Source organism: Streptomyces sp. NPDC025806, assembly GCF_055558275.1.
Genome location: NZ_JBVHMU010000002.1, coordinates 1 through 112,259, shown reverse-complemented (window position 1 = coordinate 112,259; position 112,259 = coordinate 1). Strand labels below are relative to the sequence as shown.

The 112,259-nt window shown below is 72.8% G+C and carries 103 protein-coding genes and 2 pseudogenes (1 of these 105 running past the window's edge); 48 read left to right on the top strand and 57 right to left on the bottom strand.

Annotation, left to right across the window (positions count from 1 at the left end; translation table 11 throughout):
• Both fdrA and ACZ4E1_RS04085 read right to left on the bottom strand, forming a co-directional pair.
• Positions 1–1,287 carry the 5' portion of an acyl-CoA synthetase FdrA gene (gene fdrA, locus ACZ4E1_RS04090; RefSeq protein ID WP_467535603.1) on the bottom strand. It extends 264 nt beyond the left edge of the window, so the window shows 1,287 of its 1,551 coding nt (coding positions 1–1,287); the start codon lies at positions 1,285–1,287; its stop codon lies off the left edge, out of view.
• Entirely contained in the window at positions 1,284–2,237 is a 954-nt protein-coding gene (locus tag ACZ4E1_RS04085; RefSeq protein ID WP_467535601.1) for an oxamate carbamoyltransferase subunit AllH family protein, read from the bottom strand. Before ACZ4E1_RS04085 ends, fdrA begins: the two co-directional genes overlap by 4 nt.
• Positions 2,238–2,352: 115 nt before the next feature.
• Here ACZ4E1_RS04085 and ACZ4E1_RS04080 point away from each other — a divergent pair, with 115 nt between their 5' ends.
• The gene (locus ACZ4E1_RS04080) at positions 2,353–3,282 is read left to right on the top strand and encodes a carbamate kinase (protein WP_399127479.1); all 930 of its coding nucleotides are present in this window, start codon (positions 2,353–2,355) and stop codon (positions 3,280–3,282) included.
• Between the two features lie 116 nt (positions 3,283–3,398).
• Complete coding sequence (locus tag ACZ4E1_RS04075; RefSeq protein WP_467535598.1) at positions 3,399–4,667, top strand: MFS transporter; 1,269 nt, start codon at positions 3,399–3,401, stop codon at positions 4,665–4,667.
• A 16-nt stretch (positions 4,668–4,683) separates the two neighbouring features.
• Here the strand turns inward: ACZ4E1_RS04075 and ACZ4E1_RS04070 are convergent, their stop codons facing one another.
• Positions 4,684–5,349: a GntR family transcriptional regulator gene (locus ACZ4E1_RS04070; RefSeq protein ID WP_467535595.1), complete on the bottom strand. Its 666-nt coding sequence runs from the start codon at positions 5,347–5,349 to the stop codon at positions 4,684–4,686.
• Between the two features lie 264 nt (positions 5,350–5,613).
• On the opposite strand from ACZ4E1_RS04070, the gene ACZ4E1_RS04065 reads away from it, so the two are divergent.
• Entirely contained in the window at positions 5,614–6,819 is a 1,206-nt protein-coding gene (locus tag ACZ4E1_RS04065; protein ID WP_467535593.1) for an amidohydrolase family protein, read from the top strand.
• 164 nt (positions 6,820–6,983) lie between these two features.
• Here ACZ4E1_RS04065 and ACZ4E1_RS04060 read toward each other — a convergent pair whose 3' ends face one another.
• The 7 genes from ACZ4E1_RS04060 to glsA form a co-directional block, all read right to left on the bottom strand.
• Positions 6,984–7,973 carry an ABC transporter ATP-binding protein gene (locus tag ACZ4E1_RS04060; protein ID WP_467535591.1) on the bottom strand — a complete coding sequence of 330 codons (990 nt, stop codon included), beginning with the start codon at positions 7,971–7,973 and terminating at the stop codon, positions 6,984–6,986.
• Complete coding sequence (locus ACZ4E1_RS04055; RefSeq protein ID WP_467535588.1) at positions 7,970–9,061, bottom strand: ABC transporter ATP-binding protein; 1,092 nt, start codon at positions 9,059–9,061, stop codon at positions 7,970–7,972. The genes ACZ4E1_RS04060 and ACZ4E1_RS04055 overlap by 4 nt, the downstream gene beginning before the upstream one ends.
• Positions 9,058–9,951, bottom strand: a complete 894-nt coding sequence (locus tag ACZ4E1_RS04050) for an ABC transporter permease (RefSeq protein ID WP_467535586.1) — start codon at positions 9,949–9,951, stop codon at positions 9,058–9,060. Before ACZ4E1_RS04050 ends, ACZ4E1_RS04055 begins: the two co-directional genes overlap by 4 nt.
• Positions 9,948–10,922 (bottom strand): ABC transporter permease, encoded by a 975-nt coding sequence (locus ACZ4E1_RS04045; RefSeq protein WP_467535584.1) that lies wholly within the window; start codon positions 10,920–10,922, stop codon positions 9,948–9,950. Before ACZ4E1_RS04045 ends, ACZ4E1_RS04050 begins: the two co-directional genes overlap by 4 nt.
• Positions 10,922–12,535, bottom strand: coding sequence for an ABC transporter substrate-binding protein (locus tag ACZ4E1_RS04040; protein WP_467535582.1), 1,614 nt, complete (start codon positions 12,533–12,535; stop codon positions 10,922–10,924). Before ACZ4E1_RS04040 ends, ACZ4E1_RS04045 begins: the two co-directional genes overlap by 1 nt.
• A 225-nt stretch (positions 12,536–12,760) precedes the next feature.
• Positions 12,761–13,996: a 4-hydroxybenzoate 3-monooxygenase gene (locus ACZ4E1_RS04035; protein ID WP_467535581.1), complete on the bottom strand. Its 1,236-nt coding sequence runs from the start codon at positions 13,994–13,996 to the stop codon at positions 12,761–12,763.
• Between the two features lie 25 nt (positions 13,997–14,021).
• The gene (glsA, locus tag ACZ4E1_RS04030; protein ID WP_467535579.1) at positions 14,022–15,815 is read right to left on the bottom strand and encodes a glutaminase A; all 1,794 of its coding nucleotides are present in this window, start codon (positions 15,813–15,815) and stop codon (positions 14,022–14,024) included.
• Positions 15,816–15,942: 127 nt separating this feature from the next.
• Between glsA and ACZ4E1_RS04025 the strand changes: the two genes are divergently transcribed.
• Positions 15,943–16,530: a DinB family protein gene (locus ACZ4E1_RS04025; protein WP_467535576.1), complete on the top strand. Its 588-nt coding sequence runs from the start codon at positions 15,943–15,945 to the stop codon at positions 16,528–16,530.
• Positions 16,531–16,534: 4 nt separating this feature from the next.
• Here ACZ4E1_RS04025 and ACZ4E1_RS04020 read toward each other — a convergent pair whose 3' ends face one another.
• Entirely contained in the window at positions 16,535–18,562 is a 2,028-nt protein-coding gene (locus tag ACZ4E1_RS04020) for a hypothetical protein (RefSeq protein WP_467535574.1), read from the bottom strand.
• Positions 18,563–18,935: 373 nt separating this feature from the next.
• Between ACZ4E1_RS04020 and ACZ4E1_RS04015 the strand changes: the two genes are divergently transcribed.
• A complete protein-coding gene (locus ACZ4E1_RS04015) occupies positions 18,936–19,106 on the top strand; it encodes a hypothetical protein (RefSeq protein WP_467535573.1) in 171 nt (56 codons plus the stop codon).
• Here ACZ4E1_RS04015 and ACZ4E1_RS04010 read toward each other — a convergent pair.
• The gene (locus tag ACZ4E1_RS04010) at positions 19,095–19,577 is read right to left on the bottom strand and encodes a DUF5709 domain-containing protein (RefSeq protein ID WP_467535571.1); all 483 of its coding nucleotides are present in this window, start codon (positions 19,575–19,577) and stop codon (positions 19,095–19,097) included. The two genes, ACZ4E1_RS04015 and ACZ4E1_RS04010, sit on opposite strands and share 12 nt — an antisense overlap.
• A 296-nt stretch (positions 19,578–19,873) precedes the next feature.
• Between ACZ4E1_RS04010 and ACZ4E1_RS04005 the strand changes: the two genes are divergently transcribed.
• The 4 genes from ACZ4E1_RS04005 (at position 19,874) to ACZ4E1_RS03990 (ending at position 23,518) form a co-directional block, all read left to right on the top strand.
• Positions 19,874–20,272, top strand: a complete 399-nt coding sequence (locus ACZ4E1_RS04005) for a Ser-Thr-rich GPI-anchored membrane family protein (protein WP_467535569.1) — start codon at positions 19,874–19,876, stop codon at positions 20,270–20,272.
• A 37-nt stretch (positions 20,273–20,309) separates the two neighbouring features.
• A complete protein-coding gene (locus ACZ4E1_RS04000) occupies positions 20,310–20,969 on the top strand; it encodes a DUF6629 family protein (protein ID WP_467535567.1) in 660 nt (219 codons plus the stop codon).
• A 73-nt stretch (positions 20,970–21,042) separates the two neighbouring features.
• Complete coding sequence (locus ACZ4E1_RS03995; RefSeq protein ID WP_467535566.1) at positions 21,043–22,596, top strand: substrate-binding domain-containing protein; 1,554 nt, start codon at positions 21,043–21,045, stop codon at positions 22,594–22,596.
• A gap of 100 nt (positions 22,597–22,696) precedes the next feature.
• Positions 22,697–23,518 (top strand): LolA-like protein, encoded by an 822-nt coding sequence (locus ACZ4E1_RS03990; protein WP_467535565.1) that lies wholly within the window; start codon positions 22,697–22,699, stop codon positions 23,516–23,518.
• 16 nt (positions 23,519–23,534) lie between these two features.
• Here ACZ4E1_RS03990 and ACZ4E1_RS03985 read toward each other — a convergent pair whose 3' ends face one another.
• A complete protein-coding gene (locus tag ACZ4E1_RS03985; RefSeq protein WP_467535563.1) occupies positions 23,535–24,092 on the bottom strand; it encodes a helix-turn-helix domain-containing protein in 558 nt (185 codons plus the stop codon).
• A gap of 131 nt (positions 24,093–24,223) precedes the next feature.
• On the opposite strand from ACZ4E1_RS03985, the gene ACZ4E1_RS03980 reads away from it, so the two are divergent.
• A complete protein-coding gene (locus ACZ4E1_RS03980) occupies positions 24,224–25,471 on the top strand; it encodes a benzoate/H(+) symporter BenE family transporter (RefSeq protein WP_467535561.1) in 1,248 nt (415 codons plus the stop codon).
• A gap of 67 nt (positions 25,472–25,538) precedes the next feature.
• Here the strand turns inward: ACZ4E1_RS03980 and ACZ4E1_RS03975 are convergent, their stop codons facing one another.
• Positions 25,539–26,279: a type 1 glutamine amidotransferase gene (locus ACZ4E1_RS03975; RefSeq protein ID WP_467535559.1), complete on the bottom strand. Its 741-nt coding sequence runs from the start codon at positions 26,277–26,279 to the stop codon at positions 25,539–25,541.
• Positions 26,280–26,381: 102 nt separating this feature from the next.
• On the opposite strand from ACZ4E1_RS03975, the gene ACZ4E1_RS03970 reads away from it, so the two are divergent.
• Genes ACZ4E1_RS03970 through ACZ4E1_RS03960 form a run of 3 tightly spaced genes read left to right on the top strand, consistent with a single transcriptional unit; the run spans position 26,382 to position 28,872 of the window.
• Positions 26,382–27,254, top strand: coding sequence for a fructosamine kinase family protein (locus ACZ4E1_RS03970; RefSeq protein WP_467535557.1), 873 nt, complete (start codon positions 26,382–26,384; stop codon positions 27,252–27,254).
• 59 nt (positions 27,255–27,313) lie between these two features.
• Positions 27,314–28,396, top strand: a complete 1,083-nt coding sequence (locus tag ACZ4E1_RS03965; RefSeq protein ID WP_467535555.1) for an NAD(P)H-dependent amine dehydrogenase family protein — start codon at positions 27,314–27,316, stop codon at positions 28,394–28,396.
• The gene (locus ACZ4E1_RS03960) at positions 28,393–28,872 is read left to right on the top strand and encodes a carboxymuconolactone decarboxylase family protein (protein WP_467535553.1); all 480 of its coding nucleotides are present in this window, start codon (positions 28,393–28,395) and stop codon (positions 28,870–28,872) included. Before ACZ4E1_RS03965 ends, ACZ4E1_RS03960 begins: the two co-directional genes overlap by 4 nt.
• Before the next feature lie 54 nt (positions 28,873–28,926).
• Here ACZ4E1_RS03960 and ACZ4E1_RS03955 read toward each other — a convergent pair whose 3' ends face one another.
• Positions 28,927–30,570 (bottom strand): GMC oxidoreductase, encoded by a 1,644-nt coding sequence (locus tag ACZ4E1_RS03955; protein WP_467535552.1) that lies wholly within the window; start codon positions 30,568–30,570, stop codon positions 28,927–28,929.
• Positions 30,571–30,812: 242 nt separating this feature from the next.
• Here ACZ4E1_RS03955 and ACZ4E1_RS03950 point away from each other — a divergent pair, with 242 nt between their 5' ends.
• Entirely contained in the window at positions 30,813–31,070 is a 258-nt protein-coding gene (locus ACZ4E1_RS03950; RefSeq protein WP_467535551.1) for a DUF7218 family protein, read from the top strand.
• A 77-nt stretch (positions 31,071–31,147) separates the two neighbouring features.
• Here ACZ4E1_RS03950 and ACZ4E1_RS03945 read toward each other — a convergent pair whose 3' ends face one another.
• Entirely contained in the window at positions 31,148–31,879 is a 732-nt protein-coding gene (locus tag ACZ4E1_RS03945) for a ribonuclease H family protein (protein WP_467535549.1), read from the bottom strand.
• A 68-nt stretch (positions 31,880–31,947) separates the two neighbouring features.
• Positions 31,948–32,340 carry a nitroreductase/quinone reductase family protein gene (locus ACZ4E1_RS03940; RefSeq protein ID WP_467535548.1) on the bottom strand — a complete coding sequence of 131 codons (393 nt, stop codon included), beginning with the start codon at positions 32,338–32,340 and terminating at the stop codon, positions 31,948–31,950.
• A gap of 288 nt (positions 32,341–32,628) precedes the next feature.
• On the opposite strand from ACZ4E1_RS03940, the gene ACZ4E1_RS03935 reads away from it, so the two are divergent.
• Together ACZ4E1_RS03935 and ACZ4E1_RS03930 are read left to right on the top strand one after the other, a co-directional pair.
• Positions 32,629–33,462 carry an endo alpha-1,4 polygalactosaminidase gene (locus ACZ4E1_RS03935; protein ID WP_467535546.1) on the top strand — a complete coding sequence of 278 codons (834 nt, stop codon included), beginning with the start codon at positions 32,629–32,631 and terminating at the stop codon, positions 33,460–33,462.
• An 81-nt stretch (positions 33,463–33,543) separates the two neighbouring features.
• A complete protein-coding gene (locus ACZ4E1_RS03930; RefSeq protein WP_188340566.1) occupies positions 33,544–33,783 on the top strand; it encodes a hypothetical protein in 240 nt (79 codons plus the stop codon).
• Positions 33,784–33,801: 18 nt separating this feature from the next.
• Here the strand turns inward: ACZ4E1_RS03930 and ACZ4E1_RS03925 are convergent, their stop codons facing one another.
• On the bottom strand, positions 33,802–34,722 hold the full coding sequence (locus ACZ4E1_RS03925; protein WP_467535544.1) for an SDR family oxidoreductase: 921 nt from the start codon (positions 34,720–34,722) through the stop codon (positions 33,802–33,804).
• 203 nt (positions 34,723–34,925) lie between these two features.
• Between ACZ4E1_RS03925 and ACZ4E1_RS03920 the strand changes: the two genes are divergently transcribed.
• The 4 genes from ACZ4E1_RS03920 to ACZ4E1_RS03905 all read left to right on the top strand — a co-directional run bounded on the left by ACZ4E1_RS03920 (position 34,926) and on the right by ACZ4E1_RS03905 (position 37,349).
• Positions 34,926–35,492 carry a rhodanese-like domain-containing protein gene (locus ACZ4E1_RS03920; protein WP_467535542.1) on the top strand — a complete coding sequence of 189 codons (567 nt, stop codon included), beginning with the start codon at positions 34,926–34,928 and terminating at the stop codon, positions 35,490–35,492.
• Positions 35,489–35,761 (top strand): metal-sensitive transcriptional regulator, encoded by a 273-nt coding sequence (locus ACZ4E1_RS03915; protein WP_467535540.1) that lies wholly within the window; start codon positions 35,489–35,491, stop codon positions 35,759–35,761. The genes ACZ4E1_RS03920 and ACZ4E1_RS03915 overlap by 4 nt, the downstream gene beginning before the upstream one ends.
• 104 nt (positions 35,762–35,865) lie before the next feature.
• Positions 35,866–36,849 (top strand): GNAT family N-acetyltransferase, encoded by a 984-nt coding sequence (locus ACZ4E1_RS03910; RefSeq protein WP_467535538.1) that lies wholly within the window; start codon positions 35,866–35,868, stop codon positions 36,847–36,849.
• Positions 36,850–36,872: 23 nt separating this feature from the next.
• Entirely contained in the window at positions 36,873–37,349 is a 477-nt protein-coding gene (locus ACZ4E1_RS03905) for an HIT family protein (RefSeq protein WP_467536640.1), read from the top strand.
• Here ACZ4E1_RS03905 and ACZ4E1_RS03900 read toward each other — a convergent pair.
• Entirely contained in the window at positions 37,336–37,992 is a 657-nt protein-coding gene (locus ACZ4E1_RS03900) for a maleylpyruvate isomerase N-terminal domain-containing protein (protein ID WP_467535536.1), read from the bottom strand. The genes ACZ4E1_RS03905 and ACZ4E1_RS03900 overlap by 14 nt on opposite strands.
• A 70-nt stretch (positions 37,993–38,062) precedes the next feature.
• On the opposite strand from ACZ4E1_RS03900, the gene ACZ4E1_RS03895 reads away from it, so the two are divergent.
• Both ACZ4E1_RS03895 and ACZ4E1_RS03890 read left to right on the top strand, forming a co-directional pair.
• Entirely contained in the window at positions 38,063–38,581 is a 519-nt protein-coding gene (locus ACZ4E1_RS03895; protein ID WP_467535534.1) for a GNAT family N-acetyltransferase, read from the top strand.
• On the top strand, positions 38,578–39,048 hold the full coding sequence (locus ACZ4E1_RS03890) for a pyridoxamine 5'-phosphate oxidase family protein (RefSeq protein WP_467535533.1): 471 nt from the start codon (positions 38,578–38,580) through the stop codon (positions 39,046–39,048). The genes ACZ4E1_RS03895 and ACZ4E1_RS03890 overlap by 4 nt, the downstream gene beginning before the upstream one ends.
• Positions 39,049–39,146: 98 nt before the next feature.
• Here ACZ4E1_RS03890 and ACZ4E1_RS03885 read toward each other — a convergent pair whose 3' ends face one another.
• From ACZ4E1_RS03885 to ACZ4E1_RS03875, 3 genes are all read right to left on the bottom strand, one after another.
• Complete coding sequence (locus ACZ4E1_RS03885; RefSeq protein WP_467535531.1) at positions 39,147–40,757, bottom strand: MDR family MFS transporter; 1,611 nt, start codon at positions 40,755–40,757, stop codon at positions 39,147–39,149.
• Positions 40,758–40,939: 182 nt separating this feature from the next.
• The gene (locus tag ACZ4E1_RS03880; protein WP_467535529.1) at positions 40,940–41,578 is read right to left on the bottom strand and encodes a TetR/AcrR family transcriptional regulator; all 639 of its coding nucleotides are present in this window, start codon (positions 41,576–41,578) and stop codon (positions 40,940–40,942) included.
• Positions 41,579–41,612: 34 nt separating this feature from the next.
• The gene (locus tag ACZ4E1_RS03875; protein ID WP_467535526.1) at positions 41,613–42,383 is read right to left on the bottom strand and encodes a TetR/AcrR family transcriptional regulator; all 771 of its coding nucleotides are present in this window, start codon (positions 42,381–42,383) and stop codon (positions 41,613–41,615) included.
• A gap of 146 nt (positions 42,384–42,529) precedes the next feature.
• Between ACZ4E1_RS03875 and ACZ4E1_RS03870 the strand changes: the two genes are divergently transcribed.
• The 6 genes from ACZ4E1_RS03870 to ACZ4E1_RS03845 all read left to right on the top strand — a co-directional run bounded on the left by ACZ4E1_RS03870 (position 42,530) and on the right by ACZ4E1_RS03845 (position 52,554).
• Positions 42,530–44,374: a glycosyltransferase family 2 protein gene (locus ACZ4E1_RS03870; protein ID WP_467535524.1), complete on the top strand. Its 1,845-nt coding sequence runs from the start codon at positions 42,530–42,532 to the stop codon at positions 44,372–44,374.
• Between the two features lie 5 nt (positions 44,375–44,379).
• On the top strand, positions 44,380–45,474 hold the full coding sequence (gene galE, locus ACZ4E1_RS03865) for a UDP-glucose 4-epimerase GalE (protein WP_467535523.1): 1,095 nt from the start codon (positions 44,380–44,382) through the stop codon (positions 45,472–45,474).
• Positions 45,465–46,793: a UDP-glucose dehydrogenase family protein gene (locus ACZ4E1_RS03860; protein WP_467535521.1), complete on the top strand. Its 1,329-nt coding sequence runs from the start codon at positions 45,465–45,467 to the stop codon at positions 46,791–46,793. The genes galE and ACZ4E1_RS03860 overlap by 10 nt, the downstream gene beginning before the upstream one ends.
• Positions 46,790–47,767: a UDP-glucuronic acid decarboxylase family protein gene (locus tag ACZ4E1_RS03855; protein ID WP_467535520.1), complete on the top strand. Its 978-nt coding sequence runs from the start codon at positions 46,790–46,792 to the stop codon at positions 47,765–47,767. The genes ACZ4E1_RS03860 and ACZ4E1_RS03855 overlap by 4 nt, the downstream gene beginning before the upstream one ends.
• A 5-nt stretch (positions 47,768–47,772) precedes the next feature.
• Positions 47,773–49,401, top strand: coding sequence for a right-handed parallel beta-helix repeat-containing protein (locus ACZ4E1_RS03850; protein WP_467536639.1), 1,629 nt, complete (start codon positions 47,773–47,775; stop codon positions 49,399–49,401).
• 105 nt (positions 49,402–49,506) lie between these two features.
• Positions 49,507–52,554, top strand: coding sequence for a putative bifunctional diguanylate cyclase/phosphodiesterase (locus ACZ4E1_RS03845; protein ID WP_467535518.1), 3,048 nt, complete (start codon positions 49,507–49,509; stop codon positions 52,552–52,554).
• Here ACZ4E1_RS03845 and ACZ4E1_RS03840 read toward each other — a convergent pair.
• Complete coding sequence (locus ACZ4E1_RS03840) at positions 52,470–54,197, bottom strand: glycoside hydrolase family 15 protein (protein WP_467535516.1); 1,728 nt, start codon at positions 54,195–54,197, stop codon at positions 52,470–52,472. The two genes, ACZ4E1_RS03845 and ACZ4E1_RS03840, sit on opposite strands and share 85 nt — an antisense overlap.
• Before the next feature lie 150 nt (positions 54,198–54,347).
• Here ACZ4E1_RS03840 and ACZ4E1_RS03835 point away from each other — a divergent pair, with 150 nt between their 5' ends.
• Positions 54,348–54,908, top strand: a complete 561-nt coding sequence (locus ACZ4E1_RS03835) for a DUF4232 domain-containing protein (protein ID WP_467535515.1) — start codon at positions 54,348–54,350, stop codon at positions 54,906–54,908.
• Positions 54,909–54,943: 35 nt separating this feature from the next.
• Here the strand turns inward: ACZ4E1_RS03835 and ACZ4E1_RS03830 are convergent, their stop codons facing one another.
• Complete coding sequence (locus ACZ4E1_RS03830) at positions 54,944–56,167, bottom strand: MFS transporter (protein ID WP_467535514.1); 1,224 nt, start codon at positions 56,165–56,167, stop codon at positions 54,944–54,946.
• Positions 56,168–56,247: 80 nt separating this feature from the next.
• Here ACZ4E1_RS03830 and ACZ4E1_RS03825 point away from each other — a divergent pair, with 80 nt between their 5' ends.
• Entirely contained in the window at positions 56,248–57,135 is an 888-nt protein-coding gene (locus ACZ4E1_RS03825; protein ID WP_467535512.1) for a LysR family transcriptional regulator, read from the top strand.
• 126 nt (positions 57,136–57,261) lie between these two features.
• Entirely contained in the window at positions 57,262–59,652 is a 2,391-nt protein-coding gene (locus ACZ4E1_RS03820; RefSeq protein ID WP_467535511.1) for an ATP-binding protein, read from the top strand.
• Between the two features lie 169 nt (positions 59,653–59,821).
• On the opposite strand, the gene ACZ4E1_RS03815 is transcribed toward ACZ4E1_RS03820, so the two are convergent.
• Positions 59,822–61,258, bottom strand: a complete 1,437-nt coding sequence (locus tag ACZ4E1_RS03815) for an MFS transporter (RefSeq protein WP_467535510.1) — start codon at positions 61,256–61,258, stop codon at positions 59,822–59,824.
• 99 nt (positions 61,259–61,357) lie between these two features.
• Between ACZ4E1_RS03815 and ACZ4E1_RS03810 the strand changes: the two genes are divergently transcribed.
• Complete coding sequence (locus ACZ4E1_RS03810) at positions 61,358–62,260, top strand: TIGR03619 family F420-dependent LLM class oxidoreductase (protein WP_467535508.1); 903 nt, start codon at positions 61,358–61,360, stop codon at positions 62,258–62,260.
• A gap of 281 nt (positions 62,261–62,541) precedes the next feature.
• Positions 62,542–63,930, top strand: coding sequence for a PP2C family protein-serine/threonine phosphatase (locus ACZ4E1_RS03805; protein ID WP_467535506.1), 1,389 nt, complete (start codon positions 62,542–62,544; stop codon positions 63,928–63,930).
• 86 nt (positions 63,931–64,016) lie between these two features.
• Here ACZ4E1_RS03805 and ACZ4E1_RS03800 read toward each other — a convergent pair whose 3' ends face one another.
• The gene (locus tag ACZ4E1_RS03800) at positions 64,017–65,507 is read right to left on the bottom strand and encodes a DNA-binding protein NsdB (protein WP_467535504.1); all 1,491 of its coding nucleotides are present in this window, start codon (positions 65,505–65,507) and stop codon (positions 64,017–64,019) included.
• A gap of 232 nt (positions 65,508–65,739) precedes the next feature.
• Between ACZ4E1_RS03800 and ACZ4E1_RS03795 the strand changes: the two genes are divergently transcribed.
• Complete coding sequence (locus ACZ4E1_RS03795) at positions 65,740–66,891, top strand: aminoglycoside phosphotransferase family protein (protein WP_467535502.1); 1,152 nt, start codon at positions 65,740–65,742, stop codon at positions 66,889–66,891.
• Positions 66,892–67,213: 322 nt separating this feature from the next.
• Entirely contained in the window at positions 67,214–69,193 is a 1,980-nt protein-coding gene (locus ACZ4E1_RS03790; protein WP_467535500.1) for an N-acetylmuramoyl-L-alanine amidase, read from the top strand.
• A gap of 84 nt (positions 69,194–69,277) precedes the next feature.
• Here the strand turns inward: ACZ4E1_RS03790 and ACZ4E1_RS03785 are convergent, their stop codons facing one another.
• Positions 69,278–69,775 carry a hypothetical protein gene (locus tag ACZ4E1_RS03785; RefSeq protein WP_467535499.1) on the bottom strand — a complete coding sequence of 166 codons (498 nt, stop codon included), beginning with the start codon at positions 69,773–69,775 and terminating at the stop codon, positions 69,278–69,280.
• A gap of 45 nt (positions 69,776–69,820) precedes the next feature.
• Positions 69,821–70,462 (bottom strand): CGNR zinc finger domain-containing protein, encoded by a 642-nt coding sequence (locus ACZ4E1_RS03780; protein WP_467535497.1) that lies wholly within the window; start codon positions 70,460–70,462, stop codon positions 69,821–69,823.
• Between the two features lie 78 nt (positions 70,463–70,540).
• Here ACZ4E1_RS03780 and ACZ4E1_RS03775 point away from each other — a divergent pair, with 78 nt between their 5' ends.
• A complete protein-coding gene (locus ACZ4E1_RS03775) occupies positions 70,541–71,278 on the top strand; it encodes a leucine-rich repeat domain-containing protein (protein ID WP_467535495.1) in 738 nt (245 codons plus the stop codon).
• Positions 71,279–71,289: 11 nt separating this feature from the next.
• On the opposite strand, the gene ACZ4E1_RS03770 is transcribed toward ACZ4E1_RS03775, so the two are convergent.
• The 6 genes from ACZ4E1_RS03770 to ACZ4E1_RS03745 form a co-directional block, all read right to left on the bottom strand.
• Positions 71,290–72,219, bottom strand: coding sequence for a universal stress protein (locus ACZ4E1_RS03770; protein WP_467535494.1), 930 nt, complete (start codon positions 72,217–72,219; stop codon positions 71,290–71,292).
• 150 nt (positions 72,220–72,369) lie between these two features.
• Positions 72,370–72,612: a DUF397 domain-containing protein gene (locus tag ACZ4E1_RS03765; protein WP_467535492.1), complete on the bottom strand. Its 243-nt coding sequence runs from the start codon at positions 72,610–72,612 to the stop codon at positions 72,370–72,372.
• A gap of 84 nt (positions 72,613–72,696) precedes the next feature.
• A complete protein-coding gene (locus ACZ4E1_RS03760; RefSeq protein ID WP_467535491.1) occupies positions 72,697–73,875 on the bottom strand; it encodes a thiolase domain-containing protein in 1,179 nt (392 codons plus the stop codon).
• Positions 73,872–74,936 (bottom strand): thiolase domain-containing protein, encoded by a 1,065-nt coding sequence (locus ACZ4E1_RS03755; RefSeq protein ID WP_467535490.1) that lies wholly within the window; start codon positions 74,934–74,936, stop codon positions 73,872–73,874. The genes ACZ4E1_RS03760 and ACZ4E1_RS03755 overlap by 4 nt, the downstream gene beginning before the upstream one ends.
• Position 74,937: 1 nt before the next feature.
• The gene (locus tag ACZ4E1_RS03750) at positions 74,938–75,900 is read right to left on the bottom strand and encodes an OB-fold nucleic acid binding domain-containing protein (protein ID WP_467535488.1); all 963 of its coding nucleotides are present in this window, start codon (positions 75,898–75,900) and stop codon (positions 74,938–74,940) included.
• 218 nt (positions 75,901–76,118) lie between these two features.
• Complete coding sequence (locus tag ACZ4E1_RS03745; protein ID WP_467535486.1) at positions 76,119–76,919, bottom strand: crotonase/enoyl-CoA hydratase family protein; 801 nt, start codon at positions 76,917–76,919, stop codon at positions 76,119–76,121.
• A gap of 191 nt (positions 76,920–77,110) precedes the next feature.
• Here ACZ4E1_RS03745 and ACZ4E1_RS03740 point away from each other — a divergent pair, with 191 nt between their 5' ends.
• The 3 genes from ACZ4E1_RS03740 (at position 77,111) to paaK (ending at position 80,973) form a co-directional block, all read left to right on the top strand.
• Positions 77,111–78,733: an acyl-CoA synthetase gene (locus ACZ4E1_RS03740; RefSeq protein ID WP_467535485.1), complete on the top strand. Its 1,623-nt coding sequence runs from the start codon at positions 77,111–77,113 to the stop codon at positions 78,731–78,733.
• Between the two features lie 51 nt (positions 78,734–78,784).
• On the top strand, positions 78,785–79,588 hold the full coding sequence (locus ACZ4E1_RS03735; protein WP_467535484.1) for a GNAT family N-acetyltransferase: 804 nt from the start codon (positions 78,785–78,787) through the stop codon (positions 79,586–79,588).
• 77 nt (positions 79,589–79,665) lie between these two features.
• A complete protein-coding gene (gene paaK / locus ACZ4E1_RS03730) occupies positions 79,666–80,973 on the top strand; it encodes a phenylacetate--CoA ligase PaaK (RefSeq protein ID WP_467535483.1) in 1,308 nt (435 codons plus the stop codon).
• Positions 80,974–81,003: 30 nt separating this feature from the next.
• Here the strand turns inward: paaK and ACZ4E1_RS03725 are convergent, their stop codons facing one another.
• Entirely contained in the window at positions 81,004–82,518 is a 1,515-nt protein-coding gene (locus ACZ4E1_RS03725) for an acyl-CoA synthetase (protein WP_467535481.1), read from the bottom strand.
• Between the two features lie 117 nt (positions 82,519–82,635).
• On the opposite strand from ACZ4E1_RS03725, the gene ACZ4E1_RS03720 reads away from it, so the two are divergent.
• On the top strand, positions 82,636–85,050 hold the full coding sequence (locus ACZ4E1_RS03720) for a penicillin acylase family protein (RefSeq protein ID WP_467535479.1): 2,415 nt from the start codon (positions 82,636–82,638) through the stop codon (positions 85,048–85,050).
• A 69-nt stretch (positions 85,051–85,119) separates the two neighbouring features.
• Here ACZ4E1_RS03720 and ACZ4E1_RS03715 read toward each other — a convergent pair whose 3' ends face one another.
• A complete protein-coding gene (locus ACZ4E1_RS03715) occupies positions 85,120–86,685 on the bottom strand; it encodes an acyl-CoA synthetase (protein WP_467535478.1) in 1,566 nt (521 codons plus the stop codon).
• 247 nt (positions 86,686–86,932) lie between these two features.
• Positions 86,933–88,033, bottom strand: coding sequence for an NAD(P)H-dependent flavin oxidoreductase (locus ACZ4E1_RS03710; RefSeq protein WP_467535477.1), 1,101 nt, complete (start codon positions 88,031–88,033; stop codon positions 86,933–86,935).
• Between the two features lie 178 nt (positions 88,034–88,211).
• Here ACZ4E1_RS03710 and ACZ4E1_RS03705 point away from each other — a divergent pair, with 178 nt between their 5' ends.
• Complete coding sequence (locus ACZ4E1_RS03705) at positions 88,212–90,005, top strand: serine hydrolase domain-containing protein (RefSeq protein ID WP_467535475.1); 1,794 nt, start codon at positions 88,212–88,214, stop codon at positions 90,003–90,005.
• 100 nt (positions 90,006–90,105) lie between these two features.
• Complete coding sequence (locus ACZ4E1_RS03700; RefSeq protein WP_467535473.1) at positions 90,106–91,353, top strand: FAD-dependent oxidoreductase; 1,248 nt, start codon at positions 90,106–90,108, stop codon at positions 91,351–91,353.
• Positions 91,354–91,361: 8 nt separating this feature from the next.
• On the opposite strand, the gene ACZ4E1_RS03695 is transcribed toward ACZ4E1_RS03700, so the two are convergent.
• From ACZ4E1_RS03695 to ACZ4E1_RS03660, 8 genes and pseudogenes are all read right to left on the bottom strand, one after another.
• Complete coding sequence (locus ACZ4E1_RS03695; RefSeq protein WP_467535471.1) at positions 91,362–91,979, bottom strand: TetR/AcrR family transcriptional regulator; 618 nt, start codon at positions 91,977–91,979, stop codon at positions 91,362–91,364.
• Positions 91,980–92,092: 113 nt separating this feature from the next.
• Complete coding sequence (locus tag ACZ4E1_RS03690; protein ID WP_467535469.1) at positions 92,093–93,538, bottom strand: SMI1/KNR4 family protein; 1,446 nt, start codon at positions 93,536–93,538, stop codon at positions 92,093–92,095.
• Between the two features lie 99 nt (positions 93,539–93,637).
• Positions 93,638–93,837 (bottom strand): annotated as a pseudogene (locus ACZ4E1_RS03685) (hypothetical protein); the annotation flags it as partial.
• Between the two features lie 72 nt (positions 93,838–93,909).
• A complete protein-coding gene (locus tag ACZ4E1_RS03680; RefSeq protein ID WP_467535467.1) occupies positions 93,910–94,812 on the bottom strand; it encodes an oxygenase MpaB family protein in 903 nt (300 codons plus the stop codon).
• Positions 94,813–94,878: 66 nt separating this feature from the next.
• Positions 94,879–95,436, bottom strand: a complete 558-nt coding sequence (locus tag ACZ4E1_RS03675; RefSeq protein ID WP_467535465.1) for a hypothetical protein — start codon at positions 95,434–95,436, stop codon at positions 94,879–94,881.
• A 171-nt stretch (positions 95,437–95,607) separates the two neighbouring features.
• On the bottom strand, positions 95,608–96,786 hold the full coding sequence (locus ACZ4E1_RS03670) for an acyl-CoA dehydrogenase family protein (RefSeq protein ID WP_467535464.1): 1,179 nt from the start codon (positions 96,784–96,786) through the stop codon (positions 95,608–95,610).
• A 175-nt stretch (positions 96,787–96,961) separates the two neighbouring features.
• A complete protein-coding gene (locus tag ACZ4E1_RS03665; RefSeq protein WP_467535463.1) occupies positions 96,962–97,345 on the bottom strand; it encodes a four-helix bundle copper-binding protein in 384 nt (127 codons plus the stop codon).
• Between the two features lie 38 nt (positions 97,346–97,383).
• Entirely contained in the window at positions 97,384–97,554 is a 171-nt protein-coding gene (locus ACZ4E1_RS03660; RefSeq protein WP_188340507.1) for a hydrophobic protein, read from the bottom strand.
• Between the two features lie 260 nt (positions 97,555–97,814).
• Here ACZ4E1_RS03660 and ACZ4E1_RS03655 point away from each other — a divergent pair, with 260 nt between their 5' ends.
• Positions 97,815–98,903 (top strand): hypothetical protein, encoded by a 1,089-nt coding sequence (locus ACZ4E1_RS03655; RefSeq protein ID WP_467535461.1) that lies wholly within the window; start codon positions 97,815–97,817, stop codon positions 98,901–98,903.
• Positions 98,904–98,985: 82 nt separating this feature from the next.
• Here ACZ4E1_RS03655 and ACZ4E1_RS03650 read toward each other — a convergent pair whose 3' ends face one another.
• Positions 98,986–99,633 (bottom strand): HdeD family acid-resistance protein, encoded by a 648-nt coding sequence (locus ACZ4E1_RS03650; RefSeq protein ID WP_467535459.1) that lies wholly within the window; start codon positions 99,631–99,633, stop codon positions 98,986–98,988.
• 62 nt (positions 99,634–99,695) lie between these two features.
• The gene (locus tag ACZ4E1_RS03645; protein WP_467535457.1) at positions 99,696–102,251 is read right to left on the bottom strand and encodes an ATP-dependent Clp protease ATP-binding subunit; all 2,556 of its coding nucleotides are present in this window, start codon (positions 102,249–102,251) and stop codon (positions 99,696–99,698) included.
• 95 nt (positions 102,252–102,346) lie between these two features.
• Here ACZ4E1_RS03645 and ACZ4E1_RS03640 point away from each other — a divergent pair, with 95 nt between their 5' ends.
• Positions 102,347–102,739, top strand: a complete 393-nt coding sequence (locus tag ACZ4E1_RS03640; RefSeq protein WP_467535455.1) for a DUF488 domain-containing protein — start codon at positions 102,347–102,349, stop codon at positions 102,737–102,739.
• Between the two features lie 15 nt (positions 102,740–102,754).
• On the opposite strand, the gene ACZ4E1_RS03635 is transcribed toward ACZ4E1_RS03640, so the two are convergent.
• The 7 genes from ACZ4E1_RS03635 to ACZ4E1_RS03605 form a co-directional block, all read right to left on the bottom strand.
• On the bottom strand, positions 102,755–103,165 hold the full coding sequence (locus tag ACZ4E1_RS03635; RefSeq protein WP_467535453.1) for a helix-turn-helix domain-containing protein: 411 nt from the start codon (positions 103,163–103,165) through the stop codon (positions 102,755–102,757).
• Positions 103,166–103,247: 82 nt separating this feature from the next.
• Positions 103,248–103,823, bottom strand: coding sequence for a dihydrofolate reductase family protein (locus tag ACZ4E1_RS03630; protein WP_467535452.1), 576 nt, complete (start codon positions 103,821–103,823; stop codon positions 103,248–103,250).
• Positions 103,824–103,921: 98 nt separating this feature from the next.
• Positions 103,922–104,290, bottom strand: coding sequence for a luciferase domain-containing protein (locus ACZ4E1_RS03625; RefSeq protein ID WP_467535450.1), 369 nt, complete (start codon positions 104,288–104,290; stop codon positions 103,922–103,924).
• 42 nt (positions 104,291–104,332) lie between these two features.
• On the bottom strand, positions 104,333–105,133 hold the full coding sequence (locus tag ACZ4E1_RS03620) for an SDR family oxidoreductase (protein WP_467535449.1): 801 nt from the start codon (positions 105,131–105,133) through the stop codon (positions 104,333–104,335).
• Positions 105,130–106,350: an acyl-CoA dehydrogenase family protein gene (locus ACZ4E1_RS03615; RefSeq protein ID WP_467535447.1), complete on the bottom strand. Its 1,221-nt coding sequence runs from the start codon at positions 106,348–106,350 to the stop codon at positions 105,130–105,132. The genes ACZ4E1_RS03620 and ACZ4E1_RS03615 overlap by 4 nt, the downstream gene beginning before the upstream one ends.
• A gap of 31 nt (positions 106,351–106,381) precedes the next feature.
• Complete coding sequence (locus tag ACZ4E1_RS03610; protein ID WP_467535445.1) at positions 106,382–107,020, bottom strand: HAD family hydrolase; 639 nt, start codon at positions 107,018–107,020, stop codon at positions 106,382–106,384.
• Positions 107,017–107,829: an SDR family oxidoreductase gene (locus ACZ4E1_RS03605; protein WP_467535444.1), complete on the bottom strand. Its 813-nt coding sequence runs from the start codon at positions 107,827–107,829 to the stop codon at positions 107,017–107,019. The genes ACZ4E1_RS03610 and ACZ4E1_RS03605 overlap by 4 nt, the downstream gene beginning before the upstream one ends.
• Before the next feature lie 192 nt (positions 107,830–108,021).
• Here ACZ4E1_RS03605 and ACZ4E1_RS03600 point away from each other — a divergent pair, with 192 nt between their 5' ends.
• Complete coding sequence (locus ACZ4E1_RS03600) at positions 108,022–108,963, top strand: alpha/beta fold hydrolase (protein WP_467535443.1); 942 nt, start codon at positions 108,022–108,024, stop codon at positions 108,961–108,963.
• Positions 108,964–109,049: 86 nt separating this feature from the next.
• Positions 109,050–109,712 (top strand): TetR/AcrR family transcriptional regulator, encoded by a 663-nt coding sequence (locus ACZ4E1_RS03595; RefSeq protein WP_467535442.1) that lies wholly within the window; start codon positions 109,050–109,052, stop codon positions 109,710–109,712.
• On the opposite strand, the gene ACZ4E1_RS03590 is transcribed toward ACZ4E1_RS03595, so the two are convergent.
• Positions 109,676–110,272, bottom strand: a complete 597-nt coding sequence (locus tag ACZ4E1_RS03590; protein WP_467535441.1) for a PadR family transcriptional regulator — start codon at positions 110,270–110,272, stop codon at positions 109,676–109,678. The two genes, ACZ4E1_RS03595 and ACZ4E1_RS03590, sit on opposite strands and share 37 nt — an antisense overlap.
• A gap of 110 nt (positions 110,273–110,382) precedes the next feature.
• Between ACZ4E1_RS03590 and ACZ4E1_RS03585 the strand changes: the two genes are divergently transcribed.
• The gene (locus tag ACZ4E1_RS03585) at positions 110,383–110,778 is read left to right on the top strand and encodes a nuclear transport factor 2 family protein (RefSeq protein WP_467535439.1); all 396 of its coding nucleotides are present in this window, start codon (positions 110,383–110,385) and stop codon (positions 110,776–110,778) included.
• Between the two features lie 12 nt (positions 110,779–110,790).
• On the opposite strand, the gene ACZ4E1_RS03580 is transcribed toward ACZ4E1_RS03585, so the two are convergent.
• Positions 110,791–111,159 carry a Zn-ribbon domain-containing OB-fold protein gene (locus ACZ4E1_RS03580; RefSeq protein ID WP_467535437.1) on the bottom strand — a complete coding sequence of 123 codons (369 nt, stop codon included), beginning with the start codon at positions 111,157–111,159 and terminating at the stop codon, positions 110,791–110,793.
• A 162-nt stretch (positions 111,160–111,321) separates the two neighbouring features.
• Complete coding sequence (locus ACZ4E1_RS03575) at positions 111,322–111,996, bottom strand: TetR family transcriptional regulator (RefSeq protein ID WP_467536638.1); 675 nt, start codon at positions 111,994–111,996, stop codon at positions 111,322–111,324.
• 180 nt (positions 111,997–112,176) lie between these two features.
• Between ACZ4E1_RS03575 and ACZ4E1_RS03570 the strand changes: the two are divergent.
• Positions 112,177–112,259: pseudogene (locus ACZ4E1_RS03570) on the top strand (electron transfer flavoprotein subunit beta); the annotation flags it as partial.

Below are 112,259 nucleotides of genomic sequence, written 5' to 3'. Positions count from 1 at the left end.
GGCGGCGACCTCGGGATCCTTGGCCTCCTCGACGATGCGCTCGATGCGCAGGGCCGGGTCGATCATCGGGTGCGGACGGCCGTTGGTGAAGTCGTCGTCGCCGAAGTCGAGGAACGTGTGGCCGCGCGAGGCGGAGCCGGCCGGGAGGCGGAAGTCGGCGTTCTTCTGGATGTTGGACCAGACGTCGAGACCGGCGTCGCGCACGGCGTACATGGTCTCGTCGCACAGGGTGCCGCCGCAGAACAGGCCGCGGACGTACTTCTGGCCCTCGGCGAGGCGGGAGACGACGGCGCCGGCCGCGGCCTCGGCGTCGAAGGCCTCGACGGCGGCCGGGGCGATGCCCGCGAGCTCGACGGCCTTCTGGGCGGCCTGGAGGCTGCCCGCGGCGAAGTGGCCGCCGGCGGCGGTGACCGCCTCCTCGGAGCCGTCGATGAACCAGACGACGACGGGCTTGCCCGCGGCGGCGACCTCGGCGAGGACCTTCTTCTCGACGGAGGGGGCCGGCGGCTTGGAGACGAGGACGATGACGTCGGTGGCCGGGTCCGCGGCGAGCGCGCGGATGCCGTCGACCATCATGATGCCGCCGACCTGCTCGGACAGGTCACGGCCGCCGGTGCCGATGAGCTGCGAGACGCCGCCGCCCAGCGCGTGCACGCGGACGGAGACCTCCTGCGAGCCGGTGCCGGACGCGGCGACGATGCCGACGTTGCCGGGGCGGACCTTGTTGCCGAAGCAGAGCGCGATGTTGTTGATGATCGCGGTGCCGCAGTCCGGGCCCATCATGAACAGGCCCTTGTCGTGGGCGAGGTTCTTGAGCGCGATCTCGTCCTCGACGGCGACGTTGTCGCTGAACATCATCACGTGCAGGCCGGACTCGAGGGCCTTGCGGGCCTCGCGGGCGGCGTAGGCGCCGTTGACGGCGATGACGGCGAGGTTTGCGCCGGGGATGCCCTCGGCGGCGGAGGTGATGGTGCGGTAGGTGACCTGGCCGCCGTCGGCCGAGGCGGGGGCCTTGCGGGTGAGCAGGCCCTCGATCTCGGCGAGGAGCGCCTCGGTGTCGGCGCCGTCCTCGGCGACGAGGACGACCATCAGGTCGCCGCTCTCGGCGGCCTTCAGCTCGTCGGTGAGCAGGCCCAGGTTGTCCAGGACGCCCTTGTTCATCTCGGTGCCCATGGCGGTGAACGCCTGCTCCACCCCGTCCAGGGCGTTGGCCTTGGTCGAGACGGACATCAGGGACACGGAGTCGAAGTACGTGTTCTTACGTACGACGGCTGTGGTGGTACTCACAGCGAACCTCGCAGTTCTTCTTCCAGGTGGAGTCCGGCCACGAGGCCGGACAGGGTGTCGCTGCCCGAGGTGTGACCGAAGGCCAGCACGCGACGGGCAGGATCGTTCAGGTCCCACGGCGGCGGAGTGTCCGCCAAGTGCCGCAGTACGTCGATGAGTTCGGCGCGCGCCCGGCCCTCGGCGGCCTCGGTGAGGGTGGCCGCGGCGAGGTCGGTGGTGCGTCCGCGGTGGCCGTCGAGGACGGTGCGGACGGCGGGCGGGAGCGACGCCAGGGGGCTGCCGGGGAGGGCGGCGACCAGGGTGAGGCCGGCGAGGAAGTCGTCGCCGGCGGGGGTGAGGCCGGGGCCGAGGCCGTGCAGGGCGAGGATGCCGTGCACCGTCTCGGCGGCGTCGCCGGCGCGCAGCGCGTCGAGCAGCCGGACGCGTCCTGCGTCGAGGGCGCGGGCGACGGCGCTCTCCATGAGGCCCGCGCCGGGGGCGGCGCCGAGCATGCCGCCGGGGGCGCCGTGGGCGCGGTTGTACGCGTCGAGGGCGTCGGCGGCGCGCGTGCGGTCGCCGGGGGCGAGGTGGGCGAGGGAGGGGCCGGCCGGGTCCCAGGGGCGGGCGCCTTCGGCGGTGAGATGCACGGGGCGGCCCGGGGCGTCGAGAATGAGACGGCCGGTGTCGAACGTCACGCTCTGTCCGGCGTCGAGTCCGGTGCCGGTCCAGTCGGGGACGTCGACGACGAGGGTGCGCGGGGCGTCGCCCGCGTCGCGGGAGGCGAGGGCGATGAGCAGGCCGTCCGGGGTCAGCAGATTGACGACGTGGGTGAACGCGGAGTGGACCGTGCCGGCGCCCTGGAGGCCGTGCGGGCCGGTGCCGGCGGGCCCGGGAGCGGGCGTGTGCAGGCGCGCGAGAAGGCGCGCGTCACCAGAGTGCGCGCGCAGCCCGAGGGGCTCGCCCTGGCACATCGTCGTGCCCTCCTCACTGCCGCTTCCGGACGTGGCGTCCGGCTCGTTCTGACCTACCCGTATTGGTATACCATTCTGCGTCCGGTAAGCGAACATTCAGAACAAGGGACTTCACATGCGCATCGTCGTCGCCCTCGGCGGGAACGCACTGGCCAAGCGCGGGGAGCCGATGACGGCCGACCGCCTCCGCGCCAACGTCCGGGGCGCCTGCCAGGCGCTGGCCGGTCTGGCCCGCGAGCACGAGGTCGTCATCACCCACGGCAACGGCCCGCAGGTCGGCCTCCTCGCCCTGCAGAACCTGGCCTACCAGGACGTCGCGGCGTACCCGCTGGACATCCTCGGCGCGGAGACCCAGGGCATGATCGGCTACGTCATCCAGCAGGAACTGTCCAACGCCCTGGTCGGCGAGCGCGAGGTCGCGGCGATCGTCACCACGACCGAGGTCGACGAGAACGACCCGGCCTTCGAGCGTCCGACGAAGCTGATCGGCCCGACGTACTCCGCCGAGGACGCGGCCGAGGCCGCCGCCGAGTACCGCTGGACGATCGCCAAGGACGGCGGCGCCTACCGCCGCGTCGTCCCCTCGCCGCACCCGCTGCGCATCATGCAGGCCCCGCTGGTCTCCACCCTGCTCGACAACGGCACCCTCGTGGTCTGCGTGGGCGGCGGCGGCGTGCCGGTGCGCACCGACTCCAAGGGCCGCCAGATCGGCATGCAGGCCGTCGTCGACAAGGACGCCGCGAGCGCCGCGCTCACCGCGGACCTGGGCGCCGACATGCTGATCATGCTCACCGACGGCGACTTCGTCAGCGAGAACTGGGGCACCCCGGAGCAGCGCGACATCCTGACCGCCTCCCCCGAGGGCCTGGCCACGATGAAGTTCGCCGAGGGCTCCATGGCGCCGAAGGTGGCCGCCGCGGTGCGCGTCGCCGAGGCCGGCGGCCGTACGCTCATCGGCCCGCTGGACCGTCTCGACGACCTGCTGGAGCGCAAGGTCGGCACCGAGATCCGCTCCGACGTCGAGGGCGACATCGTCTTCGTCTGACGTTCGCACGGTTTCGGTATACCATTCGGGCAACCCCTTGCCACCGCCGTCGCAACGCGGCGGTGGCGAGGCGGCCCAGCGGGCCGAGAACCGTACAACGGAAGAGGAGTTCGACCGTGCCGCGGGAGACGCCGATCGACGCACCCCCGTCTCCTCCTCGCGCCCGCTCGGGCCCGCCCGCCTCGCTGCGCGACAGCCGGGCGTTCCGCGCGCTGTGGATCTCGAACGTCTTCTTCTTCGGCGGCGCCTGGACCCAGACGATGGTCCTGGGCTGGATCGTCTTCGACACCACCGGCTCGGAGTTCCTGCTCGCCGTGTTCACCTCGGCGCGGCTCGCCCCGATGCTGCTCGGCCCCTTCGCCGGGGTCCTGTCCGACCGTCACGACCGCGTACGACTGCTGAACATCGCCTGCGGCTGGGCACTCACCGCCGCGGTCGCCGTATCCGCACTCGCATCGGTCACCGACGCCCCGTACTGGGTGCTCGTGCTCGCGGGTCTGGCCACCGGACTCGCGCAGTCCCCCTCCCAGCCCGCCCGCTCCTCGCTCGTCCTCGAACTGGTCGGCCGGCGCAACCTCAGCAACGCCAACGCGCTGAACGCGATGGCGATGAACATGACGCAGGTCGTCGGTCCCGCTCTGGGCGGCGCGATGATCAGCGCGTTCGGCTCCTCCGTCGCCCTGTGGATCTCCACCGGCTGGTTCGCCCTGTCGCTGCTCGCGCTGTGGCCGCTGCGCCACGCGGACACGGGCGCCGCCCGGCGGGCCGCGCCGGAACCGGTGGGCGCCCTGCTGGTCGGCGGCATCCGGACGATCCTGCGCAACCGCCTCGCCGCCGGCGTCCTGGGCGTGACCCTCGCCGCGAACATCCTGCTGTGGCCGGTGTATCAGGCGTTCATGCCGGTCTTCGCGAAGGAGTCGCTCGGCCTTGACGCGGACGGACTCGGCTGGCTGCTCACGTGCAGCGGCGTCGGCGGCCTCACCGGCTCCCTGGTCATCGCCGCCCTCGGCGACTTCCGGTTCAAGGGAGCCCTGTTCGTCTACGGGACCGCGGCCTGGGGCACGCTGTGGGCGCTGTTCGCCCTCTCCCACCACGTGGCCGTGTCGTTCGCGCTGATGGCGTTCATCGGCCTGCTCAGCGCCTCGTTCGGGGTGCTGCAGACCACGCTGCTGCTGATGACCACCGACCCCTCGGTCCAGGGCCGGGCGCTGGGCGTCCAGGAGCTCGCCATCGGTGTCATGCCGCTGTCCTCGCTGTGCCTGGGCTTGTCGGCGCAGCGCGTCGGCGTGGCCACGACGACCCTGCTGAGCTCACTGCTCCTCGTCGCGTTCCTCGCCGTGCTCGCGCTGCGCCTGCCCGGACTGCCGCGCTACCGCGGGGTCTGACCCCCGCGTCCGAAGGTCAGCTCACGGCGGCGTGCCGGTGGTGCGCGTCCACCTCGGCCTGACTGGTCGCCAGATGCGCCACCGCCAACTCCCCCACCGACTCCACGTCCCGGGCCTCGATGGCGCGGTACAGGTCCTCGTGCTCCTCGGCGACGGCGGTGAAGTCGTCGTGCTGGCCCAGCAGCCAGCGCATCCGGCTGCGCAGCGTCAGGTCGAGCTCGCTCAGCAGGGCGTTGTCCGCGAGCTCGGTGACCGTCTCGTGGAAGTCGGCCGCGAAGCGGCGTGCGGCGGGGCCGTCGCCCTCGGCGGCGGCGGCCTGCTCCGCGTCGAGCTGGGAACGGAGCTTGGCGAGCCCCGAGCGGGTGCGGCGCTGCGCGGCGAGCCGGAAGCCCAGGGTCTCCAGGGCGGACCTGACCTCGCTGAGGTCCGAGATGTCGGACGGGGTGAACTCCCGGACCACGGCCCAGGTGCGCGGCCTGGGCGTCACCAGGCCCTCGTTGACCAGATCGCGCAGCGCGTCGCGCACCGGCAGCCGGCTCACGCCGAGCTCGGCGGCGAGCTCCCGCTCCACCAGCTTGCTGCCGGGGGCCCGGGAGCCGTCGATGATCTGGTCGCGCAGGGTGCGCACGACCCGCTCCGACTCGGGGGTGAATTCCTCGGCGTCCGCCGTTGCGCCTGTCATTCCGCCATTTTCGCATCGGAGTTCAGGCACTCGTGCCGCACCCCTCGCCCGCTCCGACGCTTTTCGGCCGCCCGGTATACCGAATCACCGAAGAATCGCCCCACCCCTCCCTCCCTTTGACTTGAATTCGCCCTAAAACCCCCATAGTCGCTGCATCGACACCGAGGGCAACTTCATTTGGTATGCCAAGTGTTAAGGTCACGAGGGCCTCGATCACGGTCCGTCCGAGGCGTTCCGTCCGCCTTCCCGCAAGGAGTCACGCCCATGCTCATCAGGAACGTCCGCCCGTGGGGCGGCGACGCCTCCGACCTCCAGATCCTCGACGGCAGGATCGCGGCCGTCATGCCGCACGACCCGGCGCGCGCCGACGACGGATCGAGCGTCGACGGGCGGGGCCGGCTCGCCATGCCGTCGTTCTCCGACGTGCACTGCCACCTGGACTCCAACCGGGTCGGCCTGCCGTTCCGCCCGCACACCGGCAAGCCGGGCGTGTGGGGCCTGACCATGAACGACCGTGAGCACTGGCGCGAGGACCCGCCGGTCGCCGAGCGCGCCACCGCCCTGCTCGGCCGCATGATCGAGCGCGGCACGACGCGCGTGCGCAGCTACGCGCAGATCGACGCGGACAGCGGCCTGGAGCGCTTCGAGGGCGTGCTCGCCGCCAAGGAGGCCCACAAGGACCGCGCCGAGGTCGAGATCATGGCCTTCCCGCAGGCCGGCCTGCTCCTGGAGAAGGGCGTGCCGGAGCTGATGGACCAGGCGCTGGCGTCCGGTGCGGCCGTGGTAGGCGGCATCGACCCGTGCACCCTCGACAAGGACCCGGTCAAGCACCTCGACATCGTCTTCGGCCTCGCCGAGAAGCACCAGGCGCCGGTGGACATCCACCTCCACGAGCCGGGCCACCTCGGGGTGTTCAGCACCGACCTCGTCCTGGAGCGCACCCGTGGACTCGGCATGCAGGGGAAGGTGACGCTGTCGCACGCGTACGAGCTGGGCAACGTCGACGAGGCCACGACCCGACGCCTCATCGAGGAGTTCGCCGACCTCGACATCTCGATGGCGACGATCGCGCCCGCGCAGCAGATGCACGCGCTGCCGCTCGCGGAGCTGACCCGGGCCGGGGTCCGGGTGGGTCTCGGTGAGGACGGCCAGCGGGACTACTGGTCGCCGTACGGCAACGGGGACATGCTCGACCGAACCTGGCAGCTGGCGTTCACCAACCGGTACCGGCCGGACGAGCTGATCGAGCACTGCTGGGCCGTCGCGAGCCGCGGTGGCGCCGCGATCCTGGACCCGTCCCTGGAACGCCTCACCTCCACGGCCGACCGCCCCGGCGTCTCCGTGGGTGACGCGGCGGACCTCGTCCTGGTCGACGGTGACACGGTCGCCGCCGCCGTCATGGACCGCGGCACCGACCGCACGGTCCTCCGCGCGGGCCGCGTCGTGGCGGACCAGCTCCAACTGGTCTGACCCTCGGTCCAGCGCACAGGTGCGCCCCGTCAGGGGCGCGGGGCTGTATCGATATGCGGCTCCGCCGCGCGGGCGCGAGCAACCACGACGGCGCGACCGTCCGAAAAGTCCCCTGGCCCGGAACTGCGTTCCGGGCCAGGGGACTTCGCGTGCTCCGGGTCGGGTCAGACCGACTGCGCGTCCGGGGCCGTGCCGTCCTCGGCGACGAGGTGGCAAGCCACCTGGCGGCCGTCGGGGAGCGTGCGCAGGGCCGGGGACTCCGTACGGCAGCGGTCCGTGGCCAGCGGGCAGCGCGTGTTGAAGTGACAGCCGGGCGGCGGGTCCAGCGGGCTCGGCAGGTCGCCGCCGAGCACGATCCGCGAGCGTTCGCGCTGCTCCTGCGGGTCCGGCACCGGCGCGGCCGAGAGCAGCGCCTGCGTGTACGGGTGCTTGGGGTCGGCGAACAGCTCGACGGCCGGGGCGAGTTCGACGATCCGCCCGAGGTACATCACGGCGATCCGGTCCGCGAGGTACTCGACCGCTGCCAGGTCGTGCGTGATGAACAGGCAGCCGAAGCCGCGTTCCTTCTGCAGATCGGCGAGCAGGTTCAGGACGGACGCCTGGACCGACACGTCGAGCGCGGACGTGGGCTCGTCCGCGATGAGCAACGCCGGCTCGACGGACAGGGCCCGCGCGATGGAGACGCGCTGGCGCTGGCCGCCGGAGAGCTGGTGCGGGGTGCGGTCGGCGAGCTCGGGCCGCAGACCGACCTGGCGCAGGAGTTCGTCGACCCGGGCGGAGGCCTCGGCACGGTTGGCCAGGCCGTGCAGCCGCAGGGGCTCGGCGATGATCTGGCGGATCGTCATGCGCGGGTTGAGCGAGGAGGACGGGTCCTGGAAGACCAGGTGGACCTTCTTGCGCAGGGGACGCATGGCGCGCGGGGACAGCGTGGTGACGTCGGTGCCGTCGATGACGACCTCACCGCCCGTGGGGGTGTCGAGGCGGACCACGCAGCGGCCCACGGTCGACTTGCCGCTGCCGGACTCGCCGACGAGCCCGACGACCTCGCCGGGGCCGATGGTCAGCGAGACGCCGTCGACGGCCTTGACCGTGCCGGACGCGGCCGGGAAGTGACGCTGGAGGTCACGGACCTCAAGGACGGGGGTCCCGCTCATCGGGCGACCTCCTCTGACTCTGACTCTGACGTGGACTCTGACGTGAACGTGGACGCGGACGTGGACGCGGACACCACCTCGGACTCGGCGGCGCCCGCCGGGTGGTGACAGGCGATCCGGTGCGTACCGCACAGGGTCCGCAGTGCCGGACGGCCCTCGCGGCAGTCGTCCTGCGCGAACGTGCAGCGCGGCGCGAACGCGCAGGCGTCGGGCTGCTTGCGCAGGTCGGGCACGAGTCCGGGGATCTCGTTGAGCCGGGCACGCCCCTCGGCCGTGCGGCTGCCGGGGCGCAGCACGGCGCCGAGCAGCCCGCGCGTGTACGGGTGGCTCGGGTGCGCGAACAGCTCGTCGGCCGGGGCCTGTTCGACGGGCCGGCCCGCGTACATGACGAGGACCCGGTCGGCGGTCTCGGCGACGACACCGAGGTCGTGCGTGATGAGCACGATCGCGGTGCCGAGCCGGTCGCGCAGCGACTTGAGGACGTCGAGGATGCCGGCCTGCACGGTGACGTCGAGGGCCGTCGTCGGCTCGTCGGCGATGAGCACGGCCGGGTCACAGGCGACCGCGATGGCGATCATGACGCGCTGGCGCATGCCGCCGGAAAGCTGGTGCGGATATTCGTCGACCCGCTGGGCGGGGGCGGGGATGCCCACGAGGTCGAGCAGTTCGATCGCGCGGGCGCGCGCGTCCTTCCTGCTCAGCTTCTGGTGGTGGATCAGCACCTCGGTGATCTGCCGCCCGATGGTGAGCACGGGGTTCAGCGAGGTCATCGGCTCCTGGAAGATCATGGAGAGCCGACGGCCGCGCAGCGAGCGCCAGGTGCGTTCGCTCGCGCCGACGAGTTGCTGGCCGTCGAGGGCGACGGAGCCGCCGATGCGGGCGGTGGGCGGGAGCAGACCCATCACCGCCATGGACGTGACGGACTTGCCGCAGCCGGACTCGCCGACCACGGCGAGGACTTCGCCCGGGTGCAGGTCGTAGGAGACGCCGTCGACGGCGTGGACGACGGAGTCCGGGCCGTGGAAGTCGACGGTCAGGTCACGGACGCTGAGGACCGGCTCGGTCGTCTGCTTCTGGGTGGCGGTCACCGGGAGCCTCCACGGGGGTCGAGGATGTCGCGGACGCCGTCGCCGAGCAGGTTGAACGCCAGCGTGGCGAGGACGATGACGAGGCCGGGGAAGACCGCCATCCAGGGGGCGTCGGCGATGAACGGCTGGGCGGAGGACAGCATGACGCCGAGCGAGGGCGACGGGGGCTGGACGCCGAGGCCGAGGAAGCTGAGCACGGCCTCGCCGATGATCGCCGACGGGATGCCGACGGTCGCCTGCACGATGAGCGCGGAGGTCGCGTTCGGCAGGATGTGACGGAACAGGATGGTGCCGTTGCCCGCTCCGTTGGCGATGGCGGCGCCCACGTAGTCGAGGTGCTTGAGGCGCAGCGTCTCGGCGCGGGTGATGCGCACGATCGCCGGGATCTGCGAGATGCCGATGGCGATGGTGGCGTTCTTCAGGGACGGGCCGAGGACGGCGGCGAGGCCGACGGCGAGCACCAGGAAGGGGAACGCGAGCATCGTGTCGGTGAGTCGCGAGACGACGGTGTCGGCGAGCTTGCCGAAGTAGCCGGCGAGCAGGCCGAGCGGCACGGCGACCACGAAAGCGAGCACGACGGCGAGGACGCCGACCTGCATCGACGCGGTGACGCCGACGAGGACGCGGGACAGCTGGTCGCGGCCCAGGTCGTCGGTGCCGAGCCAGTGGGCGCCGCTGGGCGCGGCGAGCACGTTGTCGAAGTCGGGCTGCGCCGGGTCGTAGGGGGTCAGGATTCCCGACAGGAGCGCGACGAGGACGAACAGCGCGGCGAGGATCGTGCCGGTGAGGGCGAGCTTGTTGCGGCGCAGTCTGCGCCACAGGCTCGCGGCCCGGCCGGGGGTCTTCTCCCGGGTGAGCACGGACGCGGCGGCGGTGTCGAGGGCCGTCATCGGGAGCCTCCCAGCCGGATGCGGGGGTCGACGACCGAGTAGACGAGGTCGACGAGCAGGTTGATCAGGATGTAGGCGGCCGAGGTGAACAGCACGACGCCCTGGACCATCGCGTAGTCGCGGGTGAAGACCGCGTCGATGGTGAGCTTGCCGAAGCCGGGCAGGACGAAGACCTGCTCGGTGACGACGGCGCCGGAGATGAGCATGCCGAGCTGCAGGCCGAGCACCGTGATGACGGTGACGAGCGAGTTGCGCAGGGCATGGCGGCCGATGACGGTGCGCGCGGAGAGGCCCTTGGCGCGGGCGGTGCGCACGTAGTCGGAGGACAGGGCGTCGAGCATCGCGGCGCGGGTCTGGCGCATCACGACGGCGGCGAGGCCGGAGCCGAGGACGATCGCGGGCAGCACGAGACGCCGGATGTTCTCGACGGGGTCCTGGCCGAAGGGCACGAAGCCGGAGGCGGCGAAGACCGGCATCGCGATCGCGAAGGCGAGCACGAGGAGCATGCCGAGCCAGAACGTCGGGACGGACATGCCGAGCAGGGCGACGGCGTTGGCCAGCCACTCCTCGGGCTTGCCGCGCCGCACGGCCGCGACGATGCCGGCGCCGATGCCGACCACGACGGCCAGCAGCAGGGCGAGCGCGGCGAGTTCGAGGGTGATGGGCAGCGCGTCGAGGATCGAGTCCAGGACGGGCAGTCCGCTGCGCGCGGAGGTGCCGAAGTCGCCGGTGACGGCGTGACTCACGTAGTTCCAGTACTGGACCGCGATGTTGTCGTTGAGGCCGTACTCCTCGCGGATGGCGGCGAGGACCTCCGGCGAGGACTGTTCGCCGGCCATCGCCTGGGCGGTGTCGCCGGGCATGGCGCGCACGCCGGCGAAGACCGTGATCGAGACGAGGACGAGGGTCAGCAGGGACTGCCCGATGCGGCGCGCCGGGTAGGAGCTCAGGTGTCCGCGGACGGTACCCATCACTTGCCACCGCCCTTCACGTGTCCGGCTTCCTTCATGCGGATGAGGCCGTCGCCGGACAGGGCGATGCCGCTGATGTCCTGGGCGGCGACCGCGTAGTTGATGTTGCGGTAGGTGTAGATCACCGAGTGCTGCCGGTTGATCGCCTCGGTCAGCTCGCGGTAGATCTCCTTGCGCTTCGCCGTGTCGGAGGTCGAGCGTCCGGCGGCGATGAGGCGGTCGATCTCCGGGTCGGAGAGCTGGCCCTGGTTGTTGCTGCCCGTGGTGCCGACGAGGCTGTCGATGTTGCCGGCGGGGTCGGGCTGGCCGCCCCAACCGCCGGTGCGGGCCTGGAAGTCGCCGGCGTAGGTGCGCTGCAGGCCGGTGGCGAACTCGGTGGGCTGGAGCCTCACGTCGAAGCCCGCCTCCTTGGCCATGGCCTGGACGACCTGGCCGAACCGGGCGTCCTCGGGCGTCGTGTTGATCATCAGTTCGAGCGGCACGGGCGTCTTGACGCCGGCCTCCTTGAGGAGCTTCTTCGCCTTCGCCACGTCCCGCTTCCGGCAGGTGGTCGGCGTGGACAGCGGGGTGCCGGGCGGTACGGGCCCGCAGGCGGGCGCGTACATGCCCTGGAAGACGACCTTGTTGATCAGCTCGCGGTCGAGGGAGAGGTCGAAGGCCTCGCGGACGCGGACGTCCTGGGCGAAGGGGGTGTCGACCTTGCCGGGCTTGCCGTCGATGCCGTTGTCGTTGCCGACGTTGACGGTGATGGCCATGTAGCCGAGCGAGGGCGTGTTCAGGACCTGGAGGTCCTTGTCGCCGAAGGCACTGCGCACCTCGACGGGGCCCATCTGGTCGCCGATCTGCACGTCGCCCGAACGCAGGTTGGCCAGGCGGATGTTGCCGTCGGTGATGGTCTTGTAGACCACGCCGTCGAGGTGGACCCGGTCCGCGTCGTAGTAGAGCGGGTCCTTCGTGAGCTCGATGCGGTCGCCGATGACGCGCTTCTCGTACTTGAACGGGCCGACGCACGAGGGGTGCGTCGCGAAGTTCTTCCCGTACTTCGCGAGGGCCTTCGGCGACATGATGAGGCCCGCGGTGTTGGCGAGCCGGCCGAGCAGCGGGGTGTCCGCGTGCTTGAGCTTCAGACGCACGGTGTACGGGCCGATCGCCTCGACCTTGTCGACGGAGTCGATCTCGGAGGCGCGTCCGGAACCCTTGAGGTGGAGGTGCCGGTCGAGCGAGGTCTTGACGGCTTTCGCGTCGAGCTTGGCGCCGTCGCTGAAGCGCGCGTCCTCGCGCACGTCGAAGGTGAAGGTGCGGCCGCCGTCGGTGATCTTCGGCATCGAGGAGGCCAGCTGGGGCACGAACCGGTTGTGCCGGTCGACGTCGTAGAGCTGCTCGCACATCGACGTGAACACGGTGCGCGCGACGAGCGTGCCCGTCAGGCTCGGGTCGAGCATGTCGGGGTCCGACTTGAGCCCGACGACGGCGGTTCCGCCGTCGCGGACCGGCCGGTCGTCGACGAGACGGGGAGCGGCGGCGCTCTGTTCTCCGGGCGGGGCGAGTGAGCCGCAGCCTGTGGCGAACGTCAGCAATGCGGCCGCCGCGAGCACGGCGGGTGGGCGACGCACGGGACCACACCTCCTTACACGGATGGGGTGCGCGCCCGGCCGGGTCGCGCTGGGGCGACACGGTATACCAGCGACTGTCTCATTCCCTGGACACCCTCACCGCGAAAGAGCTCTCACCTCCGAATTTCCCGACAAAATACGGGCATTGCGCGCCCCCCGCCGGGCGCGATCGTTACGAATCCGAGCCGTTGGTATACCGGAACGCGTTCCGTAGTGCGGGAACCGTCAGTAGCGTTCGGCGGTACCGAGGTACTGCTCGGCGAACGCCGCGGCGGCCCGCGGCGAGGTCGACAGACGGCGCAGCCGGGCCACGGCGGTGCCCGCGCGGAACGGGTCCCCGGCGGCCGCCCCGTGGTACACCTCCGACAGCCACTGCGAGAACTCCTGGTAGTCCCAGACCCGGCGCAGGCACTCCGCCGAATAGCCCCCGAGCGCGGCGCCTTCGGGGTCGGCGCCGGTGAGGCGGGCGGCGAGCGCGTCGCCGAGGAGGAAGGCGTCGTGCAGGGCCAGGTTCATGCCCTTGGCCGCGATGGGCGCGACAAGGTGGGCGGCGTCCCCGGCGAGGAACAGCCGGCCGACGGCCATCGGTTCGACGACGTAGTCGTGCAGGTCCAGGACGCGCTTCTCGACGAGCCGCCCCTCGGTCAGCGGCGCGGCGCCGTCGGCGGCGAGCCGGCGGTGCAGCGCGGCCCAGACCCGCTCGTCCGGCCAGGCCGCGGGGTCGTCGCCGGGCGGGACCTGGAGGTAGTAGCGGGTGAGCTCGGGGCTGCGCGGCATCTGGCCCGCGAATCCGTCGGGGTGGCAGCCGAACAGGACGCAGTCGGCGGACGGCGGCGCCTCGGCGAGCAGCGCCAGCCAGCCGATGCCGTAGTCGTGCCGCGCGATGCGCACCCGGCCCTCGGGCACGGCGGCGCGGCTCACCCCGCGGGCGCCGTCGCAACCCGCCACGTACGCGCAGCGCAGCAGCCGGCGCCGGCCCGTGTCGGGGCAGACGTAGGAGACGGACGGCCGGTCGGACTCCAGGTCGTGCAGCCGTACGTCGCGCACGCCGCACCGCAGGTCGCCGCCGCGCTCGTCCGCGTAGGAGCGCACGAGGTCGGTGACGAGGAGGGGCTGCGGGTAGACGTGGTGCCGGCTGCCCGCCAGTTCCTCGTACGCGAAGCGGTGCCGCTCCCCCGCGAGGCGGAACTCGCAGGCGGTGTGCCGCTCCGCCGCCAGCAGGTGCGCGGAGGCGAGCCCGCGCCGGTCGAGGCCGCGCACCGCCCACTCCTCGATGACGCCCGCCCGGGGCCGCCGTTCGATGAACTCCCGGCTCTCGCACTCCAGGACGACACAGTCGACGCCGGCGGCGCGCAGCACGTTCCCGACGGTCAGCCCGGCGGGCCCCGCGCCGATGATCACCACCGAAGTGTCTTCGGCGGAAAGGGAATTGGAATCTATGAGTCCGGTCACTCGGGTCATTAAAGCGGGCGGTCCGGACGGGGCGTCAGGCGGTGTCCGCCCGGTCGACGGTCTCCGCGCCCTCCAGCGGGGCCCGCTCCAGGACCGCGACGGCCTCCGGCACACGGGCCCGCAGCCGCATGAGGCTCTCGGCGGTGAGGGTGCGGCACACCGTGTCGCGTTCGGCGAGGACCTGGCGGTGCAGTCGGGCGGGGAAGTCGGCGGGGGTGAGCGCGGCGCCGGGCCCGGCGGACCAGGTGCGGACGGTGGAGACGGAGTCGGCGCAGACGGCGAGCCGGCCCGACTCGACGTACCACAGCACGATGCGCCCGCCGAGCCGGGCGCCCGACGGCTCGACGGTCTCGCCCTCGGGAAGGCGCAGGGTGTCGAAGGCGTCGGCGAGGGCGGCACGGACCCGGGCGTCGGCGCGGCCGAACAGGTCGCAGTCCGCGAGCGGCACGGGTGCGTCCGGGTCGAGCCCGAGTTCGGCGAGCAGTCCGTCCTCGCAGGACTCCAGGGCGCGGCCGAGGTCGGGGAACTCGTCGGCGGGCCGGGCCATGGCCTGGCGTTCGTCCGGGTCCGTGAGCACCATGCGGACGCCCCGGGTCCGCAGGTCCTGGCCGAGGGCTCGCAGCAGGTCGGCGGCGACGGTCTCGACACGGCCGACGCGGGTCAGGTCGAGGACGAACCAGGAGACGGCGGCGGGCAGTTCGCGTGCGGCCCGCAGGGTCTGCTCGGCGGTGGCGAAGTCCAGGTCGCCCTGGAGGACGTGCACCCGGATGCGGTCGGGGCGGGCGTCGAGGGCCTCGCGCTGGGAGCGCGGGCGGTGGCGCAGCGAGCGCAGCGGCGCGGGGTGCAGGGAGCGCGGCGGCAGTGGCCGGCGCTGCGGCACGGTGGCCCGCATCAGGTGCAGGCCGAACTGGTCGGAGATGAGGTGGCAGGCGGCGATGCCGCGCACGCTGTTGCCCTTCTCCTCCAGCGGCGGGCTGAACACACCGATGCCGAACTGGCCGGGCAGAGCCACGCCGATCGCGCCCGAGACCCCGCTCTTGGCGGGCATCCCCACCTGGAGCATCCACTGGCCGGAGGCGTCGTACATGCCGCAGGTCGCCATCACGGCGAGGACGTGCTGGGCGTGACGCGGGGCGACGACGCGGTCGCCGGTGACCGGGTTGACGCCGCCGCCCGCGAGCGTGGCGTGCATGACGGCGAGGTCCTCGCAGGTCACGAGGACGGAGCACTGCCGGAAGTAGACGGCGAGCTGCTCCTCCACGTCGCCGGTGAGGGAGCCCGCGTTGTGCATGAGGTAGGCGAGGGCGCGGTTGCGGTCGCCGGTCGCGCGCTCGGACGCGAAGACGGCCTCGTCCACCTTGAGCGGGCGGCCCGCGAAGGCGCTCAGGCCTTCCAGGATGCGGGCCGAGCGCTGGTCGGGGGTGTCGCCGGAGACGAGCGAACTGGTCACGATGGCCCCGGCGTTGACCATCGGGTTCGGTGGCCGCCCGGTGACCGGCTCCAGGCGGATGGAGTTGAACGCCTCGCCGCTGGGCTCGGCGCCGACCCGGGCCAGCACGTTCTCCAGGCCGTGGTCGGCGAGCGCGAGGGCGAACACGAACGGCTTCGACACCGACTGCACGGTGAACGGTGTGGTGGTGTCACCGCTGGCGTACACCTGCCCGTCGAGCGCGCACAGGCTCAGCCCGAACAGGTCGGGGTCCACGCGGCCCAGCTCCGGGATGTACGAGGCGGGCTCGCCGTCGTCGAGGTCGCGCAGGCGCAGCCGCACCTGGTCGAGGAGGGCGGTCAGGGGGTCGCCGGGCCGGTCCTGCTGCTCGTTTCCCATGCCTCCCATCGAAACGCATCGGTGCGGACGGCGCGTGCGGTACTGGTCCGTCCGTAAGGGCCCGGGTCCGGTGCCGCCCGGCGGAAAGAGCTTGATCGTCCCGAGCGGCGGCCAGCAGACTGCCCTCATGAGCGCATCCGAACAGAAGGCCGACCTGCACCGCTATCTCCAGGAGGCCCGTGACTCCCTCCTCTGGAAGCTGGAAGGACTCTCGGACTACGACGTACGGCGCCCCCTGACGCCCACGGGGACGAACCTGCTGGGCCTCGTCAAGCATCTGACCTATGTGGAACTCGGCTATCTCTGCGCCACGTTCGGGCGCGAGCACGGCGAGGCGCTGGACGATCCCGAGCAGGACATGTACGCGACCGCCGACGAGACGCGCGAGGAGATCGTGGCGCGCTACCGGCGCTCCTGGGCCCACTCCGACGCCGCCGTCGAGGAGCTGGCCCTCGACACCGTCGGCACCGTCCCCTGGTGGCCGAAGGAGCGCGCCGAGGTCACCCTCCACCACGCGCTGGTCCGCGTGCTCGCCGACGCCCAGCACCACGCGGGCCACGCCGACATCCTGCGCGAGGGCCTCGACGGCGCGGTGGGCTGGCGCCGGGACAACGACGCGCTGGGGACGACCGACCTCGACGAGCGGGCCGCGTACCACGCCCGGCTGGAGGAGATCGCCCGCGCGGCGGACCCGTCGTCGGCGCCGCCGCGCTGAGGGCTCAGGACCCGTCGGTGTCGTGGCGGGTCAGCCAGTCCCGGGCCGCCGTCCGCTCGGCCTCGGTCGGTACGGGACGCAACTGGTCGGGGTGGCTGATCAGGTGGTGCTGTCGGGCGATCCCGAGGGCGATCTCCCGGGCCCGCGCGGAGACGCCGGGGTGCTCGGCGACCTCCACGGCGCGCTGCCACCAGCCCCGGCTGCGCGGGGCGACGCTGTAGTGCCACAGCGGCTGCGCGGGGTCGGCGACGCCGAGCAGCACGCGGTGCAGCACGTAGTCCCGCAGACCGGGCGTGCCGATGAGCCGGTCGGCGACGCGCAGGGGGTGCTCGCCGTCGAGGCGGGCCCGGACCAGCACCCAGGTCATCAGCTGGCCCACGTCGTGGGCGGGCGAGGTGACGAAGTCCCACAGCTCGGCGGCCTTCGCCTCGTCGGGCGCGCCGAGATGGGTGAGCAGTCGCTGCTGGTCCTTCCAGACCGGCCGCTTCCCGTTCCACCACGCGACCAGCTTCGCGGCGGCCGGGTGGTCCAGGTCGAGCGCGAGGCAGGTCAGGGTGACCAGCGGGTGGCGCCACTCGGTGTAGGTGGTCTCGTACTTCTTGGTGAGCTCCTTGAGGCGGCGCGGCAGCAGCGCGTCGACGTCCGCGCGCGTGGCCCGGCCGTGGGCGAGGAGCAGTTCGAGGCAGAAGCCGAGGCCCTGGAGCTCGGTGTCCGGGTCGGCCACGCGCGCGTGCAGCCAGGCTTCGTCGGCGTCGGTGAGCGTCCGGTACCGGTGCCAGACGTCGCAGAGCGTGCCCTGGTACGCGGTGAGGTCGGGCCCGGTGCCGAGCAGCAGGTCTCCCGCGGCCTCTTCGTACCGTTCGAGGTCGGCCAGGATGTCGGCGGTGTCGACTCCGGTGAACACGGAGCCTTCCGGCCGCAGGGCCGCCTCCCGCACGAGGTCCACGCGGTCGTGGACGGCTTCGGCAGCGAGGACGCGCAGGTCGCGGGGCAGGCGCGGGTCGGTGGCACAGCGGACGGTCATGAGGTCGGCGTAGAGCTGCTGGATCCGGTGCCCGGCCCCGGTCTCCTCGCGCCAGTCGTCGGTGAGCGCGCCGGTCAGCGCACTGCGCAGAGAGCGCAGGGACGCCTCGGGGGCGTCGTGCGCGGCCAGTTCCGCGGCGATCCGGACGGCCGCGCGGACCGCGTCCGGTTCCTCGCACGCCCGGTGCAGGGTGAGCCAGTCGCGCACCGCACTCTGCTGACCGGCGAGGGCGAACTCCCGTACCGCGGTGAGTCCCCGCTCGGACGGGACCTCGGTGAGGGTGTCCGACGCGCGGGCGCCGAGGGCGTCGACGGTGGGCCAGGCCTGCGCGTGGTCCTGCCGCAGCAGCGCGTGCAGCAGGTCGCTCCACGCCTCCCAGTCCGCGAGCCGGCCCGCGTACGCGGCCTGCCAGGCGCGCAGCAACCGCTCCGTCTCGTCGGGGGTCAGCGCGTCGCGCCGCTCCAGGGAGACCGCGAAAGGGGTGGCGGCCACGAGGTCCAGGGGTTCGGCGAGCCGGGCGTGCAGCCAGTCGGCCTGGGCCGGGGAGAGCGGCCGGTACGTGTACGGGAGCCGGCTGCGGTCCAGCGGTTCGTCGAGCTCCTTCAGGAACTGGCGTACGCCGTCGGGGTCCGCGGGGTCGGGCAGGCCCGCGGCGTCCCGGTGCGTGATCCGGTCCAGGACGAAGGCACCCTGGGGGCCGCCGTTCACCAGGCGGTATCCGGTCGGGCCCGCGCCCAGCCCCGCGGTGACGACGGTGTGGTCGCCGCCCCAGTGCAGCAGCAGCTCACCGGTCAGGGCGCCGGAGCGGTCGAAGGCGCGCTCGTGGGACTGCCAGTGCCAGTAGGCGAACGAGACGGGGTCCGAGAGGCCCTTCTGGGCGCGCAGTTCTGCGGCGTCCTCGTGGCCGTCGGACTGCGTGTAGCGGCCCCTGCCGGGTGGGGGCAGGACGAGGAAACCGTCGTCGCCCAGGCGCTTCCACCACGTCTTGATCGCGGCCAGATCTGACATGTGCGGGTCCCCCGGGTAGTGCGGTGTCGATGTCGTCCGGGGTCACCCTGCCACAGGGCGCTGACAACGCCGTCCGCGTCTGCGGGGTGCCCTTTCCGGGCGGGTGCGGGCCGGTGGGGGCTGGTCGCGCAGTTCCCCGCGCCCCTGAAATGCAGACGCTTCGCGTCGCATTTCCCCGACGGGTGACCGCCCGATGGAGATCGCGCACGAAGTGCGCATCTCCAGGGGCGCGGGGAACTGCGCGACCAGCCCCCACCGGCCCGCACCCGCCGACGAGACGGAACCCGGCAGACGAATTCGCTCCGCATGCGCGACCCGCACGGTCAAGCAATCATGAGGCCGAGGCCGGATCCCCCGCAGAAGGGACTCAAGCGTGCTGATCTACATCTCGATGGTGCTCGGCGCGGTGAGCGTCCTGTGCATAGGCGTGACCGCCAAGCGCCTGGCCACGGACGAGGTGAGACTGGGTGCCCCCGCGCTGGCCCTGGTCACCGCCTTCACGGCCGTGGCCCTGATGCTCACGGCGACCGCCTCAGGGCAGTGATTCGGGCTCGACCTCCTCGGCCATGTCGTGCTCGGCCGCCTGATGGGCGACCTCGTCGACCTCCTCCTCGGCATCGGCCCCGTCACCGACCGACACGACCCGCCGCCCGGACCGCCACCGCCCCGACTCCTCGTCGTACGGCTCGGCGTCCTCGTCGCGCAGACCATCGTCGTCGTCCCCGTCCCCCTCGTCGCTCTCCAGCGCCTCGAGCAGCTCCAGGACCGTGTCGGGCTGCTCCTCCGAGAGGCGCTCGTCGAGGGTCTCCCCCGCCTGCCGCTCGGCCGCGGTGACGCCCGTGTGCTCCACGGCGAGGGGGCGCTCCGGCGGCGACCAGCCCGCGTCGTACGGGTCGACGCCCCGGTCGTAGAGGGTGTCCTCCGCGTCCAGGATGCCCTGGTCCTCACGGGCCTCCGGGTCCCCCGGCTGGTAGACCTCGTCGCCCATGGCCGCCTCGTCGCTGCGCTCCGTCATCCGGGTCACCTCGTCTCGCCGTTCCCGGCTCCCCCTCACGTATCCAGCGTGCCCCCGCGCGGGCGCCCCGGCACCTCGTCCCCGGGCCCGATCGCGCCCGCGCGGGCGCGAGGATGCGCCTGTACGGCGGCCCTGTCCTGCCGAACCCGCCGCTTCGGGGAACGAGGGCTACCCCATGGAGTGGGCTTCCGCCGGGGCCCTTTCACGATCTTGTCCGGGTGGCAGGGCTCTCTGTGCGGGTTCTCGCCCGCCCCGTCCACCCCGAACCCCCTACCTGCTCGGAACGAGGTCGTCGCATGCGCCGCACCGGATTCCTGTCCCTCGTCGCCGCTCCCCTGCTGGCCCTGGCTCCACCGCCGGGGCCGGAGCAGGCGGTGTCCGTGACCGCCCCGGCCGCCGCCTCCGTGCATCCGGCGGGCGGCACGCTGTTCGTCGCCTGGAGCAACGCCACGGGGCAGGAGCTCGACATGTGGCTGGTGCGGGGCGAGACGGAGCGCGTGGTGCGGCTGGCCTCGAAGCTGTCCGCCGCCCCGGCGGGCGAGACCGCGACGGTGCTGCCTTCCGTGCCGGACGGCGACGGCTACGCGATCGAGCTGGTGAGCCGGGACGGTTCCGGACGGGCCTACAGCGGCACGTTCGCCGTGGGGCCCACGGTGCGCGGTCTGTCGGCGCGGCGTCCGGGCGGCGCCGCCTGACGGTGCCGGGCGCGGCCGGGGACCGTAGCGTGGCCGCATGTGCTGGAGTGCGACGGCCGATCTGGTGGCGGGCGGTGCGATCACCGCGGTCGGGGTCGTGTGTGTGGCCCGTGCGGCGCGGGTGCGGCCCCGGGCCGTGCCGCTCGCCGCGCTGCCGCTGCTGCTCGGCGCGCACCAGCTGATCGAGGCCGCGGTCTGGCACGCGGGCGGCGGCACGGGTGCGGCGACGCTCGCCTGGGCGGTGATCGCGCTGCCGCTGCTGCCGCTGTGGGTGCCGCTCGCGGTGTGGTGGGCGGTGTCCGGCGCGGCCCGGCGCCGGCTGGGAGTGCCGGTGGCCGTCGGGGTGGTGACCTCGGTGGTGCTCGCCGGGGTGCTGGCCACGCACCCGGTGACCGCCGAGATCCGCGGCCACACCATGGCGTACGCGATCGGCCTGCCGCACGCCGCCTGGCTGATCGGCGGCTATCTGGTCGCGACGATCGGCGCCCTGCTGCTGTCCGGTGAGCGGGCGCTGGTGCTGCTGGGTGCTCTCGTGGGGGCCGGTGCGGCGGTGTGCGCGGCGCTGTGGCGCTGGGAGTTCGTCTCGACGTGGTGCGCGTGCGCGGCGCTGTGCTCGGTGCTGCTGCTCGGCTGGGTCCGGCACGGGGTTCCCGCGGCACCGAGGGGCGCGAACTCCCCTGCCGTTCCCCGTAGTTGAACGCCCGACGAACAGTGGGCGAAGCTCCCCGCCGTCCGGCCGGAGCGGCGCCCTCGCTCCGTACCGTCACCCCATGGGCTGGCTCGAGATCACTTTCACGGCCGCGGGCCTGCTGCTCGGCGTCGTCTCGATCATCACGCCGTTCGCCGCGGACCGCAGGGCGCGGCGCAGCAGACGCATCGGCTTCCGCAAGCAGATGGACATCGCGATAGGGCACAACGGGCCTGCCCCGGCGGCCGGGCAGGCGGACCCGCCGCTGCTCGGGCTCTTCAACGACCTGCCCGAGATGCGGGACGCGACGCTCGTGCTGCTGCGCATCGAGAACGACGGTTCGCGGCACATCGAGGAGTCCGACTATCTCGACTCCTCACCGCTGTACGGGCTCACCGCCGAGTTCCCGGGGCGCACGATCCGCGCCCAGGACGTCACCCTGCCCGGCGAACACACCAATCTGATGGGGTACTTCGAGCATCAGCCGGGCCTGCACGTGGCGGGGCCGAGCACGCTGCGGATCCCGCGTGTGCCGCTCAAGCCGGGCGCGTACTACAAGATCCTGGTGCTGCTGAACGGGGGCGCGGAGGGTGACCGGGTCGCGGTGACCGGTGATCTGAAGGACGGTTCGCTGCACGAGAACCACAGCCTGACGCCGGACGAGAAGCCGCCCGCGTTCAGCCGGCAGGCCCGCTGGACCACGGTCGTCCTGGGTCTCGCCCTGATGGCCGCGGCCGTCCTGCCGCTGACGCTGCCCGCGCCGCTGCCGGACGACTGCGAGACGGGCACGCTGCGGCTCACGGGCTCGACCGCGTTCGCGCCCGTGCTGACGGAGCTGGCGCGGAAGTACGAGGAGCACTGCGGCGACGCGCCGCGGATCACGGTCGCGGCGCACGGGAGCCGCACCGGGGTGCGGGAGTTGGCGCTGTCGGGCGGGAAGCCGCAGGACGGGGCGGCCGCGGTCGCGTTCTCGGACGGGCCGCGTCCGGCGAGCTACACGCAGCTGAGCGAGAGCCGGATCGCGGTGTCGCTGTTCACGCTGGTCACGCACGACGACGTGAAGCTGACGAATCTGTCGGTGGCGGACGTGCGGCGCGTCTACCGCGGGGAGATCCGCAACTGGAGCGAGTTGGGCGGCCCGGATCTGCCCGTCGTCCTGGTGAGCCGCACCTCGGGCTCCGGCACCCGGTCCGCGCTGACCGAGCGGGTGCTCGGCGGCCGGGACGAGCCTCCGGCCTCCTCCGACGACTGCGTGAACCGCACGGTGCGCGACGCGCCCGTCCTGCGCTGCGAGCTCGACTCGACGGAGCAGGTGCTCGACACGGTGGCCCGGACGCCGGGCGCGCTCGGCTACGCGGAGCTGCGGGCCGCGTCGCCGCCGGACGCGCCGCACGGGCTGCACCGGCTCACGCTCGACGGGCGGACGCCGAACCCGGACCGGCTGGACACCGGCGGCTACCCGTACCGCGAGATCGAGTACGCGTACACGTACGGCCGGCCGCCCGCGGACTCGCTGGCGTCGAGCTTCCTCGCGTACGCGGTCGACAACGGGACGGGCAAGGGGGTCGTCGCGACGCACGGGCATCTGCCGTGCGGGACGCCGGTGGGGCTGCGGGTGTGCGGGAAGAGCGACTGAGTGCTCCCTCGCCGCTCGGCGCGGCATCCGCCGGGCGGCGAACGTAGACTTTATGGGGTGTTTGGGGCGCACGTTGCGCCTGGGACGGCGAGGTGAGGTCATGGCCGGACAGTCCTCGAACAGGCCGCGCGCCTGGCGCACGGCGGTCCGCGCGCCGGTGGCCGCGGCCTTCGTCTGCGCGAGCGTGTTCGCCGCCGCGGGGCCCGCCCTCGCCGACGACGCCTCGGACATGTCGGCGCAGGAGCTGGCCGACGCGGCGAAGAAGGAGCTCACGGACGCGAAGTCGCTGCACGTGAAGCTGACCGAGCGGACGGACGAACGGGAGCTGCGGACGCCCTCCTCGTTCGATCTCCGTCTCGACGAGGACGGGAACTGCACGGGGTCGCTGACGATGGGCACGGGCGGCGCCCACGGCGGCAGCCTCGACCTGGTCAAGCGGGGCGACGAGGTCTGGATGAAGCCGGACGCGACGTTCTGGAAGGCGCAGGTGCCGGGCGGCGCGGGCGAGCTGGCGGCGCAGTTGTTCGACGGCCGGTACGTGCACGGCACGACCGACGACCCGATGCTCAACGGTCTGTCCGACGTGTGCGACCTGGACTCCTTCCGCGGCCAGCTGGAGAACGGCTCGGGCGGCTCGGGTCCGGAGAACCTCGCCAAGGGCGACGAGACGACGGTGCGCGGCACCGATGTCGTGCCCCTGACCGGCCGCGAACACGGCAAGGACTTCACCCTGTACGTGGCCTCGGACGAGCCGCACCAGCTCGTGCGGGCCACGGTGAAGGGCACGGGCGAGTCGGTCACGATGACGCTGACCGACTACGGCAAGCCGGTGCCGAAGGAGACGCCGTCCGCGGACCGGTCGGTCGACATCTCGAAGCTGCGCGACATGGCGCCGGACCGGACGCCGGGGACCGGCGCCTGACACGGTCGCCGCGGGCTCAGGCCGTCGGCTCGGCCGGCGGGCTCTTCGGGTAGCGGACGAACAGCACGCCCTGGACCTCGCCGTGCGGCGCGCCGTACCGGTGCGGGCCGTCGGCCCGCCAGGTGGCGTGTCCGCCGGGTCCCGCGGTCTGCGGGGCGTCGGGCAGGCCCACGACCGCCGTGCCGGAGAGCACCATCAGGCTCTCCGTGGTGTGCGGGGCGTGAGCGGCGGATTCCTGCACGGCGCCGTCGGCGATGGTGATCCGGAAGACGTCGGTGGCGGCGTCGGCGTCCTCGTACCGTTCGAGAAGGACCGCGGTGACGGCGCTGCCGGACACCCCTCCGGCCGCGGCGGTGACGCCCGGCGACGGGTCGTCGAGGACGGCGCTCAGCGGGCGGCCGAGTGCGGTGGTCAGCGCGTAGAGGGTCTCCAGGGTCGGATTGCGCAGGCCGCTCTCCAGCTCCGAGAGGGTGCCCTTGCCGACGCCGGAGCGGCGGGCCAGTTCGGACAGCGTCAGGCCGTCGGCCCGGCGCAGTTCCCTGAGCCGGCGCCCCACCTCGTCGTTCAGACCCATGCGCCCTCCGCGGAAGTGTGTTGACGGTTCACGGTCCGCGTCCCTAGTGTTCCATAAACAGAACGTTCTGTTTATGGAACAACTCGTACCGCGCCCCTCCGCCCCTCCCGGACGTCCGGAAGTGATGCCCCATGCCCTCGCTCGCCCGTCTCCGCGCGCTCGCCCCGCCCTCCGCGATGGCGGCCGGACTGATCGCGGTCACCGTCGGCGTGACCAGTTCGGCGGCCCTCGTGTTCACGGCGGCCCGGGCCGCCGGCGCGGACGCTCGGGAGATCTCCTCGTGGATGCTGGCGCTCGGGGTCGGCCTCGCCGTCACCTGCGTCGGCCTGTCGCTCCGCTTCCGCGCGCCCGTGGTCACGGCCTGGTCGACGCCGGGGGCGGCGCTGCTGGCGACGAGCCTGGCCGGGGTGCCGATGGCGCAGGCGATCGGCGCGTTCCTCTTCTGCGCCGTGCTGATCCTGCTGAGCGGGCTGACCGGATGGTTCGCCCGGATCATGGACCGGATCCCGGTGCCGCTCGCCTCCGCGCTGCTCGCGGGCGTGCTCCTCCAGTTCGGGACGGGTCTGTTCGCGCAGATGGAGGGCGGCTTCGCCGTCGCGTTCACGGTGTTCGCGCTGTATCTCGCGGCGCGGCGCCTCCTGCCCCGGTACGCGGTGCTGCTCGCCCTGGCGGGCGGGGTCGTGGCCTCGGTCCTGGCCGGCGGCTGGCACCTCGACCGGCTCCGGCTCTCCCTCGCGCACCCGGTGTTCACGGCCCCGGAGTTCGACTGGAAGGTGCTGATCAGCGTCGGCGTGCCGCTGTTCGTCGTGACGATGGCCTCGCAGAACCTGCCGGGGGTCGCGGTGCTGCGCGCCTCCGGGTACGACGTGCCGGTGTCGCCGCTGCTGACGTGGACGGGCGCGGCGCAGGCGGTACTGGCCCCGTTCGGCGCGTTCGGTCTGAACCTCGCGGCGATCACGGCCGCGATCTGCACGGGTGAGGAGGCGCATCCGGACCGGGACCGGCGCTATCTCGCGGCGGTCTGGGCGGGCGTCTGCTATCTCTGCGTGGGCCTGCTGGGCGCGACGGTCGCCTCCCTGCTGAGCGCGATGCCGCACGTCCTGGTCCTGTCGGTCGCCGGGGTGGGCCTCCTGGCGACGATCGAGTCCTCCCTGTCGACGGCCCTGTCCGACCCGCGCTCCCGCGAGGCGGCGGCCGTCACGTTCCTGGCCACGGCCTCCGGCGTCACGCTCCTGGGCATCGGCTCGGCGTTCTGGGGCCTGCTCGCGGGCGTCCTGACCAGCCTGATCTCCACCGCCGGCCGCCGCCGGGCCGGCGCCCCGCCCGCTGAGCCCCGGGAGGCGGTCGCCTCCGGCACAGCACCGCGCACACCCGCGTGAACCCGGCCGGGACCGCAACCGCCACGCCCCGGCCCGCGCGCCCACCGGCGTCCGCCCGCGCTCGCCCTCACGACTCCGGTCGGCACACCTCGGCGAACCGCCGCGTGAACTCCGACCAGACCGCCACCGCCGCCGGCTCGGCGGCCTCCGCGCGGGCGAGTACGCGGGCGGGGTCCAGGCCGTGGGCGGCGGGACCGGCCGGGTCCCAGGCGGCGATGCGGGCGGCCTCCGCCTCGGGGTGGAACTGGGTGCCCCAGGCGCACCGGCCGACCCGGAAGGCCTGGTACGGGCACGCCGCGCTGGATGCCAGCCAGACGGCGCCGTCCGGCAGTTCGGTGATCGTGTCGACATGTCGCTCGATCGCGGGGACCGTGTCGCCGAGCCCGCGCAGCAAGGGGTCCCCGGCCGCTTCGGGCCGCAGCCGGATCGCCGTGCTCCCGTGTTCGGGTCGCCCGTACGCCGCCCGGACCGTGCCTCCGGCGACGTGTGCGAGCAGTTGCCCGCCGAGACAGATGCCGAGGAAGGGCGTCCCGGCGTCGAGAGCCTGCCGGGTCAGCCGCCGGGTGTCCGGCAGCCAGGGGGCCCGCGCGTCGTCGTCCGGCATGAATCCGCCGCCGAGCACGATCATCGCCCGGCCGTCGAGCTCGCCGGGCAGCACGTCCCCGTCGAAGGGCCGCGCCACCTCCACGTCGAGACCGGCCCCGCGCAGCCACTCCCCCACCCGCCCGGGCCCGCCGCCCGGGGTGTTCTGCACGACGAGCACGCCGTCGCCGGAACGCGGACGCTCCTCGTGCGGACCCTTCGCCACCGTCCGGCCTCCCTCGCCCCGCCCGTCACCGGTCCCGGGCAGCAGCAGACCAAGCGGGCGCGGCAACGTCAACAGGGCCTCGGCGCTCGTACGCTGGGTCGCATGTCGACCGAGTCCGAGGCCGCGCGGGAGGCCGCACGAGTCACCGGGCGTGCCGTGTCCCGCGTGCGGCGGATGTCCGGTGACCTGTACGAGGCCACCCTCGACGACGGCCGCGCGGTGGTCGTGAAGCGGGTCGCGGATCCCGTCGCCCTGCGGGCCGAGACGGCCGGTCTGCGCTGGCTCGCGCAGGCGGGCGCGGTGCCGGTGCCGGCGGTGCACGGGGGCGAGGGCGGGTGGCTGGTCCTGGACCGGGTGACACCGGGCCGGGCGAGCGTGCGAGGCGCCGAGCGGTTCGGGCGGGCGCTCGCGGAGCTGCATCGCGCGGGGGCTCCGGCGTTCGGCGCGCCGCCGCCGGACGGGCCCGTCGAGGCGTTCATCGGGCGCGCGCCGATGCGCAATGCGCCGGGTGACGCGTGGCCGCGCTGGTACGCCGAGGAGCGCGTGCTGCCGTATCTGCGGCGGGCCGTGGACGCGCGGACCTTGAGCACCGCCGAGGCGGCCGTCGTCGAGCGGGTCTGCGCGCGGATGCCTGAGTTGGCCGGTCCCGCCGAGCCGCCCGCGCGGCTGCACGGCGATCTGTGGAGCGGCAATGTGCTGTGGGACGCGGACGGCACCGCCTGGCTGGTGGATCCGGCCGCGCACGGCGGGCACCACGAGACGGACCTGGCCATGCTGGCCCTGTTCGGCGCCCCGCACCTCGACCGGATCCTCGGCGCGTACGAGGACGTGGCGCCCCTCGCCGCGGGGTGGCGCGAGCGCGTCCCGCTGCACCAGCTGTTCCCGCTCCTGGTGCACACCGTGCTGTTCGGCCGCGGCTACGCGGAACAGACCCTCACGGCCGCCCGCACGCTTGCGGGCCGTCATCCCGCGTAGACCTTCTACGGCCGCCGCACCTCTATGAACTGACGGTCCATCAGGTTACGCTCCGGCGCATGACTTCCACGGTGGTGTGGGGCACCGGGAACGTGGGGCGGGCGGCCATCCGGGCCGTCGACGCCCATCCCGGGCTCGAACTGTCGGGCGTGCTCGTGCACGATCCCGCGAAGGCCGGCCGCGACGCGGGCGACCTCGCGGGGCTCGCCCACACGCTCGGCGTCACGGCGACGACCGACATCGACGCGCTGCTCGGCGCCCGGCCGGGCGCCGTCGTCTACGCCGCGTCCGGCGAACTGCGCCCCGACGAGGCCCTGGACGACATCTGCCGCGCCCTGCGCACCGGCGCGGTCGTCGTCTCCCCGGCGCTCTACCCGCTCTACGACCCGCGCAGCGCACCTCCCGAGTTCACGGACCCGGTCCGCGCGGCGATCGCGGAGGGCGGCGGCTCCCTGTTCGTGTCCGGCGTCGACCCCGGCTGGGCCAATGACATCCTGCCGCTCCTGGTCAGCGGCCTGGGCTCGCGCATCGACGTCGTGCGCTGCCAGGAGATCTTCGACTACTCCACGTACGACCAGGAGGACTCGGTCCGCGATCTGGTCGGCATGGGGCATCCCATGGGCTACGCGCCGCTGATGCTCGCCGAGTCGATCCCGACGATGGTGTGGGGCGGCCAGATCCGGCTGCTCGCGCGGGCGCTCGGGCTCGAACTGGACGAGATCCGCGAGACGTTGGAGCGGCGCCCGCTCGCGTCGGACGTGACGACGGCGACGATGGGCGCCTTCGCGAAGGGGACGCAGGGCGCGGTCCGCTTCGAGGTGCAGGGCGTCGTCGACGGCGCCGTCCGCCTCGTCGTCGAGCACATCACCCGCATCCACCCGTCCTGCGCCCCCGACTGGCCACTGCCGCCGGGCGGCGGCGCCGGGGCGCACCGCGTGATCGTCGAGGGCCGTCCGCACATCGAGGTGACGGTGCAGGCGACCGACGAGGACGGCAATCACTCGGCGGGCGGCAACGCGACCGCCGTGGGGCGCCTGGTGGGCGCGATCGAGTGGCTCACCACCGCGCCGCCCGGACTGTACGACGCACTGGACGTGCCCCTGCTCCCCGCGGCCGGTCGGATCGGAAGGAAGCAGCCATGATGATCGACATCCCCGAGGGCGAGGAACCGATCCCGTACGTGTGGGGCGAGATGGTGCCCGGCATCGGGCCCGTGGCCGCCCAGTTCTCGATGGCGGTCTACGACCACTCGAAGCTCGGCCTGCGCGAGTTCGAGGCGGCACGGCTGCGGATCGCGCAGATCAACGGGTGTCTGTTCTGCCTGGACTGGCGCACCGAGCGGGACGGCGTGAAGGTCGAGGAGTCGTTCGCGGACGCGGTGGAACAGTGGCGGACCACTGACGCGTTCGACGACCGGACACGACTGGCCGCCGAGTACGCCGAGCGGTACGCGCTGGACCACCACGGGCTCGACGAGGCGTTCTGGACGCGGATGACCGCGCACTACAGCCAGGCGGAGATCGTGGAGCTGAGCATGGCGATCGGCTCCTGGCTGGCGTTCGGCCGGCTCAACCATGTGCTCGGCCTCGACGCGGCGTGCGTCCTGCCCAAGTCCTGAACACCCCTCACGCCCTCAGGACTTGGGCAGGCACTCACCGCCGGCGGACGCCGCTCACAGGTCGGTGGCGACGATCTTCTCGATGTTGCGCTCGGCGAGCGCGGTGATGGTGACGAACGGGTTGACGCTGGTGTTGCCCGGGATCAGGGCGCCGTCGATGACGTACAGCCCTGAATAGCCGTGCAGGCGGCCGTAGTTGTCGGTCGCCTTGCCCAGCACGGCGCCGCCCAGCGGGTGGTACGTCAGATGGTCGCCCCAAATCTTGTACGCGCCGAACAGGTCGGTGCGGTAGATCGTGCCCTCCGTCGAGTTGATGCGGTCGAAGATGGACTTCGCCATGGTGATGGAGGGCTGTTTCCAGGCGGTCTGCCAGTTCAGGTCGACCCCGCCGGTCGTCGGGTTGTACGTGAACTGGGCGCGGTTGGGGTTCTTGGTGATCGACAGGTAGAAGGACGCGTAGGTCTCGATGCCGGTGGGCAGCGGGGCGACCTCGGCGAAGGCGCCGCCTCCGGCCCAGTTGTCGATGCCGCCGGTCGGGATGGAGGACTGCAGGGCGCCGGTCGGGTCCCACATGTGGTTGGCGCGGCCGCACATGACGTTGCCGTTGTCGCCCCAGCCCTTGCCGATCTCCCCGTTGAGCCCGGGGAGCGCCCCGGTGGCCTTGAGTCGGGTGAGCAGCTTGCTGGTGCCGACGCTGCCCGCGGCGAAGAAGACGCGCTCGGCGCTGACCTCCTTGGTCGCGGTGACCTTGCCCTCGGTGTCGAGCTGGTCGATCCGCACGGTGTAGCCGCCGCCGGAGGCCGGGGTGACCGAGGTGACCTTGTGGAGCGGGGTGACGGTGACCCGCCCGGTGGCCGCGGCCCGCGCGAGGTAGGTCTTCTGCAGGGACTTCTTGCCGTAGTTGTTGCCGTAGAGGATCTCGCCCGCGAGTGCCGACTTCGGGACCGATCCGGCCGCCTCCTTCTCCATGTAGTCCCAGTCGTACACGTCCGGGACGAACACGAACGGGAAGCCCGAACGCTGAGCGTGCTTGCGGCCCACGCGCGCGTACTGGTACGCGTCGGTGGTCTCGAACCAGTCGGGGTCGATGGTCGCGGTGCCGAGGCCGGCGTTCGCGCGCGGGTAGTAGGTGGCGTACATCTCGGCCGCGTCGACCGTCGGCAGGATCGCCCCGAAGTTCTCCTGCTTGGGCGTGACCGCCATGCCTCCGTTGACGAGCGAGCCGCCGCCGACGCCGCGGCCCTGGTAGACGATGATGCCGCCGAACTCCTCGGCGTCGAGGATGCCGGTGTGACAGGGCACGTCCTTGTCGAGCGGGTAGCCGAGGAAGTTGCTGATGGGCTGCTTGGTTCTGGTGCGCAGCCAGAAGGATCTGTAGTCGGGCTTCGTCGTGTTGGCGAAGATCTTGCCGTCCGAGCCGGGTGTGTCCCAGGCCATGCCCATCTCGACCATCGTGACGTCGACCCCGGCCTCGGCGAGGCGCAGCGCGGCGACCGAGCCGCCGTAGCCGGAGCCGACGACGAGGGCCGGCACGCTCGCGCCGTCGGCGAGCGGGGCGAGCGCCGGGGCGGCGGCGCGGGCGGCCGCGGCGGCCGGTCCGGCCAGCGCCACGGCACCGAGAAGAGAACCTGTTCCTGCGAGGAAGCCACGCCGGCTCAGTCCGTTTCGAGCCACTTCAGTGGGGGTTGCGGCAGTCATTCCGAGTTCCTATCTCTCGACGGAATCGGAACGAGTTCTACTGTTGATCGGCAACAAGGTGAATGGAAACCGTTCAGTAACCTACGTACGGATCATGAGGTTTTCGAATTTCCTGCACTTCTTTTCGGGTATGTCGATCTTGTTCCCTCGCGACGGCCTGTTTCACCTGGCAGGTCCTGCGCACCCGGGACAGGCAGGAAGGGGGCACGCCCGTCACCGAACCCATCCTGGAGGTGGTTCCTGTGCCCAGAGCGCAGATCAAGGACGAGAAGACGTACCAGGCGCTGCGCCGTGAGGGCGCGGGCAAGGAGAAGGCGGCGCGCATCGCCAACGACGCGTCCCGCTCCTCGCGCTCCGCCACCGGCCGCAAGGGCGGCAAGGCGGGTTCCTACGAGGACCGGACGAAGGACGAGCTGTACGAGCAGGCGAAGAAGGTCGGCGTCGAGGGACGCTCGCACATGTCGAAGGACGAACTGATCAAGGCGCTGCGCAAGCGCTGAGCCGGCCGTCACACGTGCCCGGGCCCGGACGGATCGTTCCGTCCGGGCCCGGGCAGGTCAGGGGTGTGCGCCGCCGGTCAGGCGGACGCGCGGCACTCGGGGTGGCCCCAGCCGTCGGGGTTCTTCGCGATCAGCTCGCCCGCCGCGTACGAACGGCCGCAGCGGCAGCGTCCGGGGAACTTCGCCTTGAGGGTGCGCGCGGAGCCGCCCGAGGCGGAGGCGCCGGATCCGGACGTGCCGCCGGACGCGGACGCGGTGCGCTTGCGGGTGGCACCCGAGCGCGCGCGGGCCGGGGCGGCGGAGGTGGGAGACGGCGGCGGCTCCGGGGAGCCGAGCGCGGTGCCCGCCGCCTCCTGGACCACGGCCGCCTGGCTGGCCGCCCGGTCGGCGAAGTCGTTCAGCGGGTCGCCGTCGACCTGGTGCGCGGGCACGTACTTGAACTCGACCTTGCGGCCGTCGAGGAGCGCGTCGATGCGCGCGACCAGCTCCTGGTTGGCCACGGGCTTGCCCGCGGCGGTCTTCCAGCCCTTGCGCTTCCAGCCGGGCAGCCAGGTGGTGACCGCCTTCATCGCGTACTGGGAGTCCATCCGGACCTCCAGCGGCACGGCCGGGTCCATGGTGGTCAACAGCCGCTCCAGGGCGGTCAGTTCGGCGACGTTGTTCGTCGCCGTGCCGAGCGCTCCGGCCTCCCACCGTACGGGCTTCTCGTCCCCGTCGGCGACGACCCACGCCCAGCCCGCGGGCCCGGGATTTCCCTTCGACGCGCCGTCACACGCGGCGATCACACGTTCTGCCATGCCCCCGATCATGCCAGGGCGCACCCCGTGCCGGAGAACCGATCACTCGGCGGGAAGACGATCACGGGGCACGGAGCCGGTCAGTCGAGGTCGACCCGGATGGTGAGGAGGTCGATGCCGAAGGCCCGCACCGCCGAGCTGTTCATCCGGGGCAGGGCGCGCAGCCGGGCGCGCGTGTCGTCGTCCGGGAGCAGATGGGCCGTGCCCTCGTACCAGCGGCCGCGGATCCGGACGCGGACCTTCGGGTCCGCCTGGATGTTGCGCACGTACTGGGACTTCAGGCCGAACTCCGAGACGAACCAGAAGCTGTCCCCGATGCGCCGCCCGCCGACGGGGGTGCGCCGGGGCAGTCCCGAGGTGCGGCCGGTCGTCTCCACGAGGACCTGGCCGGGCAGCTTGAGGGAGAGCGGATTGGCGACCCGCCGCTGGAAGGTCGTGACGAGCCGGTGCTTGGTGTCGCGGTCCAGTCCCATGGCGTCGACTCTAATGCGGGGCGCCGCACAGGTGGAGGGGTGGTCCGGCCCGGAAGAAGGGAAAGCCCCGGCCGTGACGGGGGACCACGGCCGGGGCGGCTCTGGAGTGGGCGCGGATGGCGGTCGCCTCCTGGCGGGGGCTCCGCAGGGCTTCAGCCGAACGATCTTCCCTGCGGGCGAAGGAGATGAGGCCCGGGGACACAGTTCCATCCGCGTCCACGATGGGTTCAACGTGTGCGGGCCCACCCTTGTTCCCGCCGGTGACGCGCGACGCCTTAGGGTTTCCGGGTGATCTTCGATGCGGTCGCCGCCCGCCTGCGCCGGGCCCTCGTTCTCGCCCTGGCCGCCGCCGTGCTGACCGGGTGCTCCGCGACGCCGGACGCCCCCGGCTCCCCCGCCGACCGGGTCACGCGGCCTCCGGCCGGCGCCGCCTTCGACTACCAGCTCGGCGGCCCGTACCCGCCGCGGGACGAGGTCCGGGTCGTGGCCCGCGACCGCACCGAGCGGCCGGCGCGCGGGCTGTACAACATCTGCTACGTCAACGCCTTCCAGGCCCAGCCCGACGCGGCGCGGTGGTGGCGCCGCGAGCGTCCGGACCTGCTGCTGCGGGACGCGGACGGACGGCTCGTCGTCGACGAGGACTGGGGCGAACCGCTGCTCGACATCTCGACGGCCGGCAAGCGCTCCTCCCTCGCCCACCTCGTCGGCCGGTGGATCGACGGCTGCGCCGACTCCGGCTACCAGGCCGTCGAGCCCGACAACCTCGACTCCTACACCCGCTCGAAGGGACTCCTGAAGAAGTCCGACGCGCTCGCCTTCGCGCGGCTGCTCACCTCCCGCGCCCACACGGCCGGGCTCGCCGTCGGCCAGAAGAACACCGCCGAGCTGCTGCCCGAGCGGGCGAGCACCGGATTCGACTTCGCGGTGGCCGAGGAGTGCGCGCGCTACGACGAGTGCGGCGCGTACGCCGAGGCCTACGACGACCGGGTCTACGTGATCGAGTACCGGGCCCGGGACCTCGCGCGGGCCTGCGCGCGCTGGGGCGACCGGCTCTCGGTCGTGCTGCGCGACCGTGACGTGCGGCCGGCCGGGGCGAAGGGGTATGTGCGCCGCACCTGTTGATCGGGCCCGGTCGTCGACCGGCGGGCACCGGTCCCGCCGTACCGGGTGCGCGGCGCCCGCCGGACGACCAAGCTGGGGGGCATGGACGGACTCGACGGATACCCCTCAGTTGTCGTGCACGCCGCTCAGCCCGGCGGGCGGCGGGTCACCATCCGCGGCGAGGACGCGGGGCTCGCGCACTCGCTCGCCGACGTGGTGGAGTTCCTGCGCCGCGCCGGTCTGGAGGACGCGCCGCTGCACGACCCCGACTTCATCGAGTGGCGCGGCGGCGGTTCGGCGATCTGGCCCGCTCACCTCGACGACCCCGACGGCGGGATCTGACCGGGGCCGCCACCGCCTCTACCGGTATCCGGTGACGTCGGCGGGCTTGCCGGTGTCCTGGACCTCCACGAGATAGCGCCAGGCGTCCGGCCGGCTGCCGTCGAGGTCCGTGTGCCCGTAGACGGCGGCGAGGCCGCCGCTGGACTGCGAGGTGCCGTTGAACCGGGCGACGTCGGGGTCCGCGGCCAGCGCCGCGACGGCCCGGCCGACGTAGCGCGGGGTCTCCGAGATCGCGAAGTGCGGCTGGGCGGTCAGCGCCTCGCGCCAGGTGTCCTCGGTGACGCCGAACGCGTCGAGCATGATCTCCGAGCGCATCCAGCCCGGGGTGAGGGCCAGGGCGGTGCCGCCGCGCGGGCCGAGTTCGTGGCCGAGCGCGAAGGCCATGCGCAGCACGGAGGTCTTGGCGAGGTCGTAGAAGAAGGAGTTGCGGTAGCGGGCGCTGTTGTACTCGGCCGTGCCGTCGGTGACCTCGACGACGAGGCCGCCGGGGTGGCGCAGCAGCAGCGGCAGCGCGTAGTGGCTGGTGATCGCGTGGGTGTCCACGGCGAGCCGGAGCAGGCGCAGCCCCTTGTCGAGGTCGTGCTCCCAGACGGGGACCTCCCAGCCGAAGAGGTGTTCGCCGCCCCAGATGTCGTTGACGAGGACGTCGAGCCTGCCCTGTTCGTCGGCGATCCGGTCGACGAGGGCGCGGACCTGGTCCTGCTCCAGATGGTCGGTGGGGACGGCGATGCCCCGGCCGCCCGCCGCGGTGACCAGGTCCGCGGTGTCCTCGATGGTCTCGGGGCGGTCGTACTCGGAGCGGTGGGTGCGGGTGGTGCGACCGGTGACGTAGACGGTGGCGCCCGCCGCGCCCAGCTCCACGGCGATGCCTCGGCCCGCGCCTCGCGTGGCGCCCGCGACGAGACAGACCTTGCCGTGCAGCCCCTGGGGACGGCTCATGCTCACATCGACTCCTGTTCCCTGTGTCCGTACGCGTGCCGCGTGCGCGCGCTTCGTACGGTGTCGAGCTTCCCCGGGAATCCGGACATCCTCTGTCGGTGTTGATCGGTGTTGATACGAACGGCACCTTCTCGATACCCCTTGGGGTATATCTGATACCCTCAGGGGTATAAGATCGCCGCGCCGTCTCACCTGGGAGAAGCATGAGCACCACCCTGGCCCCCGCCGAGCTGCACGCCCGGTCCGCCGACAGCACGCTGGTCGTCGACGTCCGCGCCCCCGGCGAGTTCGCCGCGGGCCATGTGCCCGGCGCGATCAACGTGCCGGCCGAGCACCTCGACGACCTCCTCCCCGACCTGCGCGCGGCCGCCGAGCGCCGCCACATCGTCGTCGTCTGCGCCGCCGGCCAGCGCTCGGCCGCGGCCTGCGCGAAGCTCGCGGACGCCGGGGTCGACGCCGTGGGCCTCGCGGGTGGCACGCAGGCGTGGACCGCCGACGGACTGCCTGTGCACACGGTGGACCGGCCGGGCCGCTCCGTGTGGGCCATGGACCGCCAGGTCCGCTTCGCCGCGGGTTCGCTCGTGCTGCTGGGCCTCGCGCTCGGCCGCCGCGCCCCCAAGGGCCGGCTGCTCGCCGCCGGTGTCGCGTCGGGCCTCGTCTACTCGGGCGTGAGCAACACGTGCGGGATGGCCGTGATGCTCGGCAAGCTCCCCTTCAACCGCCCCGAGCCCGGCGCTCTCGACTCGGCCCGCGCGGCCCTGCGCGCATGAAGGGCACCGACAACCCCGAGGCGATGGACGCGGTCCTCAAGCGACTGCGCCGCGCCCAGGGCCAGCTGGCCGGGGTCATCGCGATGATCGAGGCGGGCCGGGACTGCAAGGACGTGGTGACCCAACTGGCCGCCGTGTCCCGCGCCCTGGACCGCGCCGGCTTCAAGATCATCGCCTCCGGCATGCGGGACTGCATGAACGCAACGGACGGCGAACAGCCCCCGCTCACCGAGGAAGAACTGGAGAAGCTCTTCCTCTCCCTGGCCTGACCCGGAATCGCGCACCGCGCGAAGGGGCCCGCACGCCGCCGTGCGGGCCCCTTCGCTCACCAACAGGGTGGCGGCCCGCTCTCGCCGTCCGGGATCATCCGGTCATGCCGAACGAGACGCGAGGACAGGACCTTCCGGCCGGCTTCGAGTTCCGGCCGTATCGCGGCGCCGCGGACCACGGGCCCATGGCCGCGGTCCGGCTGGGCTGCGCCGCACGGGACGGGATCGACTCCCGGTCCGTGGTGGAGGGGCTCCCGACGGCGGCCGAGATCGCCGAGGCCTCGGCCGCACTGGAGGATCCGGACCGGAACCAGATCCTGGTCGTGCACGACGGGAGCGTCATCGGCTACGTGACGATCCGCTGGTGGCAGGAGCGGGACGACACCTGGCTCTACCTGCACCGCGGCCACCTGCTGCCCGAGCACCGCCGCCGGGGCATCGGCTCCGCCATGCTCGGCTGGGCCGAAGACCGCATCCGCCGACTCGTCGAAGACCATGGGACGGCGCGGACCGCGGTGATCGGCGCGAACGCCACGGCATCCGAGCAGGACTCGACAGCGCTTCTCCTCGCGGCCGGCTACCAGCGGGTGTTCAGCCTGGTGGAGCTGGAGCTGAGCGACCTCCGCCGGCTGCCCGAGCCGACGGACGGACTGTCGGCGGGTATCCGGCTGGGCCCGATCGCCCCCGCCCACTACCGCGCGGCCTGGCGAACGGTCGTCGACTCGTACGCGGGCGCGGAACACACCCCGAAGTGGTCCTTCCAGGACTTTGCCGCCACCGCCGAACCGGCGTGCTGGCGGGCCGCCTGGAACGGGCAGGACATGCTGGGCGTGGCCCTGTGCTCCATCCGCCGGCACGACCACACCCTGGGCGAGGTCGAAGAGCTGAGTGTCCGAACGGACCGGCGCCGCCTGGGAATCGGCCGCGCCCTGCTACTGGACGGCCTGCACAGCCTGCGCGGACACGGGGCGACGACCGCCAGGCTGTACACGGGCACGGCGAACCCGCACCGTTCCTACGACCTGTACGAAAGTGTGGGATTCCGACGCCGCGGCGAATACGCCCGCTACCGCAAGCCACTCGCATGACCGGCGACGCGAGCACCTGGCCCCTGCCCGACGGATGGCGGACGGACCGGATCGGGAGCGCGCTGCGGGGTGAGAACCCCACGGTGCTGCGGCGATTGAGCGCCGGCTTCGCGGTGATCGGGGATGTGCAGTTCCTGCCGGGGTACTCGGTGCTGCTCATCGACGATCCGGCGGTGGAACGGCTGTCGGAGCTGCCTCGGGCGCGGCGTTCGGCCTTCCTCGACGACATGGACCGGCTCGGGGAGGCGGTCGAGCGTGCCTGTCGGCGGCTGGACCCCGCGTTCCGGCGGGTCAATCTGGAGGTCCTCGGCAACACCGACGCCTTTCTCCACGCACACGTGTGGCCGCGGTACGACTGGGAGCCGGCCGAGTCGGTGCGGCGGCCGGTGTGGCTGTATCCGCGGGAGCGCTGGGCCGATGCGCGATATGCGCTCGGGTCGCGCCATGAACCGTTGCGCGCCCGGATCACCGCCGAGTTGGCGAAGCTCAGCCCAGGGTGAGGGGGAGGTGGGAGGCGAGAGGGCCCAGGGTGGTGGCTTCCGAGGGGGTCGGGGGGCGACGGCCTGTGGCCAGTTGGAGCGTGGCGCGGTCGTCGAGGGCGGGAGGGAACGGGGCCCCCACGATGCGCTCCAGGAGGGTGCGGGTCGCCGTCAGGGACTCGGGGGCGGGGCCGGGGGCGTGGGGGAGGTGGGCTGTCAGGTCGAGGTGGTGCAGGGTCCATTCCAGGACGTACGCGTCAAGGTAGTCGCGGGCCGTGAGGACCATGTCCTGGGTGCTCACGCGGGCGTCGGGGTCGGCGAGTTCGGCCGCCCGGCCGGCTGCCGAGCCGACGTCGTCCAGGTGGAAGGCGAGCAGGGCCGGGTCCTCGTACGCCGCGGCGAGCCGGACGGTCAGGGCGTCCAGCGGGTCCTCGCCGGTCGGCGGCTCCTCCCCCACGTGCCAGTAGGACGCCGCGTCGGCTGTCGGTTCCGCGTCCGAGGGGGTGACGAGGGTGATCAGGACGTCCTGCGCGTCGATGACGAGATGGCAGACGAGGTCGCGGACCAGCCATCCGGCGCAGCCCGACGGCTGGGCGTAGTCCTCGGGGGCGAGCCCCGCGACGGCGGAGCGCAGGTCGGACCAGGAGCGCGCGAAGAGTTCCACGCGGGCACGGTACCCGGCGCCGGGGGTGCGGGCCGCGTGGTTCGATGCCCCGATGGAGTGGAGTGGTCAGGTGAGCGATCAGGCAGTGGTGGACGCGCGAGGGGACGCGGATCTCGCGGAGTGTGTCGAGGTGCTCGGCGCCGTGCACCGGGCGGACGGCTATCCGGTGAACTGGCCCGCCGATCCGGGCGGTTGGCTGCGGGTGGACGGGGCGATCGGAGCGTGGGTGGCGCGGCTCGACGGGCGGGTGGCCGGACATGTCCTGCTGGCCAGGCCCGCCCCCGGTGACGTGGCGCCCCGGCTCGCCCCGCCGGACCGGCCGACGGCTGTCGTGGGACGGCTGTTCGTCGCACCGGCCGCGCGCGGCAGGCGGATCGGGGCGCGGTTGCTGGAGCGGGCTGCGCGCGAGGCGCGGCGGGACGGGGCGCGGGCCGTGCTGGACGTGGTGACGCGGGATGTCGCCGCCGTCGCGCTGTACGAACGGGCGGGCTGGACGTTTCTCGGCGCGGGGCAACAGGAGTGGGGGCCCGGCGAGTTGGTCGACGTACGGTGTTACGCGGCATCCCCGACGAGCGAGGAAACCCCATGACCGAGACCGCGCCGGCCCGATCGGCGAAGCAGCGCAAGCAGGACACGATCCGGCGCTTCGAGGAGGACGTCGACGCGTGGGTGGCGACGGCGGCGCCGGAGGGCGGGGCGCCCCACATGATGCCGCTGTCGTTCCTGTGGCGGGACGGGCTGTTGTACGTGTCGACCCGGGCGTCCAATCCCGTGGCCCGCAATCTCGTCGCCGGGGGTCAGGTCCATCTGGGGATCGGGCAGACGCGGGACGTCGTACATGTGGAGGGCGTCGCAGAGGCTCTGGGTGACGGCGAGGCCGATGAGGGGCTGCGGCGGGAGTTCGCGGCGAAGACCGGGTTCGACCCGGCGGGGATCCAGGGTCAGCGGTATCTCTATTTCCGGATCCGGCCGGTACGGATTCTCGCGTGGCGGGAGGTCAACGAGCTGGCGGAACGCGAGCTGATGCGCGACGGCGCCTGGCTCGTCGCCGACTGACCGACTGACCGACTGACCGACTGACCGGCTGACCGGCTGACCGGCTGCGGCCCCCGGCGCTCCAGGAGCACCGGGGGCCGCAGGCACGACAGGGAGGGTCAGGCGACCGGCGACGGGGCCGGGGCGGAGTCGTCCGCGGGGGCGTTCTCCGCGTGCCAGTCCGCCGTGTCGGCCAGCGGCTTCTCCTTCAGGACGAAGGCGAGGACGAGACCGACGGCGAAGACGGGCAGCAGGTACAGGAAGATCGGGACCAGCGCCTCCTGGTAGGAGTTGACGACCGTCTCCCGCAGGTCCGTCGGCAGCGCCCGCACCAGCGCGGGCGTCAGCGAGTCGCTGTCCCCCACCTTGGCCGCGGCCTCCGCGGGAATGCTCGCGGCGAGCTGATCGGTCAACCGGCTCGCGAACACCGCGCCGACGACGGCCGTGCCGAGCGTCGCGCCGATCTCCCGGAAGAAGTTGTTCGCGGAGGTGGCGGTGCCGACCTCGCTGGCCGGGAAGTCGTTCTGCACGGCGAGCACGAGCGTCTGCATCATCAGACCGACGCCGGCGCCCGCGAGGCCGACGTAGACGCAGACCAGCCAGACCGGGTCGGAGACGTCGAGGGTCGACATCAGGTAGGCGACGAGCATGATGATGACCGTGCCGGCGATCGGGTAGATCTTGTACTTGCCGGTCTTGGACATGATGGCGCCGGACGGCAGCGCCGTGGCCATGATGCCGACGACCATGGGGATCAGCAGCAGTCCGGACTCCGTGGCGGACTTCCCGTAGACCATCTGCAGGTACGTGGGCATGTAACCGACGATCGCGAACATGCCGAGGCCGATCACGATCATGCCGAGCAGGGTCGCCACGTTGAAGATCGGGCTGCGGAAGAGGTGGAGCGGGATGACCGGCTCCTTCGCGCGCTTCTCGGCGACGAAGAAGAGCACCCAGGCGACGACCGCGCCGACGCCGAGCCCGATGACCAGCGGGTCGGACCACTCGTACTGGGTGCCGCCCCAGCTGGCGAACAGGACGGTGCAGGTGACGGCGGCGGCCATCAGCACGGTGCCGAGGTAGTCGAGCGTGACCTGGACCGCCTTGCGCGGCAGCTTGATGGCGACGGCGGCGACGAAGAAGGCGAGGACACCGAGGGGCAGGTTGACCCAGAAGGCCCAGCGCCAGGAGTGCTCGTCGGTGAACCAGCCGCCGAGCAGCGGCCCGACGACGGAGGACAGGCCGAACACGGCGCCCATCGGGGCCATGTACTTGGCGCGCTCGCGCGGCGGCACCAGGTCGGCGATGATCGCCTGCGAGGTGATCATGAGGCCACCGCCGCCGAGACCCTGGAGGGCGCGGCCGGCGATGAGCGTGCCCATGTTCTCGGCGAGTCCGCAGACCACGGAGCCGACCAGGAACAGGGCTATGCCGGTGAGGAAGATGTTCTTGCGGCCCATGAGGTCGCCGAGCTTGCCGTAGACGGGCATGCCGACGGTGGCCGCGAGGATGTACGCGGTGGTGATCCACGCCATGTGCTCGATGCCGTTGAGTTCACCGACGATGGTCGGCAGGGCGGTCGAGACGATGGTCTGGTCGAGGGCGCCGAGCAGCATCGTGAGCATCAGCGCGGCGAAGATGAGGCCGAAGTTGGCCGGCTTGGCGATGCTCTCGTCGGCCGCCGCGGCGGCTGCCTCGTCGATGCCCTCGGGTGCGGGGGCGTGCGTCATTACGGGGTTCTCCGATGGATGAGGTCGTGCGGACGGCCCGTTCGAAGGTCGAGGTTCGAAGTTCGACGTGCGAAGGACCGTGTGTGGCGTGGTGAGAGCGGTCGCCGGCCACGGGTACTGGTGTTCGGGGAGGGGGTTCGTGGGTGACCGCACGGGGGGAACCGGTCACGCGGGCGGGGCCGTCACTGCACGGCGGCCCGCCCGAACAGAGCGCGCAGCGCCGTGAACGCCTCGCGTACGGAGGCGGCCGGGCCCGCGCTGTGGTCGCTCTGCTGCGACCACCGTTTGAGCCCGCTGCGGACGGTCGCCATGGCGAGGCCCGCGAGCAGTTCCGCGTCCGCGCCGTCGGCCGGGGTGCCGGTGCGCAGGGCGATGACGCCGGCGAGATCACGCTCGACGGCCTCGCACTGGGCGAGGAACGTGGCGAGCACCGAGGGCACGCCCTCGGCGATCCGCAGGATGTCCTCCAGCTCCCGGGGGCTGGGGGCCGCCTCCTGGAGATGGTCCGCGAGCACGTCGCCGAGGTCGCGCAGCACGGCGTCGGTGTCCTGGCCCAGGCCCTCGGCGAAGCGGTCGGCGAGGGGGGCGGGCAGGGCGCCGGGCAGGGCGAAGAGCGCGGCTTCCTTGCTGGGGAAGTAGTTGAAGAAGGTGCGGGGCGAGACCCCGACCTCGGTGCTGATCATCTCGACCGTGACCTTCGCGAACCCCAGTTCGCGCACCAGGCGCAGGGTCGCGGCGTGCAGGTCGGCACTCGTCTTGCGGCGCCGGCGTGCGCGCAGCCCCTCGGCCGGGGCGCCGGGTCGGTGGTCGGTCGTGGTCACGGCCGAGATTCTTGCACACCGTGCAAACTTGCGGTCACTGCACCCCCGGGTCCCCCGCCGGGCCCTGCGACCCCTCCGGCTCCTCCCTCGCCACCCGGCGCAGCAGCGCGTCGAGCCCGGTACCCAGCTGGTCCTCGCCCTCCCGCTCGGCCATGAGCGGGGCGAGCTCGCGCAACCGGGGCAGTTCGCGGGCCGGGAGCCGGTGGAGCCCGAGGCGGAACGCGGGGTCCGGTTCGTCGGGGTCCTCGTCCATGGCGCGCAGTTCCACGATGAGCCAGCCGAGCAACCAGGCGGTGAAGGCGCGGTGCAGCCGGACCGCCTTCGCGCCGTCCAGGCCCGCGTCGACGAGCAGGGCGAGGATGCGCTCGTCGGCGCGCAGGACGGCGAGCGGGCGGCGGGCCAGCGGGGTGGAGAGCAGGCGGGTGGCGAGCAACGGTACGACGTTCGGGTGGCGCAGGGCGACGGCGTGGGCGGCGCGGGCGATCCGGTCCAGCTCGGCGCGCCAGCCGCGCCGGGCGGGCTCGGCGTCGAGCGCCGCCTCCAGTTCACCGAAGAAGGCCTCGACGAGTCCGTCGAGGAGGGCGCCCTTGCCGTCGGCGTAGCGGTACAGGGCCATGGCCTCGACACCCAGTTCGGCACCGAGGCCGCGCATGCTCAGCCCCTCCAGCCCGTCCCGGTCGACGACCTCCAGGGCGGCGGCGAGCACCCGTTCGCGATTCAGGCGGCCGTATTTGCCTCGGTCGGAGGCGCGGCGGGCGGGGGGATCTCCCCGGTCGGCCGAGGATCGTGCGGAGCTCTTCGGCATGACGCGCTCCTTTCGCCCGGGCCTCGTGTCACCCCGGTCCCGATTTCCTCCCGGGCCCCACTTGACCCAGCTCCACCATAGGCGCAAAGTCGTACATATACGTCGTAAACATACGGCGTTCGTGTACAGCGCAGGAAGGTGCGGCCATGACGCACCACGAGCCGGTTCCGGCGATCGTCCCCACCGGGGACCTGCGCGAGGTCGCGGCCCATCTGTCGCGCATCTCGGACGGGAACGTGGTGGCGGTGGCCCCCGACGGCCCGTTCTTCGGCCGGCCGTGCCGGGTGCGCGAGGTCCTTCCGACCACGTTCGTGCCCGCCCTCCCCCGCCGTGACCGGGCCGCCCTGTTCACCATCGCGGTCGGCTGGGCCGTGAGCCTGGTCTGGTTCTGGACCTGGTGGCTGCAGCCCGAGCACCGGGCGAGCTGGGCGGGCCTGATCGTGAACAGCATGCTGCTGCTGTACCTGACCGGCCTGCCGGCCTACTTCTTCGCCACGGCTCTGCGGCTGCGCCGCGTGAACCCGGCGCTCGCGATTCCCTCGCTGCCGGTCGCGTTCGTCGTCACACGGGCCCCCTCGGAGCCGTGGCCTTCCGCACGCGTCACCCTCGAGGCGATGCTCACCCAGGTCTTCCCCCACCCCTACGACGTGTGGCTGTGCGACGAGGCACCGAGCCGCGAGATCGTCGGCTGGTGCCACCGCCAGGGCGTGCGGCTTTCCTCGCGCCAGGGCCTCGGCTCGTACCACCGCAGGACGTGGCCGCGCCGTACCCGCTGCAAGGAAGGCAACCTCGCCTACTTCTACGACCACTGGGGCTACGCCGACTACGCGGTCGTCTCCCAGCTCGACTGCGACCACGTCCCGGAGCCCGGCTATCTCGCCGAGATGGTGCGGCCCTTCGCGGACCCGGCCATCGGCTACGTGGCGGCGCCCAGCGTCTGCGACGCGAACGGCGCCGCGTCCTGGTCCGCGCGCGGCCGGCTGCACCGGGAGGCCGTGTGGCACGGCGCGGTGCAGCTCGGGCACAGCGACGGACTCGCCCCGATGTGCATCGGCTCGCACTACGCCGTGCGCACCCGCGCCCTGCGCGACATCGGCGGCCTGGGACCCGAGCTGGCGGAGGACTTCTCGACCACGTATCTGCTCAACTCGGCGGGCTGGCAAGGGGCGTTCGCCATCGACGCCGAGGCGCACGGGGACGGGCCCCTGACCTTCTCCGACATGGTGACGCAGGAGTACCAGTGGTCGCGCAGCCTGACCACGATGCTGCTCGGCCTCCTGCCCCGGCATCTGCTCCGGCTGCCCACCGCCCTGCGGCTGCGCTTCGCGTACGCGCTCGCCTACTACCCGCTCCTCGGGCTGATGATCGTGGCCGGACTCGTCCTGCCCCCCATCGCCGTGATCACCGGTATCGCGTGGATGAACGTCGACTACTTCCAGTTCCTGCTGCACTTCTGGCTGATGCCCCTGTGGCTGATGCTCACCCTGTGGCTGCTGCGCCGGCGCCTCCTGCTGAGGCCGCGCGGGGCCCCGCTGCTGAGCTGGGAGGTCTGGCTGTTCGCGCTGGCACGCTGGCCGTTCGTCATCGCGGGTCTGGTCGGCGCCGTGCGCCAGAAGCTGCACCCCCGGCAGGTGACCTTCAAAGTCACACCCAAGCACGTGACCGGGCCGCGCCCGCTGCCCGCCCGGCTGACCGTGCCGTTCGCCCTTCTCGGCACCGCACTCGCCGCGGTCGCCGTGTACGGCGAGCTGGCGAGCCCCGCCGTCGGCTACGTCTTCCTGTGCCTGCTCGCGGGCACGACGTACGCGCTGGTCACGATCGCCGTACCGCTGCTGCACGTGCGCGAGACCGCCCGCACGGCCGACGCGCCGCTGCGCACCGTGCTCGCCACCGCACGCGTCCCCCTTCTGACGGCGATCCCGGCGGTGCTGACCGTCGCGACCGGCGTCGTCCTCTACCCGGCCTACGTGGCCGCCGTCCTCGGCTGGTGAGCTCCGTGTCCGAACGCCCCAGCGCCCCCTCCACCGTCCTCGTCACAGGCGGCGCCGGCTTCATCGGCAGCCACTCCTGTGTCGAACTCCTCGACCACGGCTACGAGGTGATCGTCGTCGACGACTACTCCAACAGCAGCCCGCGCGTGTTCGCACGGGTCGAACGGATCGCCGGCCGCTTTGTCGGCGCCGTCTATGAACTGGACATCCGTGATCGGCGCGCCCTCTCGGCCGTATTCGACCGTCACCCAGTGGACGCCGTCGTGCACTTCGCCGCGCACAAGGCCGTGGGCGAGTCGACACGGATGCCCGTCACCTACTACGACGTCAACGTCGGCGGAACGACGGCGCTGCTGCACGTCATGGCCGAACACGGCGTGCGCAGCCTGGTGTTCTCCTCCTCCTGCTCCGTGTACGGAGAGGCGGGCGAAGGCCCCCTGGACGAGGACACGCCGCACCGGCCGACCAATCCGTACGCGTCGTCGAAGGCGCTGTGCGAGGCGGTCCTCGCCGACGTCTGCCGCACCGACCCACGCTGGACGGTGCTCTGCCTGCGCTACTTCAACCCGGCGGGCGCGCACCCCAGCGGCCTGCTCGGCGAGGACCCGCACGGCACCCCCGACAACCTCTTCCCCTATCTCGCCCAGGTCGGCGTCGGCAGACGGCCCCGGCTGCGGGTGTTCGGCGCCGACTGGCCGACCCCGGACGGCACCGCGATCCGCGACTACCTGCATGTGATGGACACCGTGGAGGCCCATCGGGTCGCCCTCGACCAGCTGGCCGCCAGCTCCGGCATGACGGTGTTCAACCTCGGCCGGGGACACGGAAGTTCGGTCCTCGACGTGCTCGCCGCCTTCGAGCGGGCGAGCGGACGCACGATCCCTCACGAGATCACGGAGCGCCGCGCGGGCGACGTGGCCACGCTCGTGGCGGACGCGGGCGCGGTGGCGCGCGCCTGGGGCTGGCGTCCCACCCGGGACCTGGCCGACATGTGCCGGGACGCCTGGCGTTTCCAGCAGCTCAATCCCGACGGCCTCCAGGGCGAGCCCCGGCGGCCGGGCACCACCAAGCAGTACGAAGGAGCGGGACCATGCGGATGACGGTCATCGGCACGGGATACGTCGGCACGGTGCACGCGGCGTGCATGGCGAACATCGGGCACGAAGTGCTCGGCATCGACATCGACGCCGAGCGGGTCGCGTCCCTGGCGGCGGGCCGTGCCCCGCTGCACGAAGAAGGCCTCGACCCGCTGCTCGCGCGCGGCGTCGCCTCCGGGCGGCTGCGATTCTCCACCTCGCTCACCGAGGCGGCACGCTTCGCCGACCTGCACTTCGTGTGCGTGGGCACTCCGCAGCGCCGCGACGGCGAGGGCTGCGACCTGCGCTTCGTCGACGCCGTGATCGAGGAGCTCGGGCCGCCGCTGCGGCAGGGGGCCCTGGTCGTCGGCAAGTCGACGGTGCCGGTCGGCACGGCCGCCCGGCTGCAGCGCCGACTCACCGAGCTCGCGCCGGGCACGGAGGTGGCCTGGAACCCGGAGTTCCTCCGGGAGGGCGCCGCGGTGGCCGACACGATGCGTCCCGAGCGGCTGGTGCTCGGCACGTCCTCGGCATGGGCGGACGAGCTGCTGCGCGACGTGTACGCGCCGATGGTGCGGGCCGGGGTGCCGGTGTTCTCCGCGGACACGGCCACGGCCGAGCTGGTCAAGGTCGCCTCGAACGCCTTCCTCGCCACAAAGATCTCCTTCGTCAACGCGATGGCCGAGGTGTGCGACGCGGCCGGCGCCGATGTGACCGTACTGGCTCGCGCGATGGGCGCGGACACCCGGATCGGGCCGCGCTTCCTGGAGCCGGGCCTCGGCTTCGGCGGCAGCTGCTTCCCCAAGGACATCCGCGCGTTCGCGACCCGCGCCGAGGAGATCGGTGCCGGTCCCGCCGTCGCGTTCCTGCACGAGGTCGACCGGATCAACACCCGGCAGCGCACCCGCACCGTGGACCGGGCCCGCGCGCTGCTGGGCGGCGACTTCACCGGCCGCCGGATCGGCGTCCTCGGTGCCGCGTTCAAACCCGGCAGCGACGACGTACGCGACTCGCCGGCCCTCACCGTCGCGGCGGCCGCCGCGGCCGAGGGCGCGACGGTGCGCGTCCACGACCCGCAGGCTCTCGACAACGCCCGTACCGTGCGCCCCGAGCTGACGTACGCGCTGGACGTGCCGAAGGCCTGCGAGGGGGCGGACCTGGTACTGCATCTGACGCAGTGGCCGGAGTACCGCGCCCTGTCCCCCGCGGCTCTGGCCGCGGTCGTCCGCACCCCGCTGATCCTCGACGCCCGCAACTGCCTGGACGGGCGGGCGTGGGGTGCGGGCGGCTGGACGTACCACGCACTCGGCCGTCCGGCACCGGCCACCGGAGGTGTGTCATGAGAGTGGTGGTCACGGGAGGCGGCGGTTTCCTCGGCTCCCATCTGTGCGAGGCCCTGCTGTACCGGGGCGACACCGTGTGGTGCCTGGACAACTTCTGCACGGGCGCCCCGAAGAACGTCACGCACCTGCTGCCCGAGCCGCGCTTCCGGCTCGTGTCCTGCGACGTGACCGAGCCGTTCGACGTGCCGGGGCCCGTGCACGCGGTGGCCCACCTGGCGAGCCCCGCCTCGCCGCCCGACTATCACCGGCTGCCGCTCGAGACACTGTCGGTGGGCAGCCGGGGCACGGAGAACGCGCTGCGGTTCGCGCTGCGCCGCGGCGCCCGGTTCCTGCTGGCGTCGACGAGCGAGGCGTACGGCGACCCGGAGGTGCACCCGCAGCCGGAGGACTACTGGGGCCATGTGAACCCGGTGGGCCCGCGCAGCGTGTACGACGAGGCGAAGCGGTACGCGGAGGCGCTGACGACGGCCTACCGCCGCTCGCTCGGTGCCGACACGGGCATCGTGCGGATCTTCAACACGTACGGTCCGCGGATGCGCCCGCACGACGGCCGCGTCGTCTCCACGTTCCTGCGCCAGGCCCTCGCCGAACGGCCCCTCACCGTTTTCGGGGACGGCTCCCAGACCCGTAGCTTCTGTTACGTGGACGATCTCGTGCGCGGTCTGACCGCGATGCTCGACAGCTGTTCCGAGGGCCCGGTGAACCTGGGCAACCCGGGCGAGTTCACGGTGCGGGAACTGGCCGATCTGGTGCTGAAGGTGACGGGTTCGCCGTCGCCGGTCGAGTACCGGCCGCTTCCCGTGGACGATCCGTGCAGGCGCCGCCCCGTCATCGACCGGGCGCGCGCGGAGCTCGGCTGGAGCCCGACGGTCCCGCTGGAGGAAGGGCTGCGCCGCACCGTGGCGTGGTTCAGGTCCCGTGCGGCGGACCGGGCGGCGCCCGCCGACCCGGACCGCAAGCCTGTGCAGGTGTGAGCGCGATGCGTGGCGTCTGCGTGACACTGACGCTGGGACTGGCCGTCCTGGCGTCCGGCTGCGCCGCCACGCCGCACTACGTGCCGCCCACGCACACGTACTACCTGTCCCCGGACGGCGACGACAGCGCGGCGGGCACGTCGCCGGAGACGGCGTGGCGCACGCCGGCCCGCGCCGACCGTACGGGCCTCGCCCCCGGCGACCGCCTTCTCCTGAAGGGCGGCGCGCACTTTAGGGGCACGCTCACGGTGAGCCCGGACGAGGCCGGGGACCCGCGCCGCCCGGCGGTCATCGGCTCGTACGGGACGGGCCGGGCCACGCTCTCCTCCACCGCCGATCCTGCGGTGACCGTGCACAACACAGGCGGGGTGGAGATCCGGGACCTGGTGCTGCGCGGATCGGGCTCGGCCCGCGGGCACGACCCCGGGCTGCAGCTCTACAGCGATCGCGGGATCGGCGGCCGCCCCTCGGGCATCGACGTCTCCGGCGTGGACGTGTCCGGCTTCCGCATCGGACTCGCGGTCGGCGCCTCGCCGCACGGGGTGGGGTTCCGCGACGTGACGATCGACCGGACCCGGCTGCACGGCAACAAGGACACCGGATTCCTGTCGTACGGGCCGGACTTCAAGCCGGAGATCGGGGCGTACGCGCACGAGGACCTGACGCTCACCGACGTGGCCGCCTACGACAACGCGGGCGACCCGCGGGCCCACGACCGGCACACCGGCGACGGCATCGTCGTCGGCGCGGTGCGCGGCGCGACGCTGCGCCATGTCGAGGCCCACGACAACGGCACCGAGGCGGCGAGCGACGCGCCCGAGGGCCCGGTCGGCGTGTGGGCCTACGACTCGACGCGGGTGGTCGTCGAACACAGCGCCGCCTACCGCAACCACACCGGTTCGACCGTCGACGGCGCCGGCTTCGGCCTCGACTCGAACGTGACGGAGTCGGCGCTGCGCCGCAATCTGTCCTTCGGAAACGACGGCCCCGGCTTCTACGCGTACCAGCGCTGGCAGAACGGCGGTTCGGCCCGCAACACGATCAGCGACAACATCAGCGCCGACGACGGACGCGGTCTGCCGCGCCACGGGTCGATCGCTGTGTACGGCAAGGACGTCCGGGACCTGGCGATCGTCCGCAACACCGTGATCGTGTCGCGGTCCCCCGAGGGGCGGGGCGCCGCGCTGCGACTGCAGGCGGGCGAGCATGACGTCGTGGTCCGCGACAACCTGTTCGTCACCGGGGACGTGTCGCTCGTGCTCGCCGACGCCGGTCTGAAGCCCGCGAACGTCGTCATGCAGGGCAACGCCTACCGCGCGGCGCACGGCACATGGCAGGTGCGCTGGGGCGAGCACACGTACGACTCCCTGGCCTCCTGGCGCGCCGCCGACGGCCAGGAGAGCGTCGACGGGCACCCCACCGGACTCACTGTCGATCCGTGTCTGAAGGGCGGGCCCCTCCCCCGCCTCCGGTCCGTCGCGGACGCCGACCTGGCGACTCCGACCTGCACGTCGCTCGCCGGAGAAGGCCTCGCGCTGCCGCTGCCCGAGGGCGCCCCGCAACCCGGCGACGCCGACTACTTCGGGCGCACGCCGAGCGGAGGACCGCAGGTCGGAGCGGTCGTACCGCGTTGAGATGCAGGCCGCGCGGGCCCGTGCCTACGATCGAATCGGAGCGAGGCCCAGGATCGACTGCGTGAACGCAACCCTGTGTCCCCGACGCGGGGAGGCGTGTGTCCAGTGCTGCGAGCTCATCGGCTGATGGTCTTCTACACCGCCTTCGCGGTGGCCGTCGCCGTCGTGTACCTGACCGTTCCGGCCGCGTACGCGCCCGTGTGGGCGGCGATCGGCCTCTCCTCGGCGGGCGCGCTCCTCCTCGGGGTCCGACTGAACGCTCCCGCGCACCGCTGGCCCTGGTACGTGCTCGCGGGGGCGCTCCTCACGTTCACCGCCGGTGACACGTACTACAGCGTCCTCGTCCAGTATCTCGACGCGACCGTGCCCTTCCCGTCCCCTTCGGACGCCTTCTACCTGCTGACGTATCCGCTGCTCGCGCTCGGCCTCTACGGGCTGGCGCGGTACCGGTGGGCGGGGCACGATCTGCCCGCGCTGCTCGACGCGTTGTTGTTCACGGCGGGGCTCGCGCTGCCCGTGTGGGTGTTCCTCGTCCAGCCGCTGACGCGGGCCGCGGACATGACCTGGGAGCAGCGGGCGGTGAGCATCGCCTACCCGCTCGGCGACGTGCTCGTGCTCATGCTGCTCGCGCGCCTGATCGCGGCGGGGCCGGGGGCACGGGGCAACCGCTCGCTCCAGCTGCTCCTGGTCGGGACCGTGGCGCTGCTCGGCGTCGACATCACGTACGGCATCCTGCGGCTGAACGGCACCTGGGAGGCCGGCACGGCGCTCGACGTGGGATGGATCGTGTTCCACGCCGCGTGGGCGCTCGCCGCGCTGCACCCGTCGATGGCCGAACTGACGGCGCTGCGCCCGCGCGAGCCGTCGCTGCTGCCGGCCCGGCCGCGCCTGGTGATGCTGGGGCTCGCGACGCTCAGCGCTCCCGTGGTCCTGCTGCACGAGGCGCTGTCCGGAGGGACGCGGGACGGCGCGGCGATCGCGGCGTTCAGCGCCCTGATGTTCCTGCTGGTGCTGCTGCGGCTCGGGGGCATGGTCGTGGCGCACCGGACGGCGGTGGCGCGCGAGCAGACGCTGCGGACGGCGACGGCGGCGCTGGTGGCGGCGCAGCGTCCGCGGGACATCGAGGCGGCCTGCGACCGCGCGGTGAGCACGCTGTTCGGGCCGGACGCCGCGCACGCCTCGGCGCTCGTGCCGACGGCGCCCGACGCGGCGCGCGGCCGGCAGCCGACGGCGACCCGGATCGTGTCCGTGGCGGAGCTGGGGCCCGCTGCCGCCGCCCGGCTGCGGGGCCTGGACACCGCGCTGGCCTGCCCGATGGTGCCGCCGGACCGGCCGCCCGGCGGTGATCTGCCGGGCCTGCTGGTCGCGGCGGGGCCGATGAAGCGGCTCACCGAGATCCGGGGGCCGCTGGAGAGTCTCGCCGCGCACGCGGGGCTCGCGATGGAGCGGATCGGGCTGCGTGAGGAGATCAGCCGCCGGGAGAGCGAGGCGTACTTCCGGACGCTGGTGAGCAACGCGTCGGACGTGATCCTCATCGTCGACGACGACAACACGGTGCGGTACGCGAGCCCGTCGGCGCGGGCCGTGTTCGGCGGGGTGGAGCCGACCGGCTCCGTGCTGCCCGAGCTGGTGGGACCGCGCGACCGGGAGCGGGCGCGGCAGGCGCTGGACGCGGTGCGCGCCGAGGGGGCGCCGGAGACGCACGACCACTGGTGGGTGACCCGGGACAGCGGGCGCACCGAGGTCGAGGTGCGGTGCAGCGACCTGCGCGGTGATCCGACGGTGGCGGGCATCGTGGTGACGCTGCGCGACGTGACGGAGCAGCGCCAGCTGGAGCAGGAGCTGACGCAGCGCGCCTTCCACGACGCGCTGACGGGTCTGCCGAACCGCACCCTGCTGCTGGAGCGGGTGGAGCGCGCACTGCTGCGTGGCCGGCGCGAACCCGCGCTGACCTGTCTGCTCTTCATCGACCTCGACGACTTCAAGCTGGTCAACGACACGCTCGGGCATCCCGCGGGCGATCTGCTCCTGATGGCGGTCGGCGAGCGGCTGTCGGCGACGCTGCGGCGCACGGACACGGCGGCCCGGCTGGGCGGCGACGAGTTCGCGGTGCTGATGGAGGACGCCCGTGAGCCGGTGGACGCGGAGCTGCTGGCGGCGCAGATCCTTCAGACGCTCAGCCGTCCGGTGCGGCTCCTGGAGGACTCGGTGAGTGTGTCGGCGAGCGTCGGTGTGGCGACGGCCCTGGACAGTGCGAACGCGGACGAGTTGCTGCAGCACGCCGACCTCGCGCTGTACGCGGCGAAGGCGGCGGGCAAGCGGCAGTGGCGCCGCTTCCGGCCGCCGCTGCACGAACGGATGGTGCGCCGGCACGAGCTGCAGGAGCGGATGGACGCGATCGTCGCCGACGGCGGGTTCGCGCTGCGCTACCAGCCGGTGGTGGACCTGGCGACGGAGGAGGTGGTCGGGTTCGAGGCGCTGTTGCGCTGGCCGGACGATCCGCGCGGCACGGTGCCCACGGATCAGTTCGTCGCCCTGGCCGAGGAGACGGGGCAGATCGCTTCGCTGGGTGCGTGGGTGCTGCGCAACGCGGCGGCGGGCGGAGCCCGGCTGCAGGCCTCGGCTTCGGGTCCGGCCCCGTACATCAGTGTGAACGTGTCGGCGCGGCAGTTCCGCGAGGCGGACTTCGTGGACCAGGTGCGGGCGGCGCTCGCCACGCCCGGACTGCGGCCGGGTTCGGTCCAACTGGAGCTGACGGAAACGGTGTTGATGCGGCGGGACAAGCAGATCGACTCGGTGGTTCAGCGGGTGAAGGACCTCGGCGTGCGGATCGCCGTGGACGACTTCGGCACGGGCTTCTCGGGGCTGCGCTATCTGCGGGAGTTCCCGGTCGACGTCCTGAAGATCGACAAGTCGTACATCGACGACATCACCGTGGACGCGCGGCAGTTCGCCCTGGTGGAGGGCATCGTGCGGATCGCGCGCACCCTGGGGCTCGACGTCATCGCGGAGGGCATCGAGACGCCGGAGCAGTGGGCGCTGCTGACCTCCATGGACTGCCGGTTCGGTCAGGGGTTCCTCTTCGCGCGGCCGCTGGTGCCCGACCAGGCCGTCGCGCTGCTCGACGGTCCCTCGCCGGGGCGCCGGTTCTGAGCCGCCGGGGCGGGGGCGCAGAGCGTCAGGGCGGTGTCGACGAGCGCGAGATGGGCGTCCGCGCTCGGGCCGTTGCCGAGCGGGCTGCCGGTGCCGGGGTCCCAGCGTTCGGCGAGCAGGCCCACATCGTTGCGGGCGGCGAGGATCCGCTCGAACGCGGCCAGCGCGGCGGCCCGCTGTCCGGCCCCGGCGAGGACGCGGACCCGCAGCAGCGCGTCGGTCACGGTGGGCGCGGGGTCCTCGTGCGCGGCGAGGGCGCGGCGCACCCGGGGGTCGGCGGCGGGCAGCAGCCCGGCCTCCGGCATCGACAGGGCGGTTCGGGGCGGCAGCCGGGGTGCGTCGACCAGGCGGCGCCGGATCGTGTCGCGCAGGATCGCGCTGCCCGCGTCGGTGTCGCGGCCGAGCCGGCCGGCGATGCGCAGGCCCCGGTCGAGGGCCACCCACGTCATGAGGTCGGCGGGGCCCGGCGGGGGCGCGGCGGTCCACAGGAGGCCGGCGTGCCGGGTCAGTTCGGCGGCGAGCCGCCCGGAGTCGAGGCCGCCGGTCAGGCCCGCGCACAGGGCGAGGTGCAGGGCGTCGAGGACCTCGCCGTGCGCGGCGGCGCGGAGCGCTCCGGCCGGGCTGGTACCGAAGCACACGGGTCGGTCCGGCGGGCGTCCGGGGAACCAGGGCGCGGCGACGCTGCGCAGCCGGCGCTCTCCGGCGGGGCCGTAGACGTCCTGGAGCGCGGCGGGGTCGCCGGCGGTGGTGCGCAGGAGCCAGTCGACGCGGTGGGCGGCCTCGGCGCGCAGGCCGCAGCGGATCAGGGTGGCGAGGGCGGGGCGCAGGCCGTCGAGGCGGCAGACACGGCCGTCGCCGTCGTGGGCGCCGTCAGGGCTGTGCGGGAGAGAGGTGGTGGGGGCGGCGAGGACGGCGCCGGTGGGGGCGTGGGTGAGCGCCTTCCAGGTGATCAGGGAGCGCAGGACGGCGGGGCGCCAGGGGCCTTCGTAGGCGCAGTGGGCGGCCCAGCGGCGCCAGAAGGCGAGGGTCTCCTTGAGCTGGGTGCGGGCGGGCACGGCCAGTTCCGGCGGGGGTTCGGTCAGGTGCGAGGGGGCCCAGACGAGGGTGACGGCGCAGCGCTGACCGGGGGTGAGGGCGGCGTCGAAGTCGAGGGTGGCGCCGTCCGGGTCGGGGGTCTCGCGGACCGGGCCGTCGGCGCGGACCCAGACGGCGTCGGGCCCGGCGAGCGCGACGGTGCAGGGGTCATGGCGCAGCATCCAGGGGACGACGCGTCCTTGGTGGAAGCGGAGCCGCAGCAGGCCGTGGACGGGCACGGTGCCGGTGAGTCCTTCGACGCAGCGGACGAGGCAGGGGCGGGTGGCGCGCGGGGGCATGAAGTCGGTGATCCTGACGGCGCCGCCGGGGGTCCGCCAGACCGTGTCGAGGACGAGGCTCTCGGGCCGGTAGCCGCGCTCCGCGCGGGCGCGCGGGTCACGGGGAGCCAGCCGCCAGACGCCGTGGTCCGGGGTGCCGAGGAGCGCGGCGCAGGCGGCGGGCGAGTCGAAGCGGGGCAGGCAGAGCCAGTCGACGGACCCGTCGGCGCCGACCAGTGCGGCGGTCTCCAGGTCCCCGAGGAGGGCATGGTCCGCGATCTGGAAATCCATGATCGGAACTACGCCGTCGTACACGAGCCGCACTTCCAGGATAGGCTCATATGTCCGTATTGCGACCCCCTCGCGGGTCCGCTCCACGGGACGCAGGAAGCACGACCGACGACAGAAGCACGACCGACCGACGACGGACTGGATCTGCCGATGCGCGCTCGTCACCTCACGGCGGCCACCACGGCTGCCCTCGCCCTGGCCGCTCTCACCGTCCCGGCCGCCTCGGCCACGACACGGACGGCACCCGCCGCGGATCTCCCGCGCTGCGCCGAGAAGGACCTGACGCTGCGGGCCGACCCGTCCGACGACGACGGCGACGTGCTCGAGCTGCGCCTGCGCAACGACTCGGGGAAGGCCTGCCTGGTCGACCGCGTCCCGATCGTCACGTACGGGGATCTCGACGGCGCGGCGCTGCCGCTGCCCGCGGTGCCGCACGCGGGACGCACGCTCGCCGCGCACAGCACCGTCTACGCGGCGGTCCGTTCGGTGTCGGACTCGGACGACGCCGAGAAGGAGGTGCGGACGGTCATGTACGTGACGGTGGCCGCCGTGCCCGACCACGACGGCAGCCGCTTCCAGGCGCTGACGCTCGGGGCGCCGGCCGGGGTGCGGGTCTGGGAGCCGATGACGACGCTGTGGCAGCCCTCGGCGAAGCAGGCGGCGAAGGTGCTCTACGAACAGACGACGGGCCGGAGTCAGTTCGAAGCCTGACTCCGGCCCGCTCGCCGTCACCCCCCTCCGTACGGTCAGTGGTCACGCCCCGTGAGCCACACGACCAGGCCAAGGGCGGCCAGCCCCGCCCCGAGCGCCGCGATGCCGGTCCAGCCGGCCGCCGCCCAGACGACCGCGGCGAGGGCCGAGCCGGTCGCGCCGCCGAAGAAGAAGGACGTGGAGAAGGCCGAGTTGACGCGGCTGCGGGCCTCGGGACGCAGTCCGTAGATGACGGTCTGGCTGCTGTTGAGGACGGCCTGCTGGCCGATGTTCAGGGCGATGACGCCGACGACGAGCCAGATCAGCGAGTGGGCGCCGAAGTACAGGGCCGGCCAGCCGAGCAGCAGCAGGGCGACGGCGGTGCCGGTGACCAGCGAGACCCGGCCGCGGTCGGCGAGCCGCGCGGCGAAGGTCATCGTCAGCACGCCCACGGCCCCGATCAGTCCGAACAGTCCGATCGCGGGCGCCGACCAGTGGTACGGGGCGCCGCTGAGCAGGAACGTGATGGCGGTGAGCTGGACGCTGTACGAGGCGAAGGACAGACCGCCGAGCAGGGCCCGCCGGCGCAGCACCGGCTCCTCGCGGAGCAGGGCGAGGGTGGAGCGGAGCAGCGCCGGGTAGCGCAGGTCGGTGCTGTCGAACAGGCGCGGGACGTAGCGGTGCAGGACGACGGCCATGCCGGCCATGAGCACGGCGAGCACCCAGTACACGGTGCGCCAGCCGCCGATCCCGGACAGCCCGCCCGCCGCGGTGCGGGCCAGCAGTCCGCCGAGCAGGATCCCCGACATGACGGTGGCCACGGCCCGGCCGCGGGTCTCCGCGGTGGCGAGGGCGGCGGCGTGGGCGACGAGGACCTGGGCGCCGACCGAGGTCAGGGCCGTCAGGATCGTGCTCGCGAGGAGCACGGGGCCGCTCGGGGCGAGCGCGGAGACGGTGAGGAAGAGGGCGGTGGCCGAGAAGAGCGTGACCGCCAGGCGCCGCCGGTCGAGCACGTCGCCGAGCGGGATGATCAGCATCAGACCGAGCGCGTACCCCGCCTGCGCGGCGGTGACGACGAGGCCGGTGAGGACGCTGCCGAGGCCCAGGTCGCGGGAGATGAGGTCGAGCAGGGGCTGCGCGACGTAGTTCCCGGCGCAGGACAGGCCGGTGGCGACGGCCATGAGGAGGAGCAGGCTGCGGCGCGGTCCGGCGTGCGTCTCCTGCGGCTCGATACTGGCGGATCCGGCGGCGCTTGCGGGGTGAAGCTCTGTCTGTGTCATGTCAGGAAGACTGCTCCCCCACCCACCTATGAGTCCAACACATCCTTGTCATCCGAACGATCGCGGATCACGATGGATCCATGGAGCTGCAGCAGTTGCGCTATGTCGTCGCCGTCGCCGAGACCGGCGGGTTCACCCGGGCCGCCGAGCGGTGTCTGGTGGTGCAGTCGGCGCTCAGCCATCAGATCGCCAAGCTGGAGAAGGAGTTGGGGGCACGGCTCTTCGAGCGGACCAGCCGGCGGGTACGGCTGACGGCCGCGGGCGAGGCCTTCCTGCCGGCCGCCCGGCAGGCCCTGGAGGCGGCGGAGCGGGCCCGCGCCGAAGTGGCCGCGGCCACCGGGGAGATCCGCGGCCGGCTCGCCGTCGGCGCGATCGCCACGGTCACGGCCGTGGACGTGCCGGACCTGATGCGCACCTTCCACGACCGCTATCCGCAGGTCAGACTGAAGCTGATCGACGGCATGAGCGAGACGCTGGTGGACACGGTGCGCGAGGGCGGCCTGGACCTCGCGATCCTCGGGGTGCCGCCCTCGTTCCGTACGGACCGGCCCGGGCTCGGCACCCGGACCCTGGCCGTCGACCATCATGTGGCGGTCATGGCCCCGGGACACCCGCTGGCCCGAACCCGGCGCGGCACCGTGCTGCCGCTGGAGCGCCTGGTGGACGAGGCGTTCGTGGACTTCCCGGCGGGCAGCGCGGCGCGGGCGCAGACCGACGAGGCGTTCCAGGCGGCCGGACTGCACCGCGAAGTGGCGTTCGAGGCCCGCTTCCTGGGCTTCCTCGCCGATCTGGTGCGCGGCGGGCTCGGCATCTCGCTGCTGCCGTCCCGGCTCGTCCCGCGCCTCCCGGGGCTCACGGCGGTGCCGGTGCGCGGCGGTCCGGTGCGCGAGGAGCGGCTCGTGTGGAACGAGGCGCGCCGCTCCCCCGCCGCGGCGGCGTTCCTGGACATGGTGACCGCGCCGGAGTGAGCCCGCGGCCCCGACTTCCGTGCTCACAGGGCGCGTTCCTCTCCGATGAGCTCCTTCACCGGGCCCGATGCCGATAGCGTGGGACGGGATCGGTCCCGTCGTCGCCCGCACGGAGTGTGCCCTCGCATGAACCGCAGTTCCGGTCCCCGCACTCCGGGCGACCTGCCCGCCGAGGCCACCAGTTTCGTCGGCCGGCGGCACGAACTGGCGCAGGTGGCCGAGCTGTTGACCCGAGCCCGGCTCGTCACGCTCACCGGTCCCGGGGGCGTCGGCAAGACCCGTACGGCGGTGCGCGCGGCACGCGAGGCGCGCGACGCGTTCTCGTCCGGCGTACGGATGGTCGAACTGTCCGCGCTGCGCGACCCGGAGCTCCTCGCCAACACGGTGGCCGCCGCGCTCGACCTGCCCGAGCAGACCGCGCGGCCCGCGCTGGAGGTGGTCGCCGACCATCTGGAGGACCGCGAGCTGCTGTTGCTGCTCGACACCTGCGAGCACCTGGTCGACGCGTGCGCCGTGCTCTGCGACGAACTGCTGCGCGCCGCGCCCCGGCTGCGCATCGTGGCCACCAGCCGGCAGCCCCTGGACGTACCGGGCGAGCACGTCCTCGCGATCGGCCCGCTGGGCGTGCCGGAGGCGGCCGAGCCGCGCGACGGGGAGGAGTGCGACGCGGTGCGCCTGTTCGCGGACCGCGCCTCGGCGGCCGTGGCCGGATTCACGGTCGGCGACGACAACCGCTCCGACGTGCTCGCCCTGTGCCGCCGGCTCGACGGCATCCCGCTGGCCATCGAACTCGCCGTGTCCCGGCTGCGGGCGGTCTCTTTGGACGAGATGCTCACCCGGCTCGACGACCGGTTCCGGCTGCTGACGGGCGGGCGCCGCACCTCGGTGCCGCGCCACCAGACCCTGCGCACGGCGATCGGCTGGAGCCACGACCTGTCGACCGAGCCGGAGCGGCTGCTGTGGGCCCGGTTGTCCGTGTTCGCGGGCGAACTGAGCCTGGAGGCGGCCGAGTCGGTGTGCGCCGACGAGCGCTCGCTGCCGGTGGACGACGTCCTCACCGCGCTCATCGCCCTGGTCGAGAAGTCGGTCGTCGTCCGCGTCGAGACGCCCGAGGGCACCCGGTACCGGATGCTCGACACCATCCGCGAGTACGGTCTGGAGCGGCTCGCCGCGTCGGGCGACGAGGAGCGCACCCGCTGCCGTCACCTCGCGTACTTCCTGGACGTGGCCCGCGCCTTCGACGAGGAGTGGACCGGGGACTCGCAGATCCCGTTGCTGCGCGCCCTGGTCCGCGACCGGGCCAACGTCCGGGTCGCGCTGGAGTACTGCGTGACGACGCCCCGGCTGCACGGCCGGGGCCTGGAGATGGCGACGGCCCTGTGGGGCTACTGGCACGCCACGGGTCTGCTGACCGAGGGCCGGTACTGGCTGCGACGCACCCTGGACGGCTGCCGGGACGAGACGCCGACGCGGGTCAAGGCGCTCTGGCTGACCAGCTGGTACATGGACATCCAGGGCGAGCGAGGCGGCAACGAGGAGCTGCTCGCCGAGGCCGAGCGCATCGCCGCCCGTATCGAGGACCGGATCGGCGCCGCGTGGACGCTGGCGTTCCAGGCGCACCGCCGGTACTTCCTGGGCCGCATGGAGGGCTGCGCCGCGGACTTCGAGGAGGCCCGCACCCGGATGACGGCCCTCGGCGACGACACGGGCCTGCGCATGCTCGGCTTCTACGGCGGCCTGATGCTGATCCTTTCCGGGGAGCACCAGCGGGGCATCGACTGGTGCGACGACTCGCTGGCCCGGGGCGCCGCGCAGCCCGCGGAGCAGTGGGCGCGCAGTTGGGCGCTGTGGGTCAAGAGCGTCGGGCTGTGGCTCAGGGGCGAGCACGAGGCGGCGGTGGAGTGCGCGCGGGACGGGCTTCGCGCGAAGGCCGCGCTGCACGACCTGATGGGGCTCGCGCACTTCTTCGAGGGTCTCGCCTGGCACGCGGCGCGGCTGCGGCACTTCGAGCGGGTGGCCCTGCTCCAGGGCGCGGCCGACGCGCTGTGGCGCCGGGCCGCGAAGGAGGCCCGGTTCGGCATCCCCGTCCTGCACGAGCTGCACGGGGACGCGGCGGGGCCGGCCCGGGCGGCGCTCGGCGCCGACGGCTACCACGACGCGTTCACCGAGGGCGCCGGCCTGCCGCTCGACACGGTGGTGGACCTCGCGCTGGACGACGAGTCGGCGGCGCCGGACGTGCCGGTGCAGCGCGCGGGCCCGGCGGACGGGCTCACGCCGCGCGAGCGGCAGGTCGCGGCGCTGGTCAGCGAGGGTCTGACGAACCGTGAGATCGCGGCGCGGCTCGTGGTGTCGAAGCGGACCGTCGACTCGCACGTCGAGCACATCCTGACCAAGCTCGGCTTCACCTCCCGCTCCCAGATCGCGGCCCTGCACACGGCCACCGACTCCAGCGCGGACGCGGCAGCTCCGCCGCGGACCGCCACGCCCCGCATCCCGTCGGCCGCACCGAAGGCCTGACGCTCACGCGAAACCGCACGCCGCCCCCACGGCCCCCGGTACGACCGACCCTGCCGCACGCCACAGGAGAAGCGCACCGCCAACGGCGACGAACGCCAAGGCCGCCGCACCCACCAGACGTAGCACGCACCACCGCGCCCCCCTGTCCACCGCACCGAAGGCCAGACGCTCACGCGGAACCGTGCGACGCCTCCGCCGCCACCGGCACGGGCGGCCGTGCCGTGCGGCGCAGGAGCAAGGCGGCGACGGCGGCGACGAACGCCGAGGCGGCGGCGACGTACCAGCCGTGGCGGAACGCGTCGAGCGCGGCCGAGGCCGTGGCGGGCCGGCCGAGCAGGGTCACGGTGACGGCGACTCCGAGGACCGAACCGGTCTGCCGCGCCATGGTGGTGACAGCGGATCCGGTGGCGAAGCGGTCCGGCGGCAGCGCCGCGGCGGCGGCCCCGACCAGGGTCGGCAGGGCGAGTCCGACGCCGATGCCGGTGACGAGCATGCCCGGCAGCAGCCTGGTGGCGTAGTGCGGGGCGGGGTCGGCGCTCAGCGCCCACCACACGAGTCCGAGCCCGAGCAGCACGCAGCCGAGGGCGGCGGTGCGGCCCGCGCCGATGCGGCGCACGAGCGGCCCCGAGCTCACGGCGAGCACGGGCACGACGAGCGGGCCGGGGGCGATGGCGAGGCCGGTGCGGATCGCCGAGTAGCCCCACACCTCGCGGCACCACAGGACGGACGTGAGCAGCAGGCCCGCGAACGCCACGGTGAACAGCAGCGCGGCGCAGGTCGCGACCGAGAACGCGGGGATGCGGAGCAGCGGCAGTTCGACGACCGGCGCCGGATGGCGGGCTGAGCGCCACCAGAACGCGGCTGCAAGCAGCACGGCGGCCACGAGCGCGCCGATCGTGCGGCCCGAACTCCAACCCCAGGCCTCGGACTTGACGAGCCCCAGAGCGAGGAGGCCGATCGCGCCCGTGAGCAGGACGGCGCCGGCCAGGTCGGGCAGCGGGCCGCTGCGGTCCGGCCGGTCCGCGGGCAGCAGGCGCGCGCCGAGCAGCAGTCCGGCCACACCGACCGGCACGTTCACAAGGAACACCCAGCGCCAGTCGAGCTCGACCAGCAGGCCTCCGGCGACGGGGCCGAGGCCGGCGGCGATCCCGCCGGTCGCCGCCCAGCCGCGCACGGCCCGGGTGCGCCGCTCGGCGGGCGTGGCGACGAGCAGCAGCGCGAGGGAGGTCGGCATGAGCGCGGCGGCACCGGCGGCCTGGAGGGCCCTCGCGGCGCTGAGCCATCCGACGCCGGGGGCGAGGGCGCACAGCGCGGACGCGAGGGTGAACACGGCGAGCCCGAGCAGGAATCCGCGCCGGTGACCGAACCGGTCGGCGAGACGTCCGGCGGGCACGAGCAGCGCGGCGAACACGATCGCGTAGGCGTTGAGGACCCAGGACAGGGAGGCGAGCGAGGCGCCGTCGAAGGAGGCGCCGAGCGCGGGCACGGCCACGTTGACGACGAAGAGGTCCAGGTTCACGACGAAGACGCCGACGGAGACGATCCACGCGGTGGCGCGCGTCGACGGTCCGGCCGGGACGAGTGAGTTTGATATTCCAACGGACATGGCCGTGAAGGTAGCGGGCGCAAGCACGCCCTGACAACCACGGCTTGAAATCGATCACGGGTTTGGCCGGACCGAGCAAGATCATCGAGACTGCGCCCCATGCGATACGGCGTGAATCTCCTCAACTTCGGCTCCGGCACGACCCCCGAGAGCCTCGCCCGACAGGCCACGGACGCGCGTGACCTCGGCTTCACCTTCGCGATGATCTCGGACCACATCGCGGTGACCCCGGACGTGCACGCGGTCTACCCGGCCCCCTTCTACGACCAGTTCGTCCTCGCGGCCCATCTCGCGGGCCGGGTCCCCGGCCTGACCCTCGGCACGACGATCACCGTGATCCCCTACCGGCACCCGCTGCAGACCGCGCGGCTCGCCGCCAACATCGACCAGCTGAACGAGGGCGGCTTCATCCTCGGCGCCGGCGTCGGCTGGTCGGCCGCCGAGTACGAGGTGCTCGGCGTGCCGTTCGCGGAGCGCGGGGCCATCACCGACGAGTACCTGACCGCGATCCGGGCCGCCTGGACGCAGGACCCGTGCAGCTTCGAGGGCCGCTACGTCTCCTTCGAGGGCGTCCGCACGGCGCCCGCGCCGGCCACCGCCCCGCACGTCCCCGTCTGGGTCGGCGGCGACTCGCCGGCCGCGCTGCGCCGGGCCGGGCGCCTCGGCGAGGCCTGGCATCCGTTCCGGGCCACGCGGGCCGCGCTGGAGCGGCAGCTGCCGCGGCTCGCCGAGGAGGCGGAGCGGGCCGGGCGCGCGGTGCCGGAGTTCGCGCCGCGCGTCCAGATCGTGGTCGCGGACGTGCCCGACACCGAGGACCGGCCGCTCGGCCACGGCAGCGTCGACCAGATCCGGGCCGACGTCGCGACCCTGGCCGAACTCGGCGCCCGGCACATCCTGTTCGACACCTACCCCGGCGACCCCGCCCTGTGGCAGGGCCCGGACGAGGACCGCCGGATCCTGGAGCTCCTCAGGGACAAGATCCTGGCGCCCGCCGGACTGTAGGCACGACCGGACCGGGGCCGACGCGTCCGACACGGCGTAGCCGTCCCTACGCCGTTCGACGCAGCCCGGGCCATACACCTCACCAGGGCGACATACGCCAGGATCGGCCACTCGTTCGACCAGGACCCACGGAAAACCCGTCCTGGAGGACTCGGGCATATGCCAGAAGCACCACCGCATCGTGTATGGCCAAATCCCTTACGGGGTGCCGCGCCCTGTGCCAAAGTCTTAACCGGTCCTTCCGTCAGCCTCGGCCTTCTGTGCCTGCATCGGAGTTCGTCATGTCCCCCCATGTCTTCGCGGACCGCCCCGCCGGCCAGCCGCCGGAGCGGGGCACCGTCGACGCGCTGATCTCGCAGACACGCCGTCTGCTCGGCGACGTCGACGCGGTGCGCCGTGATGCCGTGGGCGACACCGCCGACCCCGAGGCGCGCTGGCAGCGCGCCCTGTACGAGCTGGCCGTGCACCAACTGAGCGATCTCGACCGGCACTTGGCGCAGCTGCGCGAGGGTCCGGCCGGCGTCCGCGCCGGACAGCCCGCCCAGCGGGCCGCGGGCTCGCTGCTCAGCCGGGTCGGCAGCGCCGAGTGGGACCTGCTGACCGACGAGGCCAGCTGGTCCGAGGAGCTCTTCCAGATCCTCGGCCGCGACCCGTCCGTGCCCGCCCTCACGCTCGACGAGCTGCCCTCCGTGGTGCACACCGACGACCAGCCGAAGCTGACCTCGATGGTCACCGACTGCCTGATCGACGGGAAGCCGATCGACGGCGAGTTCCGTGTCGTGCGTCCGGACGGTTCCGTGCGCACGGTGCACATGATGGGCGAGCCCGTGCTCGACTCCGACGGTGCGACCGCCTCCATGTGGGCGGTCGTCCGGGACGTCAGCGAGCTGCGCCGCAGCCAGCGCACGGTGCGCGAGACCCGTGACTCGCTCCGGCGCCGACCCGTCGCGCAGCCCGACCCGCAGGAGGCCGCGCCCCCCGCGTGGCGCGGCTCTCTCCAGGTCCCGCCCTCCTCCGCCGGGACGCCCGGTGGACTCGGCATCGCCGCGCTGCGCCTCCCCGCAGCGACCGGCGCGCCGTCGGGCGGCGACTGGTACGACGCACTCGAACTGGCCGACGGCGCGACACTGTTGACCGTCGGCGACCTGTCCGGGCGCGGCGCCGCCGTCACCGCGGACGTGGCGATGCTGCTCGGCGCCGCCCGCGGCATGGCCCTGTGCGGTACGGACCCCGCCGGGCTGCTGTCCCGGCTCAACCACCTCCTCGACACTCCCGCCCAGCCACGGCTGGGCAGTGCTCTGTGCTGCCGGTACGACCCGGTGGCTCGAGTGCTGTCCTGGGCCTCGGCCGGTCACCCGGCCCCGCTGCTGTTCCGCGACGGGACCGGGCGCGCCCTCACGCCTCCGGCTGGCTCGCCGCTGGGCGCCCCGGCCGGTACCGCGTACGGGCAGGCCGAGGAGACCCTGCGCGCCGGTGATCTGCTGCTGCTGCACACCGACGGCCTGGTGCCACGCCGCGGGGCCACCGCGGCGGCGGGCCGGCTGCTCGCCCTCGCCCCGCGCCTCACCGCCGCCCGGGACCCGCAGGAATGCCTGCGTGTGGTCTCGGACGAGCTCGGCGGGGACGAGCGGGAGAACGACGGCTGCGTCCTCGTCGCCCGGGTCAATTAGTCGAAGGCCTGATCATCGCCTAGCCGAAGGCCTGATCGTCGCCGGGAGCGGATGCTCCCGTACGTGAGACCGCGCCTGATGCCTGACTACGCCTGGAGCTTCTTCCCCGGGGTCCGGGGCAGCGCCAGCTTGATCTCCTCGCGCAGGTCCTCGATCTTCGGGTAGTCCGCGTACTGCCCGGTCAGCCGGTACATCTCGCGGAGCCGGTCCCAGGTGCGGTGCGAGGAGTTCGACCCCATCGAGGAGAGCGCCAGACGTGCGTAGCGGTCCGCCTGTTCGGGATCGTCCGCGATGAAGCAGGCCGAGGCCAGGGACAGATGGTCGAAGATCTTCGAACGGTCACGGCCGCCGGCCCGCAGGGCCAGGGCCTCGTGGGCGTGCCGCTGCGCGATGACCGCGGCACCCGGCTCGTGCTCGGCGAGGGTGCGGTACGCCAGGGCCTGCATCCCGTGCAGGTCCGCCTCGTCGAACATCTGCATCCAGCTCGGCGGCGGCACGTCGCCCTTGTCGGAGACGAAGAGGTCCTCCGCCTGACCGAGGGTGCGCCGCATCGCCTGACCCTTGCCCATCGAGGCCTGGGCCCAGGCCTCGATGGTGAACAGCATCGCCTTGGTCCGCGGCAGCACCTCGTCGCCGGAGCCGGACTTGGCGAGCTTCATCAGGTCGAGCGCGTCGTCGGGCCGGCCCAGATGCACCATCTGGCGCGCCGCTCTGGACAGGGCCTCACCGGCGCGCGGCCGGTCCCCGCCCTCGCGCGCGGCGTGCGCGGCGATGACGAAGTACTTCTGGGCCGTGGGCTCCAGGCCGACGTCGTGCGACATCCAGCCCGCGAGAACGGCGAGATTGGCGGCGACGCCCCACAGGCGCCGCTGCAGATGGTCGGGATGACGGTAGGAGAGCATCCCACCGACTTCGTTGAGCTGGCCCACGACCGCCTTGCGCTGGAGGCCGCCGCCCCGGGAGGCGTCCCAGGCCCGGAACACCTCTACGGAACGCTCCAGTTCCTCGATCTCCTGCGACCCGATGGGGGCGGCCTCGTAGCGGTCGAACCCAGCGGGGTCGGCGTGCAGGGGATCGGTGGTCCTGGGGGAGTCGGCCGCGAGGACCGGGTCGGCGTGCAGCCAGTCGTGCATGGCGGTGCTGAGTGCGGATCCCGCGGCGAGCGCGGCACCCGCGCCCACCAAGCCGCGTCGGTTGAGCATGAGGTCCATTCCCGTGAATTCGGTGAGGACCGCAGCTGTCCGTTCGGGCGCCCACGGCACTCCGTCGGGCCCCTGGCGTTCCAGGCTCCCGCCGCCCTGCCGTTTCCCCACACGCCCGTGCCGGACGAGACCGAGATCCTCGATGGTCACGACACGGCCGAGTCGCTCGGTGAACAGCGCCGCCAGCACCCGGGGCACCGGATCGCGCGGGATCTCTCCCATGTCGATCCACCGCCTCACCCGCGAGGTGTCCGTCGCCAGCTGGGGGTGGCCCATGGCCGCCGCCTGCCGGTTGACGAGTCTCGCGAGTTCACCCTTGGACCAGCCGGCCAGGCCGAACAGGTCGTTCAGGCGGGAGTTGGGTTGTCCGCTCACGTAAGCCCCCAGGTTCTCGGCTGCAATCGACAGTAGCCCTCTGTCAGTTGCAGAGCGACTATTCGCCAGGGTTCGCCAGGGTGCGCCAGCTGCCACGCTCGTGGCCCTCGGGTGTCAGGTAGGAATGCGCCACCCCGACCCGGTCACCGCAGGGCATTCCCCAGGGTGTTCCGAAAGGGCCGGGTGGGGCGGCGCAGCAACTCGTCGGCACACGAAGGGATCTGTTTCGCCCATGTACGCAGCATCGTCCTCCGTGTCCGCCCCGCCCCGGCCGCTGCGCTCCGCCCGCCCGGCGGTGGCGGGCAGCGGCCCGTACCTCGACCCCGCGCGGCCCGCGGCCCCGACGCTCAACGGCATCGGCCGGCCGCGTCGCGCCCCGGGGGCGGGTACCCAACCGCTCAGCGGGAGACTCGACTTGTCCGGCCCCCAGGGCGACCGGCTGCGCACGGCGATCGCCTCGGTGCACCGCATCTGCCCGGAGTTCCATCCGGTGCAGGTGCTGCGCCGCAGCCAGCGGTCCGTGCTGCTGGTCGGCACGACCGGACGCAGCACCGCGGTCGCGAAGTGTTTAGTCGACCACTCCCCCGCGTGGGCCGAGCGGGTCCGGCACGAAATAGCGGCATACCGTTCGTTCGTCCGGCACCGGCCCCCGGTGCGGGTGCCGCGGCTGATCGCCGCGGACCCCGACAACGGGACGCTGGTGATCGAGCGGATGCCCGGCCGGCCTGCGGCTCTGCAGCGCCACCCGGTCGAGGCACCGCCGCGGGCGGACGTGCGGGCCGCGCTCGGCGCGATCTGCCGGCTGAACCAGTGGCGGCCCCCGGCGGGCACGTTCGGGGCGCCCCTGGACTACGCGGAGCGGATCAACCGGTTCCATGACCTCGGTCTGCTGACCGACCGGGACATGGGCGACCTGCAGAAGCTCCTGCACGGGATCGCGCACACCTCGGGCCGCGCGGGCATGGGCCAGTTCTGTCACGGCGACGCCCTGCTGTCGAACGTGCTGCTGTCCCCCGCCGGTCCGGTCCTGGTGGACTGGGAGCACGCGGGCTGGTACCTGCCGGGCTACGACCTGGCGACGCTGTGGGCGGTCCTCGGTGACGCCCCGGTGGCGCGCCGGCAGATCAGCCAGCTCGCGCAGTCCGGCGGCCCGGCGGCCCGGGACGCCTTCCTGGTCAACCTGATGCTCGTCCTGACCCGGGAGATCCGCACCTACGAGACGGCCGTGCAGCGCTCGTTGCAGGAGCCGGCCCCGGCGACGCCGGGCCAGGCCCCGGCCGGTGCCGTGCCGTCCGGTGAGGAGCAGCGGCTGCTGCTGCGCCGGCTGCACGAGGACTGCAACATGGCGCGGAAGGCGGTGCGTGCGGCCGTCGGCACGCGCTGACGGGGGACGAGGATCCGCGGTGCGCTGGGCGAAGGCCGGCGCACCGCGGATCCTTTTCGTCGTCCTCACCGTGCACCTCCCCGTGACCGCCCGCCTGGTCCTCCCATTGGTCCACTCCACTGACGCGCCGCAGGCGGCCGCACCACCGCGCGTAAAACCCGGCCCAGGCGGTCGGCCACACGCCCGCTGACATGGGAAATCCCTGGAAACTCCGTGGCCCGTCGGATGATTGACGGATCGTCGGGGAGCCGATACCACTGACCACGATCGGCCCCGCACGCATCGCGCACCATCCCGGCTCCGTCGTTCCCAGGAGGCACCGTTGCATCGTTCTCCCCGTTCTCTCACCGGCCGTGTTGCGCGCGTCAGGGCGGCGGGCACGCTCGCGACGGCGGGGCTGCTGCTCCCGCTGCTCGGGGCGGCGCCCCCGCAGGACGCCGGGGCACCGGCCGCGGCGGACCAGAAGCTGCAGAGCGCGTTCGCGTCGGCCGCGGCCGAGTACCACGTGCCGCAGAGCGTGCTGCTCGGCGTCTCGTACCTGCAGTCGCGCTGGGACACGCACGCGGGCGCGCCGAGCGTCTCCGGCGGTTACGGCCCCATGCATCTGACGGACGCGCGTACCGCGCTGGCCCGCACGGTGCGCTACGACCATGCCGAGGGCGATGCCCGCGGCGACGATTCGCGCGCCCCGCTGAAGGCGACGCCGGCGTTGCCGGACGGCGGCGAGCTGCCCGCCCGGCTCACCACGCTGATCCGGGCGTCGGAGGTGTCGGGGATTCCGGCGGAGGAGCTGCGCAGCGATCCCGCGGCGAATGTGCGGGGCGGCGCGGCGCTGCTGGCCGCCGCGCAGAAGCGGCTCGGCGAGCCGCTCACGTCCGAGCCGTCCGACTGGTTCGGCGCGGTGGCCACGTTCTCCGGCGCGGACGACGCGGCGAGTGCGGCGACGTACGCGGACGACGTGTTCGCGGTGATCCGGGACGGCGAGCGTCGCACCAACGACGCGGGACAGGACCTCGCGCTCACCGCCGACCCGGCGGCCGAGCCGCAGCCCGCCCAGTTGACCCGCGCGGGCCTGCGCAAGGCGGACGCCGACGGAGCCGAGTGCCCGCGGACGGTGTCCTGCGAGTGGATCCCGGCGCCGTACGAGGAGTTCGGCGACGGTGACTACGGCAACCACGATCTCGCGGACCGCCCGAAGGACCAGAGCATCGACTACATCGTCATCCACGACACGGAGGCGACGTGGGAGCAGACGCTGAAGCTGGTCCAGGACAAGACGTATCTGGCCTGGCACTACTCGCTGCGCTCGACGGACGGGCATATCGTGCAGTCGGTGAAGGCGAAGGACGTCGGCTGGCACGCGGGCAACTGGTACATGAACGCGAAGTCGGTCGGTCTGGAGCACGAGGGTTTCCTCGCGCAGCCCGACTCCTGGTACACGGAGGCGATGTACCGCTCGTCGGCGCGGCTGGTGAAGTACCTGTCGAAGCGGTACGACATCCCGCTGGACCGGCAGCACATCCTCGGCCACGACACGGTGCCGGGCCCGACGGGCGGGACGATCCCGGGGATGCACACGGACCCGGGCCCGTACTGGGACTGGGCGCACTACTTCGCGCTGCTCGGCAAGCCGTTCCACCCGACGGCCGGTCCGAACGGCGGCCTGGTGACGTTCGACCCGGAGTACGCCGGGAACCAGCCGGTGTACACGGGCTGCACCAAGGCCGGTGAGCCGTGCGCGCCGCACGGGTCGAGCGCGGTGCGGCTGTACACGGCGCCGAGCGAGGACGCCCCGCTGGTCAAGGACATCGGGCTGCGCCCCGGCGGCCAGGACTCGACGACGGGCGTCAACGACATGGCGTCCCGTGCCTCGACGGGCCAGCAGTACGCGGTGGCGGGGCGCGAGGGCGACTGGACGGCGATCTGGTACCTGGGCCAGAAGGCCTGGTTCCACGACCCGGCGGAACAGCCGGCCGCGGTGAGCGCGAAGGGCCTGGTGATCACGCCGAAGGACGGCGCCTCGGAGATTCCGGTGTACGGGCGCGCGTACCCGGAGAAGGCCGCTTACCCGGCGGGCATGACCCCGCAGGCGATCTCGCCGCTGCCGTACAAGCTGCTCGCGGGGCAGCGGTACGTGGTCGGCGGGCGGACGACGGGCGAGTACTTCTACTCGCCGACGTTCGACACGACCTCGCATCGAGTGGTGCGCGGTGAGGACGTGTACTACGAGATCCAGTTCGGTCACCGGGTCGCGTACGTGCGGGCGGCCGATGTGCGGGTGCTGCCGTCGACGGAGTCCTGACCGTCCGGCTCGGCGGGAGAACGATCCGGGCCCGATCCGCCGTGGAGGCGGACCGGGCCCGGTCGTGTGTCGTGGGGGCTGGGCTCAGCCCTGCTGGAAGAGCTCCGCAGGCAGCGGCTTGAGCAGCGCGTAGAGGTCGTCGGTGATGGGGCGGTCCCAGGAGGCGATCGTCACCAGCACGTTGTCACTGCGGTCGAACTGGACGCAGGAGATGCGGGTCTCCGACAGCTTGAGGCGGCGCACGATGAGGAGGTTGTCGCCCTGCATCACGGGGACGTCCTCGACGTCGGTGACGGTGACCTCCTCGTCGTTCTCCAGCGCGATCAGGAGCTGGGCGACCTCGAAGGGGATCTCGCCCTCGGCGGTCTCCCGGGCCGGGGAGCCCTCGGGCAGATTGCCGATGATCATCGCGGGGCCGCGGCCGCCGAACAGGTCGTAGCGCAGGAACACGCCCTGGCAGGAGCCGTCGGGGGCGGGCAGCAGGCCGGCCCCGAGATTGCCCGGCCAGTCACCCGGGTCCATGGCCAGGACGTCGAAGTCGGGGCCCGCGGGGGTCGCTGCGCGGCGGCGGAGGAAGGACATGCGGTCCATCGTACGTCGACTCGGCGGCTCGCCCCGTGTCGGGGTTCACTCGCTGTGAGGTGCCCGTCCCGTGCGGGAGTTGTGCCGCTCGTGGTGGCGGGCGACCCGGGCGCGGTTGCCGCAGGAGGGCTTGCACCACTCCTGGCGGGGGTGCTCCTTGAGGAAGTAGCGCACGCAGCGGGGGGCGTGGCAGGCCCGCAGCCGGGTCCGGTCCTCGCTCGCGAGGAAGGCGGTCGCGGCGCGGGCCAGCGCGGCGAGGAGGAGGTCGCCGGGCGGCGCGTCCTGCGCGGCGCTCTCCTGTACGAGGGGTGTCGCGCCGTCGGCGGGGTCCCAGGTCAGTACCGGCACGACGGGGCACAGCGCGTTGGCCGCGTTCAGCCGGGCGAGCGCCTCGGGCACGGGGAGCAGGCGGCGGGCGTCGGCGGGGCTCGGCTCCCCCGGGCGCACGGCGCGGGCGAAGAGGGCGCGGACTGCGGCGCGCAGGTCCCGGACCCGGTCGAGTGCGGGGTCGTCGGCACGGAAGCCGCCGTCGACGGGGAGCGCGTCGGCGTGCTCGTGGACCCAGGTGGTCAGGCCCTCGGGCGTGGTGAGGTCGTCGGCGACACCGCCGTGGCCGTCGTGACGGACGGTGAGGGCGAGGTCGAGGGCGAGCCGGGTGCTGTCGGGGGCGGCGCCGTTGTCTGGCATGCGGTCATCATAGGGCTCGCCCTAATGATAGATTCCGCGCCGACCATTAGACGGGCGACGGCGGGGGCGAGGGCTGCGATGGCCGCGAGCGGAGCGGTGCCGAAGGTGCTGAACTACTGGCGGGCCGGTCTGGACTCCGTGCCGGACGAGGTGTGGCGCCACCCGCGGGTCGAGGTGCTGCTCCTCCCCGACAACCGCCTGACCGGGATCTCCGACCGGATCGGCGATCTCACCCGGCTGCACACGATCGACCTCGGCCACAACCTGCTGACGTCGGTGCCCGCGCGGATCGGCACGCTGCCGCACCTGACCCGCTTCCTGTACCTGCACGACAACCGGCTCACCGAGCTCCCGGACACGATCGGCGTGCTCGACCGGCTCGCGTACCTGAACGTCGGCGAGAACCGGCTGACGGCGCTGCCGGGGACGCTCGCCGCGATGGCCGGCCTGGTCGAGCTGCGCGCCCAGCACAATCGTCTGACGGCGCTGCCCGACGGGATCGGCGCCCTGTCCGCACTGCGCGAACTGTGGCTGCGCGGCAACGCGCTCACCGCGCTCCCGGACTCGGCGCGCGATCTGACGGAACTGCGCGAGCTGGAACTGCGGGAGAACGCGTTCACGACCGTGCCCGAGGCGCTGCGCGGACTGCCGCGCCTGCGCCGCCTGGACCTGCGCGGCAACCGGCTGCGCGAACTGCCCGCCTGGATCACGGAACTCCCCGCGCTGGAGAAGCTCGACCTGCGCTGGAACGACGTACGCGTCGCGCCCGGCCTGCTCGACGAGCTGACCGGGCGCGGATGTGTGGTCCTGCGCTGACGCCTCTCGGTTCAGTGCGAGTCGTCGTCCTCCTGCGGCGCCGGCGGCACCACCGCCACCGGGCTCGCCGCGTGCAGCAGCACCGCGTGCGTGACCGAGCCGAGCATCGGGGCGGGGCGGGTGAGGCGACGGCGGTGGCGGCCCACGACGACGAGTTCCGCCTCGCGGGAGGCGTCGACGAGATGGCCCGCCGCGTCGCCCGGCGCGACGTACAGCTCGACCTCGACTTCAGGGTGAGACTTCCGCAGGTCCACCAGCGCGTCGTTGGCGAGGTTCAGGGTCTCGTGCTCGGCCGCCCGCTGATCCTGGACCGTCGGCGTGAAGTCGCCGAACGCGCTCCAGGCCAGTACGGGCCACGGGTACGCGGCGACGACCTGGACCCGGTCCCCGGTGCGCGAGGCGTGCGCGAAGGCGAAGGCGAGGGCCGTCTCGTCGGGGTCGTCGGTCTGCAGGCCCACGACGACGCGCGGGCCGGCCGGCACGGGCGTCTCGGAGTCGATCCGGCGGCCCGGCCGGGGCACCACGACGACCGGGCAGTCGGCGTCCCGGGCCGTCGCGACGCCGTTCGACCCGAGCAGCAGGCTGGCGAAGCCACCGCGTCCGCGCGAGCCGAGCACGAGCAGCTGGGCACGCGCGCTCTCCTCGGGCAGCAGCGCGGCCGGGAGGCCTTCACGGCTGACGTACTCGACGGGCGGCAAGTCCCCGCCGCGCGCCGCGAGCGAGGTGCGGACCGCTTCGAGCACGCGGTCCTCGCGCTCGGGGGACTCGCCCCCGGCGACGAGCACCCCGGGCTGCACGGCCGGCGCGTACTGCCGCACGTGCAGGACGCGCAGTCCCGTGCCGCGCCGGGACGCCTCGGCGAGGGCCCAGTCGAGGGCTCTGCGGCTGTCGTCGGATCCGTCGACCGCGGCGACTACGGGCTGGGCGTGCGGCGTGCTCATGACTGGTTTCGCCTCCGACACCGGGCACGGTGTCCGTGCCCTGTTAGACCGGCTGTTCCTGCGGCCAGGGTCGCGCATGCGCGCGCCGCAGGACAGGGCCGAAGGTCACGTGTCGAAGGGAAATCGGCGAAGGGGACCGCGGACGACGGGCTACGTCAGATCGAACTCGCCCTCGCGGGCGCCGTGCACGAACGCACCCCACTCGGCGGGGGTGAAGATCAGCGAGGGGCTCTGCGGGCTGCCGCTGTTGCGCATCGCGACGAACCCCTCGACGAAGGCGATCTGGACGTCGCCCCTGCCGTTGCTGCTGGACCGCCAGTCCGCCGCGCTCAGGTCCAGATCCGGCTTGTCCCACCCCGCGAACGGGTGCTGGTCGATGGTGCTCTCGGCCACGTCCGTGCTCCTCCCGGTTCGTCGTCCGTGCGCCAGCGTAGCGACCGGGCCGGGCCCCGCACAGGCCGCGCGGCGCGGCGGTGCTCAGCTCGTGGGCGGCTGCGCGCCGACGAGCCACATGGAGAAGAACTGGGCGCCGCCGCCGTAGGCGTGCCCGAGGACCTTGCGGGCCCCGTCCACCTGGTGTTCCCCGGCCTGGCCGCGGACCTGGAGGGCCGCCTCGGCGAAGCGGATCATGCCGGAGGCGCCGATCGGATTCGTGGACAGGACGCCGCCCGACATGTTGACGGGGAGGTCCCCGTCGAGCTCCGTGACACCCGATTCGGTGAGTTTCCAGCCCTCGCCCTCGGCGGCGAAGCCGAGGTTCTCCAGCCACATCGGCTCGTACCAGGAGAACGGCACGTACATCTCGACAGCGTCGATCTCGCGGCGCGGGTCGGCGATGCCCGCCTGCCGGTACACGTCGGCGGCGCAGTCCTTGCCGGCCTGCGGCGACACGAAGTCCTTCCCGGCGAACAGGGTCGGCTCGCTGCGCATGGCGCCGCCGTGCAGCCAGGCGGGCGGACGCGGGGCGCGGGCCGCTCCGGCGCGGTCGGTGAGGATCATCGCGCAGGCACCGTCGGAGGAGGGGCAGGTCTCCGAGTAGCGGATCGGGTCCCAGAGCATGGGCGCGGCCTGCACCTTCTCCAGGGTGATGTCGTGCTCGTGGAGGTGGGCGTACGGGTTCTTGAGCGCGTTGCGGCGGTCCTTGTAGGCGACCAGGGAGCCGACGGTGTCGGGGGCGCCGGTGCGCCGCATGTAGGCGCGGACGTGGGGGGCGAAGAAGCCTCCGGCGCCGGCGAGGAGCGGTTGCTGGAAGGGGATCGGCAGGGACAGGCCCCACATGGCGTTGGACTCGGACTGCTTCTCGAAGGCGAGGGTGAGGACGGTGCCGTGGACGCGTCCCGCGATCAGGTTCGAGGCGACGAGCGCGGTCGAGCCGCCGACGGAACCGGCGGTGTGGACGCGGAGCATGGGCTTGCCGACGGCGCCGAGCGCGTCGGCGAGGTACAGCTCCGGCATCATGACGCCCTCGAAGAAGTCGGGCGCCTTGCCGATGACGACGGCGTCGATGTCGGCCCAGGTCAACTCGGCGTCGTCCAAGGCCCGTCGGGCGGCCTCGCGGACGAGTCCGGCGAGGGAGACGTCGCGGCGGGCGGCGACGTGCTTGGTCTGGCCGATGCCGACGATCGCGACAGGTTCCTTGTGCGCGGCGGTGCTCATCGCTGGTCATCCCCTTCGAGTACGGCGACCAAGTTCTGCTGGAGGCAGGGCCCGGAGGTGGCGTGGGCGAGGGCGCGGTGCGCGTCGCCGCGGTGGATGCGGGCGGCGGCCTCGCCGATGCGGATGAGGCCCGCGGCCATGACGGGGTTGGCGGCGAGGGCGCCGCCGGACGGGTTGACGTCGACGTCGTCGCCGAGCCGGAGCGCCTTGCGCAGGACGACCTCCTGCGAGGTGAAGGGGGCGTGCAACTCGGCAGTGTCGACGGGCCGTTCGAAGGCTCCCGCGCGTTCGGCGGCGAGCCGGGTGGACGGCGAGTCGGTGAGGTCGCGGACGCCGAGGGAGTGGGCCTCGATGCGGTGGTCGATGCCGCGGATCCAGGCGGGCCGCTCGCACAGTTCGCGGGCCCGGTCGCCGGCGGCGAGGATCACGGCGGCGGCGCCGTCGCCGACGGGCGGGCAGTCGCCGGTGCGCAGCGGCTGGACGACGTAGTCGCCCTGCGAGACGCCGGGGCCGCGCAGTTGGGCGTGCGGGTTGGCCGCGGCGGAGGTGCGGCTGTGGGCGGCGACCCCCGCGAGAGCCTGCTCGTCGGTGTCGCCGGCGTCGACGAGAGCCTGCGCCTGGAGCGCGGCGAGGGCGACGGAGTCGGGCCACAGCGGGGCGACGTAGTAGGGGTCGAGCTGGCGGGTGAGCACGTCGCGCACGGAGCCGGGTGAGGACTTGCCGTAGGAGTAGACGAGCGCGGTGTCGGCCTCGCCGGTCAGGAGCTTGGTCCACGCCTCGTACAGCGCCCAGGCGCCGTCCATCTCGACATGCGACTCGGAGATCGGCGGCCAGGCGCCGACTCCGTCGAGCGCCATGGTGAACGAGAAGGCGCGGCCCGCGAGATAGTCGCTGGACCCCGAGCAGGTGAACCCGATGTCACTGGTCTTCAGGCCGGTGGCGTCGAGGACCTGGTGCAGCACGGGCATCAGCATCTCCACCTCCGACACCTCGTCGGTGGTGCGCCGGTGGTCGCTCTGCGCGAAGGCGACGACGGCGATGTCCCGGATCGGCGGCCGCATCTCAGATCAGCTCCTTGTACGTGTCGTAGTCGGCGTCCGGTTCGCCGGTCGGCCGGTAGTGGTCGGGATAGCGCCCGCCCTCGGTCCAGACCGGTTCGACGCGCAGGCCCATGCGCACCTGGTCGTAGGGGATCCCGGCGATGCGGCCGTGCAGGGCGAGGTCGGCGCCGTCGAGCGCGATGTGCGCGTAGACGTACGGCACTTCGATGTCGAGGTTCTTCGCCTTGATGTTCACGATGCAGTACGTGGTGACGGTGCCGGCCGGGCCGACCTCGACCTGTTCGGTGGTGGCGACGCCGCAGGTGGGGCAGGCGCCGCGGGGCGGGACGTAGACCTTGTGGCAGGAGGGGCAGCGTTCGCCGACGGTGCGGCGGTCCGCGAGGGCGTTGATGTACCGGGTCTGGGCGCCGCCGGGGCCGTACTGGTAGTCGAGCCGGGCCGGGGTGACGATGCCGGTGACCATGTCGCCGAACTCGCCCTGGTGCGGGGCGGCTTCGACCGGGTCCGTCGTGCTGTCGTCCGGTTCGAAGCAGGCGATGTCGGTGATGGCGCCCTCACGCTCGGCCGCCCAGCGGACGCGGACGCGCTGTCCGGTGTGCACGGCGTCGGGGCCCGGGACGTCGAGGGCGTGCAGGAGGGCGGTGTCGGCGCCGTCGAGCTTGACCAGGACCCAGGCGAACGGGGTGTCGAGGGGCTGGCCGCGGCGCGGGGCGTGGTTCCAGGCCCAGGTGGTGACGGTGCCGGTGGTGCCGACCTCGACGAGGTCGCGGAGCTCCTCGGCGGTGTCCGGGTCGTACTCGACGGGCGGTACGAGGACCTTGCCGGTCGGGGTGCGGACGCCGAGGGTGACCTTGTTCCGGAGTCCGGTGAGGAAGGCGCTCTGGACGGGGCCCAGGGAGCGGGTGAATGGGAACTCCACGATCAGGGGTGCGCGGAGTATGTCTGGGCGGGGGGCTGTCGTCATCGCGCGGGTCTCCTTCGGTTCGGGTCGGGTCCCCGTCTGCGGGGTTCGCTGTCTCGTCGCCGGGTGCCGCCCGGTGGGGGCTGGTCGCGCAGTTCCCCGCGCCCCTGAAATGCAGACCCTTCGGGTCGCATTTCCCCGATAGAGGCTGAGCGGCGAAGCCGCTCGCCTCTAGGGGCGCGGGGAACTGCGCGAGAAGCCCCACCGGGCGGACGGCCGGGCTACTCGCGACGGAAGACGGCGGGGCGGTGCTCCGCAAAAGCGCGGGCACCTTCCTTCGCGTCGGCCGTGTCGAAGATGGGCCACCCCCGCTTGAGCTCGGCGGCGAGCCCGTCCCACTCGGAGAGCTCCGCGGACTCGTACACGGAGGCCTTCACCGCCTCCACCGCCAGCGGCCCGCACGCATTGACCCGTTCCGCCAGAGCCAGCGCAGCGTCCAGCGCGGTGCCGTCGGGCACGACACTGCCGATCAGCCCGATCGCCGCCGCCTCCGCCGCGGAATAGGACCGCCCCGTGAGCAGCATCTCCAGCGCGTGCGTGCGCGGGATCTGCCGGGGCAGCCGGACCGTGGACCCGCCGATCGGGAACAGCCCCCGCTTGACCTCGAAGAGCCCGAACATGGCCGACTCCCCCGCGACCCGGATGTCCGTGCCCTGGAGGATCTCGGTGCCGCCCGCGACACAGGCCCCCTCCACCGCCGCGATCACCGGTTTGCGCGGCCGGTGATGGCGCAGCATCGCCTTCCAGTGCAGGTCGGGGTCGGCCTTCATGCGGTCGCGGTACTGCTGCCCGTCCATGCCCTTCCCGGCGAGCGCCTTGAGGTCCATGCCCGCGCAGAACGCGCCGCCGGCCCCGGTGAGCACGACGGAGCGGATCGCGTCGTCGGCGTCCGCCTTCAGCCAGCCGTCGTAGAGGCCGACGAGCATCGGCAGGGACAGGGCGTTCTTCGCCTCCGGCCGGTTGAGCGTGAGGACGAGCGTCGCGCCCTCACGCCGTACGTCGAGATGTTCGGTACCGCCCATGGCTGCCCTCCAGTCGACCGGAGCCCCGAAGTCCCGTAGCCCTCGGAACGAGAACAGGTTGCAGGAGGGGGCGGACGGGCACAAGAGTTTTCTGACAGGTAGTCAGATTTCTTGCCGCGGCCTCTTCCGCCTTCCTGCCGACTCTGCTGTGATGACCGGCACACGAGACGGTGCCACGGTCAGGAGGAGCGGTGGAGTACAACCTTGCCGACCTGTTCGAGTCGGTCGTCGACGTGGTCCCTGACCGCGAGGCGCTCGTCCATGTCGATCACCCGGGCACCGGGGCGGAGCGCCGGCTGACGTACGCGGAGCTGGACGCGGCGGCCAACCGCCTCGCGCACCATCTCATCGACAGCGGCGTCCGGCCCGGCGAGCACTTGGGGCTCCACCTCTACAACGGGGTCGAGTACCTCCAGACCGTGCTCGCCTGCCTCAAGGCGCGCGTCGTACCGGTGAACGTCAACTACCGCTACGTGGAAGAGGAGTTGGTCTACCTCTACCGCGACGCCGATCTGACCGCGCTGGTCTTCGACGCCGAGTTCACCGAGCGGGTCGCGGCGGCGCTGCCGCGGACGGAGAAGCTGCGGCACCTGGTCCGGGTGGGGACCCCGGATCCGGCCGCGCCGCCGCTGAAGGCGGTCGACTTCACGGAGGCGGAGGCCGCCGGTTCGCCGGAGCGCGGCTTCGGGCCGCGCTCGGCCGACGACCAGTTCATCATCTACACCGGCGGCACCACGGGCATGCCCAAGGGCGTGATGTGGCGCCAGGAGGACCTGTTCTTCTCGGGCCTCGGGGGCGGCGCTCCGACCGGGGAGCCGGTGGCCCGGCCGGAGGAGCTCGCGGAGCGGGTCGCGGCGGGCGGCGACGGCATCACGTTCTTCCCGACGCCGCCCCTGATGCACGGCACGTCGACGCTCACCGCGTTCATCGGCTTCAACTTCGGCCAGCGCGTCGTCATCCACAGCAAGTTCGTGCCGGAGGAAGTGCTGCGCACGATCGAGAAGGAGAAGGTCACCAGCATGTCGCTGGTGGGCGACGCGATGCTGCGTCCACTGATCGACGCGCTGAGCGGCCCGCTGAAGGGCACCGACTGCTCGTCGATGTTCAGCGTCTCCTCGTCCGGCGCGATCATGTCGGACTCGGTGCGGGCCGCGTTCCAGGCACTGGTGCCGAACGTGATGCTCCTGAACAACTTCGGTTCGTCCGAGTCCGGGTTCAACGGCACGGCGACCGACGGCTCGGGGGCCGGACAGGGCTTCCGGCTGCGGGTCAACGCCCGTACGCAGGTGGTGGATCCGGCGACGCACCGGCCGGTCGCGGTCGGCGAGGTGGGGCGGCTCGCGCAGCGCGGCCATGTGCCGCTCGGCTACTACAACGACCCGAAGAAGACCGCCGAGACCTTCTTCGAGTACGACGGGGCGCGCTGGGTGCTGCTCGGCGACATGGCGACCGTCGACGAGGAGGGCATCGTCACGGTCCTCGGCCGGGGCTCGCAGTGCATCAACACCGGGGGCGAGAAGGTCTACCCGGAAGAGGTCGAGCAGGCCCTCAAGTCGCATCCGGACATCTACGACGCGCTGGTCGCCGGGGTCCCGGATCCGAAGTGGGGCAACCATGTGGCGGCCGTGGTGCAGCTGCGCGACGGCGCCGGGGAGCTGACCCTGGACTCGCTCCAGACGCACTGCCGCACCCATCTCGCCGGCTACAAGATCCCCCGCCAGCTCGTCGTGACGGACCGCATCCAGCGCTCCCCCAGCGGCAAGGCCGACTACCGGTGGGCGCGCACCGTGGCGGCGGACTCCGCGGCCGGCTAGCACAGATTTAATCCGGTTGCCCCGGCACCGAGCGGGTGCTGGGGTGACCGCATGATTCCTGAAACGGTACTGGACCTGTACGACCGGCAGATGCGGCGCGAGGCGCGGCCCGACGAGGCGGGCGCGGTGATCGAGCGGACCGGCGGTGTCGTGCGCCAGCTCGGCCCCGAGGGCGGCTGGAGCGCGGTGCTCTGGTCGGACCTCGACGAGGAGAGCGCCGACGCGGCGATCGCGGAGCAGGTCCGCTTCTTCGGCGCGGCCGGGCGGGACGTCGAGTGGAAGACGTACGGGCACGACCGGCCCGCCGATCTGCCCGCGCGCCTGACGGCGGCCGGGTTCACCGCCGAGGAGTGCGAGACGCTGCTCGTCGCCGAGACGGCGGCGCTGCCGCTCGACGGGCCGCTGCCGGACGGGATCCGGCTGCTGCCGGTGACCGAGGAGGCGGACGTCGCGCTCGTCGAGAAGGTGCACGACCAGGCCTTCGAGGGCGGACGCTCGGTCATCGGGCAGTTGCTGCGCAGCCAGCTGGCGCAGGATCCGGGCACGGTCGCCGCAGTGGTCGCGCTGGCCGGGGACGAGCCGGTGAGCGCCGCCCGGCTCGAGCTGCACCCGGGCACGGACTTCGTGAGCCTGTGGGGCGGCGGCACGGTCCCGGCCTGGCGCGGGCGCGGGATCTACCGCTCCCTGGTCGCGTTCCGGACCCGCATCGCCGCCGAGCGCGGCTTTCGGTACGTGCACGTCGACGCCTCGCCGTACAGCCGGCCGATCCTGGAGCGCCTCGGCTTCGTCGCGCTGGGCACCACCACCCCGTACGTCCTGGAGGCGAGGGACAACCCGCACGCCCGCATCTCTTGACGTGGGCGGTCCCGGCTTGAATTACTGACGTCAGCAGATCAACCGAATGATCGGTCGGGACTTCGGGAGTGCGGACGATGACGTCGAGGGCTTCGAACACGCAGGGCTGGGACGCGGGCGAGCTGATGGGCCTGCCCGAGCTGCGGGCGCTCCAGCTGGAGCGGCTGCGGGAGACCCTGGCCCGCGTCTACGAGCGGGTGCCGTTCTACCGCGACGCCTTCGACAAGGCCGGGGTCCGCCCGCAGGACTGCGCCTCGCTCGCGGACCTGGCCCGCTTCCCGTTCACGGTCAAGACGGACCTGCGGGACAACTACCCGTTCGGGATGTTCGCCGTGGACCGCTCCGACGTGCGCCGGCTGCACGCCTCCAGCGGCACGACGGGCCTGCCGACCGTCGTGGGGTACACACAGGACGACCTGGACACCTGGGCGGACCTGGTGGCACGGGCGATCCGCGCGGCCGGCGGCCGCCCCGGGGACACGGTGCACGTGGCGTACGGGTACGGGCTGTTCACGGGCGGTCTCGGCGCGCACTACGGGGCCGAGCGGCTCGGCTGTACGGTCATCCCGGCGTCCGGCGGGATGACCTCGCGGCAGGTGCGGCTCATCCAGGATCTGAAGCCCGAGATCATCATGGTCACGCCGTCGTACATGCTGACGCTGCTCGACGAGTTCGAGCGGCAGGGCGTCGACCCGCGCACCTCCTCGCTGCGGGTCGGGATCTTCGGCGCGGAACCGTGGACGGAGGAGATGCGGCGCGAGATCGAGGAGCGGGCCGGGATCGACGCCGTCGACATCTACGGCCTGTCCGAGGTCATGGGGCCCGGCGTCTCGCAGGAGTGCGTGGAGACCAAGGACGGGCTGCACATCTGGGAGGACCACTTCCTCCCCGAGATCGTCGACCCGATCACGGGCGAGGTGCTGCCCGACGGCGAGCAGGGCGAGCTCGTCTTCACCTCGCTCACCAAGCAGGCGATGCCCGTGATCCGCTACCGGACCCGGGATCTGACCCGGCTGCTTCCCGGGACGGCGCGGCCCGCGTTCCGCCGCATGGAGAAGATCACGGGCCGCAGCGACGACATGGTGATCCTGCGCGGGGTGAACCTGTTCCCGACCCAGGTCGAGGAGATCGTGCTGCGCACCCCGGCCGTCGCCCCGCACTTCCAGCTGAAGCTGACCCACGAGGGCCGCATGGACGCCCTGACGATCCGCGCGGAGGCCCGCCCGGACGCGACCCCGGCCGAGCGGGAGGCGGCGGCGCGGGCCATCGCGGCGGGCATGAAGGAGGGGGTCGGCGTGACGGTCTCCGTGGAGATCGTCGACCCCGAGACCCTGGAGCGCTCGGTCGGCAAGATCAAGCGCATCATGGACCTGCGGAACGTATGAGCCGGTTCACGGGCGGGTTCGCCCGCCCGCTCATCCGGCGGCGAAGCGGTCCCGTAGTTCTCGCTTGAGGATCTTTCCGCTCGCGTTGCGCGGGAGTTCGTCCACGAAGACGATCCGCTTCGGCGCCTTGAAGTGGGCGAGCTTCTCGCGGGCGTGGGCGAGGAGTTCGGCCTCGGTGACCTCTGCGCCGCGCACCACGACGGCGGTCACGGCCTCGATCCAGCGCTCGTCCGGCAGGCCGACGACGGCCGTCTCCGCGACGGCGGGATGGGTGTAGAGCGCGTCCTCGACCTGGCGGGAGGCGACCAGGACGCCGCCGGAGTTGATGACGTCCTTGACCCGGTCGACGACGGTGAAGTAGCCCTCGGCGTCCCGCACGGCGAGGTCGCCCGAGCGGAACCAGCCGTCGCGGAAGGCCTGTTCGGTCTCCTCGGGCTTGTCCCAGTAGCCGTCGCACAGCTGCGGTGAGCGGTAGACGACCTCGCCGGGCGTGCCGTCGGGCACGTCCTTGCCGTCCTCGTCGACGATCTTCGCCTCGACGAACAGGACGGGGCGTCCGCACGAATCCATTCGGCCCTCGTGCTCGTCGGGGCCGAGGACGGTGGCGAGCGGCCCGATCTCGCTCTGCCCGAAGCAGTTGTAGAAGGCGAGCGAGGGCAGCCGCTCGCGCAGCCTTTCCAGGACGGGCACGGGCATGATCGAGGCGCCGTAGTACGCCTTGCGCAGGGAGCCGAGGTCCCGGGTGGCGAAGCCGGGGTCCTGGGACAGGGCGATCCACACGGTCGGCGGCGCGAAGAGGCTGTCGGCCTCGCCCGCCTCGACGAGATCGAGGATCGGTCCGGGGGCGGGCGCGTCGAGCAGCGTGTTCGTGGCGCCGACCGCGAGGTAGGGCAGGAGGAACACGTGCATCTGGGCCGAGTGGTAGAGCGGCAGCGCGTGCACCGGCCGGTCGGTCGCCTTGAGGTCGAGGGCGTGGATCGCGCTGACGTACTCGTGCACAAGGGCCCGGTGCGTCATGCGGGCACCCTTGGGCAGGGCGGTCGTGCCGGAGGTGTAGAGGAGCTGGACGAGATCGTCGGCGCGTGGCGTCGGACCGTCGTACGGCGCCGCGGCGGGCAGCCGGGCGAGCAGGCAGTCGTCGGCGTCGCGCAGCGCCAGGGTGTCGGTGCCCTCGGGCAGGTGGTGGGCGAGGTCGGGGTCGGTGAGGACGAGGGTGCTGCCGGACTGCCGGACGAGGTAGGTGAGGTCGTCACCGGTCAGGTTCTGGTTGACCGGCACGTGCACGAGGCCGGCCCGCGCGCAGGCGAGGAAGCCGATCAGGTAGGCGTCCGAGTTGTGGCCGTAGGCGCCGACCCGGTCACCGGCGGACAGACCCAGGCCGCGCAGGACCCCGGCCGCGCGCGAGACGGCGTCGTCCAGCTCCTCGTACGTCCAGGAGCGCGGTCCGTAGCGCAGGGCGACCCGTGCCGGGGTGCGGCGGGCGCTGCGCCGCAGCACGCCGTCGACCGTGCTGCCCCTTGCCTCTGCTGCCGGTGAGCTCGTCATGGCGTGATCCTCAGCGGTGCGAAGCCCCGGGTCAAGAGGTGTGTGCAAGGGCCTCGGCAGGCGACATACCCGTTGGTACGCTCAACCGCCCCTGTTTCCCCTCCAGTTGGGAGCACGATGCGCACCCGCCCGAGACGGCGGCCCCTTGCGGCCGTCGGGATCACTCTGCTGACCGTGCTCGGCAGCACGGCCGCGGCGCCGTCCGCGCAGGCCGGCCGCGCGGATCACCCGCACGGCGGCGGCCTCTCCGCCACCATCCGGTACACCGAGTACGGGATTCCGCACATCGTCGCGAAGGACTACGCGAGCCTCGGGTTCGGCACCGGGTGGGCGCAGGCCGCCGACCAGGTGTGCACGCTGGCCGACGGGTTCGTGACGGTGCGCGGCGAGCGCGCCCGCCGGTTCGGGGCGGACGCGGCGCCGGACGGCTCCCTGTCGTCGGCGACCACGAACCTGGCCAGCGACCTGTACTTCCGCGGGGTCCGCGACAGCCGCACCGTGGAGAAGCTGCTCGCCACCCCGGCCCCGGCGGGCCCGAGCCAGGACGCCAAGGACGCGATGCGCGGCTGGGCCGCCGGATACAACGCGTGGCTGCGGGACCACCCGATCACGGACCCGGCGTGCAAGGGTGCCGACTGGGTCGAGCCGGTGACGGCGCTGGACGTGGCGGCGCGCGGCTTCGCGATATCCGTGCTCGGCGGGCAGGGCCGCGGCGTCGACGGCATCACGGCCGCCCAGCCGCCCGCGCCCGGAGCGGCCGCCCCGCAGTCCCCGGACAAGAAGGAACTCGCGGACGCCGCAAAGGAGATGTTCGCGCAGGACCACGCGGACATGGGCTCGAACGCGGTGGCGTTCAGCGGGGACACGACGGCGAACGGGCGGGGCCTGCTGCTCGGCAACCCGCACTACCCGTGGCAGGGCGGGCGCCGCTTCTGGCAGTCGCAGCAGACGATCCCGGGTGAGCTGAACGTGATGGGCGGCTCGCTGCTCGGCACGATCGGCGTCTCCATCGGCCACAACGCGCACCTCGCCTGGAGCCACACCGTCGCCACGGGCGTCACCCTCAACCTGCACCAGCTCACCCTCGACCCGGCCGACCCGACCGCGTACGTGGTCGACGGCGAGCGCGAGCAGATGACGCGCCGGACGGTCACGGTGCCCGTCAAGGGCGGCCCGGACGTGACCCGTACCCAGTGGTGGACGCGCTACGGCCCGGTGGTCACCTCGATGGGCGCGGGTCTGCCGCTGCCGTGGACGGCGACGACGGCGTACGCGCTGAACGATCCGAACGCGCTGAACCTGCGCGCCTCGGACACGGCGCTCGGCTTCGGCAAGGCCCGCTCGACGGACGACGTGCTGCGCGCCCTGCGCCGGACCCAGGGCATCCCGTGGGTGAACACGATCGCGGCGGACTCCGCGGGGCACTCCCTGTTCACGCAGTCGCAGGTGCTGCCGCGCATCACCGACGACCTGGCGGCGCGCTGCTCGACGCCGCTCGGCAAGGTCACGTATCCGGCCTCCGGGGTCGCGGTGCTCGACGGCTCGCGCGGGGACTGCGCGCTCGGCAAGGACGCGGACGCGGTGCAGCCGGGCATCTTCGGCCCGTCCCGGATGCCGGTCCTCAAGGACGCCCCCTACGCCGAGAACTCCAACGACAGCGCGTGGCTGGCCAACGCGGACCGGCCACTGACCGGGTACGAGCGGGTCTTCGGCACGGTCGGCACGCCGCGCTCGATGCGGACGCGGGGCGCGGTCGAGGACGTCGCGGCGATGGCCGGGCGCGGGAAGCTGACGGTGGCGGACCTCCAGCGCCAGCAGTTCGCGGACCGGGTACCGGCCGGTGATCTGGCGGCGGCGGACACGGCAGCGGCCTGCGCGGCGCTGCCGGGCGGCACGGCCACGGGCAGCGACGGCAAGGCGGTCGACGTCACGCAGGCGTGCCGGGTGCTGGCCGCGTGGGACCGCACGATGCGGACGGACAGTCGCGGGGCGCTGCTCTTCGACCGGTTCTGGCGCAAGCTGACGGCGAAGGTGCCGGCCGCGCAACTGTGGAAGGTGCCGTTCGACGCGGCCGACCCGGTCCGCACGCCGAACACGCTGAACACGCAGGCGCCCGGCTTCGCGACGGCGCTCGCGGACGCGGTCGCCGAACTGCGTGGCGCGGGCATCCCGTTGGACGGGGAGCTCGGCCGCAACCAGTTCGTGGTGCGCGGCGGGGAGCGGATCCCGGTGCACGGCGGCACGGAGTCGCTGGGCGTGTGGAACAAGGTCGAGCCCACCTGGGACCCGGCGGGCGGCGGCTACACCGAGGTCGTGCACGGCTCCAGCTACATCCAGGCCGTGGGCTGGGACGGCGGCCGCTGCCCGGTGGCCCGTACGCTCCTGACGTACGGTCAGTCGTCGAGCTCGACGTCGGCGCACTCCAGTGACCAGACCCGGCTGTTCTCGGGCGGGAAGTGGGTCACGGAGCGCTTCTGCGAGAAGGACATCCTGCGCTCGCCCGCGTTGCGGGTGGTGCGGGTGCACGACTGAGTCTTCCCGGCGCGGTCACGGTGAAGGGGGAGGCCGGCCGGCCTCCCCCTTTCCTGTGCGCCGAGCGGTTCAGACGGCCCGGGTGCGGCCCTCCCAGTACGGGTCGCGCAGGCGGCGCTTGTACAGCTTGCCGTTCGGGTCGCGGGGCATCGTCTCGATGAAGTCGACGGTCTTGGGTCGCTTGTAGCCCGCGAGCCGCCGCTCGCAGTGGGCGAGGATCTCCGCGGCGAGCGGCTCCCCCGCCGTGTAGCCGTCGGCGACCTCGACGACGGCCTTGACCTCCTCGCCCCAGTCGTCATGGGGGATGCCGAACGCGGCGGCGTCGGCGACGGCCGGGTGCGCGAGGAGCTCCGACTCGATCTCGGCGGGGTAGATGTTCACCCCGCCCGAGATGATCATGTCGATCTTGCGGTCGCGCAGGAAGAGATAGCCGTCCTCGTCGAGGACGCCCAGGTCGCCGACGGTGAAGAAGTCGCCGATGCGGTTCTTGCGGGTCTTGCCCTCGTCCTTGTGGTACGCGAATCCGCCGGTGCTCATCTTCATGTAGACGGTGCCGAGTTCGCCCGGGGGCAGCCGGTTGCCGTCGTCGTCGAAGACGGCGAGCTCGCTGATGGGCCAGGCCTTGCCGACCGTGCCGGGCTTCTTGAGCCAGTCCTCGGCGGTGGCGAACGCTCCGCCGCCCTCGCTCGCCGCGTAGTACTCCTCGACGCAGCCGCCCCACCAGTCGATCATGGCGCGTTTCACGTGGTCGGGGCAGGGCGCGGCGCCGTGGATGGCGTGCCGCATGGACGACACGTCGTAGCGGTCCTTCACGTCCTGCGGCAGCGCGAGCAGGCGGTGGAACTGGGTCGGCACCATGTGCGTGTGCGTGCAGCGGTGGGTGTCGATGAGGCGGAGCATCTCCTCGGGCGTCCACTTGTCCATGAGGACGAGGGTGTGCCCGATGTGCAGCGACGCGCCCGCGAACTGGAGCACGGCCGTGTGGTAGAGCGGCGAGCAGACCAGGTGGACGTTGTCGTCGAAGGGCTTGATGCCGAAGATGCCGAGGAAGCCGCCGAGGTAGGACTCCTCGGGGAGCTTGCCGGAGAGCGGGCGGCGGATGCCGCGGGGGCGGCCCGTGGTGCCCGAGGTGTAGTTCATGACCCAGCCGAGGGTGCGGTCGGCGGGCGGCTCCTCGCTCTGGCCGTCGAGGAGTTCGGCGTACGGACGGAAGGTGATGACGGCGCCGCCCACGGCGTAGCGGTGCGTGGGCGGGAGCTTCGCCTCGTCCGCGGCGGCGCGGGCCTGTTCGGCGAAGCGTTCGTGGGCGATGAGGACCTTGGCGCCGGAGTCGGCGACGATCCAGGCGATCTCGGGACCGACGAGGTGGTGGTTGACCGGGACGAGGTAGAAGCCGGCCTGGGCCGCCGCGAGGTAGGCGGTGAAGAACTCGACGCCGTTGGGGAGTACGACGGCGAAGGCGTCGCCGCGTTCCAGTCCGGCTGCGCGGAGGCCGTGGACGAGGCGGTTGGTGGCGGCGTGCAGGTCGCCTGCGGTCCATTCTGTGCCGTCCGGGGCGATCAGCGCGGGGCGGGCGGGGTCGTGCGTGGCCTGGGCCCAGAAGCCGTTGGGTTGTTTCGCGGTGGGGTCGGACATGGGGTTGATCCCTTCTGGAGCGGGGGTCGCGGCCTCTCGGAGGGGTGGGACGGTCTCGTCGCCGAGTGCGGGTGGGTGGGGCTTCTCGCGCAGTTCCCCGCGCCCCTGAAATGCAGACGCTTCGCGTCGCATTTCCCCGATGAGGCACCGCCCCGATGGAGATCGCGCACGAAGTGCGCATCTCCAGGGGCGCGGGGAACTGCGCGACCATCCCCCACCGGGGCCGCACCCGGCGACGAAACCGCAGTCACCTCCCCGCGATCCGGTTCAGCCGGGTCACGGCCGCCTCGAACCCCCGGGTCAGGTCATCGAAAACCGCCTGGACAGAACGCTCCTCGTTCATCCGCCCCACGATCTGCCCGACCGGCGTCCCGAGCAACGGCTCGACCTCGTACTTCTGGATCCGCGAGACCGCCTCGGCGACGAGCAGGCCCTGGAGCGGCATGGGGAGCGTCCCGGGCCCGGCCGGGTCGTCCCACGCGTCGGTCCACTCCGTGCGCAGCTGCCGCGCCGGCTTCCCGGTGAGCGCCCGCGAGCGCACCGTGTCCCCCGACCCGGCGACGAGCAGCTTGCGGGTGAGCGCGGCGGAATGGAGGTCGGCCTCGGTCGTCGTGAGCCAGACCGAGCCGAGCCACACGCCCTGCGCGCCGAGGGTGAGCGCCGCCGCCACCTGCTGACCGCTGCCGATGCCACCCGCGGCGAGCACGGGCAGCGGGGCGACCGCCTCGACGGCCTCGGGCGTGAGGACCATGGAGGCGATCTCGCCGGTGTGGCCGCCCGCCTCGTAGCCCTGGGCGACGACGATGTCGATGCCGGCCTCGGCGTGCTTGCGGGCGTGCCGGGCGCTGCCGGCGAGTGCGGCGACGAGCACGTCGTGCTCGTGGGCGCGGGCGATGACGTCGGCCGGGGGTGAACCGAGCGCGTTGGCGAGGAGTTTGATCGGATAGTCGAAGGCCACGTCGAGCTGGCTGCGTGCCACCTGTTCCATCCACCCGGTGATGCGCCAGCCGGACGCCTCGCCCTCGGCGAGTTCGGGGACGCCGTGCCGGGCGAGGGTCTCGCGGACGAACTCCCGGTGCGTCTCGGGGATCATCGCCTCGACGTCGGCCTCGCTGACGCCTTCGACCTTCTTCGCGGGCATGACGACGTCGAGTCCGTAGGGGCGTCCGTCGGCGTGCGCGTCGAGCCAGTCCAGGTCGCGTTTGAGTTCGTCGGGTGCCGTGTAGCGGACCGCGCCGAGCACGCCGAAACCTCCGGCGCGGCTGATGGCGGCGGCCACCGCCGGGAACGGGGTGAACCCGAAGACAGCGTGTTCGATGCCCAGTCGTTTGCTCAGCTCCGTCTGCATGGGCGCAGGATGCCGCAGCGAACCGACGGACGGAAGGGCTTTTCTGATGCACCGTCAGATTTTCCGCTCGCATCACCGACGGCGACGGCACGGCCCGGACGGTTGACACGCCCTCCGGCTGACATGAAAGTTTCATCCGTCGAGCGAGATCCCGAAAGATACTTTCAGGAGGCTGTGCATGAGATCGACGGAAGCGGGCGGCACACGGTCCGGTCTCACCCGGCGCCGGCTGGGCGCCGCGACCCTGGCGCTGGGCGGCGCGCTGGCCCTCACCCCGTTCCCCGCGGGCCCCGCCGCGGCGGCCCCCGCCGGGCCCGCGCGCCCCACCCTGCGCCGCGGCTCGCCGGAGCGCGCGGGCCTGCTGGCCGGGCATCTGCGCCAACTGGTCGCCGATGCCGAGAAGTTCCTCGGCCCCTCCCCCAAGCACCCCTGGTACGCGGGCGCGGTGCTGCTCGCGGGCCGGGGCGGGACCGTGGCGCTGCACCAGCCGATCGGCAAGGCGGTGCGGTACGCGCGCTACGACGCCACGACGGACACGGGCGTCGAGTTCCCGGCCGAGCAGCAGATCGACATGGCCGAGGACACGGTCTTCGACCTGGCCTCCGTCTCCAAGCTGTTCACGTCGATCCTCGCGGTGCAGGAGATCGAGCGCGGACGGCTGGAGCTGGAGGCGACGGTCGCCTCGTACCTGCCGGACTTCGCGGGCGGCGGCAAGCAGGACGTGACCGTACGTCAGCTGCTGACGCACACCTCCGGGTTCCGCTCCTGGATCCCGCTCTACAGGGAGAAGACGCGCGAGGGCCAGATCGGGCTGATCTGGAAGGAGGCGCTGCAGAATCCGCCGGGCTCCACGTACCTGTACTCGGACCTGAACCTGATCTCGCTCCAGCTCGTCCTGGAGGAGCTGACCGACACTCCGCTGGACACGCTGCTGCGCGAGCGGATCACGGGACCGCTCGGCATGACCCGTACCCGCTACAACCCGCCCGCCGACTGGAAGCCGAAGATCGCGGCGACGGAGGACGCGCGGGCACCCTGGTCCGGCCTGGACCGGGGGCTGGTGTGGGGCGAGGTGCACGACGAGAACGCGTACGGGCTCGGCGGTGTCGCGGGCCACGCGGGCGTCTTCTCCACGGCCTGGGACCTCGCGGTCCTCGGGCGGACCCTGCTCAACGGCGGGATCTACGGCAAGGCCCGCATCCTGTCGGAGGACTCGGTCGAGCTGCTGTTCACCGACTTCAACAGCGCGTTCCCCGGCGACAACCACGGGCTGGGCTTCGAGCTCTACCAACACTGGTACATGGGCGCGATGGCGACACCGCGCACGGCGGGACACACCGGGTTCACCGGCACCTCGCTCGTGCTCGACCCGACGACCGACTCCTTCCTGATCGTGCTCGGCAACTCGGTGCACCCGGTGCGCTCCTGGCGGTCCGGCTCCGCACCCCGGGTCGCCGCGGCCGACAACATGGCCCGCGCCGTCGCCGTACGCCCCGCGCACGGGCGCACCGCCTGGTTCTCCGGCATGGCGAGCGCGACGTCCGCCACGCTGACTCTGCCGGACCTGCGCCTGAGCGCGCCCGACGCCGAACTCACCTGCGCGCTGTGGTGGGACACCGAGCCGGCCTCCGACTTCCTGTTCCTGGAGGTGTCGACGGACGGCGGGGCGAGCTGGAAGCCGCTCCCCTTCACCACACGGCGGGACCGGGAGGACCCGCAGGACCACGGGACCGGGTCCGTCGACGGCTGGTCGGGCCGCGCCTGGCACCGGCTGACGGCCCCGCTCGGCGACGCCCGCTCCGCCTCCACCCGGATCCGCTGGCGGTACGCGACCGACCAGTTGTACGTCGGCCGCGGCGCCTACGTGGACGGGATCAAGGTCACCGACGGCGGGAGCGTCGCCTTCGACGAGGCCCGCCCGGCCGACTCCTCCCGCATCGCCGCGACCGGCTGGACTGCCTCCCAGGACTGACCGGCCCCACTTTTCTGACCGCTCGGTCAGGTATCTGACCGAGCGGTTAGACTCGCTCGGGTCGGCCTGCGGGACGGGACGCACGAGGGAGGACGGACGCGTGGAACGGACGACGTGCTGTGTGGTGGGCGGCGGCCCCGCCGGGATGATGCTGGGGCTGCTGCTCGCGCGGGCCGGGATCGAGGTGACGGTCCTGGAGAAGCACGGCGACTTCCTGCGCGACTTCCGCGGCGACACCGTGCACCCCTCGACGCTGCGGCTCCTGGACGAACTCGGCCTCGGCCCGCGCTTCGCGGCCCTGCCCCAGCGCCGGCTGACCCAGATGCGGATGCACATCGACGGCGTCGAGGTGGTCGCCGGTGACCTGCGGCGCATCCCCGGCCGGCACAAGTACATCGCGATGGTGCCGCAGTGGGACTTCCTCGACCTGCTGGCCTCGGCGGCCCGCGCCGAGCCGTCGTTCACGCTGCGGATGCGCGCCGAGGTGACCGGACTGCGCACCGCGCCCGACGGCCGCGTGTGCGGGGTGCGGTATGTGGACGAGGGCGGCGGCGCGCACGAGCTGGCCGCCGATCTCGTCGTCGCCTGCGACGGGCGGGACTCCCGGGTGCGGGCGGCGGCCGGGCTCGAACCCGAGTACCGGGACGTGCCCATGGACGTGTGGCAGGTGAAGGTGCCCGCGCCGCGCGACGCCGTGAAGGACGGTCGGGTGTTCCTCAGCATCGGCGCGGGGCAGGTCGCCGCGACGATGGACCGCGGCGACTACTACCAGACGTCCTACCTGATCCGGCGCGGCGCCGACGCGGAGCTGCGCGCGGCGGGCCTCGACCGCTTCCGCGACCGGCTCGGCGCGCTGCTCGGCTGGGACCGCACGGTGACGGCCGCGATCCGCTCCTGGGACGACGTGAAGCTCCTGGAGGTGACCATGGGCCGCCTCACCACGTGGCACCGCGAGGGCCTGCTGTGCATCGGCGACGCGGCGCACATCATGTCGCCGACCGGCGGCGTCGGCGTCAATCTGGCGGTGCAGGACGCGGTGGCGGCGGCCCGCATCCTGGCGGCCCCGCTGCGCGACCGCCGGGTGACCCGCGCGGATCTGGCCCGGGTGCAGAAGCGGCGGCGGCTTCCCATGGCGGTGACCCAGAAGTCCCAGGAGGCCGAGCACGAGATGCTGCTGCGTCCCGCCCTCGCGGGCACCCTCCGCGGGGACCGTCTCCCGGCCCCTCTGCGCCTGGTCCGCCGTGTCCCCGCCCTGCGCACCCTGACCGGCTACCTGGGCGGTGTGGGCATCCGCCCGGAGCACGCCCCGCCCTTCGCCCGCCGGGCTCCGGAGCGCACGCGGCCCTGACGCGCTCCTCAGTCCGCCGCGATCGCCCGCAGGACGAAGGCCTCTGTCTCCTGAGCCGCCGCGGTCAGGTCGAAGTCCGGGTCCGCTAGCCAGTGCGCGACCACGCCGTCGATCGCTCCGCCGATCACGAGGGCCACGGCCTTCACGTCGAACTCCCGGAACCGGCCGTCCCGTTGACCCGCTGCGAGCAGCTCGGCCAGCGCCTGCCAGCGACCGCCGACGTCGTGCTGGCCCGGGGCGCGGAAGCGGGTGCCGCCGGCGTCGTCGAGCAGGGTCTCGGTGATGACGCGGACGTGCCGGCGGTGGTCCCGCTGATAGCCGATCATCGCGCGCACATACGCGACGAGAGCGGCCCGGGGATCGTCGCCGTGCTCCGCGACGCGCTCACCGACGTACGCGGTGAACGCGTCGAGGACGTGCGCGAACGCCGCCTGGGTCAGGTTGTCCTTCGACGTGAAGTGGTAGAGGACGGCGGCCTTCGAGAGGCCGGCCCGCTCGGCGATCGCCGACAGCGACGCCGCGGCGAGCCCCTTCTCGGAGATCAGGTCGATGGTGCACTCGACGAGCTGCCGGCGCCGGGACTGCTCGGTGAAGGTGGGCGCACCGTCCGTGCGGCGGGGAGTCATGGGGCACCACCCGTGTTCGGAGCCGGTAGTTCAAGGAGATCGAGCAGGTCGAAGAGATCGATGAGGACGAGCAGCTCGACAGCCGACCGTACACCAGTGCGCCGGCACCTCCGTCAGTGCGCGCCCGGCCCGGGATGGGGCCGGTCCGCCGGTCCGAGGTCTCCCTTGAGGACGGTGCGGACGATCGGTGGCCGGTTCCACAGGGCCAGGATCTCGTTGGCGAGGTCCACGGTGGGCAGCACCTCCTGGTCGCCGTGGGCGATGATGCTTGCGGCGGCCAGGCTGCGCGGCACCGCGTCGGCATCGAGCAGCACGCGCCAGTTGTCCGGTGTCAGTTCGAGGAACTCCAGGCCCGTGAGCTGAGAGATCTCCAGCGGGTCGGCGAGCGTGCCGGGGTACGCGGTCAGCGTCCGCAGCCGCGGCAGGCCGACGACGGGGGCGAGTCGGGCCGGTTCCGACTCCCACACTCCGAGGGACAGCACTTCGAGCCCGGGGTGGGCGGCGGCCTCGACGCTGGGGATGCCGCGGGCGTTGACGTGGGCCACGACCGGCGGGCGCTCGGGACGCTCACGGCCGGGTCCGGACTTCCGCCGGTCCGGGTCGAGCAGCAGGTCGGTGAGGCAGTCCGCGACGAGGTCGGCGCCGGTGCTCTCCTCGTGGCCGATGAGGATGATCTGCCCGAGTCTGCCGCGGGGCCCCGGGGTGAGGTCCACGGCGAGCCGGTCGCCCCCGCCGTTGTCCCCGAACACGATCCAGCCGGGCGAACCGACGAGCCCCTGCACCGCGTCCTCGGGGTGCGTGACGACCGCCTCCTTCGCACCGTGGGCCCAGTGGAGATGACGGGTCGCGGCGTCGGCGATGTAGAAGGAGTCGAGGCGGAAGAACTCCCAGCCGTCCATCGCGTCGACGTACCGGTCCACGGCGGCCGTGTCGATGTCCGGCCCGTGCGCCCAGTTCGGCTTCGCCACCCGGTACAGCGCCTTGAGTTCCTCGGGCAGCGCGACGCCGAGGCGTGCCTCCGTCCCGGCGATCTCCTCCTCGGTGGCTCCCACCGCGTCGGGAAGGCGCTCCCGCACGGTGCGCGCCAGGCGCTCCGGGTCCGCGCTCGGGGCGGGCACGGCGTGGGCTGCCGGGTCCGGCCGCCGGCGCCAGGGTTCCGGCACGGCTCCCTCGACGAGGACGAGCGGCCCGGGGTGCGCCGAGCCGATCCCCGTCTGCACGGCGGGGCTCTCGCCCATCACGCGCAGGGTGACCGGGCCCGCCGGTGTGAAGCGCACGGAGAACGTCACGTCGTCGGCGCCGGCCGCCTCCAGCGCGCCGCGCACCCGGTCGACGGCGTCGAACTCGTCCTGGTGGTCCGAGACCAGCGACGCCCGGCCCCGGGGCGGCACGAACCGGTCGAGGCGCAGACTCCAACTCCCCCTGCCGATCCGCCCCGAGGCGTGCCAGTCGGCGTCGTGGCGCCGCCCGACCCCCTTGGCCCTGAGCACGCGCAGCACAGGCTCCCAGGTGTCGAAGTCGTACAGCGCGGCGGGATTCAGCCTCTGTTCGTCAGACATGCGCTCGACAGTAGCCCCGGTCACTGACACCACTGATCACGAGCGGGGGCGCAAGACCTCCCCCGGCGCTACAGTCCGGCGGCCGAGCCGGCCCAGGCCGACGGCGACCTCCCGGCGCCTGATCAAGGCGTCGACGTGGTCGGCGCCCAGCACCCGCTCGCGCGGCACCCGCGTGAAGTCCGGGTCGCGCTGCGGTCCGACGGGCTTGAGGCACGTGACGGTCGCGTGCCGCCCGAGCGACTCGTCGCGGGCGCGCCCGACCTCGCCCATGCCCACCCGCGGCCGATCAGGTCGAGCAGCCGGAACCGCCGGGGATCAGTCCGGTGTCCCGCGTCTCCCCCAGCTCCGGCCTGTCCCGCTGTCGCCCGCCGTCAGCTCGCTGCGCCCTCCCCCGGCCCGCCCAGCACGGCCACCCTTCTGCCGGATTTGTACGGCGCCGGACGGGTGTCGGGGCCAAGTCGTGCCACGGCCCGCAGGACGTGCTTCGGGGGCAGTTGCCAGCGCAGTCGCGCGGGGACGAGGCGCAGGGCGGTGCCGGTGGCGCGCAGGCGGCGGGTGACGACGGCGGGGGCGGGTGCGGTTCTGCCGTACAGGGCGTGGGCGTACGGCGGCAGGGCGTCGTAGGCGAGGTGCGCGACGTGCCGCCACAGGAGGGCGCGGGCGGGGACCAGGAGTGGGTGGGTGGGCGGCCGGCGCAGGAAGTCGTCGACGACGCGGGCCTCGGGGCCGGCGGCGAGCTCGGGCCGCACGCTCTCGAAGTACGCGGCCAGTTCGCGCCGCGATCCGGGGACGCGATCCGGGTCGAGGCCGACGAGCCGGGCGCTGGTGCGGTGCTCGGCGATGTAGCGGTCGGCCTGGGCGTCGGTGAGCCGGAATCCGGAGCGGCGGGCGACGTGGAGGTAGGAGTCGATCTCGGCGCAGTGCACCCAGAGCAGCAGCGCGGGTTCGTCGACGCCGTAGCGCTCGCCGGTGTCCGGGTCGGTGGCGCCGAGCCGGCTGTGGATCTTCCGGACTCGGGCCCCGGCCCGCTCGGCGGCCTCGGTGGTCCCGTACGTGGTGGTGCCGACGAAGCTCGCCGTGCGCAGGAGCCGGCCCCAGGCGTCGCGCCGGAAGTCGCTGTTCTGGAGGACGCCGCGGACCGCGCGGGGGTGCAGGGCCTGGAGGTACAGGGCCCGCACCCCCGCGATCCACATCATGGGGTCGGCATGCATCTGCCAGGTCACGGAGTCGGGCCCGAACAGACCCGGATCCGGCGCTTGCTCAAGGGAGCCCATGAGGCCAGTGTGCGAAGAATCCGGCCAGGACACCAGGCCCGGCCCGCGCACCGGAGCCGGACGAGCTCACTTCCAGACGGCGAACGCCTCGTCGTCGCTGCTGCGCAACAGGCCGCCCTTGACCCACTCGACCTTCTCGGGCGTCGCGGTGGAGCCCGCCTCGGAGAGGTAGACCGAGCAGCCCTCGTAGCTCTCGCCCGCCGGGGCCTTCGCGAACTTCGCGGAGTCGTGCTCGTCGAGGCACTTGTCGAACTTCGGCGGGTCCTCGTAGCTGAGCTGCCCGTCGTCGCCCACGACCGGCTCGGGGAAGGCGGCCATGATGTCGAGCCGCGTCAGCAGCTCCCCGTCCGCGGTGACGTCGAAGGAGGGGCCGTCCACGTCGCCGGACTCGGCCTTGGTGACCTTGTAGTGGACGTAGTAGGGCGTGCGGCCCTGGTACTCGGAGGCGTCCTTGAGCACCGAGAGGTCCCCGTTGGACCCGGTCTCCACCCGGAGCACGCTGACCTCCAGGTTGTCCTTCGTCGCCTGGTCGCCGTAGGACAGCTCCTCGGTGTCGGAGCACCCGGTGAGGGCCAGCGCGGCGGCGGCTCCGAGGGCGGCGAGTGTTGCGGTTCGGTTGTTCAAGATTCCCCCTGGATGGTGGTCCGTACGGCACGGGCCCGGCCCGCGCAGCATGTCTACCGCACCCAACTGACACACCGTCCAACAACTCCGCAACCGGAGACGGGGATCACAGGAAGCCCGCAGGAACGCGGCCTCGACTCGCCCCGGCCCGGGGCGAGTCACACGTACCGCTCAGCGTCGGACGCGCGGCATCCCGAGGCCGATCCAGGAGATGATCTCGCGCTGGATCTCGTTGTTGCCGCCTCCGAAGGTGAAGATCACGGCGGAGCGGTAGCCGCGCTCCAGTTCGCCGTGGAGGACCGCGCCCGTGCTGCCTTCCTTGAGCGCGCCCGCGGCGGCGACGACTTCCATCAGCCAGGCGTACGCGTCGCGGCGGGCCTCGGAGCCGTAGACCTTGACGGCGGAGGCGTCCTGCGGGGTGAGGGTGCCCTGCTGGACCGCGTTCACCATCTGCCAGTTGAGGAGTTTCATCGCGTCGAGCTTGGTGTGGGTCTGGGCGAGGCGCTTCCTGACCCAGCCGAGGTCGATGACGCGCCGCCCGTCGGCGAGCTTGGTCTCCATGGCCCAGCGCTGCACGTCGTGCAGGGCGCGGATGGCCATGGTGCCGTGCGCGGCGAGGGTGACCCGCTCGTGGTTGAGCTGGTTCGTGATGAGCCGCCAGCCCTTGTTCTCGTCGCCGACCCGGCGGGTGACGGGGACGCGGACGTCCTCGTAGTAGCTCGCCGTGGTGTCGTGGGAGGCGAGGGTGTTGATGACGGTGCAGGAGTAGCCGGGGTCCGAGGTCGGGACGAGGAGCATCGTGATGCCCTTGTGCGGCGGGGCGTCGGGGTCGGTGCGCACGGCGAGCCAGACCCAGTCGGCGGTGTCGCCGTTCGTGGTCCAGATCTTCTGTCCGTCGACCACGTAGTCGTCGCCGTCGCGGACCGCGCGGGTCTTCAGCGCGGCGAGGTCGGTGCCGGCGTCGGGCTCGCTGTAGCCGATGGCGAAGTCGATCTCCCCCGCGAGGATCTTCGGCAGGAAGAAGTCCTTCTGTTCGTCCGTGCCGAACTGCATGATCGTGGGGCCCACGGTGTTGAGCGCCATGAGCGGCAGCGGGACGCCGGCCTGGGCGGCCTCGTCGAAGAAGATGAACTGTTCCATGGGGGTGAGCCCGCGCCCGCCGTACTCCTTGGGCCAGCCGACCCCGAGCCAGCCGTCCGCCCCGAGCCGGCGCACCGTCTCGCGGTAGAACCGCTTCTGCGCGGCGGGGTCCTCGTAGCGCGCGTACGCGTGCTCGGGGACCAGCTGGGCGAAGTAGGCGCGCAGCTCGGTGCGCAACTGCTGCTGCTCAGGCGTGTATTCGAGGTGCACGGCCCCTCCTGGCGGTCGACCGGGCTGCCTCGGCCCGGACTTCAGGCGCGGATGCGACGGCGCACACAGTAGAACGCGTTCCAGAAATTGGGAATGCCGCGGACTGACTGGATGTCAGATCAGGGGTCCTCGGGGCCACTTCGGCTCGGATCAGGGACCTCGGCGCCGCTCGGGCTCAGGCCAGGGCGGCCAGGAAGTCCGCGCAGGCGCGGGCGCACCGGCGACAGCAGCCCGCGCAGTCACCGGCACCCGGGGCGCGATCGCAGGCCTGGGCGCACTCCAGACTGACGGCGCGGCACCATTCGACGTGCAGCCTCATCCCGTACGGGTCCTGATGGAGCTCCTCGGACAGGAGCCGGCAGGTCGCGTCGCACACCTCGGCGCAGCGCAGCAGGGCCCGGCGCAGGTTCGGGCGGCGCGGGCCACCGGTGGTGACGGCGCCGAGATCGGCGGCCCCGACGGACGTCACGCACCGCTTGGCGCACTCGGTGCAGGCCTGGGCGCAGTCGAAACGCTCCTCCAGGAAGCGGACCGGTGCGCGGATCTCGGTCTCGGTCATGACTCCTCCCGGAGTCGCGGCAGGCAGGTCGGGCGGCCTCACCACCGGTACCAGCGGGACCTCGACCCGCTCGCGGTCGTGCCACGGACGAGGAATCCGAGCAGCCACAGCACGAGAACGGCCAGGGCGACCCACCAGAGCACCTTCACGGCGAAGCCGACGCCGAAGAGGATCAGGGCGAGCAACAGAACCAACAGAACAGCGATCACGGTCGGTACCTCCTTGAACGCCCCGGGTTCCCCCGGCTTCCCGTCCTACACGGAGAGCGGCGGCGAGGCCTGTACGCGGACCCGGCCGGACACCCCTTCACACTCCGCCCCGCCTGAGCCCCGCCACGGTCCGCCCGCGGTCGAGCGCGGGCGGACCGTGGCGACCCTCACACCTCCCCCGGCACCCTCCGGCCCTCATTTCGTTGTAGAGTACAACCATAAGCAAAGGTTGTAATTGCCAACTCATGGAGGTCCCGCCCATGTCCGCCGCGCGCAATCCGGCGCTGCGCCACGTCCTGACGCACCTGCTCACCCCCCTTCTGATGTGCGTCGGCATGGGCCTGGCCTACCTCGGCGCCTTCGCCTCGCCCGAGCCGCACCATCTCCCTGTCGCGGTGGTCGGCGCCGGGCCCGAGGCGAAGGTGTTCGCACAGACCGTGAAGGACAAGGCGGGCGACGCGCTCGACGTCCGTACGGTCGACACCAGGTCCGCCGCGGTCGACCAGCTGAAGACGCGGGACATCGACGGCGCGTACGTCGTCGGCGACTCCCCCGAGCTGATCGTCGCCTCGGCCGGTTCGGACACCACGGTGTCCGTCGTCGAGAAGATCTTCACGCCGGTCGCGGCCCAGCAGGGCGACCCCCTGAAGGTGACCGACGTGGCGCCGCCGGTGTCCGACGACCCGACGGGCCAGGGCCTGTTCTTCCTGCTCGTGGCGGTCAGCATCGGCTCGTACGCCTCGGTCGCCGTGATCGGCGGCGCGGGGGCCGTGCTGCGGATGCGGACCCGCGCGCTGCTCGTCGTCGGAGCCTCCGGCGTGGTCAGCCTGATCGGCGCCGCGTTCGCCGGGCCCGTCTTCCATCTGGCGCACGCCCACCTGTGGGGTCTGTGGGGCATGACGTGGCTGTACTCGGCGGGCATCCTGCTGATCGGCGTCGGCCTGCACACCTTCCTGAAGCGGTGGACGACGCTCGGCGTGATGGTCCTGTTCGTGATGCTGAACTTCACCAGTTCCGGCGGGATCTTCCGGCCCGAGCTGCAGAACGGCTTCTTCGGCAGCCTGCACGCGTTCTGGAACGGCGCCGGTTTCGTCGAGGGCGCCCGCAGCCTCCTCTACTTCGGCAGCCACGACCTGGGCCGGAACATGTGGACGCTGGCCGCCTGGCTGCTGGTCGGCGTCGTCGTCCTCGGTCTCGCCGCCCTGTACGAGCACCGGCAGGAGCGGAGCCTGGCCGCCGCGGGACACGGCGCCCACGCCGCGCCCGCCCACGCCGCCCCGGCCCGCGCCGAGCGCACCCGGACCGGGGAGGACAGCGAGGAGGAGATGGAGGAGGCCGTCGGCGTCTGACCGGCCCTGCCCCCGACGCACCGGTGCCCCGCGCTCGTCTCCATCGAGGACGAGCCCGGGGCACCGGTGCGTCGGGTGCGGGTCAGGCCCCGCGCGGGATGTGCTTGGCGCGGCTGCGGATCATGAACGCCTCGACGATCTCGACGACGCCCATCGCCACCAGCCAGCAGCCGCCGACCAGGGTCAGGACGGCCACCGACTCGAACGGCGAGACGATCAGCACAATGCCCGCCATGGCGCTGACCACGCCGAGGAACACCTGCCAGCCGCGGGCCGGCATCGCCGGGTCCGAGGCCGCCGCGACCGTCTGCGTGATGCCGCGGAACAGCCAGCCGATGCCGATCCACAGGGCGAGCAGCAGGACCGACTGCATCGCGCCGCGGAAGCAGAACAGGCCGAGCAGGACGGAGACGGCGCCGCTGATGAAGGCCATCACGCGCAGCCCGGTCGTCACATGCGTGCCGAACGCCGTGACCAGCTGGAACACGCCGCTGACGACGAGGTACACGCCGAACAGGACACCGGCCGCCCACAGGGAGGCGCCGGGCCACACGAGGACGAGCACGCCCAGGATCAGCGCGGCGACACCCGCGAGGAGAACCGCCTGCCAGGCCGCGTGGGCCAGCCGGCCGAGCGGGCCCTCGGGGATGGCCCCCGGCGCGGCCCCCGGCGCCTCCTTCTCGTCGGCGGCCCGGTGCGAGCTCTGCGGTTCGTAAGGTGTTTGGGTCATGACCGAACTCTCTGTGCGGGCCGCGCCGGGCGGCGAGCGGTGGTGGTCCGAACGGGTGAGGCTCAGGAGGCGGACCGTGCCGCCTCCGCGTCCCCGCTCGCGGCGTCATCCTCTCCGGTCCCCGGGTCCGCTCCGTGGCGTACGGAGCAGACGAGGGCGTCGTCCTTGACGTCGGCGACGATGGTGTCGCCGGGTTCGGCCTCGCCGCTGAGCATCAGCGACGCGAGCCGGTTGTCGAGCTCGCTCTGGATGGTGCGGCGCAGCGGCCGGGCGCCGAACTCGGGCTGGTGGCCGTGCGCCACGAGCAGCTTCTTCGCCGCCTCGGTGACCTCGAGCGTCATGCCCTGCGCGTGGACGCGGCGCACGCTGCGGTCGAGGAGGTGGTCGACGATCTCGCCGAGGTCGTCCTGGGTGAGGCCGTGGAAGAGGATGATCTCGTCGATGCGGTTGAGGAACTCGGGCAGGAAGCGGCCCCGCAGGTCCTGCATGAGATCGTCCTTGATCTCTGCGACATCGCCGTGGTGGGCGAGGATGCGCTGGGCGCCGATGTTCGAGGTCATGATGACGACGCAGTTGCGGAAGTCGACCGTGCGGCCCTGCGAGTCGGTGAGCCGGCCGTCGTCGAGCACCTGGAGCAGCGTGTTGAAGACGTCCGGGTGGGCCTTCTCGACCTCGTCGAACAGCAGCACGCTGTAGGGACGGCGGCGCACCTTCTCGGTGAGCTGTCCCGCCTCCTCGTGGCCGACGTATCCGGGCGGGGCGCCCACGAGCCGGGAGACGGTGTGCTTCTCCTGGAACTCGCTCATGTCGAAGCGGACCATGCGGTCCTCGTCGCCGAACAGCAACTCCGCCAGGGCCTTGGCCAGTTCGGTCTTGCCGACGCCGGTCGGGCCGAGGAAGAGGAAGGAGCCGACGGGCCGGTTCGGGTCACCCATGCCCGCGCGGTTGCGGCGCACCGCCTCCGACACGGCGAGGACCGCCTCGTCCTGGCCGACGACCCGGTCGTGCAGGGCGTCCTCCAGCTTGAGCAGCTTCTCCTTCTCCGTGGCGGTGAGCTGGGCGACCGGGATGCCGGTGCGGCGCGAGACGACGTCGGCGATGTCCTTCGCGGTCACCTGCACGACGCCCTCGCGGCGCTCCTCGATCCCGGCGAGCTCACCCTCGACCTCGGCGATCTGCCGCTTCAGCTCGGAGGCCCGCTCGAAGTCCTCGGCGGCGACGGCCTCGTCCTTCTCCCGGGTCAGCTTGGCGATCTTGTCCTCGCGGCTCACGATCTCGGTGGAGCGGCCGGCACTGCGCAGCCGGACCCGGGCGCCCGCCTGGTCCATCACGTCGATGGCCTTGTCGGGCAGGAACCGGTCGCCGATGTAGCGGTCGGAGAGCTCGGCGGCGGCCACGAGCGCGCCGTCGGCGAAGCGGACCTGGTGGTGGGCCTCGTACGCGTCGCGCAGGCCCTCCAGGATCTGGACGGTCTCGTCGACGCTGGGCTCGGGGATGGTGACCGGCTGGAAGCGGCGTTCCAGGGCCGGGTCCTTCTCCACGTACTTGCGGTACTCGTCGATGGTGGTGGCGCCGACGACGTGCAGTTCGCCGCGGGCGAGGGCGGGCTTGAGCATGTTGCCCGCGTCCATCGCGCCCTCGCCGCTCGCTCCCGCGCCCACGACGGTGTGGAGCTCGTCGATGAAGAGCACGACGTCGCCGCCGGCGTTCTGGACGTCCTCGATCACCTTCTTGAGGCGCTCCTCGAACTGGCCCCGGTACTGGGCGCCGGCCACCATGCCCGACAGGTCGAGCGCCACGACCCGCTTGCCCTTCAGCGTCTCCGGCACCTCGCCTGCGACGATCCGCTGGGCCAGGCCCTCCACGATCGCCGTCTTGCCGACACCGGGCTCGCCGATCAGCACTGGGTTGTTCTTCGAGCGCCGCGACAGGATCTCGACGGTCTGCTCGATCTCCTCGGCGCGACCCACGACCGGGTCGAGCTTCCCCGCCTTCGCCTCCTCGGTCAGGTCCCGGCCGTACTCGTCGAGTGTCGGAGTGTTGCTGTCCGCCTTGCTCGCGGCGGCCGGGACGCCGTCGGCGCGGGCGGCCTGGTCGGCGGCGCCGCGCAGCCGGCCGGCGTCCGCGCCCTGCGAGCGCAGCAGCCGGCCCGCGCCGGAGTCCGGGTCGTCGAGGAGCGCGCCGAGGATGTGCTCGGGCCCGATGTACGAGACTCCGGCCGCCTGGGACCGGGCGTGGGCGGCGGAGAGGGTGCGCTTGGCGGCCGGGGTGAGCCCGGGCCGGGCGGACGGTTCGACGCTCTCGCCGGGCAGGATCTTGGCGATGGCGGCGGCGAGCGCGTCGGGCTCGGCACCGGCCTGCGCGAGCAGCGTGCGCGCGGGGTCGACCTGGGTCGCGGCCCACAGCAGATGCTCGGTGTCGAGGTCCGAACTGCCGTCCTCCACCGCCTTGTTGGTGGCCCGGCCGATCAGCTCGCGCGCCGAGTCCGTCAGCAGGCGGCCGATGGGCACCCGCTGCACCTGCGGCGGCGCCGATCCGGGAGACGTCCCGAAGAATCGGTTGAGCATCTCACCGAAGGGATCGGGCGCTCCGAAGGGGGATCCGAAAGACATCGACATGGCGGGTACTCCCGGTGGACGTCACGGCAACACCCCTCACTCAAGCAACACCCGACGGAGTACGCAAAACATAGGAAAAGGACACAATGGGTCCCATGTCTTCACAGCATTCATCCGGCCGCGGGTCCGGCGGTTTCCCGGTACGCCGGGTCTACGATCCGCCCGCCGCCGACGACGGGAAGCGGCTGCTCGTCGACCGCCTGTGGCCGCGGGGCGTCTCGAAGGAGCACGCCGACATCGACGAGTGGCTCAAGGACATCGCCCCGTCGAAGGAGCTGCGCACCTGGTACCACGCGGACAAGGACGACCGGTACGCCGGGTTCGAGGAGCGCTACCGCGCCGAGCTCGACGCGCCGGAGCGCGCCGAGCTGGTCGACCACGTGCGTGAGCTGGCCCGAAGCGGTCGGGTCACCCTCGTCACCTCGGTGAAGGACGTCGAGCACAGCCATGTGCCGGTGCTGGTGCGCCGGCTGGAGGAGCGGGACTGAGCGGCGTCCCGCGCATCAGGCGGCGAGGCAGACCGTGCCGCGTCCCCTCGCCGCACCGCCCGCGCCCCGCACCCCGACAGCGGTGACGGAGGTGACCGAGGTGACGGAGGTGACGGACACCGGGCGGCGCGTGCGGGCGGCCCGGGCGAGCTCTCCCTGGGCCAGCGCCAGGACGTCGACGAGTCCGAGCCCGAGCGCTCCGGCGACGGCGGCGAGCATCTCGGAGGACGCCTCCTTGCGGCCGCGCTCCATCTCCGAGAGGTAGGGCATGGAGATGCCGGCGGTGTCGGCGACGTCCTGAAGGGTCCGGCCCTGGGCCCGGCGCCTGCGCCGCAGCACGTCCCCGACGATGTGCCGCCACAGCGGCTCCTGCTCCGGCGCGGACCGGTGCGCGCGGGGCCCCCGGCTGCTCTCGTGGATGCTCATCGGGCCAGCGTAGGCGGCGTACGACGGCCCGGGGCGGCACTTCGCCCTCGGCGATATCCGGGCCGCCGCACGACGCCGCCCGTCAGTCGGGGACGCATGCGTGGCGCAGCAGGACGACCCCGTTGTCGAAGGTCTGCGTCCCCACGAGGCGCAGGACGCGCGGGTCGAACTCGGTGACGGGGAAGAGCGGGGTGCCCGTGCCGATCAGGACGGGGTGCACGTAGGTGTGGAACTCGTCGATCAGGTCGTGGGCGAGGAAGGTGGCGGCGAGGTCGGCGCCGCCCACGTTGAGGTCGCCGCCGGGCTGTTCCTTGAGGGCGCGGATCGCCTCGGGCAGCACCTCGTTGACCACGGTGGAGTGGTACGGGGCGGGGCCCGCCGGCAGCGTCCGGGAGAACACGATCTTGGGGATGTCGCGCCAGATGGCGGCGAACTCGACCTCCGTCGGCGTGCTGTCGGGGTCGGCGCCGGCCGCGGGCCAGTAGGACGCCATGAGTTCGTGGGTGACGCGTCCGGTGAGCAGGCCGCCGAAGGTGCGGACCTTCTCGTTCATGTGCCGGTGCAGCGCCTCGTCGACCTGGTGCCAGCCGATGTCGCGGCCCGGCCCCTCCGTGTACCCGTCGAGGGAGACGCCCATCATCAGAATGATCTTGCGCATGTCGGTCCCGCTCCTCGTCGCGGCGCTCGTTGGACCTCCAGCATGCCCAACGGCCGCGGCCCGTCGCGGCACCGCCACGGCCCGGATCGCCGGGCGCCCTACGAGGCCCGGGGGCGCTCCCAGTCGCACGGCGGGGCCGGGCAGGCGTGCGGTGCGAGGCCCGCCTGCTCCTTGAGGGCGACGCTCACCAGGCTGAGCAGGAGCTGCACGTCCGTGTCGCACTCCAGGAGCACGGTGATCCAGGACGCGCCGGGGTGCACGCGGACGGCGCTGGTCCGTCGCAGCTGCGGCAGCAGCCGCTGCACCGCCGGCGCGGTGAGGTAGAGGTCGGCGCAGTCGTCGGAGTGGAAGTGGACGAGGTCATGGCCCGCCGGGCCGAACGCGTGGCCGATCGAGCACCGGGGCGGGCCGCTCACCAGGTGCGGCCATGTCCCGAGTTCGGTCATGGCACGCTGGGCCGCGGTCATGACCCCATCCTGGCGCACCCTTCACCTCGGGGAAAACCCCCGTCAACTCCCCTGTTCCGGCGAGTTGTCGAGCACGCCCCCGGCGAGCAGCTGCCCGCCGTCGATCACCAGGGTCTCGCCGGTGATCCAGCGGGCGCCGTCACCGGCCAGGAAGGCCACGGCCTCGGCGATGTCGCCGGGTTCGCCGATCCGGCCGAGCGGGGTGTCGCCCGCGACCCGTCCCTCGTGCTCCTGCCACAGCGCCTCGGCGAGACGGGTGCGCACGATGCCGGGCGCGACCGCGTTGACCCGCACCTTCGGGCCGAGTTCCAGGGCGAGTTGCTTGGTGAGGTGGATGAGCGCGGCCTTGGAGACGTGGTAGATACCGACGTCCTGGGCGACCGAGAGTCCGCCGATGGAGGCGGTGTTGACGACCGCGCCGCCGTGTTCGCCCATCCACGCCTTGACGGCGAGGGAGGTCCACAGGATGGGCGCCCACAGGTTGACGTCCATCGTCTTGGCGAAGCGGGCGTGGTCCTGGTCGATGACGGGGCCGTACGCCGGGTTCGTCCCCGCGTTGTTGACGAGGATGTCGAGCCGCCCGTGCGTGGCGAGGGTGTGCTCGACGCAGGCGCGAGCCGCGTCCTCGTCGGTGGCGTGGGCGCCGAAACCGGTGACGCCCGCACCGAGTTCACGGGCCGCCTCCTTGGCGCGGTCCTCGCTGCGGGAGGTGATCACGACCTGGGCGCCGCGGTCGCGCAGGGCGCGGGCCGCCGCGAGGCCGATGCCCCGCGACGCGCCGGTGACGACGGCGACCTTGCCGGCCAGGGACTCCGGGCCGGCCGGGGATACCGCTGTGCTCATCGCTCTCCTCGTTCGGTCTCCCGGCGGCGCAGTTCGCGCCGGGCGATGGTCCGCTTGTGCACCTCGTCGGGGCCGTCCGCGAGGCGCAGGGTGCGCAGGTGCGCGTACATGCTCGCGAGCGGGAAGTCGTCGCTGACGCCGCCTCCGCCGTGCACCTGGATGGCGCGGTCGACGACCTTCAGGGCGACGTTCGGGGCGGCGACCTTGATGGCGGCGATCTCGGTGCGGGCCTGCTTGTTGCCGACCGTGTCCATCAGGTGGGCGGCCTTGAGCGTGAGCAGCCGGGCCATGTCGATCTCGATGCGGGACTCGGCGATCCAGTCCTGGATGTTGGCCCGCTCGGCGACCGGTGCCCCGAACGTCGTACGGGACTGGGCCCGGTCGATCATCAGGTCCAGGGCGCGCTCGGCCATGCCGATGGCGCGCATGCAGTGGTGGATGCGGCCGGGGCCGAGGCGGGCTTGGCTGATCATGAAGCCGTCGCCCTCTCCGGCGAGCAGGGCGCCGGCCGGGACCCGTACGTTCTCGAAGAGGACCTCGGCGTGGCCCTCTCGGTCCTGGTAGCCGAAGACGGGCAGGCCGCGCAGGATCGTGACGCCGGGGGTGTCGACGGGGACGACCATCATCGACTGCTGGCGGAAGGCCGGCCCGTCGGGGTCGGTCTTGCCCATGACGATGAGGACCTTGCAGTTCGGGTGCAGGGCGTTGGAGGTCCACCACTTGCGGCCGTTGAGGACGTAGTCGTCGCCGTCGCGCTCCATCCGCATCTGGATGTTGCTCGCGTCGGAGCTGGCCACGGCGGGCTCGGTCATGGCGAACGCGGAGGCGATCTCCCCGGCGAGCAGCGGCTTGAGCCACTTCTCCTTGTGCTCGTCGGTCCCGAAGAGGGTGAGGACCTCCATGTTGCCGGTGTCCGGCGCGTTGCAGTTCGTGGCCTCGGGGGCGAGGTGGGCGCTGCGGCCCATGATCTCGGCGAGCGGCGCGTACTCCAGGTTGGTGAGGCCGGGGCCCCATTCGGGGTGCGGGTGGAAGAGGTTCCACAGGCCGCGCTTCTTCGCCTCGGCCTTGAGGTCCTCCATCACCGGCGGGTGGAAGTGCGGGTCGCCGGACGCGGCCATCTGCTCGGCGTAGACGGCCTCGGCCGGGTAGACGTGCTCGTCCATGAACGCGAGCAGGTCGGCCTGGTACCGCTTGGCCTTGTCGGTCAGCTCGTACACGGGTGTCCTCCGGTGGTGGTCTCGTACGGTGTCATCGCGCGTCGGCGGGCCGCAACAGGCGCGCCAGGGCGGAAGCGGTGCCGGCGGCGTCGCGGTGCAGGACGCCGACGAGGCCGATCCGGGCCGCGGCGTCGAGGTTCTGGCGCAGGTCGTCGACCATGACGGTCTCCTCGGGCGGCGCGCCGAGGCGTTCGCAGGCGAGGGCGTAGGCGCGGCGCGAGGGTTTGCGGACGCCGATCTCGCCGGAGATGGTGACGGCGTCGAACAGGGTGGGCAGGTCGAAGCCCGCGTAGCAGTCGTCGCCGAGGGAGTTGGACAGCAGCCCGACGCGGTACCCGTCGGCGCGGAGCTTCGCGACCAGGGCGAGGCTGTCGGGGTCGGGGCGCAGGTGGGTCTGGAGTCGGGCCACGAGGCCGGGACCCGCGGCGGTGACACCGTGCGCGCGCAGCCGGGCGGCGTATCCGTCCTCGAACTCCCGCTGGCCGATGCGGCCTTCCTCGTGGGCGACGAGCAGGGCGCTGCTCTCCTCGTCCTTCGAGAGCAGACGCAGCAACTGGCCCGGCTGCGCGCCGAGTTCGCGTCCGAGCTCATCGAAGGCGTCGATCACGCTGGTGGTGAGCACGCCGCCGAAGTCGAAGAGGACCGCGGTGCGGGTCCGTTCGCCGGTCATCGCACGGCCCTCTGGTAGCGCCGCATGCCGCGCAGCCAGCGGTCGTAGTCGGCGCCCTTGTGGCGGTAGAAGTCGAGCACCTGGGGGTGCGGCAGGACGAGGAAGCGCTCGTCGGCGACGGCTTCGACGACGCGGTCGGCGACGTCGAGGGGCTGGAGCAGTTCGCCGGAGTCGAGGACGGCGCGGGCGGCGGCGCGCTCGGTCGGGTCGGCGGAGCGGGTGCCGGCCATGAGCAGCTCGGTCTCGACGCCCTGCGGGCACAGGCAGCTGACGCGGACGCCCTGGTCGCCGTACGTGACGGAGAGCCATTCGGCGAAGGCGACGGCGGCGTGCTTGCTGACGGAGTAGGTGGCCGAGCCGATCTGGGTGAGCAGTCCGGCCGCGGAGGCGGTGGTGAAGAAGTAGCCCTCGCCGCGCTCGACCCAGCCGGGCACGAGCAGCTTCGCGGCGCGGACGTGCGCCATGACGTTGACGTCGAGGGCGCGGCTCCACTCCTCCTCGCTCGCGTCGAGGCCGGCGCCGCCGCCGATGCCCGCGTTGGCGAAGTAGAGGTCGACGGGGCCGAAGCGCTCCTCGGCCAGGGCGAGGAGGGTGCGCAGGTCCTCGGTGTCGGCGGCGTCCGCGGCCCGCCCGGCGACCCGCTCGCCGTGCTCGGCGGCGAGCGCGCGCACGGTGGCGTCGAGGCGCGTCCCGTCGAGGTCGGTGAGCAGGACGCCGGGGGCGCCCGCCTCCAGCAGGCGCCGGGCGACGGCGGCGCCGATGCCGCCCGCCGCGCCGGTGACCACGGCGACCTTGTCGTTGATCAGCATGGGGGTGACCGCTCCTTCGCTCGGCTGCGCCCTCACCGTATTTGAATCCGGCTTCAAGTTCAATGACAGGCGGCGGACCGCTCGGTATATTCGGATCCGACGTCAGGTTCAAGAACCGCGCCGGGAGCGACGGGGCGCGCGGGAAGGGCCTGACGAGGAGCGCGTGGCCGGACGATCCGAGGAGCCCTGGACATGACCGCACATCTGCCGATCGCCGACTGGGAGCGGGTCCCGGCGCGGGACGTCGTGACGAACGGCGTCACCCTGCGCGTGTACGAGGACGGGCCGCGCGACCCGGCGAAGCCGCTGGTCGTGCTGTGCCACGGCTTCCCCGAGCTGGCCTTCTCGTGGCGGCACCAGATCCGGGCCCTGGCCGCGGCGGGGTACCGGGTGCTCGCCCCGGACCTGCGCGGCTTCGGCGGGAGCGACCGGCCCGCGGACGCCGGCGCGTACGACGCGCTGACGGTGTGCGGGGACCTCGTGGGGCTGCTCGACGACGTGGGCGCGCGGGACGCGGTGTTCGTGGGGCACGACTGGGGCGCGTCGATCGTGTGGCACATGGCGTGGGCGCATCCGGAGCGGGTGCGGGCCGTGGTCGGGATGAGCGTGCCGGTGACGCCCCGCTCCCCCGTCGCGCCGCTGCCGGTGCTGCGCAGGCGGCTCGGCGAGGAGTTCTACATGGTGTGGTTCCAGGAGCCGGGCGTCGCGGAGCGGGCGCTCGCCCAGGACGTGCGGCGCACGCTCACCGCGCGCGAGATCTGGTCGGCGGCGTGGGCGGCCCGCGAAGAGCCTGCGGCGCCGTGCCCGCACTGGCTGAGCGAGGAGGAACTCGCCTTCTACGTGAAGACGTTCGAGGAGACGGGCTTCAGGGGCGGGCTGAACTACTACCGCAACCTGGACCGCACCTGGGAGCTGACGGCGCCGCTCGACGGCCGGACCATCGACATGCCGTCCCTCTTCGTCACCGGCTCGAAGGACCCGGTGGCCCGGTTCATGCCGAGCGACCGGCTGGAGGACGTCCTGACGGACCTGCGCGGCCGGGTCGTGCTCGACGGGGCCGGCCACTGGATCCAGCAGGAGCGGGCCGCGGAGGTCGACGCGGCGCTGCTGCGGTTCCTCGACGAGATCGGATGACGGACCCGGCTGATAGCATCCGCAGCCACCCGCGTGGCGCTCGCGGCCCCGCGACCGCCCGCACGAACGAGAGCGAATGGACCGCATTGCCTGCCCAGGCCGCGGCCGCCGACGGCGGTCAGAAGCAACCGATCACGCCCCGCAGCGCCCGCGGCGTCAGGACGCGCAACGCGCTGATCACCGCCGCGCGTGAGGTCTTCGAGCGCGACGGCTTCCTGGACGCCCGGATCACGGACATCTCCAAGGCCGCCCACGTCGCGTCCGGCTCGTTCTACACGTACTTCAACAGCAAGGAAGAGATCTTCCAGGCGCTCGTCGCGCAGGTGCAGGAGGAGATGCTCCACCCGCATCTGCGCGAGCGGACCGGCATCACGGACCCGCGCGAGCTGATCGACGCCTCGAACCGCGAGTACCTGCGCGCGTACAAGAAGAACGCCCGGCTGATGGCCCTGTTCGAGCAGGTCGCCCAGGTCGACGAGACGTTCAAGCAGCTGCGCATCGAGCGGGGCGACGCGTTCGCCCGGCGCAACGCGAAGCTGATCCGCTCGCTCCAGGACGCGGGCGCGGCGGACCCGAGCCTCGACCCGCTGATCACGGCGCACGCACTGTCCGTGATGGTGAGCCGGATGGCGTACATGGTGTTCGTGCTGGGCCAGCGCATCCCGTACGAGCGCCTGGTGACGACGCTCAACAAGATCTGGGAGAACGGGCTTCAGCTGCGGGCCCCGGAGGCGGACCCCGGAGACTGAGCGGCGCGGGCGGCGCGGCGCTCCAGGATACCGAGGACGCGCCGCCCCCAGCTCACGTTGCCCTCCTCGAACCCGATGCCGGCCATCAGCGTCAGATAGGGGCCGATCCGCTCCCCCACCTCGAGGAACTCCTCCTCGGTGCGACCGCCGAGGAGATGCTGCCGGATCCGCTCGTAGCGGGCTAGGCGGCCCTGCGCCCACGACACCCGCTCCTCGAGGTGCGCGCGCACGGCGTCCAGGTCGCCGACGTCGACGGCCTGCACCTTCACCATCAGCTCGTCGCGCAGCGCCAGCGGTTTGGGCCGGCGCGCGGTGAACGCGGCGAGGTCCGCGTGCCCCTCGGCCGACAGCGTGAACATCCGCTTGTTCGGCCGCCGTTCCTGCGGGACCACGCGTGCGTCGATCAGCCCGTCCGCCGCGAGGCGGTCCAGCTCCCGGTAGAGCTGCTGCGGTGTCGCCGCCCAGAAGTTGGACACCGACACGTCGAAGATCTTCGCCAGGTCGTATCCGGATGCCTCGCCCTCCAGGAGCGCGGCGAGGACGGCGTACTTGAGAGACATGTGGACACCCTACAAGGATGCGACTACTGTCGCTCGCACCTAATCAATTAATTGACTACGCAGACGCAGTCAGAGAAAAGTCGGAGAACTCAGTGAATGAGGTGGCGTTCATGCATCCCTTCCGCGCGGCGGTGGAGAAGGGCGATATGGCGGCGGTCGAGGCCATGCTGGCCGAGAACGTGGTGTTCACCAGCCCGGTCGCGTTCAAGCCGTACCCGGGCCGGGCGATCACGGCGGCGATCCTGCGCGGGGTGACGCGCGTCTTCGAGGACTTCCGGTACGTCCGGGAGATCGCGGGGGCCGACGGGCGCGATCACGCCCTCGTGTTCGAGGCACGCGTCGGCGACCGGTCCATCACCGGCTGCGACTTCCTGCACTTCGACGAGGAAGGACGCATCGACGACTTCATGGTGATGGTGCGTCCGCTGACGGCGGCGCAGGCACTGGCAGCCGCGATGGGGGCCGAGTTCGAGCGGATCGCCCAGGAGGCGGCGGCCGGAGCCTGAACTCCGGCCCGCTCAGCGGTAGTAGGCGTCGTCGCCGGCCGGGTCGCACAGCTCGAAGCAGACCTCGCCGGCGTCCTCGGCCGCACCGGGGGCCGTGCGGACCTCGGCGCCGACCCACACCAGGTGCGGCGGCGTGCCGACGACCCGGCACGGCACCACGAAGTCCTCGGGGAAGCGGACCAGCGACTCGTTGCGCGCGACGCCGGTGCCGCGGTGCACGACACGCGACTGCACGACGATCCCGGGGCCGGCGCTGCGCTGTGTCTCCAGGTCGCTCGACGCGCAGACCGGACACAGCAGCCGGCGGAACGACGCGGTGCCGCACCAGCGGCAGCGCTTGAAGGTGAACCCCGTGCCACCGTCGGCCTCGGCCGGCGTCATGACACCCGTCGCGCTTCCCGACAACCCCGCCCACTCCGACATCGCTCGGCCTCCCGCGCTCACCCGGTCCGCCGGGCTGAGGCGCCGGCGCCCGATCAGCGTATGACACTCAGTGCCGCGCGGTAAAGATACCGAGTACCCTCAACCGGGCCGGACGCGCGTTCAGTCGTCCCGGAGTGCCGATTCGACCTGCTGGATGACCCGCCACATGGGGGCACCCTTGGGGGCCATCATCACCACGACCTCCTCCTGGGCCGCGGCCGGTCCCGGCTCCCGCACGGCCGACTCGCCCCACACCTGACGGACGAGTCCGAACGCGCGCTCCACCGCCGCCTCGGCGTCGCCCTCGCCGCCCGAACGCAGCCAGGTGCGCAGCGCGTTGTTGTGCGCGGCGACGACGGAGGCGGCGACGACCTCGGCCCGCAGCCCCCCGTCCGGGACGGCGGCCCAGCGCCGGCGCAGATACTCGGCGAGCGTGCGCTCGTAGCGCCGGACGACGGAGAGCTCGTAGGTCCGCAGTCCGGGCACCTCGCGCGTCAACCGGTAGCGCTGCACGGAGAATTCGGGGTTCGCGGCGTACATGCGCAGGACGAGTCCGGCCGCGTCACAGACGACGTCGACGGGGTCCCGCTCGTCGCCCGCCGCTTCGAGGAACGCGGTCATGTCGGCGAGCACGCTCTCGTGGTCCGGGAAGACCGCGTCCTCCTTGGACGGGAAGTACCGGAAGAACGAGCGGCGGCCGACCCCGGCCCGCGCCACGATGTCGTCCACCGTCGTCCGCTCGAACCCGCGCTCCAGGAACAGCTGGAACGCCGCCTCGGCCAGCACCTCCCGCATCGGGGCCTTCTTGACCGCCCCGTTGGATCCACTGCCCTCGCGTGCCTCGCTCATGCCGGGAACGTAACACCGGACGGGCCCCTTTGGCACTACGTACCTTTACAGAGGGAACTGAGTGCCATACGGTGGCCGCAGTAGGCCTGAGAAGGCTGAGAAACGCTCTGAGCGAGGAGAGCCGGCGTGAGCTTGAGGATCGTTGTCACCGTGAAGTACGTGCCGGACGCGACCGGTGACCGGCATTTCGCGGATGACCTGACCGTGGA

Coding starts and splice junctions, on each gene's coding strand:
- ACZ4E1_RS04085 (WP_467535601.1), bottom strand. CDS start 2,237: ATGTGCCAGGGCGAGCCCCTCGGGCTGCGCGCGCACTCTGGTGACGCG.
- ACZ4E1_RS04080 (WP_399127479.1), top strand. CDS start 2,353: ATGCGCATCGTCGTCGCCCTCGGCGGGAACGCACTGGCCAAGCGCGGG.
- ACZ4E1_RS04070 (WP_467535595.1), bottom strand. CDS start 5,349: ATGACAGGCGCAACGGCGGACGCCGAGGAATTCACCCCCGAGTCGGAG.
- ACZ4E1_RS04065 (WP_467535593.1), top strand. CDS start 5,614: ATGCTCATCAGGAACGTCCGCCCGTGGGGCGGCGACGCCTCCGACCTC.
- ACZ4E1_RS04060 (WP_467535591.1), bottom strand. CDS start 7,973: ATGAGCGGGACCCCCGTCCTTGAGGTCCGTGACCTCCAGCGTCACTTC.
- ACZ4E1_RS04050 (WP_467535586.1), bottom strand. CDS start 9,951: ATGACGGCCCTCGACACCGCCGCCGCGTCCGTGCTCACCCGGGAGAAG.
- ACZ4E1_RS04045 (WP_467535584.1), bottom strand. CDS start 10,922: ATGGGTACCGTCCGCGGACACCTGAGCTCCTACCCGGCGCGCCGCATC.
- ACZ4E1_RS04035 (WP_467535581.1), bottom strand. CDS start 13,996: ATGACCCGAGTGACCGGACTCATAGATTCCAATTCCCTTTCCGCCGAA.
- glsA (WP_467535579.1), bottom strand. CDS start 15,815: ATGGGAAACGAGCAGCAGGACCGGCCCGGCGACCCCCTGACCGCCCTC.
- ACZ4E1_RS04025 (WP_467535576.1), top strand. CDS start 15,943: ATGAGCGCATCCGAACAGAAGGCCGACCTGCACCGCTATCTCCAGGAG.
- ACZ4E1_RS04020 (WP_467535574.1), bottom strand. CDS start 18,562: ATGTCAGATCTGGCCGCGATCAAGACGTGGTGGAAGCGCCTGGGCGAC.
- ACZ4E1_RS04010 (WP_467535571.1), bottom strand. CDS start 19,577: ATGACGGAGCGCAGCGACGAGGCGGCCATGGGCGACGAGGTCTACCAG.
- ACZ4E1_RS04005 (WP_467535569.1), top strand. CDS start 19,874: ATGCGCCGCACCGGATTCCTGTCCCTCGTCGCCGCTCCCCTGCTGGCC.
- ACZ4E1_RS04000 (WP_467535567.1), top strand. CDS start 20,310: ATGTGCTGGAGTGCGACGGCCGATCTGGTGGCGGGCGGTGCGATCACC.
- ACZ4E1_RS03995 (WP_467535566.1), top strand. CDS start 21,043: ATGGGCTGGCTCGAGATCACTTTCACGGCCGCGGGCCTGCTGCTCGGC.
- ACZ4E1_RS03990 (WP_467535565.1), top strand. CDS start 22,697: ATGGCCGGACAGTCCTCGAACAGGCCGCGCGCCTGGCGCACGGCGGTC.
- ACZ4E1_RS03985 (WP_467535563.1), bottom strand. CDS start 24,092: ATGGGTCTGAACGACGAGGTGGGGCGCCGGCTCAGGGAACTGCGCCGG.
- ACZ4E1_RS03980 (WP_467535561.1), top strand. CDS start 24,224: ATGCCCTCGCTCGCCCGTCTCCGCGCGCTCGCCCCGCCCTCCGCGATG.
- ACZ4E1_RS03970 (WP_467535557.1), top strand. CDS start 26,382: ATGTCGACCGAGTCCGAGGCCGCGCGGGAGGCCGCACGAGTCACCGGG.
- ACZ4E1_RS03965 (WP_467535555.1), top strand. CDS start 27,314: ATGACTTCCACGGTGGTGTGGGGCACCGGGAACGTGGGGCGGGCGGCC.
- ACZ4E1_RS03960 (WP_467535553.1), top strand. CDS start 28,393: ATGATGATCGACATCCCCGAGGGCGAGGAACCGATCCCGTACGTGTGG.
- ACZ4E1_RS03955 (WP_467535552.1), bottom strand. CDS start 30,570: ATGACTGCCGCAACCCCCACTGAAGTGGCTCGAAACGGACTGAGCCGG.
- ACZ4E1_RS03945 (WP_467535549.1), bottom strand. CDS start 31,879: ATGATCGGGGGCATGGCAGAACGTGTGATCGCCGCGTGTGACGGCGCG.
- ACZ4E1_RS03940 (WP_467535548.1), bottom strand. CDS start 32,340: ATGGGACTGGACCGCGACACCAAGCACCGGCTCGTCACGACCTTCCAG.
- ACZ4E1_RS03930 (WP_188340566.1), top strand. CDS start 33,544: ATGGACGGACTCGACGGATACCCCTCAGTTGTCGTGCACGCCGCTCAG.
- ACZ4E1_RS03925 (WP_467535544.1), bottom strand. CDS start 34,722: ATGAGCCGTCCCCAGGGGCTGCACGGCAAGGTCTGTCTCGTCGCGGGC.
- ACZ4E1_RS03920 (WP_467535542.1), top strand. CDS start 34,926: ATGAGCACCACCCTGGCCCCCGCCGAGCTGCACGCCCGGTCCGCCGAC.
- ACZ4E1_RS03915 (WP_467535540.1), top strand. CDS start 35,489: ATGAAGGGCACCGACAACCCCGAGGCGATGGACGCGGTCCTCAAGCGA.
- ACZ4E1_RS03910 (WP_467535538.1), top strand. CDS start 35,866: ATGCCGAACGAGACGCGAGGACAGGACCTTCCGGCCGGCTTCGAGTTC.
- ACZ4E1_RS03890 (WP_467535533.1), top strand. CDS start 38,578: ATGACCGAGACCGCGCCGGCCCGATCGGCGAAGCAGCGCAAGCAGGAC.
- ACZ4E1_RS03885 (WP_467535531.1), bottom strand. CDS start 40,757: ATGACGCACGCCCCCGCACCCGAGGGCATCGACGAGGCAGCCGCCGCG.
- ACZ4E1_RS03875 (WP_467535526.1), bottom strand. CDS start 42,383: ATGCCGAAGAGCTCCGCACGATCCTCGGCCGACCGGGGAGATCCCCCC.
- ACZ4E1_RS03870 (WP_467535524.1), top strand. CDS start 42,530: ATGACGCACCACGAGCCGGTTCCGGCGATCGTCCCCACCGGGGACCTG.
- ACZ4E1_RS03860 (WP_467535521.1), top strand. CDS start 45,465: ATGCGGATGACGGTCATCGGCACGGGATACGTCGGCACGGTGCACGCG.
- ACZ4E1_RS03855 (WP_467535520.1), top strand. CDS start 46,790: ATGAGAGTGGTGGTCACGGGAGGCGGCGGTTTCCTCGGCTCCCATCTG.
- ACZ4E1_RS03850 (WP_467536639.1), top strand. CDS start 47,773: ATGCGTGGCGTCTGCGTGACACTGACGCTGGGACTGGCCGTCCTGGCG.
- ACZ4E1_RS03840 (WP_467535516.1), bottom strand. CDS start 54,197: ATGGATTTCCAGATCGCGGACCATGCCCTCCTCGGGGACCTGGAGACC.
- ACZ4E1_RS03835 (WP_467535515.1), top strand. CDS start 54,348: ATGCGCGCTCGTCACCTCACGGCGGCCACCACGGCTGCCCTCGCCCTG.
- ACZ4E1_RS03830 (WP_467535514.1), bottom strand. CDS start 56,167: ATGACACAGACAGAGCTTCACCCCGCAAGCGCCGCCGGATCCGCCAGT.
- ACZ4E1_RS03825 (WP_467535512.1), top strand. CDS start 56,248: ATGGAGCTGCAGCAGTTGCGCTATGTCGTCGCCGTCGCCGAGACCGGC.
- ACZ4E1_RS03820 (WP_467535511.1), top strand. CDS start 57,262: ATGAACCGCAGTTCCGGTCCCCGCACTCCGGGCGACCTGCCCGCCGAG.
- ACZ4E1_RS03815 (WP_467535510.1), bottom strand. CDS start 61,258: ATGTCCGTTGGAATATCAAACTCACTCGTCCCGGCCGGACCGTCGACG.
- ACZ4E1_RS03810 (WP_467535508.1), top strand. CDS start 61,358: ATGCGATACGGCGTGAATCTCCTCAACTTCGGCTCCGGCACGACCCCC.
- ACZ4E1_RS03805 (WP_467535506.1), top strand. CDS start 62,542: ATGTCCCCCCATGTCTTCGCGGACCGCCCCGCCGGCCAGCCGCCGGAG.
- ACZ4E1_RS03795 (WP_467535502.1), top strand. CDS start 65,740: ATGTACGCAGCATCGTCCTCCGTGTCCGCCCCGCCCCGGCCGCTGCGC.
- ACZ4E1_RS03785 (WP_467535499.1), bottom strand. CDS start 69,775: ATGTCCTTCCTCCGCCGCCGCGCAGCGACCCCCGCGGGCCCCGACTTC.
- ACZ4E1_RS03780 (WP_467535497.1), bottom strand. CDS start 70,462: ATGCCAGACAACGGCGCCGCCCCCGACAGCACCCGGCTCGCCCTCGAC.
- ACZ4E1_RS03775 (WP_467535495.1), top strand. CDS start 70,541: ATGGCCGCGAGCGGAGCGGTGCCGAAGGTGCTGAACTACTGGCGGGCC.
- ACZ4E1_RS03770 (WP_467535494.1), bottom strand. CDS start 72,219: ATGAGCACGCCGCACGCCCAGCCCGTAGTCGCCGCGGTCGACGGATCC.
- ACZ4E1_RS03760 (WP_467535491.1), bottom strand. CDS start 73,875: ATGAGCACCGCCGCGCACAAGGAACCTGTCGCGATCGTCGGCATCGGC.
- ACZ4E1_RS03755 (WP_467535490.1), bottom strand. CDS start 74,936: ATGCGGCCGCCGATCCGGGACATCGCCGTCGTCGCCTTCGCGCAGAGC.
- ACZ4E1_RS03750 (WP_467535488.1), bottom strand. CDS start 75,900: ATGACGACAGCCCCCCGCCCAGACATACTCCGCGCACCCCTGATCGTG.
- ACZ4E1_RS03745 (WP_467535486.1), bottom strand. CDS start 76,919: ATGGGCGGTACCGAACATCTCGACGTACGGCGTGAGGGCGCGACGCTC.
- ACZ4E1_RS03735 (WP_467535484.1), top strand. CDS start 78,785: ATGATTCCTGAAACGGTACTGGACCTGTACGACCGGCAGATGCGGCGC.
- paaK (WP_467535483.1), top strand. CDS start 79,666: ATGACGTCGAGGGCTTCGAACACGCAGGGCTGGGACGCGGGCGAGCTG.
- ACZ4E1_RS03725 (WP_467535481.1), bottom strand. CDS start 82,518: ATGACGAGCTCACCGGCAGCAGAGGCAAGGGGCAGCACGGTCGACGGC.
- ACZ4E1_RS03720 (WP_467535479.1), top strand. CDS start 82,636: ATGCGCACCCGCCCGAGACGGCGGCCCCTTGCGGCCGTCGGGATCACT.
- ACZ4E1_RS03715 (WP_467535478.1), bottom strand. CDS start 86,685: ATGTCCGACCCCACCGCGAAACAACCCAACGGCTTCTGGGCCCAGGCC.
- ACZ4E1_RS03710 (WP_467535477.1), bottom strand. CDS start 88,033: ATGCAGACGGAGCTGAGCAAACGACTGGGCATCGAACACGCTGTCTTC.
- ACZ4E1_RS03705 (WP_467535475.1), top strand. CDS start 88,212: ATGAGATCGACGGAAGCGGGCGGCACACGGTCCGGTCTCACCCGGCGC.
- ACZ4E1_RS03695 (WP_467535471.1), bottom strand. CDS start 91,979: ATGACTCCCCGCCGCACGGACGGTGCGCCCACCTTCACCGAGCAGTCC.
- ACZ4E1_RS03690 (WP_467535469.1), bottom strand. CDS start 93,538: ATGTCTGACGAACAGAGGCTGAATCCCGCCGCGCTGTACGACTTCGAC.
- ACZ4E1_RS03680 (WP_467535467.1), bottom strand. CDS start 94,812: ATGGGCTCCCTTGAGCAAGCGCCGGATCCGGGTCTGTTCGGGCCCGAC.
- ACZ4E1_RS03665 (WP_467535463.1), bottom strand. CDS start 97,345: ATGACCGAGACCGAGATCCGCGCACCGGTCCGCTTCCTGGAGGAGCGT.
- ACZ4E1_RS03655 (WP_467535461.1), top strand. CDS start 97,815: ATGTCCGCCGCGCGCAATCCGGCGCTGCGCCACGTCCTGACGCACCTG.
- ACZ4E1_RS03650 (WP_467535459.1), bottom strand. CDS start 99,633: ATGACCCAAACACCTTACGAACCGCAGAGCTCGCACCGGGCCGCCGAC.
- ACZ4E1_RS03645 (WP_467535457.1), bottom strand. CDS start 102,251: ATGTCGATGTCTTTCGGATCCCCCTTCGGAGCGCCCGATCCCTTCGGT.
- ACZ4E1_RS03640 (WP_467535455.1), top strand. CDS start 102,347: ATGTCTTCACAGCATTCATCCGGCCGCGGGTCCGGCGGTTTCCCGGTA.
- ACZ4E1_RS03635 (WP_467535453.1), bottom strand. CDS start 103,165: ATGAGCATCCACGAGAGCAGCCGGGGGCCCCGCGCGCACCGGTCCGCG.
- ACZ4E1_RS03630 (WP_467535452.1), bottom strand. CDS start 103,823: ATGCGCAAGATCATTCTGATGATGGGCGTCTCCCTCGACGGGTACACG.
- ACZ4E1_RS03625 (WP_467535450.1), bottom strand. CDS start 104,290: ATGACCGCGGCCCAGCGTGCCATGACCGAACTCGGGACATGGCCGCAC.
- ACZ4E1_RS03620 (WP_467535449.1), bottom strand. CDS start 105,133: ATGAGCACAGCGGTATCCCCGGCCGGCCCGGAGTCCCTGGCCGGCAAG.
- ACZ4E1_RS03610 (WP_467535445.1), bottom strand. CDS start 107,020: ATGACCGGCGAACGGACCCGCACCGCGGTCCTCTTCGACTTCGGCGGC.
- ACZ4E1_RS03605 (WP_467535444.1), bottom strand. CDS start 107,829: ATGCTGATCAACGACAAGGTCGCCGTGGTCACCGGCGCGGCGGGCGGC.
- ACZ4E1_RS03600 (WP_467535443.1), top strand. CDS start 108,022: ATGACCGCACATCTGCCGATCGCCGACTGGGAGCGGGTCCCGGCGCGG.
- ACZ4E1_RS03590 (WP_467535441.1), bottom strand. CDS start 110,272: ATGTCTCTCAAGTACGCCGTCCTCGCCGCGCTCCTGGAGGGCGAGGCA.
- ACZ4E1_RS03585 (WP_467535439.1), top strand. CDS start 110,383: ATGCATCCCTTCCGCGCGGCGGTGGAGAAGGGCGATATGGCGGCGGTC.
- ACZ4E1_RS03580 (WP_467535437.1), bottom strand. CDS start 111,159: ATGACGCCGGCCGAGGCCGACGGTGGCACGGGGTTCACCTTCAAGCGC.
- ACZ4E1_RS03575 (WP_467536638.1), bottom strand. CDS start 111,996: ATGCGGGAGGTGCTGGCCGAGGCGGCGTTCCAGCTGTTCCTGGAGCGC.